The sequence below is a fragment of the Anaerozeibacter quisquiliarum genome (assembly GCF_051162045.1).
Lineage (GTDB): Bacteria > Bacillota > Clostridia > Christensenellales > Aristaeellaceae > Anaerozeibacter > Anaerozeibacter quisquiliarum.
The window spans coordinates 1-111,156 of sequence record NZ_JBISDI010000010.1; the positions used below are offsets into that span (position 1 = coordinate 1).

98 protein-coding genes are annotated in these 111,156 nt (G+C 64.4%); 50 read left to right on the top strand and 48 right to left on the bottom strand.

Features of this window, described 5'->3' with window-relative positions; translation table 11 throughout:
• The first annotated feature begins 83 nt into the window (after window positions 1-83).
• The 4 genes from ACH6CV_RS05840 (at window position 84) to ACH6CV_RS05855 (ending at window position 2,339) form a co-directional block, all read left to right on the top strand.
• Window positions 84-1,127 carry an AI-2E family transporter gene (locus tag ACH6CV_RS05840; protein WP_456357237.1) on the top strand — a complete coding sequence of 348 codons (1,044 nt, stop codon included), beginning with the start codon at window positions 84-86 and terminating at the stop codon, window positions 1,125-1,127.
• Window positions 1,128-1,172: 45 nt separating this feature from the next.
• Window positions 1,173-1,439, top strand: a complete 267-nt coding sequence (locus tag ACH6CV_RS05845; RefSeq protein ID WP_456357238.1) for an IreB family regulatory phosphoprotein — start codon at window positions 1,173-1,175, stop codon at window positions 1,437-1,439.
• Window positions 1,436-1,861, top strand: a complete 426-nt coding sequence (gene ruvX / locus ACH6CV_RS05850) for a Holliday junction resolvase RuvX (RefSeq protein ID WP_456357239.1) — start codon at window positions 1,436-1,438, stop codon at window positions 1,859-1,861. The genes ACH6CV_RS05845 and ruvX overlap by 4 nt, the downstream gene beginning before the upstream one ends.
• Window positions 1,862-2,033: 172 nt before the next feature.
• Window positions 2,034-2,339 carry a DUF1292 domain-containing protein gene (locus tag ACH6CV_RS05855; protein WP_456357240.1) on the top strand — a complete coding sequence of 102 codons (306 nt, stop codon included), beginning with the start codon at window positions 2,034-2,036 and terminating at the stop codon, window positions 2,337-2,339.
• A 180-nt stretch (window positions 2,340-2,519) separates the two neighbouring features.
• Here the strand turns inward: ACH6CV_RS05855 and ACH6CV_RS05860 are convergent, their stop codons facing one another.
• From ACH6CV_RS05860 to ACH6CV_RS05870, 3 genes are all read right to left on the bottom strand, one after another.
• Window positions 2,520-3,359 carry a hypothetical protein gene (locus ACH6CV_RS05860; RefSeq protein ID WP_456357241.1) on the bottom strand — a complete coding sequence of 280 codons (840 nt, stop codon included), beginning with the start codon at window positions 3,357-3,359 and terminating at the stop codon, window positions 2,520-2,522.
• A 65-nt stretch (window positions 3,360-3,424) separates the two neighbouring features.
• Window positions 3,425-4,096, bottom strand: coding sequence for a potassium channel family protein (locus ACH6CV_RS05865; RefSeq protein ID WP_456357242.1), 672 nt, complete (start codon window positions 4,094-4,096; stop codon window positions 3,425-3,427).
• Window positions 4,097-4,132: 36 nt separating this feature from the next.
• Window positions 4,133-5,422 carry a TrkH family potassium uptake protein gene (locus tag ACH6CV_RS05870; RefSeq protein WP_456357243.1) on the bottom strand — a complete coding sequence of 430 codons (1,290 nt, stop codon included), beginning with the start codon at window positions 5,420-5,422 and terminating at the stop codon, window positions 4,133-4,135.
• A 278-nt stretch (window positions 5,423-5,700) separates the two neighbouring features.
• Between ACH6CV_RS05870 and ACH6CV_RS05875 the strand changes: the two genes are divergently transcribed.
• The 4 genes from ACH6CV_RS05875 (at window position 5,701) to ACH6CV_RS05890 (ending at window position 10,392) form a co-directional block, all read left to right on the top strand.
• A complete protein-coding gene (locus ACH6CV_RS05875; RefSeq protein WP_456357244.1) occupies window positions 5,701-6,363 on the top strand; it encodes an Ig-like domain-containing protein in 663 nt (220 codons plus the stop codon).
• A gap of 330 nt (window positions 6,364-6,693) precedes the next feature.
• A complete protein-coding gene (gene pheS, locus ACH6CV_RS05880) occupies window positions 6,694-7,716 on the top strand; it encodes a phenylalanine--tRNA ligase subunit alpha (RefSeq protein ID WP_456357245.1) in 1,023 nt (340 codons plus the stop codon).
• Between the two features lie 14 nt (window positions 7,717-7,730).
• Window positions 7,731-10,118 carry a phenylalanine--tRNA ligase subunit beta gene (gene pheT / locus ACH6CV_RS05885; protein ID WP_456357246.1) on the top strand — a complete coding sequence of 796 codons (2,388 nt, stop codon included), beginning with the start codon at window positions 7,731-7,733 and terminating at the stop codon, window positions 10,116-10,118.
• A gap of 22 nt (window positions 10,119-10,140) precedes the next feature.
• Entirely contained in the window at window positions 10,141-10,392 is a 252-nt protein-coding gene (locus ACH6CV_RS05890) for a TIGR03905 family TSCPD domain-containing protein (RefSeq protein ID WP_456357247.1), read from the top strand.
• Between the two features lie 233 nt (window positions 10,393-10,625).
• On the opposite strand, the gene ACH6CV_RS05895 is transcribed toward ACH6CV_RS05890, so the two are convergent.
• The 3 genes from ACH6CV_RS05895 to ACH6CV_RS05905 form a co-directional block, all read right to left on the bottom strand.
• Window positions 10,626-13,094, bottom strand: a complete 2,469-nt coding sequence (locus ACH6CV_RS05895) for an alpha-ketoacid dehydrogenase subunit alpha/beta (protein ID WP_456357248.1) — start codon at window positions 13,092-13,094, stop codon at window positions 10,626-10,628.
• Window positions 13,095-13,116: 22 nt separating this feature from the next.
• Window positions 13,117-14,487 carry a dihydrolipoyl dehydrogenase gene (lpdA, locus tag ACH6CV_RS05900; protein WP_456357249.1) on the bottom strand — a complete coding sequence of 457 codons (1,371 nt, stop codon included), beginning with the start codon at window positions 14,485-14,487 and terminating at the stop codon, window positions 13,117-13,119.
• A gap of 95 nt (window positions 14,488-14,582) precedes the next feature.
• Window positions 14,583-15,926 carry a dihydrolipoamide acetyltransferase family protein gene (locus ACH6CV_RS05905; protein ID WP_456357250.1) on the bottom strand — a complete coding sequence of 448 codons (1,344 nt, stop codon included), beginning with the start codon at window positions 15,924-15,926 and terminating at the stop codon, window positions 14,583-14,585.
• A 193-nt stretch (window positions 15,927-16,119) separates the two neighbouring features.
• Here ACH6CV_RS05905 and ACH6CV_RS05910 point away from each other — a divergent pair, with 193 nt between their 5' ends.
• Window positions 16,120-16,572: an NUDIX domain-containing protein gene (locus ACH6CV_RS05910; protein ID WP_456357251.1), complete on the top strand. Its 453-nt coding sequence runs from the start codon at window positions 16,120-16,122 to the stop codon at window positions 16,570-16,572.
• A 49-nt stretch (window positions 16,573-16,621) separates the two neighbouring features.
• On the opposite strand, the gene ACH6CV_RS05915 is transcribed toward ACH6CV_RS05910, so the two are convergent.
• Entirely contained in the window at window positions 16,622-19,903 is a 3,282-nt protein-coding gene (locus tag ACH6CV_RS05915; RefSeq protein ID WP_456357252.1) for a DUF5107 domain-containing protein, read from the bottom strand.
• 216 nt (window positions 19,904-20,119) lie between these two features.
• On the opposite strand from ACH6CV_RS05915, the gene ACH6CV_RS05920 reads away from it, so the two are divergent.
• Complete coding sequence (locus ACH6CV_RS05920; RefSeq protein WP_456357253.1) at window positions 20,120-20,965, top strand: helix-turn-helix domain-containing protein; 846 nt, start codon at window positions 20,120-20,122, stop codon at window positions 20,963-20,965.
• Between the two features lie 71 nt (window positions 20,966-21,036).
• Here the strand turns inward: ACH6CV_RS05920 and ACH6CV_RS05925 are convergent, their stop codons facing one another.
• The 3 genes from ACH6CV_RS05925 to ACH6CV_RS05935 are packed head-to-tail and all read right to left on the bottom strand — an operon-like array spanning window position 21,037 to window position 24,582.
• Window positions 21,037-22,005, bottom strand: coding sequence for a substrate-binding domain-containing protein (locus ACH6CV_RS05925; RefSeq protein WP_456357254.1), 969 nt, complete (start codon window positions 22,003-22,005; stop codon window positions 21,037-21,039).
• A 55-nt stretch (window positions 22,006-22,060) separates the two neighbouring features.
• Entirely contained in the window at window positions 22,061-23,071 is a 1,011-nt protein-coding gene (locus ACH6CV_RS05930) for an ABC transporter permease (RefSeq protein WP_456357255.1), read from the bottom strand.
• The gene (locus tag ACH6CV_RS05935) at window positions 23,068-24,582 is read right to left on the bottom strand and encodes a sugar ABC transporter ATP-binding protein (RefSeq protein WP_456357256.1); all 1,515 of its coding nucleotides are present in this window, start codon (window positions 24,580-24,582) and stop codon (window positions 23,068-23,070) included. Before ACH6CV_RS05935 ends, ACH6CV_RS05930 begins: the two co-directional genes overlap by 4 nt.
• Window positions 24,583-24,804: 222 nt before the next feature.
• Between ACH6CV_RS05935 and ACH6CV_RS05940 the strand changes: the two genes are divergently transcribed.
• A complete protein-coding gene (locus ACH6CV_RS05940) occupies window positions 24,805-25,788 on the top strand; it encodes an aldose epimerase family protein (RefSeq protein WP_456357257.1) in 984 nt (327 codons plus the stop codon).
• Window positions 25,789-25,874: 86 nt separating this feature from the next.
• Here ACH6CV_RS05940 and ACH6CV_RS05945 read toward each other — a convergent pair whose 3' ends face one another.
• Window positions 25,875-27,704, bottom strand: a complete 1,830-nt coding sequence (locus ACH6CV_RS05945; protein WP_456357258.1) for an L-fucose isomerase — start codon at window positions 27,702-27,704, stop codon at window positions 25,875-25,877.
• A 233-nt stretch (window positions 27,705-27,937) separates the two neighbouring features.
• Between ACH6CV_RS05945 and ACH6CV_RS05950 the strand changes: the two genes are divergently transcribed.
• The 4 genes from ACH6CV_RS05950 to ACH6CV_RS05965 all read left to right on the top strand — a co-directional run bounded on the left by ACH6CV_RS05950 (window position 27,938) and on the right by ACH6CV_RS05965 (window position 30,525).
• On the top strand, window positions 27,938-28,210 hold the full coding sequence (locus tag ACH6CV_RS05950; protein ID WP_456357259.1) for a sporulation transcriptional regulator SpoIIID: 273 nt from the start codon (window positions 27,938-27,940) through the stop codon (window positions 28,208-28,210).
• 12 nt (window positions 28,211-28,222) lie between these two features.
• Window positions 28,223-29,251, top strand: coding sequence for a rod shape-determining protein (locus ACH6CV_RS05955; protein ID WP_456357260.1), 1,029 nt, complete (start codon window positions 28,223-28,225; stop codon window positions 29,249-29,251).
• A gap of 4 nt (window positions 29,252-29,255) precedes the next feature.
• Window positions 29,256-29,657, top strand: a complete 402-nt coding sequence (locus tag ACH6CV_RS05960; RefSeq protein ID WP_456357261.1) for a M48 family metallopeptidase — start codon at window positions 29,256-29,258, stop codon at window positions 29,655-29,657.
• Between the two features lie 91 nt (window positions 29,658-29,748).
• On the top strand, window positions 29,749-30,525 hold the full coding sequence (locus ACH6CV_RS05965) for a ParB/RepB/Spo0J family partition protein (protein ID WP_456357262.1): 777 nt from the start codon (window positions 29,749-29,751) through the stop codon (window positions 30,523-30,525).
• 4 nt (window positions 30,526-30,529) lie between these two features.
• On the opposite strand, the gene ACH6CV_RS05970 is transcribed toward ACH6CV_RS05965, so the two are convergent.
• The 15 genes from ACH6CV_RS05970 to ACH6CV_RS06040 form a co-directional block, all read right to left on the bottom strand.
• On the bottom strand, window positions 30,530-32,485 hold the full coding sequence (locus ACH6CV_RS05970) for an EAL domain-containing protein (protein ID WP_456357263.1): 1,956 nt from the start codon (window positions 32,483-32,485) through the stop codon (window positions 30,530-30,532).
• Between the two features lie 21 nt (window positions 32,486-32,506).
• The gene (locus ACH6CV_RS05975) at window positions 32,507-33,049 is read right to left on the bottom strand and encodes a DUF2148 domain-containing protein (RefSeq protein ID WP_456357264.1); all 543 of its coding nucleotides are present in this window, start codon (window positions 33,047-33,049) and stop codon (window positions 32,507-32,509) included.
• Between the two features lie 2 nt (window positions 33,050-33,051).
• Window positions 33,052-33,885, bottom strand: coding sequence for a PHP domain-containing protein (locus ACH6CV_RS05980; RefSeq protein ID WP_456357265.1), 834 nt, complete (start codon window positions 33,883-33,885; stop codon window positions 33,052-33,054).
• Window positions 33,872-34,570: an L-ribulose-5-phosphate 4-epimerase gene (locus ACH6CV_RS05985; RefSeq protein ID WP_456357266.1), complete on the bottom strand. Its 699-nt coding sequence runs from the start codon at window positions 34,568-34,570 to the stop codon at window positions 33,872-33,874. Before ACH6CV_RS05985 ends, ACH6CV_RS05980 begins: the two co-directional genes overlap by 14 nt.
• 156 nt (window positions 34,571-34,726) lie before the next feature.
• Complete coding sequence (locus ACH6CV_RS05990) at window positions 34,727-35,404, bottom strand: hypothetical protein (protein ID WP_456357267.1); 678 nt, start codon at window positions 35,402-35,404, stop codon at window positions 34,727-34,729.
• Window positions 35,405-35,427: 23 nt separating this feature from the next.
• Window positions 35,428-35,898: a pantetheine-phosphate adenylyltransferase gene (coaD, locus tag ACH6CV_RS05995; RefSeq protein ID WP_456357268.1), complete on the bottom strand. Its 471-nt coding sequence runs from the start codon at window positions 35,896-35,898 to the stop codon at window positions 35,428-35,430.
• Window positions 35,895-36,443, bottom strand: a complete 549-nt coding sequence (rsmD, locus tag ACH6CV_RS06000) for a 16S rRNA (guanine(966)-N(2))-methyltransferase RsmD (RefSeq protein ID WP_456357269.1) — start codon at window positions 36,441-36,443, stop codon at window positions 35,895-35,897. Before rsmD ends, coaD begins: the two co-directional genes overlap by 4 nt.
• A 51-nt stretch (window positions 36,444-36,494) precedes the next feature.
• Window positions 36,495-37,226: a hypothetical protein gene (locus tag ACH6CV_RS06005; protein WP_456357270.1), complete on the bottom strand. Its 732-nt coding sequence runs from the start codon at window positions 37,224-37,226 to the stop codon at window positions 36,495-36,497.
• Complete coding sequence (locus ACH6CV_RS06010) at window positions 37,223-37,795, bottom strand: 5-formyltetrahydrofolate cyclo-ligase (RefSeq protein WP_456357271.1); 573 nt, start codon at window positions 37,793-37,795, stop codon at window positions 37,223-37,225. The genes ACH6CV_RS06005 and ACH6CV_RS06010 overlap by 4 nt, the downstream gene beginning before the upstream one ends.
• Window positions 37,792-38,925, bottom strand: a complete 1,134-nt coding sequence (alr, locus tag ACH6CV_RS06015) for an alanine racemase (RefSeq protein WP_456357272.1) — start codon at window positions 38,923-38,925, stop codon at window positions 37,792-37,794. The genes ACH6CV_RS06010 and alr overlap by 4 nt, the downstream gene beginning before the upstream one ends.
• Window positions 38,926-38,927: 2 nt before the next feature.
• A complete protein-coding gene (locus ACH6CV_RS06020) occupies window positions 38,928-39,359 on the bottom strand; it encodes an ACT domain-containing protein (protein WP_456357273.1) in 432 nt (143 codons plus the stop codon).
• A 58-nt stretch (window positions 39,360-39,417) separates the two neighbouring features.
• Window positions 39,418-40,731: a phenylacetate--CoA ligase family protein gene (locus tag ACH6CV_RS06025; protein ID WP_456357274.1), complete on the bottom strand. Its 1,314-nt coding sequence runs from the start codon at window positions 40,729-40,731 to the stop codon at window positions 39,418-39,420.
• Window positions 40,728-41,318 carry an indolepyruvate oxidoreductase subunit beta gene (locus tag ACH6CV_RS06030; RefSeq protein WP_456357275.1) on the bottom strand — a complete coding sequence of 197 codons (591 nt, stop codon included), beginning with the start codon at window positions 41,316-41,318 and terminating at the stop codon, window positions 40,728-40,730. The genes ACH6CV_RS06025 and ACH6CV_RS06030 overlap by 4 nt, the downstream gene beginning before the upstream one ends.
• Complete coding sequence (gene iorA, locus ACH6CV_RS06035; RefSeq protein WP_456357276.1) at window positions 41,315-43,045, bottom strand: indolepyruvate ferredoxin oxidoreductase subunit alpha; 1,731 nt, start codon at window positions 43,043-43,045, stop codon at window positions 41,315-41,317. Before iorA ends, ACH6CV_RS06030 begins: the two co-directional genes overlap by 4 nt.
• A gap of 3 nt (window positions 43,046-43,048) precedes the next feature.
• On the bottom strand, window positions 43,049-44,356 hold the full coding sequence (locus tag ACH6CV_RS06040) for a phenylacetate--CoA ligase family protein (RefSeq protein WP_456357277.1): 1,308 nt from the start codon (window positions 44,354-44,356) through the stop codon (window positions 43,049-43,051).
• A 243-nt stretch (window positions 44,357-44,599) separates the two neighbouring features.
• Here ACH6CV_RS06040 and ACH6CV_RS06045 point away from each other — a divergent pair, with 243 nt between their 5' ends.
• The 3 genes from ACH6CV_RS06045 (at window position 44,600) to ACH6CV_RS06055 (ending at window position 47,825) form a co-directional block, all read left to right on the top strand.
• Window positions 44,600-45,169: a hypothetical protein gene (locus ACH6CV_RS06045; RefSeq protein WP_456357278.1), complete on the top strand. Its 570-nt coding sequence runs from the start codon at window positions 44,600-44,602 to the stop codon at window positions 45,167-45,169.
• 15 nt (window positions 45,170-45,184) lie between these two features.
• Entirely contained in the window at window positions 45,185-45,727 is a 543-nt protein-coding gene (locus ACH6CV_RS06050; protein WP_456357279.1) for a peptidoglycan-binding domain-containing protein, read from the top strand.
• Window positions 45,728-45,830: 103 nt separating this feature from the next.
• A complete protein-coding gene (locus tag ACH6CV_RS06055; protein WP_456357280.1) occupies window positions 45,831-47,825 on the top strand; it encodes a serine hydrolase domain-containing protein in 1,995 nt (664 codons plus the stop codon).
• A 128-nt stretch (window positions 47,826-47,953) separates the two neighbouring features.
• Here the strand turns inward: ACH6CV_RS06055 and ACH6CV_RS06060 are convergent, their stop codons facing one another.
• On the bottom strand, window positions 47,954-49,102 hold the full coding sequence (locus ACH6CV_RS06060; protein ID WP_456357281.1) for an MFS transporter: 1,149 nt from the start codon (window positions 49,100-49,102) through the stop codon (window positions 47,954-47,956).
• Between the two features lie 162 nt (window positions 49,103-49,264).
• On the opposite strand from ACH6CV_RS06060, the gene ACH6CV_RS06065 reads away from it, so the two are divergent.
• Genes ACH6CV_RS06065 through ACH6CV_RS06080 form a run of 4 tightly spaced genes read left to right on the top strand, consistent with a single transcriptional unit; the run spans window position 49,265 to window position 53,564 of the window.
• Window positions 49,265-50,101 (top strand): Cof-type HAD-IIB family hydrolase, encoded by an 837-nt coding sequence (locus ACH6CV_RS06065; protein WP_456357282.1) that lies wholly within the window; start codon window positions 49,265-49,267, stop codon window positions 50,099-50,101.
• Window positions 50,098-51,039, top strand: a complete 942-nt coding sequence (hprK, locus tag ACH6CV_RS06070; RefSeq protein ID WP_456357283.1) for an HPr(Ser) kinase/phosphatase — start codon at window positions 50,098-50,100, stop codon at window positions 51,037-51,039. The genes ACH6CV_RS06065 and hprK overlap by 4 nt, the downstream gene beginning before the upstream one ends.
• Window positions 51,033-52,010 carry an ROK family protein gene (locus ACH6CV_RS06075; RefSeq protein WP_456357284.1) on the top strand — a complete coding sequence of 326 codons (978 nt, stop codon included), beginning with the start codon at window positions 51,033-51,035 and terminating at the stop codon, window positions 52,008-52,010. The genes hprK and ACH6CV_RS06075 overlap by 7 nt, the downstream gene beginning before the upstream one ends.
• 42 nt (window positions 52,011-52,052) lie before the next feature.
• A complete protein-coding gene (locus ACH6CV_RS06080) occupies window positions 52,053-53,564 on the top strand; it encodes a peptidoglycan-binding domain-containing protein (protein WP_456357285.1) in 1,512 nt (503 codons plus the stop codon).
• A gap of 93 nt (window positions 53,565-53,657) precedes the next feature.
• Here ACH6CV_RS06080 and ACH6CV_RS06085 read toward each other — a convergent pair whose 3' ends face one another.
• The 7 genes from ACH6CV_RS06085 to ACH6CV_RS06115 form a co-directional block, all read right to left on the bottom strand.
• Window positions 53,658-54,683, bottom strand: coding sequence for a zinc-dependent alcohol dehydrogenase family protein (locus tag ACH6CV_RS06085; RefSeq protein WP_456357286.1), 1,026 nt, complete (start codon window positions 54,681-54,683; stop codon window positions 53,658-53,660).
• Window positions 54,684-54,704: 21 nt separating this feature from the next.
• Window positions 54,705-55,580 carry a carbohydrate ABC transporter permease gene (locus tag ACH6CV_RS06090; RefSeq protein WP_456357287.1) on the bottom strand — a complete coding sequence of 292 codons (876 nt, stop codon included), beginning with the start codon at window positions 55,578-55,580 and terminating at the stop codon, window positions 54,705-54,707.
• Between the two features lie 138 nt (window positions 55,581-55,718).
• Complete coding sequence (locus ACH6CV_RS06095; RefSeq protein ID WP_456357288.1) at window positions 55,719-56,642, bottom strand: carbohydrate ABC transporter permease; 924 nt, start codon at window positions 56,640-56,642, stop codon at window positions 55,719-55,721.
• Between the two features lie 222 nt (window positions 56,643-56,864).
• A complete protein-coding gene (locus tag ACH6CV_RS06100; RefSeq protein WP_456357289.1) occupies window positions 56,865-58,208 on the bottom strand; it encodes an extracellular solute-binding protein in 1,344 nt (447 codons plus the stop codon).
• 188 nt (window positions 58,209-58,396) lie between these two features.
• Window positions 58,397-59,524, bottom strand: coding sequence for an ROK family transcriptional regulator (locus ACH6CV_RS06105; protein WP_456357290.1), 1,128 nt, complete (start codon window positions 59,522-59,524; stop codon window positions 58,397-58,399).
• Between the two features lie 17 nt (window positions 59,525-59,541).
• Entirely contained in the window at window positions 59,542-60,318 is a 777-nt protein-coding gene (locus tag ACH6CV_RS06110) for an SDR family oxidoreductase (protein ID WP_456357291.1), read from the bottom strand.
• A 290-nt stretch (window positions 60,319-60,608) separates the two neighbouring features.
• Window positions 60,609-62,573, bottom strand: a complete 1,965-nt coding sequence (locus ACH6CV_RS06115; RefSeq protein WP_456357292.1) for a methyl-accepting chemotaxis protein — start codon at window positions 62,571-62,573, stop codon at window positions 60,609-60,611.
• A 226-nt stretch (window positions 62,574-62,799) separates the two neighbouring features.
• On the opposite strand from ACH6CV_RS06115, the gene ACH6CV_RS06120 reads away from it, so the two are divergent.
• Entirely contained in the window at window positions 62,800-63,393 is a 594-nt protein-coding gene (locus ACH6CV_RS06120; protein WP_456357293.1) for a TetR/AcrR family transcriptional regulator, read from the top strand.
• A gap of 305 nt (window positions 63,394-63,698) precedes the next feature.
• Here ACH6CV_RS06120 and ACH6CV_RS06125 read toward each other — a convergent pair whose 3' ends face one another.
• The gene (locus ACH6CV_RS06125) at window positions 63,699-63,869 is read right to left on the bottom strand and encodes a hypothetical protein (RefSeq protein ID WP_456357294.1); all 171 of its coding nucleotides are present in this window, start codon (window positions 63,867-63,869) and stop codon (window positions 63,699-63,701) included.
• Between the two features lie 193 nt (window positions 63,870-64,062).
• The gene (locus ACH6CV_RS06130) at window positions 64,063-64,836 is read right to left on the bottom strand and encodes a hypothetical protein (protein ID WP_456357295.1); all 774 of its coding nucleotides are present in this window, start codon (window positions 64,834-64,836) and stop codon (window positions 64,063-64,065) included.
• A gap of 144 nt (window positions 64,837-64,980) precedes the next feature.
• Here ACH6CV_RS06130 and ACH6CV_RS06135 point away from each other — a divergent pair, with 144 nt between their 5' ends.
• The 12 genes from ACH6CV_RS06135 to ACH6CV_RS06190 all read left to right on the top strand — a co-directional run bounded on the left by ACH6CV_RS06135 (window position 64,981) and on the right by ACH6CV_RS06190 (window position 79,336).
• Window positions 64,981-66,003, top strand: a complete 1,023-nt coding sequence (locus tag ACH6CV_RS06135; RefSeq protein WP_456357296.1) for a hypothetical protein — start codon at window positions 64,981-64,983, stop codon at window positions 66,001-66,003.
• Window positions 66,004-66,048: 45 nt separating this feature from the next.
• Window positions 66,049-68,436, top strand: coding sequence for a single-stranded-DNA-specific exonuclease RecJ (recJ, locus tag ACH6CV_RS06140; RefSeq protein ID WP_456357297.1), 2,388 nt, complete (start codon window positions 66,049-66,051; stop codon window positions 68,434-68,436).
• A 44-nt stretch (window positions 68,437-68,480) separates the two neighbouring features.
• On the top strand, window positions 68,481-70,685 hold the full coding sequence (locus ACH6CV_RS06145) for a RelA/SpoT family protein (protein ID WP_456357333.1): 2,205 nt from the start codon (window positions 68,481-68,483) through the stop codon (window positions 70,683-70,685).
• A 14-nt stretch (window positions 70,686-70,699) separates the two neighbouring features.
• Window positions 70,700-71,149, top strand: coding sequence for a D-aminoacyl-tRNA deacylase (dtd, locus tag ACH6CV_RS06150; RefSeq protein ID WP_456357298.1), 450 nt, complete (start codon window positions 70,700-70,702; stop codon window positions 71,147-71,149).
• Window position 71,150: 1 nt separating this feature from the next.
• A complete protein-coding gene (locus ACH6CV_RS06155; RefSeq protein ID WP_456357299.1) occupies window positions 71,151-71,768 on the top strand; it encodes an MBL fold metallo-hydrolase in 618 nt (205 codons plus the stop codon).
• Window positions 71,765-73,198: a coproporphyrinogen dehydrogenase HemZ gene (gene hemZ / locus ACH6CV_RS06160; RefSeq protein WP_456357300.1), complete on the top strand. Its 1,434-nt coding sequence runs from the start codon at window positions 71,765-71,767 to the stop codon at window positions 73,196-73,198. The genes ACH6CV_RS06155 and hemZ overlap by 4 nt, the downstream gene beginning before the upstream one ends.
• A complete protein-coding gene (locus ACH6CV_RS06165) occupies window positions 73,195-73,830 on the top strand; it encodes a peptidylprolyl isomerase (protein WP_456357301.1) in 636 nt (211 codons plus the stop codon). The genes hemZ and ACH6CV_RS06165 overlap by 4 nt, the downstream gene beginning before the upstream one ends.
• A gap of 177 nt (window positions 73,831-74,007) precedes the next feature.
• A complete protein-coding gene (locus ACH6CV_RS06170; protein WP_456357302.1) occupies window positions 74,008-74,520 on the top strand; it encodes a peptidylprolyl isomerase in 513 nt (170 codons plus the stop codon).
• A 3-nt stretch (window positions 74,521-74,523) separates the two neighbouring features.
• The gene (dnaX, locus tag ACH6CV_RS06175) at window positions 74,524-76,158 is read left to right on the top strand and encodes a DNA polymerase III subunit gamma/tau (protein WP_456357303.1); all 1,635 of its coding nucleotides are present in this window, start codon (window positions 74,524-74,526) and stop codon (window positions 76,156-76,158) included.
• 84 nt (window positions 76,159-76,242) lie between these two features.
• Window positions 76,243-77,640, top strand: a complete 1,398-nt coding sequence (gene asnS, locus ACH6CV_RS06180) for an asparagine--tRNA ligase (protein ID WP_456357304.1) — start codon at window positions 76,243-76,245, stop codon at window positions 77,638-77,640.
• A 162-nt stretch (window positions 77,641-77,802) separates the two neighbouring features.
• Window positions 77,803-78,288 carry a QueT transporter family protein gene (locus tag ACH6CV_RS06185; protein ID WP_456357305.1) on the top strand — a complete coding sequence of 162 codons (486 nt, stop codon included), beginning with the start codon at window positions 77,803-77,805 and terminating at the stop codon, window positions 78,286-78,288.
• 103 nt (window positions 78,289-78,391) lie between these two features.
• Window positions 78,392-79,336: a peptidoglycan-binding domain-containing protein gene (locus tag ACH6CV_RS06190; protein ID WP_456357306.1), complete on the top strand. Its 945-nt coding sequence runs from the start codon at window positions 78,392-78,394 to the stop codon at window positions 79,334-79,336.
• On the opposite strand, the gene recF is transcribed toward ACH6CV_RS06190, so the two are convergent.
• From recF to ACH6CV_RS06220, 6 genes are all read right to left on the bottom strand, one after another.
• On the bottom strand, window positions 79,333-80,430 hold the full coding sequence (gene recF / locus ACH6CV_RS06195) for a DNA replication/repair protein RecF (RefSeq protein ID WP_456357307.1): 1,098 nt from the start codon (window positions 80,428-80,430) through the stop codon (window positions 79,333-79,335). The genes ACH6CV_RS06190 and recF overlap by 4 nt on opposite strands.
• Window positions 80,430-82,253 (bottom strand): translational GTPase TypA, encoded by a 1,824-nt coding sequence (gene typA / locus ACH6CV_RS06200; protein ID WP_456357308.1) that lies wholly within the window; start codon window positions 82,251-82,253, stop codon window positions 80,430-80,432. Before typA ends, recF begins: the two co-directional genes overlap by 1 nt.
• Before the next feature lie 19 nt (window positions 82,254-82,272).
• Window positions 82,273-83,889: a peptide chain release factor 3 gene (locus ACH6CV_RS06205; protein WP_456357309.1), complete on the bottom strand. Its 1,617-nt coding sequence runs from the start codon at window positions 83,887-83,889 to the stop codon at window positions 82,273-82,275.
• Between the two features lie 104 nt (window positions 83,890-83,993).
• Window positions 83,994-84,833 carry a bacteriohemerythrin gene (locus ACH6CV_RS06210; RefSeq protein WP_456357310.1) on the bottom strand — a complete coding sequence of 280 codons (840 nt, stop codon included), beginning with the start codon at window positions 84,831-84,833 and terminating at the stop codon, window positions 83,994-83,996.
• Window positions 84,834-84,877: 44 nt separating this feature from the next.
• Window positions 84,878-85,162 carry a barstar family protein gene (locus ACH6CV_RS06215; RefSeq protein WP_456357311.1) on the bottom strand — a complete coding sequence of 95 codons (285 nt, stop codon included), beginning with the start codon at window positions 85,160-85,162 and terminating at the stop codon, window positions 84,878-84,880.
• A gap of 1 nt (window position 85,163) precedes the next feature.
• Window positions 85,164-85,655 carry a ribonuclease domain-containing protein gene (locus tag ACH6CV_RS06220; RefSeq protein ID WP_456357312.1) on the bottom strand — a complete coding sequence of 164 codons (492 nt, stop codon included), beginning with the start codon at window positions 85,653-85,655 and terminating at the stop codon, window positions 85,164-85,166.
• A gap of 85 nt (window positions 85,656-85,740) precedes the next feature.
• Between ACH6CV_RS06220 and ACH6CV_RS06225 the strand changes: the two genes are divergently transcribed.
• From ACH6CV_RS06225 to ACH6CV_RS06255, 7 genes are all read left to right on the top strand, one after another.
• A complete protein-coding gene (locus ACH6CV_RS06225) occupies window positions 85,741-89,310 on the top strand; it encodes a DNA polymerase III subunit alpha (RefSeq protein WP_456357313.1) in 3,570 nt (1,189 codons plus the stop codon).
• 138 nt (window positions 89,311-89,448) lie between these two features.
• Window positions 89,449-89,856 carry a hypothetical protein gene (locus ACH6CV_RS06230; protein ID WP_456357314.1) on the top strand — a complete coding sequence of 136 codons (408 nt, stop codon included), beginning with the start codon at window positions 89,449-89,451 and terminating at the stop codon, window positions 89,854-89,856.
• Window positions 89,857-90,012: 156 nt separating this feature from the next.
• Window positions 90,013-91,608 carry a peptidoglycan-binding protein gene (locus ACH6CV_RS06235; protein ID WP_456357315.1) on the top strand — a complete coding sequence of 532 codons (1,596 nt, stop codon included), beginning with the start codon at window positions 90,013-90,015 and terminating at the stop codon, window positions 91,606-91,608.
• Window positions 91,609-91,686: 78 nt separating this feature from the next.
• On the top strand, window positions 91,687-92,550 hold the full coding sequence (locus ACH6CV_RS06240) for an HAD family hydrolase (RefSeq protein WP_456357316.1): 864 nt from the start codon (window positions 91,687-91,689) through the stop codon (window positions 92,548-92,550).
• A 297-nt stretch (window positions 92,551-92,847) separates the two neighbouring features.
• Window positions 92,848-93,447: an ECF transporter S component gene (locus ACH6CV_RS06245; RefSeq protein WP_456357317.1), complete on the top strand. Its 600-nt coding sequence runs from the start codon at window positions 92,848-92,850 to the stop codon at window positions 93,445-93,447.
• Window positions 93,448-93,458: 11 nt separating this feature from the next.
• The gene (locus tag ACH6CV_RS06250; protein WP_456357318.1) at window positions 93,459-94,232 is read left to right on the top strand and encodes a type III pantothenate kinase; all 774 of its coding nucleotides are present in this window, start codon (window positions 93,459-93,461) and stop codon (window positions 94,230-94,232) included.
• A 70-nt stretch (window positions 94,233-94,302) separates the two neighbouring features.
• Complete coding sequence (locus ACH6CV_RS06255) at window positions 94,303-95,439, top strand: C39 family peptidase (protein WP_456357319.1); 1,137 nt, start codon at window positions 94,303-94,305, stop codon at window positions 95,437-95,439.
• Window positions 95,440-95,637: 198 nt separating this feature from the next.
• On the opposite strand, the gene ACH6CV_RS06260 is transcribed toward ACH6CV_RS06255, so the two are convergent.
• Window positions 95,638-96,552 (bottom strand): polysaccharide deacetylase family protein, encoded by a 915-nt coding sequence (locus tag ACH6CV_RS06260; protein WP_456357320.1) that lies wholly within the window; start codon window positions 96,550-96,552, stop codon window positions 95,638-95,640.
• A gap of 159 nt (window positions 96,553-96,711) precedes the next feature.
• On the opposite strand from ACH6CV_RS06260, the gene ACH6CV_RS06265 reads away from it, so the two are divergent.
• From ACH6CV_RS06265 to ACH6CV_RS06295, 7 genes are all read left to right on the top strand, one after another.
• Window positions 96,712-96,966: a YlmC/YmxH family sporulation protein gene (locus tag ACH6CV_RS06265; RefSeq protein ID WP_456357321.1), complete on the top strand. Its 255-nt coding sequence runs from the start codon at window positions 96,712-96,714 to the stop codon at window positions 96,964-96,966.
• Window positions 96,967-97,312: 346 nt separating this feature from the next.
• On the top strand, window positions 97,313-98,845 hold the full coding sequence (locus ACH6CV_RS06270) for an ABC transporter substrate-binding protein (RefSeq protein ID WP_456357322.1): 1,533 nt from the start codon (window positions 97,313-97,315) through the stop codon (window positions 98,843-98,845).
• 69 nt (window positions 98,846-98,914) lie between these two features.
• Window positions 98,915-99,928 carry an ABC transporter ATP-binding protein gene (locus ACH6CV_RS06275; RefSeq protein ID WP_456357323.1) on the top strand — a complete coding sequence of 338 codons (1,014 nt, stop codon included), beginning with the start codon at window positions 98,915-98,917 and terminating at the stop codon, window positions 99,926-99,928.
• Entirely contained in the window at window positions 99,921-100,823 is a 903-nt protein-coding gene (locus ACH6CV_RS06280; RefSeq protein WP_456357324.1) for an ATP-binding cassette domain-containing protein, read from the top strand. The genes ACH6CV_RS06275 and ACH6CV_RS06280 overlap by 8 nt, the downstream gene beginning before the upstream one ends.
• The gene (locus tag ACH6CV_RS06285; protein ID WP_456357325.1) at window positions 100,823-101,830 is read left to right on the top strand and encodes an ABC transporter permease; all 1,008 of its coding nucleotides are present in this window, start codon (window positions 100,823-100,825) and stop codon (window positions 101,828-101,830) included. The genes ACH6CV_RS06280 and ACH6CV_RS06285 overlap by 1 nt, the downstream gene beginning before the upstream one ends.
• A gap of 23 nt (window positions 101,831-101,853) precedes the next feature.
• On the top strand, window positions 101,854-102,711 hold the full coding sequence (locus ACH6CV_RS06290; RefSeq protein ID WP_456357334.1) for an ABC transporter permease: 858 nt from the start codon (window positions 101,854-101,856) through the stop codon (window positions 102,709-102,711).
• 117 nt (window positions 102,712-102,828) lie between these two features.
• On the top strand, window positions 102,829-103,593 hold the full coding sequence (locus ACH6CV_RS06295; RefSeq protein ID WP_456357326.1) for a TraX family protein: 765 nt from the start codon (window positions 102,829-102,831) through the stop codon (window positions 103,591-103,593).
• A gap of 137 nt (window positions 103,594-103,730) precedes the next feature.
• On the opposite strand, the gene ACH6CV_RS06300 is transcribed toward ACH6CV_RS06295, so the two are convergent.
• Window positions 103,731-104,411, bottom strand: a complete 681-nt coding sequence (locus ACH6CV_RS06300) for a DUF998 domain-containing protein (protein ID WP_456357327.1) — start codon at window positions 104,409-104,411, stop codon at window positions 103,731-103,733.
• Window positions 104,412-104,596: 185 nt separating this feature from the next.
• On the opposite strand from ACH6CV_RS06300, the gene ACH6CV_RS06305 reads away from it, so the two are divergent.
• Window positions 104,597-104,725, top strand: a complete 129-nt coding sequence (locus tag ACH6CV_RS06305) for a hypothetical protein (RefSeq protein ID WP_456357328.1) — start codon at window positions 104,597-104,599, stop codon at window positions 104,723-104,725.
• Between the two features lie 86 nt (window positions 104,726-104,811).
• Here ACH6CV_RS06305 and ACH6CV_RS06310 read toward each other — a convergent pair whose 3' ends face one another.
• The 4 genes from ACH6CV_RS06310 to ACH6CV_RS06325 form a co-directional block, all read right to left on the bottom strand.
• The gene (locus ACH6CV_RS06310) at window positions 104,812-106,071 is read right to left on the bottom strand and encodes a sensor histidine kinase (RefSeq protein ID WP_456357329.1); all 1,260 of its coding nucleotides are present in this window, start codon (window positions 106,069-106,071) and stop codon (window positions 104,812-104,814) included.
• Window positions 106,068-106,763: a response regulator transcription factor gene (locus ACH6CV_RS06315; RefSeq protein ID WP_456357330.1), complete on the bottom strand. Its 696-nt coding sequence runs from the start codon at window positions 106,761-106,763 to the stop codon at window positions 106,068-106,070. The genes ACH6CV_RS06310 and ACH6CV_RS06315 overlap by 4 nt, the downstream gene beginning before the upstream one ends.
• A 67-nt stretch (window positions 106,764-106,830) precedes the next feature.
• The gene (locus ACH6CV_RS06320; protein ID WP_456357331.1) at window positions 106,831-108,189 is read right to left on the bottom strand and encodes an ABC transporter permease; all 1,359 of its coding nucleotides are present in this window, start codon (window positions 108,187-108,189) and stop codon (window positions 106,831-106,833) included.
• Window positions 108,186-111,131 (bottom strand): COG1361 S-layer family protein, encoded by a 2,946-nt coding sequence (locus ACH6CV_RS06325; protein ID WP_456357332.1) that lies wholly within the window; start codon window positions 111,129-111,131, stop codon window positions 108,186-108,188. The genes ACH6CV_RS06320 and ACH6CV_RS06325 overlap by 4 nt, the downstream gene beginning before the upstream one ends.
• Window positions 111,132-111,156: the final 25 nt, after the last annotated feature.

Sequence of the window (111,156 nt, forward strand, 5' to 3'; positions counted from 1 at the left end):
GAAGGACGCCGCAAACCCGTCTTTGGCATTGGGGCCGCCGGCGCATGCCCCGCGCCTCGCGTGGGCAAAATAAGGGTATGGACATGGACAGGCTGCGCCAAATAGGCAGGCGGATGATTCCGGCGGGGGCGGCGGTGCTGATTTGCCTGTTCCTTCCGGGGCAGGTGGCGCTGGCGCTTCAATTGATCTTGAGCGGCGCGGCCATTTGCTTTGTGCTGCGTCCGCTGGCCAGGCGCCTCGCGCGCCACATGCGCCCGGCCACCGCGGCCATCCTGAGCGTGGTGCTGGTGCTGCTCGCGGTCGCCGCGCTGGCCGTGGTGGCGCTGCCGGCGCTCTTTCGCCAACTCATGGAGTTGATCGCGCAGTCGGGGCGCCTTCTCGACGCCGGGCGGGGGCTGATCGACCGGTTCGGCGCGCGAATGCGCGGCATGGGCATGAACGTACCGGAGCCGGGGGCGATCGACCTTTCGGCGCTGACCGGCCATATGGGTGACATCGTGGGCGGCACGGCGCTGGTCGCGGGCTCCGTCGCTTCAGGCGGTACGCGCGCCGTGCTCAGCGTCATGCTGGGCGCGTACTTCCTGATCGATTACGACAGCCTGATGCTGCAGGTCGAGCTGATGATCCCCTCGCGCGCGCGGCGGATCGTTTTGCGCATGGCGGGAGAGGCCGGGCGGGGGCTCAGGCGTTACCTGCGCGGACAGCTGACGGTGGCGCTGATCGTCGGGCTGCTGACCTCCACGGGGCTGTGGCTGATCGGCGTCAAGTCGCCGCTGGTACTGGGCGCGGTCATAGGACTGACCAATCTGGTGCCCTACTTCGGCCCGATCATCGGCGGCGTGCCCGCGGTGCTGACCGCGCTGTCTCAGGACCTGATTACGGCGCTGATGGCGGTGGCTGTGCTGTTCATCGTGCAGCAGATCGACGGCATCGTGATTAGCCCCCGCGTCATGAGCGGCGTCACGGGACTGCCGCCCTATGTGATGCTGCTGGCGCTGGCCGTGGGCGGCAGCGGTTGGGGTTTTGTCGGCATGCTGCTGGCGCTGCCGGTCGTGGTGATTGTTAGAATTTGCTTTAGAGTGTGGGCGACGCGCAACGAAGTCATTGAAAAACCGCCCGACGTGTAGTATAATGGGGCAGGACAGGATTTTGTCCCAGGAGGGCGGTGCGTCATGAGTAGCAGATTTGGCGAGACGAGCAGGTTTTCCCTGCCGTCTGATTCGAGTGAGCCGGCGGAGGAGATCATCCTGTCGGTCTACCAGGCGCTCAAGGCCAAGGGACACGACCCGATCATGCAAATCGTCGGCTACATCATCTCGGGTGACCCGACGTACATCACCAGCTACAACAACGCCCGGTCGCTGATCAAGCGGCTCGAGCGCGACGAGATCCTCGAGGAGCTGGTGCGCTTCTACATCGAGGAGCACGTGAAGGAATGAAGCGGGTGCTGGCCCTGGACGTGGGGGAAAAGCGCATCGGTGTGGCGGTGTCCGACCCGCTGGGCCTGACTGCGCAGGGGGTGGAGACGATCTTCACCAAGGGCTCGCAGCGCGACTGTGCGCGCATTGTGGAACTGGCGGCGCAGTACGAGACCGACCGCGTGGTGGTGGGCCTGCCGCGCTCGATGGACGGAAGCTGCGGGTTTCAGGCCGAGCGTGTGCGCGCGTTCGCCGCAGGCCTTACGCAACACGGACTGACGCTCAAGTGGCAGGACGAACGGTTGACCAGCGCGTCGGCGACGCGCACGCTGATCGAGGGCAACGTCCGGCGCGACAAGCGCAAACAGGTGATCGACAAACTGGCCGCCACCTATATCTTGCAGGCATTCTTGGATGCGGGCGGCTGGGATGGGAATCGCTGACCCATTCTGACGTCGGCTGGCGGGCGCTTTTCCGCCCGTTCATCCCTGCCGAAGCCTTGACGTAGCGCTGCTGCGCCTGCGGTTTCGCAAGGGACAATCGGGCGAAAACCCCCCTCGCCAGCCAATGCGCGAACGGGTCGGCGATCCCCAACCAATAGTGGAGGAAAAGACGATGGAAGACGGATTCATGGAAGGCAACCCGATCGTGGAGCTGATCGACGAGGACGGCAAGACGGTGCGCTTCGAGCATGTGTACACGGTGCCTCACGAGGGCGACGAGTATGTGCTGCTCTCGCCGATCGACGACGTGGACGGCGTGGGCGAGGACGAGGTGATTATCATGCGCATCGAGCCCGGCGAGGAAGACGACGCCTACGTGGGCATCGAGGACGAGGCGCTGCTCGAGACGGTATTCGAGAAATACCTCGAATTGGCCGAGGCGGATGAAGAAACCGACGAGGCGAACGAGGACGAGTGATAGGAAGAAGGAGCACCGAGAAGGGCGCTCCTTTTTGCCTCTCGTTGGCTTGATATGGGCGAATCTATGCCTCCGCGACGCCGCAAAAGCGTAAATCGTCCGGCGTTATTTCACATTCGTTCAGGAGCATTTGCTTCAGGTAATCGACGCGCTGGGGGCAGTCCCTCAAGGTTCGTTGCCTCAGCCGGCAAATAACAACCCGTCGAATACCTCGTCGCTGGACAGCGCCTTGTCGCCGACCAGCACCGACCAGTCTTCGATCTTCAGCCAGCCGGAGATGTTCCCGTCCGGGGTGGACGCCTGGACGTTCAGCCACTCGCGGTCGTCCGAGCCGGTCAGGATGACGGTCTCGCCGCTTTGCACGGTGTGCGCCGCATCGGCGTTGGTGGGCGACGTGAGCAGCGTAAGCTGGAGCTTGGCCTTGACGACCGTGCCCATCGGGTAGATGGCGCGCGGTACCTCGGCCACCCGGACATCCTGAATGGGTTCGCCGTCGTCATCCCACGCATAGGTGCGCGCGATGACGAAGTCGGCGGGGCGGAACCAGGTTTGCAGCGCGCGGGCGCGCACCAGGCCGGTGAACTGGCTGCCTTGGATGCAGATGCTCTCCGGCGCGGTGGGGACTTCACCGACATAGCTCAGCCGAGCGCCGGCGTAGCGGTAAATGTAGCTGACATTCCAGTCGCTCGGGCCCACCTCGGGCACCAGCAGGAACGCCTCCCCCGGGTAACCGCCGGCGCCCAGGCGCATGGCGTAGAGCTGGCCGGTCAGGTACCCCTCGCCCGACAGCTGCTGGCCGTTGACCTTCAGCGTATAGGGCCCCACATCCCCATCCTCGTTGATGGCGGTCTCAAACTCGATCGTCTCGGTCGCGCCGTCCTGATCCAGGTCGATCGCGTCGCCGCTCTTGATCGCCCGGATGACGGCATCGCCCAGCGTCACGGTCTCGCCCAACGCCGTGGGGGCGACCATGACAGAAGCCAGCAAAAGCGCCATAACCAATCGGATTGCCCTATTCATAAACAGCGCTCACCTCCTGCCGATTAGACAAAATTTGCCTGCGGCGGGTTCCGCAAAACAAGGCATTATTCCCCTAAAAATTCTTCGAACTTGCGGATGCTTTCGTGCTTACCGACCACAACGATCATGTCGCCCTCGTGCAGCGTGAGGTTTGGCTGGATCTCTGTGATGATGTTGCCGTCGTGGGCCAGCGTGACGATGTTGATGCCGAACCGGCCGCGCAGGTTGCTCCCCACGACCGTCGCGCCTTCGAGCCGTTCCGTCAGCCGGATCTCGCTGATTTCCACGTTGCCGCCGAGCGTGATGTACTCCATCATGTTGGGCATTGCCAGGTGCTTGGCCACGCGCACCGCCATTTCGCGCTCGGGATAGATCACCTCCGCGCCCAGCTTTTCCAGCACCATGCCGTGTTCGGCGTTGATCGCCTTGGCCAGCACGCGCTTGACGCCCATCTGAATCACGTTGAGCGTCGTCAGGATGCTTACGTCCACCGCCTCGCCGATGCACACGATCACCGTGTCGCAGTTGCGGATACCCACCTCCTGCAGCGCGTCCTGGTTCAGCGTACCCACGGTAAACGCGTTGTCGGTGAACTGCGCGGCGTGGCGGATCTTGGCCTCGTTGTTGTCGACGACCAGGATATCCTTGCCCAGTTCCGCCAGGGTTTGTGTGAGCGCGAGCCCAAACCGGCCGAGGCCAATGATGCCGAACAACTCGTCGTCTCGTTTCTTTGCCATGATCGATTGCTCCTTTATAATGACATAATGATTTGGTCATCCGACCGCCAGCGATTCCTCGGCATAGGAGATTTCGGAGGGGACCTTCACGGCCCACAGGCAGGCGACGCTTAAGGGGCCCAACCGCCCGATGTACATGGTGACCACCAGGAAGAACTTCGACAGCGGCGTGAGGTTCGGCGTGATGCCGGTCGACAGTCCCACCGTGCCAAAGGCCGACACCGTCTCAAACAGCAGCGCCAGAAAGCCGGTCTTCGGCTCCAGCACGCACAGCAGGAAGGTCACGATCAGCACCAGCGCCAGCGCCAGCAGCGTAATCAGGCTGGCCTTGCCGATGATGTCGCGCGGCAGCTTGCGCTTGAATGCGGTGGGATGATCGCCGGTCGAGCTGGCCCAGACACTGCGCAGCAGCACGTAGAACGTGGTGGTCTTGATGCCGCCGCCCGTCGAGCCGGGCGATGCGCCGATGAACATCAGCACGGTGAGCACGAGCAGCCCCGCGTTCGTGTACGCGGACAGCGGCCCGACCGAGAAGCCGGCCGTGCGCGCCGACACGCTGTAGAAGAAGGCCTCGAGCCAAGAGACGCCGTCGGTCAGCACGATCAGCACCGTGCCGATCGCGAGCAAGGCAAAGGTGACCGTCAGCACCACCTTGGCGTGCAGACTCAGCCGGTCGCCGCGCTTTTTGCGAATCAATTCGCGGATTACCATGAATCCGAGTCCGCCGAAGACGATCAGCCCCGAGGTGGTCAGCAATAGCAGCGGGTCGCCCGCGTAGGGCGACAGGCTGCGAAGCCCGCCCAGAATGTCAAACCCCGAGTTGTTGAACGCCGCGACCGAGTGGAACACCGCGATGCCCAGCGCGTCCCAGAGCGGGTAATCGCGCGAGAACACGATGAAGCTGAGCGCCGCGCCGATCAACTCAAAGGACAGCGTCACCTTGAGCACCGATTTCACCAGCCCCACGATGCCGCGCAGCGTGTCCTGGTTATAGGATTCCTTGATAAACGTGCGCTCGCGCAGGTTGACCTTGCCCTTTGCCATCGCGATCAGCCCTACGCCGAGCGAGGTCACGCCCAGCCCGCCCATCTGGATCAGCAGCGCGACCACCGTGCGCCCGAACAGCGTAAAAGTGTCGGCGGTGTCCACCGCGATCAGCCCGGTCACGCATACCGCGCTGGTCGAGGTGAACAGCGCGTCGATGAACGCGACATCTACGCCTGGATTGCGGGCGATCGGAAGCATCAACAGCCCTGCGCCCAGCAGAATGGCGAGCGCGAAGCTGAGCGCGATCACCTGACCGGGCGCGAGTTTCCTTGGTTTCATAAGAATTCCCTTTCCGGGCGGGCAGATGTCCGCCTCAATTACCCCCATCATTCTATGAATCGGCGGGTTAATTGTCAAGCACATCGGCACGCAATCGGAAAATGTATGAGAACTGAATGGCTTGAATCGAATGGTCATATGAAGCAAACTGAAATTACAATGGCGTCAAAAGATGGGCAAAATCGGTAAATGATGCCCAAATTGCGCTTGACAGCGGAACGGCTGCACGGTAAAATGCGGTAAGTATTGGTAAAGTCAATGTGTGAGGGGGATTCTGAATGGTGGCAAAGCATCGGGGTGTGCGGTTGTGTGCGTTTGTGCTGGCGTTGTGCCTGATGATCGGCTTTGCGGCGTCCGCGTCGGCGGCTGTCCTGGGCACGCTGCCCGCGGGGGGCGGGGTTGTCGGGCAGGCCGACGCATCCGAGGCAACGGGCGCACAGCCCAAGTACACGACCCGGTTGGCGCCCCCCAAGCGGTTGGAGCTCAAGGTGGGAGAGATCAAGCGGGTGAAACTCAAGTTCAAGTACAAGATCGTGCCCGATCCGATCATTTGCGCCTTGGATCGCGAGGACCGGGTGGGATGCGTCGTCGTCAACGACAATTTGTTTGTGTTCGGCAAGGATAACGGCACGACGGTGTTGACCCTGTCGTCGGGCGTCATCATGACCACCACGAACATCACCGTCAAGGACATGCCGGTGACGGGCATTACGCTGAGCGGCAATGCGCTGAAAATGAATCAGTACGAGGCATTCAATTTGAACACCGCGGTCATACCGAACTCTGAATTCCGCAACGTCAAGTGGAGCACCGACGCGAAGAGCGTCGCCAGTTTGACAAACGGCATCGTCACCGCCAGAAAGCCGGGCACCGCGGTCCTCACCGCCAAGACGCGCAAGGGCGGTAAGCTGGTGGGCAGCGTGTTGGTCATCGTATCGTAAGGTTCCGGTTGCATACGGAATTATTAACTTGCGCGCCGCGGCGGGGCATGCTATGATTATCGTTAACGGCTGAGACGAAGAAGAGTAGCCGATCCGCCCCCGACAGAGACGCGCGCCGCCGGCTGAAAGCGCGCGGGGGAAGGCCGATCGGTGAAGTTCGCTTCCGAGCCGCCCGGTTGAACGTCAAGTAGATCGGGCCGGGGTCACCTCCGTTATTTGGGTGAGAGGCTTTATCCGCGCGTCTGCGCGCGGCCGAGCGAATCTTGGGTGGTACAGCGAGCGCGGCTCGCCCCGATGAAGGGGCGGGCCGTAAGTTTTGGAGGGAATCGCATGAGGGAATTATTGGAAGGCATTCGCGCGCGGGCGCTGGAGCGGCTCTCTTCGGTGCCGGACACCGGCATGCTCGAGCAGCTGCGGGTGGAAATGCTGGGCAAAAAGGGCGAGCTGACGGCGATCTTGCGCGGCATGGGCGCGCTGCCGGCGGCCGAGCGCCCGGCGATGGGGCAGGTGGTCAACGAGGTGCGCGCGGCGATCGAATCGGCGATCGAGGCGTGCAGACGCCGCCTGGAAAGCGCCGAGCAGCAGGCGCGGCTCGCGGACGAGGCGATCGACGTGACGCTGCCGGGCCGCGCGCGCTCGGCCGGCTCGCTGCATCCGATGAACATCGTGCTCAGCGACATACTCGACGTGTTCACCGGCATGGGCTTCGAGGTGGTCGAGGGGCCGGAGGTGGAGTACGACCGCTATAACTTCGAGCTGATGAACATGCCCCGACACCATCCGGCGCGCGACGCGCAGGACACGTTCTACATCGACGACAACGTGGTGCTGCGCACGCATACCTCGCCGGTTCAGGCGCGCATCATGACCACGCGCAAGCCGCCGATTCGCGTCGTGTGCCCCGGGCGCGTCTACCGCGCGGACGAGGTGGACGCCACCCATTCGCCGGTGTTCCATCAGGTCGAGGGGCTGGTGGTGGACGAGCGCGTCTCGATCGGCGACCTCAAGGGCACGCTCGACATGTTCGCGCGGCGGCTCTACGGCGAGGGCGTCGCCACGCGGTTCCGCCCGTCGTTCTTCCCGTTCACCGAGCCGTCGGCCGAGGTCGATCTGACCTGCGCCGCCTGCCGGGGCGCGGGCTGCCGGATGTGCAAGGGCACCGGCTGGATCGAGGTGTTGGGCGCGGGCATGGTCAACCCCAAGGTGCTCGACATGTGCGGCATCGATTCCAAGCGGTACACCGGCTTCGCTTTCGGCATGGGCGTCGAGCGGCTGGCGATCCTGCGCTACAACGTGCCCGACATGCGCTACCTGTACGAAAACGACATCCGGTTCCTCAAGCAGTTCCGGTAGGGGGTGGATAGAGTATGAAAGCACCGCTCAATTGGCTCAGGGAGTATGTGGACATCGATATGGACGCCGAGGTTTACGCCGGCAGGATGGTCATGACCGGTACCGGCGTCGAGGGCGTCGAAGACGTCGCCGAGTTCGAGAACGTGGTCGTAGGCCGTGTGCTCAGCTGCGAGGCGCATGAAAATTCCGACCATCTGCACGTGTGCATGGTGGATGTGGGCGGGGAAGAGGCGCTGCAAATCGTGTGCGGCGCGCCCAATGTGGCAAAGGGACAGCTGGTGCCGGTGGCGCTCGAGGGCGCGAAACTGCCCGGCGGCCACGTGATCCGGCGCGGCAAGCTGCGCGGCGTCCAGTCGCGCGGCATGATCTGCTCGGGCCCGGAGCTGAACGTGCCCGAGGCGCTGTACCCGCACGTCGGCGACGCGGGGATTCTGGTGTTCCGGGAGGAACACGCGCCCGGCACCGACGCGAGGGTTGCGCTGGGCCTCGACGGCCAGGTCGTCGATTTCGAGATCCTGGCCAACCGGCCCGACCTGCTGTCGATCTGGGGGCTGGCGCGCGAGACGGCGGCGGTGCTGGACGAGCATTGCCTGATGCCGGAGATCGCGGTGGAGGCAGCGGGCGCGCGTACCTTTTCCGAACTCGCCACCGTGCGCGTCGAGGACGATCAGCTGTGCCCGCGCTACTGCGCGCGCGTGATCGATAACGTCAAGATCGGTCCGTCGCCTCTGTGGATGCGCCGCCACCTGCACGCCGCGGGCGTGCGCCCGATCAACAACATCGTGGACATCACCAACTACGTGATGCTCGAGACCGGCCACCCGATGCACGCGTTCGACATGGACAAGGTCGCGGGCCGCACGATCGTGGTGCGCCGCGCGCGGCCGGGCGAAGCGCTGACCACGCTCGACGGCAAGGCGCATGTGCTGACAGGCGACATGCTGGTGATCGCCGACGCCGAGCGGGCGACGGGCCTTGCCGGCATCATGGGCGGCGAGGAATCCGAAATCGCCGAGGGCACGAAAACCGTGCTGTTCGAGTGCGCCGCGTTCGACCGCACGGGCACCCGGCTGACCGCGAGGGCGCTGGGCATCCGCACCGAGGCCTCGGCCCGGTTTGAGAAGGGCGTGTGCGCGGACACCGCCATGGAGGCGATCGAGCGCGCCTGCATGCTGGTGAACATGCTGGAATGCGGCACCGTCGCGCCCGGCGCGTTCGACCATTATCGAAATCCCGCGCCCGCGCGCATGATCGACGCGAGCGTTCGGCGCATCAACGCGCTGATCTCCGCAGATCTTACGGGCGAGCAGATGGAGGACCTGCTCGCTCGGCTGGACATCGACGCTACATGCGCCGGCGACGAGCTGACGGCCGAGCCGCCCGCGCGGCGCGGCGACATCGAGTCCGAGGCCGACCTGGCCGAGGAAATCCTGCGCCTGAACGGCTACGAGCACATCCCGTCCACGCTGATGCAGGGGCGTACGTGCGCGGGCACGCGCTCGGAAGGCCAGCGCTTCGCCGACCGAATCAAGCGCGCGCTTGTCGGCATGGGCTGGTTCGAGGCGATGTCGTTCTCGTTCATCAGCCCGCGCTTGGTTCCGCTTTTGAACCTGCCCGCCGACGATAAACGGCTCAGCCCGGTGAAGCTGCGCAATCCGCTCGGCGAGGACACCTCGGTGATGCGCACCTCGCTCGTGCCGTCGATGCTTCAAAGCCTGGTCGTCAACATGAGCCGCGGCGCGGGCGAGGTGAAGCTGTTCGAGCTCGCGCCGGTGTTCGAGCCGACCAAGCCCGGCGAGCTGCCGCGCGAGCGCAAGACGCTGTGCCTGGGGCTGTACGGCGAGGACGCCGACTTCTACGCGCTGCGCGACGCCTGCGTGTGGATGATGCAGACGATCGGACAGGTGCCCTCGTTCGCGCCCGGCGGCGACGGCTACTACCATCCGGGCCGCAAGGCGATCGCATCGTGCGCGGGCGAGGTCATCGGGCAGTTGGGCGAAATCCACCCCGACGTGGCCGCGGCGTTCGATGCCGAAGGCAAGCGGCTGTACGTGATGGAACTCGACGCCGAGCGGCTGATGGCCGCCCAGCGCCCGATTGCCGAGGTCCAAGCGCTGCCCCGATTCCCGGCGGTCAGCCGCGACCTGGCGCTGACGACGGACGAGGCGACCCCCGTGGGCCCGCTGATGGAGGCCATCCGCCGCGCGGCCGGGGCCGAGCTCGAGGATATTCAGCTGTTTGACATCTACCGCGGCGCGCAGCTGGGCCGCGGTGTCAAGAGCGCGGCGTTCGCGCTGACCTTCCGCGCCGCCGACCGTACGCTGACCGAGGCCGAGATCAACGAGCGCGTGGAGAAGGTGCTGGCCGCGGCGCAGGCGCTGGGCGCGCGGCTGCGCGGATAATACACAAGAGGAAGTATCGCAGATGGCACATCATACGTTTTATCCCAAGGGCGTTTGCTCGACGCAGATCGACTGCGACATCGAGGACGGGCGCGTATACAACCTGACCTACAAGCAGGGCTGCAACGGCAACCTGCAGGCGGTCGGCAAGCTGTGCGAGGGGCGCACCGTGGAGGAATTGGTTAAGCTGCTCGACGGCATCCGATGCGGGCAGAAGGCCACCTCGTGCAGCGACCAGCTCGCGAAGGCGCTGGGGACTAAGCTGACCGGCTGAGTCAGCGGGCATAGGGGGCTTAAGCGCCGGGAGCCCATTCCCCTCCGAGGAGGGGAATGGGGAAGGCTGTAGCATCTTATCTTGACGCTACAGCCTTTTTTTGCAGTACTTAGAATTGTCCAGCGGCGCGGGGAACGGGGGAACGTGCCTTCAGGGGCCAAGGGCTTCGCCCCTGGCCCCTGCCAATCGCTCACGCGGGGAAGACGCCGCGGCCGCTCGGAGGCTCCTTACAATTATACGCCCTTGCGCTCGTTCTTGAGCTTCTCGCCGAGCGTCTGGTTCGTGGTGCGCACGTGGCCCTTGAGCGGCACGATCTTGGCGTCGATGGCGTCGAGGATCCAGCTCGCCTGCGGGAAGAACGCGTCTTCGAGCTCGTGCGCGGGCGTGATCCAGTTGCGCGAAGCCACCACGACCGGCGGCGCGTCGAGTTCGTCGAACGCCATCTCGGTCACCTGGCGCGCCACCTCGCTTGCGAACGAGCCGCGCTCGCAAGCGTCGGTCACAATCACCAGACGGCCGGTCTTCTTGACCGATTCGATCACGGTCTCGTAATCGAACGGCACCAGCGTGCGTGCGTCGATCACCTCGGCTTCGAGGCCGTACTTGGCCTTAAGCTCGTCGGCGGCCGCGATCGCACGGTAGAGCACCGCGCCGAAGGTGAGGATCGTCACGTCCGCGCCCGCGCGCTTTATGTCCGCCTTGCCGAACGGGATTTCGTAGTACTCCGCCGGCACGCCGCCCTCATGGAACAGCTCGCCCACGTCGTAGATGCGCTGGCTTTCGAAGAACACCACCGGATCGGTGCCTGCGAGAGACGTCGCCATCAGGCCCTTGGCGTCGTAGGGGGTGGCGGGGAAGGCCACCTTGAGCCCGGGCACGTGCGCGGTCAGGCTGGTCCAGTCCTGAGAATGCTGCGCTCCGTACTTCGAGCCGACCGACACGCGCAGCGTGAGCGGCATGCGGATGACGTTCGCCGACATAGCCTGCCACTTGGACATCTGGTTGAACACCTCGTCGCCCGCGCAGCCTAGGAAGTCGCAGTACATCAGCTCCACCAGCGCGCGGCCGCCGGCCATGGCGTAGCCCACGCCGCTGCCCACGATCGCCGATTCGCTGATCGGGGAGTTGAACAGCCGGTGGTATGGCAGCGCCTCGGTCAGGCCCCGGTACACCGCGAACGCACCGCCCCAGTCGCGCACGTCTTCGCCGTACCCGACGAGCGTCGGGTCCTTGTAGAAGCGGTCGATGATCGCCTCGAACAGGCCGTCGCGCAGCTGGTAAACCTTGTTCTTGGAGACCGGCTTGCCGTCCTGGGTCAGACCGAAGCGCTCCTTCTTGGCGATGGCTTGGACGCGCGGGTTCTCCTCAAGCGGCATCAGCACGTCGCTCTGCGCATCCGAGAACGCCTCGACATGGCCGTTCGAGAACATCATGTCGGCGATCTGGTCGGGGTTCTTATTGAGGTCCATGCGCGGCGACACGCTGTCGTCGATCGCCAGCTTGAAGTTACCGAAGATGGCCGCGCGCACGGAATTCACGATCTGATCGAGCTCGGCTTCCTTGGCGACGCCGGCTTCGAGGATGTCGGCGCGGAACGCGAGAATCGGGTCCTGCGCTTCCCAGGCCGCGATCTCCTCCTTGGTGCGATAGCTCGACGAATCGGACGGGCTGTGCCCCGACAGGCGGTAGGTCAGCACGTCCAGCAGCACCGGGCCCTCGCCGCGCAGGAGGATCTGCTTCTTGCGGCTATAGGCCTCGATCACGGCCAGCGGGTTCCAGCCGTCCACGCGTTCGGCGTGCATCTGGTTGGGGTTGAAGCCCGCGCCCAGGCGCGCCAGCACGTCGTAGGCCATGGTCTCGCCGTTGGTCTGGCCGCCCATGCCGTACTGGTTGTTGAAGATGTTGAACAGCACCGGCAGCCCGCCGCGCATGCCCTCGTCCCAGAGCTGCGTCAGCTGGCCCATGCCCGACATGTTGAGCGCCTCGAGCACCGGGCCGCGGCCCAGCGCGCCGTCGCCGATGTTGGCGACCACGATGCCCTTTTTGCGGTTGACGCGCTTGTACAGCGCCGCGCCCATCGCGATCGTCCCGCTGCCGCCCACAAGCGCGTTGTTGGGGTAGATGCCGAACGGCGTGAAGAAGGTGTGCATCGAGCCGCCGAGGCCGCGGTTGAAGCCGGTTTCGCGCGCGAAGATCTCCGCCATCGCACCGTAGATCAAAAAGTCGATCGCCAGCGCCTTGACGCTGTCATGCTGCTGCTTCTCCACCACGCGCAGCGTGTTGCCGCCGAGGAAGTCCTTCATGACCGTCATGAGCTCTTCATCGGGCAGTTTCTCGATCGCGCTCAGGCCCTTGGCCAGGATGTCGCAATGGCTGCGGTGGGAGCCGAAGATCAGGTCGTTTGCGTCCAGGTGGAACGCCTCGCCCACCGCGCTGGCTTCCTGGCCGATGCCCAGATGCGCCGGGCCCGGATGGTTGTAGTTAACGCCGTTGTATTCGCCGGTGGTCTTGATAAGATGGATCATGGTCTCGAACTCGCGCAGGAACAGCATGTCGCGGTAGATCGTCAGAAACTGCTCGCGCGTGAAGTTATTGAGCTCGTCTTTCACCGTCTTTTGGTAGACGTTGACCGGGATGTCCTGGAATTTTACGGAGCCGCTCCTCCGCATTACGCTTGGGTCAATGAACAGCTGCTTGGACATGGTATTACTCCTTATCTATCCTTTAGTCGGCAAATTCCCAAATCACTTCGCGGATGATCTCGCTGACGGTCGGGTGGGGGAAGATGATCTCCTTGGCGTCGGTCACGCGCAGCTCGAGTTCGATCATCGCGGCCGCGCCCCAGATGATCTCGGAGGCGTAGGAGCCGATCATGTGTACGCCGATGACGTTGCGGTGCTGCTTGTTGACGAGCACCTTGCACAGCCCGTCCTCGCCCTCGTTCTCGGCCACAAACCGGCCCGCGTAGCGCATCGACAGCCTCTTGACCTCATAATCGATGCCCGCCTCGCGCGCGCCCTCTTCGGTATAGCCGACGCCCGCGACCTCGGGCTTCGTGTAGATCACCGACGGGTTGGCCGCGTAGCGCATCACGTCGCGCTTGCCCAGCATCGTGTTTACGGCTACCTCGCTCTCGCGGTAGGCGGTGTGCGCCAGCATGTGGTGGCCGTTGACGTCGCCGGCGGCGTATACGTTCTCGACATTGGTGCGGCAGCGCCCGTCGGTGACGATGCCCGCGCGCGTGGTCTCGACGCCGATCGAGTCCAGCCCCAGCGCGGCGAAATCGGCGCGGCGGCCGATCGAGCACAGCACCGCATCGGCGGGTACTTCGAGGGCCTGCCCGTCCGCGCCCTCGCAGAGCACCTTCCCTTCGCCGACGCCGGTGACCTTGGTAGACAGCAGGAAATTGACGCCCTTTTTGCCGTATTCCCTGAGCAGAATATCGCGGATCTCGCCGTCGGTCGGGCCGGCGATGTGATCGAGCATCTCGATCACGGTGACCTGCGCCCCGGCGGTGTTGTAGTAGGCCGCCATTTCCAGGCCGATCACGCCGCCGCCGATGATGACGAACGACTTCGGCACTTCCTTGAGCTCGAGCACCTCGCGGTTGGTGAGCACGAAGCCGCGCTCGTAGCCCTCCACAAGGCCGGGGATCGGCGGCATGACCGGCACGGAGCCGGCGGCGATCAGGAGCCGCGTCGCTTCGTAAGCCTGGCCGCCCGCTTCCACCCGGAAGCCGCCCGGCACGCGCCCTTGAATCGTCGCGCGCTCCTTGACCACGGTGACGCCCGCGCCCTTGAGCTTGGCGCCGACGCCCGCGACCAGCGTGCGCACCACCTTGGCGCGGCGCTTCACGACTGCGGCGTGGTCGAGCGTGACGTTTTCCGCCTTGACGCCGTAGGCGGCGCCGTGCGCGGCGTATTCGTAAACCTTGGCCGAGTGCAGCAGCGCCTTGCTCGGGATGCAGCCTTCGTTCAGGCACACGCCGCCGAGCGATTTCATCTCAAACAGGCAAGTTGAAAGCCCGCCGTGCGCGGCGCGCTCGGCCGCCAGGTAGCCGGCGGGACCGCCGCCGATGACGATCAGGTCGAACATATTACAGCCTCCTTAACGCCAATTCCGCACATCCTCGCATCGTCGCGTCGGGTCTTTTCCCGTCGCTTTGGATGCGATAATGTGCTCCATCGGCTCTACTTCGCCAGCAGCAGCGTGAAATTCTCGAGGTTGTGCTTCAAATCCTTCAGGAAGCGCGATGCCGGCGCGCCGTCGAGCGCGCGGTGGTCGTAGGTCAGCGACAAATTCATCGCCGGGTAGAAGACCGGCTGGCTGTTCACCAGCTTGACCTTTGTCTCGATCGTGCATACGCCCAGGATGCCGGTCTGCGGCGGGTTGATGACCGGCGTGAACGACTCGACGCCCAGCGCGCCCAGGTTCGACACCGTGAACGTGCCGCCGGTCAGCAGGTCGGGGTTGATCGAGCCGGCCTGACAGGCCTTCGCAAGATGCTTGGCCTCGGCCGACAGCGCGGCCAGGCTCAGTTTGTCGGCTCCGAAGATCGTGGGCACCATGAGCCCGCGCTCGGTGTCGATCGCCACGCCCAGGTTGACCTGACGGAAGTAGCGCATGGTCTTGCCGTCGTCCTCCAGATGAGCGTTGAGCGCGCGGTGCTCGGGTTGGGCAAGTGTGCGCGCCACCGCGTACAGCACGATGTCGTTGAGCGTGATGGAAGCAAGGCCCAGCGCCTCGCCCCTGTCCTTGAACGACTTGCGCAGCGCCTGGATGTCGGTGGCGTCGAAGTGCATGTTGTGGGTCAGCTGCGCCATCGACGCAAGCGACGCGCTCATCGACTTGGCGATCACCTTGCGCATGTTGCTCATCGGCTCGGTGTAACTGTCGTCCGCCGGTACGGCGGGTGCGGTCGTCTGGGCGACCGGCGCGGCTTCGCCCGCGCGGCTGACGTCGGCGAGCGTCACGCGCCCGCCGAGGCCGGTGCCCTGCGCGCCGCCGGCGTAGAGAGCGCGCGCGGCCGGGGTGACCACCTGCCCGCGTTCGACGAGCGCCTGCACGTCGCGCGCGATCACCCGCCCGTCGGGGCCGGTGGGGGCAACCTGCGAAAGATCCGCGCCGGTGCGCTCGGCGAGCGCCTTGGCGCGCGGGGATATTTTCCCGAGGTCATGGGCAATCGCCGCTGCATCCAACGTTTGCATGGGCGCGGCCTGGGTTGCCGGAGCCGGAGCCTCGGTCGCGGGGGCCGGGGCGGCGCCTATGGAAGCGCCGAACATACTCACGTCCTCGCCGGCTTCGCCGATCACGCACATGTTGGCCAACACGGGCACGTCGTCGCCCTCCTGGAAAAAGGCGACAAGCAGCGTACCCGCCACCTTCGACTCCTCCTCAAAGGCCGCCTTGTCGGTTTCGTACGAGAACAAGATGTCGCCGACGGCGACTGCGTCGCCCGGCTTCTTCATCCACTTGGTCACGATACAGCTTTCCACCGTGTTGCCCTGGCGGGGCATGATAACTGGTACCGCCATACGCATCCTCCTTGGACGTGCACGCACGTGTATTATATGATTATTGTAGCCCAAGGCGCGCTGCGCTTCAATCTTTGCACACAATTTTATCCCCAAATTAAACGTAGTTAACAAACCGAGGAGAAAAAACCGAACCACTTGCCAAGCATTGAAAGAACGATTATAATTGGGGAAACATTGGGGGGTAAGGCGGATGGCGATACGCAACTCGGCCAAGGCGATTGTGGTGCGGGAGGGGAAGATCCTGCTCAACCGGTGCCGCTCCCGGTTCGGGCTGTATTACGCGCTGCCCGGCGGCGGGCAGAAGGTGGGGGAGACGCTCGACGAGGCGATCCGGCGCGAGTTGCTCGAGGAAACCGGGCTGTGCGTCCTGCCCTTGCGGATGGCGGGCGTCTATGAGCAGGTGACGGCCCGGCGCGACGGCGGACCCGACCACAAGCTGTACTTCCTGTTCCTGTGCCAGCTGGCCGACGCCGAGCGCAAAAAACCCACCGAGCGCGACGCCTACCAGCTGTCGAGCGAGTGGGTGGACCTGCAAGACGCGGTGAACGGCCGGCTGTTCCCGCGCGCGGTGCGCGACAACCTGCTGCGCATGATCTACGGCGATTCGACCTACTTCTTAGGCTCGGCGCGCAAGGGCGGGTAGATGGAAAGCGAGGCGCTGTGGCATCTTCTGCCACAGCGCCTCGCGCGCTCTATCCCTCCAGCAGCGCGCGGTGGGTCGTCGCGCCGATGTGCGCGGGGTCGGCGGCGAGAACTTGGTCGTAGAATGCCCGCGCGCGCTCCGTGTTGCCCAGGCCGTGGTGGCCCAGCGCGATCAGGTAGGCGCAGTGCGCGCGGTTGCAGGCATCCAGGTCCTCCTCGAAGATTTGCAGATTGGGCAGCGACACCGCGAAGTATTCGATGCGCATGTCGTCGAAGATGTGCGCCTCGCCGTAGTCGATCAACCGGTTGAAGCGCGCCTTGGCCTGACGGGTTAGGCCCATCTTTTCGAACGCCAGCCCCTGATAGAAGATCATGTCGGCGGGCTGGTCGTTGTAGTACATCATGCCGGAGGGTTCCATATCGCCCTGGGTCGCGGCCAACCAGTGCGCCCGCGCCGCCTTGCTGTCGCCCTGTGTCTCGCAGACGCAGCCCAGCAGGTAGTGGATGTTCACGTCCTTCGCGCCCTCGAGCTTGCCCTCACCCAGGTTTTCCGGGAAGACGAGCGCGCGCCGGAGCGCGTCCCCGGCGGCGTCCCAATCGCCCGCGCGCATCGACGCGCGCGCCAACTGCACGAGCGCGTGTGCGTACTGCGCCGTGACCTTGCCCTCGCCGCCCTCCCAGGGATGGAAATTGCGCCCCGAGAGCATGTCCAGCGCTTCCGCATGGCGGCCCAACACATTGAGCAGCGTTACATATTCCACGTACAGGTCGTCGCGCGCAAGCGCGGTATCGCGGTGCGCAGCGAGGAAACCGAGCCGATCGGCGGGCGGCATGCCGTTCACGCGGTGCAACTGGTCGAGCTCCAGCAGCACGCGCGCGTCCGACGGGTCGAGCTCGAAGGCACGCGCCATCGCCTCGGCGGCGTGCGCCGGATTGCGGTCCTTGTTGAAGTAGCAAAGCGCCAGGTTACGCCACACGGTCGGGAACGAGCCGTCCAGCGCACAGCTTTTCTCCCACAGCGCCTTCGCCTCGCCGTAGCGCTTGCAATCGTACAGGAGGTTCGCGAGGTAGTAGGGCGCGGCGGCGTCCTCGGGCCGCGTGGACATGGCGAATTCGAGCACCGAGATATCGTCGAGGTGGTTGGGGAACACGTACGACCGGTCGCAGCGCTCGGCGTCGTCGAGAGCACGCGCGGACAGCGCGCGGTCGCCGACGCGCGCAAAGTAGGCCGCCCGGTAGTACTGGACGAGCGGGTCTGCGGCGTCCGCGCGGCCCAGCACCGCGAGCGCGCGGGCGAAATCCCCGGCTTCGGCAAAATCGCGTGCGCAGCCCATCAGCGCATGGGTGGGATTGGACATCAGCGCGGTGGTGGCCGAACCGTCTTTGCCGCCGAGCGATTCGAGCAGCCAGCGCGACGCGAAGTCGAACGGATCGATCGCGAGGCTTTCTGTCAGCCACGCTTCGGCGGCCGGGTCGCCGGCATCGGCCATCAGCGCGCCCTGAAGCGCGCGCGCCTTGATGTTATGGGCGTTCTTGACCAGCGCGCGGTCGACGAACGCGCGCGCCTGGCTGCACTCGCCGCGGCGCGCGGCGATGACCGCCAGGTAGTAAAAGGCCATCTCCTGCTGGGCGCCGCTCCACGTCGCCTTGTAGAAGGCGTCGAACGCCGGGTCGAACTGTTCTTGATAGAAGCGCGCCAGCCCCAGGTTGTAGTAGGCCTCGCCGTCGTAGGGGTTGGGGTTGCGCTCGGTCAGCCGCTGGACGGCGCTCTCAAAGCAAGCCGCCGCGCGCGCGAACAGGCCCCGGCGCAGTAGCAGCAGGCCGTAGGCGTTGTTGACGCGGCTGTCCAGCGGGTCGCGCTTCAAGGCTTCCAGATAGTACGGGTCGGGCGCGCAGGTGGCGTGGCGGTACTGCTCGAGGTGCAGCGCAGTCAGCAGCAGTTCCTCGTTGGTGCGGATGTGCTCGGGCGGCTCGGCGGGCTTGGCCGGGGCGGGTCTTTGCTCGATGCGCGCCTCACGCGGCGTGTACGCGAGCATCAGCCGCCCGTCCGAGGCGTACACGCTGAGCGTCAATTCGTGCTCGGCGGCATCGCCCGCGTCCACCGTGCGTTCAAGCATCGCCGTGGGGGACAGCTCGCCGGTCCACGAAAACAACTGCTCGCCGCGCCGCGTCAGCACTACGCGCGCATCCTCGTAGCGGGCGGTGGCGTAGACGCACAGCCGGGCCTGTCCACCGGCGAGTTCGAGACATAGCGCCGCTTCGACGCTGGCATTTTTGACCTCGCCAACCTGCTTGTAAGGCATGAAGTACTGCGTAAAGCACTTCTCCTCAAACGGCCTCATCCAGGTGAAGTCGGGCTGGTTGTCGGTGAATACGCCGGTCATCAGCTCGATGTAGGGGCCGTTTTCGTCGGTCAAATTGCGATCCCAGGCCCGGCCGAAATCGCCCGAGCCCCAGGTCCACTGCTTCTTGCCCGGCGCTATATGGTGGTCGGCGATGTGCAGGATGCCGGCCTGCCGTCCGTGATCGTAGCCGCCGACGAAGTCGTAATCCGAATGGTATGCCATGTAGGAGGTGGGTACCGGGATGTTCTTGTACCGCGAAATGTCCACGCCTTCGCCGTAATCGTGTTTATAGTACACGCCGGTCGCCATTGGGAATCGCGAGACCGCGCGTTTTCCGTGATCCATGACCGCGTTCACGTCGGGCGGGAAGATGGACTGGGTGTCGTCGTTCACCGCCACGGCCGGGTTGGCCCACCACAGAAAGGTCTGCGGCAGCGGCGTGCGGTTGTAGAGCTGGCCGCGAATCTCGAGGTAGGCCGCATGGGGGTAGAGTGTAAAGCTGGCCATGCCCTTGGTGCCGTACATACGGTCGACCTCGCTGATGTGCACGGTCTTGCTGCCGTCCGGGTTTTCACAGATGGCGTAGTCGGTGGGGGAGAACGTGGTGGGCCGGTGGTGCTGCGGCCAGTTGAACTCGATGCCGCCGCTGATCCAGGGGCCGGTTAAGCCGACCAGCGCGGGCTTGATGACCTCATTGTGGTAGACGAAGTCGTAGCCGTTGGTCTTATCGAACGCGCGCTGCACGCGTCCGCCGAGCTCGGGCAGCAGCATGATGCGTAGGTAGTCGTTTTCGAGAAACACCGCGCGGTAAGAGCGGTCTTTCTTCTCGTCCATGATCTTGTCGATAACCGGCAGCGGGTACACCTTGCCGGAGCTGCCTTGGTACACGCGCTTTTCCAGAAACATGGGGTTCTTGTCCGGCCGTCCCACGCCGTAGGTCGGGATGACCACGTCCTGTTCCCAGACTTTGACCTCCGCATGCTGCATGCGCCGCACCTCCATCCGATAAGTTCCATGCTGATTACGTCCATTCTACCATGAAGCCAGGCGGGCATGTTGGTTCCGATTGCCAAGTTCTTTTGATTTCCTGCGCAGTTGTGCCGGGTGAAATAAAGCGCAATTGACAGACGCGCCGATTGTTGGTATGCTTTAGCTGGTTTTTCGATTGTGCTTTCTTGCGCCCGTATGTTGGGAGGGCCGCCGATGAAGATCCATGAGCCGGGCGTGCTGTCCGCCTCCGACGTGTACTTTCACACCGCCAGCGAGGCGGCTAGGCGCATGTACTTCTACCTGCGCTGCACCGGGCATTACCATTGCGACGGGCAATACGCCGTCAACCGGCAGAGCTACGACAGCTTCTTGCTGCTGTACGTGGCGCGCGGGAAGGGTTACGCCTACCTGGAGGGCCGGCGCGCGGAGCTCAGCGAGGGGCACATGGTGCTGCTCGACTGCTTCGCGCCACACCGCTATGGCACGGAATCGAGCTGGGAGATCTACTGGATCCATTTTGGCGGCCCCACCGCGCGCGACTACTACAACGCGATCGTGCAAAACCGCAACCAGCTAATCCTACCGGTCAACCCCTATGCCGCCGCGCGTGATTTGGAGCGCATCTTTGCGATGTTTCACCGCGACCGGTGCGCGGTCGAGCCGCTGATTTCGAAGTACGTCACCGCGCTGCTGACCGAGTTCGTCCTCTACAGCGGCAAGCAGCGGACACCGGGGCAGGCGAGCACGATCGATCAGGTGCTGGCCTACATCGCGGACAACGTCGAAAGGCCGCTGACGCTCGCGGACATGGCGCAAAAGGCGGCACTCAGCCCCTATCATTTCGCGCGCGTGTTCAAGCGCGAGACCGGTCACACGCCACACGAATACCTGACGATCGCGCGGGTCAACACGGCCAAATTCTACCTGAAGACCACCGCGCTGCCGGCCAAGGAGATCGCGTACCGCTGTGGCTTTTCGAGCGAGTGCAATTTCTCGACCGTATTCAAGCGCATCACCGGCACCACCCCGCTGCGCTACCGCAACAGCGGGACGATATAGCACATAGAAAAGGTATCCGTCCGGTCGCCCTCCCTCTTCGCGGGCGGCCGGGCGGATACCTTATAAGTCGGCTACTCCGCGGCCTTGCCCATCACGTCCTTGTAATTCTCCGGCGTGACGATCAGCGCGTCCACCGCGGTTTCGAGCGCGACTTCCTCGCCCTTGAGGATCCTGATAAGGGCTTCGACAGAGCCGCGGCCCACCTGCTCTGCGGAGAAGTAGGCGGCGGCCTTCATGGCGCTGCCCACGTCCTTCTTCCACTCGTCCTTGGCCATGTAGGCGCCCAGGCCCACAACGCAGGCGTTCTTGTCCAGGCCCGCCGATTCCAGCGCGCGCAGCGCGCCGATCGTGCCTTCTTCGTTTGCGCCGGTGACCAGCCACTTGGTGATCTCGGGATGCGCGGTGATTACAGCCGCGGCCGCGATGTTCCCCTTCTCGGTGGTGCCGTCGTAGTCGGCGCGCCAGATCTTGGCCGTGTCAAACTCGGGGCACAGCTCGGTGAACTTGGCGAGTTCGCCGTCGATGCGCGGCACGCAGGAGGACACGGTGTCCATTGTCACCAGCAGCAGCCCGCACTCGGGATCGGCCACCAGGTTGTTGGCCTTGGCATACTCGGCCACCCACGCGCCGTTCGCCTCGCCGATGACGTAGGCGTTGATGCCCACCCAGGGCGCCAGCTTGCCGCCCGCGGTATCCTGCAGCGCATCGTCGGCGGCCACGACCGGGATCTTGGCCTCGGCCAGCTTGTCGACGACCGCCTGGGACAGCGTCTGGTCGGGGATGCAGGTGACGATGCCGGCCGCCTTGTCGGCGATGGCGGTGTCGATGATGCGCAGATACTCCTCGGGGCTCATCTTGGCGTCGGCGTACACAAAGGAATACCCCGCCTCTTCGGCGGCCTGCTTGGCCGCCGCGCCCTCGTCGATGAACCAGGTCTGGTCGCCGGCCTTGTAGATGCCGTAGATGACGCCTTCCGCCAACGCCGGGATCGCGGCCAGCGCCAGCACCAGGACCAAGATGAACGAAAGCAGCTTCCTCATGATACAAACCTCCCCATTCTATATCATACACCGATCGCTCGGCATATTTCGCGGATTACCCGTTTCGCTTGCTCGCCTCGAGCAGTTGGCGGGCGTGGTTGCGCTTGCGCAGGTAGTCGGTGGTCAGCGCGAAGAACAGCAGCGCGCCGCGCGCCACGAACTGCCAGAAGGAATCGACCTGAACCATGGTCAGTCCGGTGTTGAAGGCCTGGATCAGCAGCACGCCCAGCAACGTGCCGCCCATCGTGCCCATACCGCCCGAGAACGAAACGCCGCCCAGGATGACCGCGGTGATGGCGTCGAATTCAAGGTTGACGTTGGCTGCGGGTTGGCCGGAGTTCATGCGCGCGGCGAACACGATGCCGCCCAGCGCGCACATCACGCCCATCATCATGAACGCGGTCAGCACGATGCGATGCGGGTTGAGCCCGGCCAGGCGCGCGGCGTCCTGATTGCCGCCGATCACGTAGATGCTGCGGCCGAAGCGGGTCTTGGCGAGCATGAAGCCGAACAGTGAAAAGGCGATCAGCATGATCCACACCGCCAGCGGGATGCCCGCGAAGTCGACGCCGAGCGGCGACAAGTCGGGAAAGCGCAGCTTGCCCAGTGCGATGAAATTCTTGTCGGCGATGGCGATGGGCTTGCCTCCGCACAGGATGTAGGCAAAGCCGCGCACGATCGACTGGGTGACCAGCGTCGCGATGAAGGCCTGCAGCTTGATCTTGTTGACCATGAAGGCGTTGAACGCGCCGATCAGCGCCCCTGCGACCAGGGTAATCACAATCGTCAGGGGCAGGTTCATGCCCATCTGCATGAGCAGCGCGGCAAGCACGCCGGAGAACGCGGCCACCGAGCCGGGGGAGAGGTCGTTTTGCCCGGCGATGATCAGGTAGGTGTGCCCGATGGCGACCAGTCCGACCAGCGAGGAGGCGACCAGGATGTTGATGAGGTTGACGACGCCGAAATAGTTGCGGTTGAGAAAAGAAAACAACGCTGTGACCATCGCGATCGCCGCGAGCAGGATCAGCTTGTCGCCTGCGATGACGCGCCTTCTCTGTGCCTTCATGCTTGCCCCTCCTGACCTTGCTCCATCATGCCCAGTGCCAGCAGCCGATCCTCCGAAAATTGCGCGCGCTGTACCTCGCCCGCAATGCGGCGGGCACGCATGACCACGATCCGATCGGACAGGCCGATGACCTCGGGCAGCTCGGAGGAGATCAGGATTACGCCGAGCCCCTGCCGGGCGAAATCTGCGATCATGCGGTAGAACTCGGACTTCGCGCCCACGTCGATGCCCTTGGTGGGCTCGTCCAGGATCAGCACCTTGGGGCTCGTGCACATCCAGCGGGCGACGACACACTTCTGCTGGTTGCCGCCCGAAAGTTCCGCGATCAGCTTGTCGGCGGAGGGCGTGCGGATGTTGAAATCCCGGATGCACTGATCGGCCACCACCTGCTCGGCGGCGGTGTCGAGCACGCCCAGCCGGCTCGAATGCCGATCGAGCAGCGAGACGTTGATGTTGTCGCGCACGTTGAGATTGGCGAGGATGCCCTGGGTTTTGCGATCTTCGGGCACCAGCACGATGCCGTGGCGCTGCGCGTCGCGCGGGGACTTGCAGGCGATTTGCTTGCCATTAAGCAGCACCTCGCCCTTAAGCATCCGATCCGCCCCGATGATCGCGCGCATGACCTCGGTGCGCCCCGCGCCGACCAACCCCGAAAAGCCCAGCACCTCGCCCTCGTGCAATGTAAAGGACACGTCCTCCACATAATCGGAGGTGAGGTTCCTGACTTCAAGCAGCGGCTTGCTGACGGTTTTTGCGCGATCGAGTCCTTCGTAGATGTCGCCGAGATCCCGCCCGACCATCATGCGGATCATCTCCTGGTCGGAGGTGTCCGCGGTGGACACGATGCCCATGTGCCGACCGTCCTTGAAGATGGCCGCCTTGTCGGCGATTTGACGGATCTCGCTCATGCGGTGCGAGACGTAGATGATGATCTTGCCTTCCGCCTTGAGCTTGCGGATGATGGCGAACAGGCTCTCGATCTCGGAGTCGCTGAGGCTGGCGGTGGGTTCGTCAAAGCAGATGACCTTCAAGTTTTCGCGGCTGTAGGCCTTCATGATCTCCACCATCTGCTGGTAGGCGATGCTCAAGTCCCTGACCTTGGCGGCCGGGTGGATCGGCAGGCCGAAATCCTCGATGATGGCCGCAGCCCGCTCGTTGGCCGCCCGGGTGTTGATGACGCCCAGGCCATTCACCGGCATGCGCCCGAGGAAGATGTTCTCGGCCACCGACAGCTCCATCAGGATCTGCCGCTCTTGGTATATGATGCTGACGCCGGCCTCGATGGCCTCGTGCGGGTCGCGGAAGTGAACGGTCTTGCCGCCGATGCGGTACTCGCCCGAGGTGGGCTGGTAGTCGCCGTTGAGCGTCTTGAGCAGCGTCGACTTGCCTGCGCCGTTTTCGCCCAGGAAGGCCAGCACCTCGTGGCTGCGGGCCACGAAGCTCACGTCGTCGAGCGCCTTGACGCCGGGAAAGTACTTGGTGATGTGGCAAAACTCCAGGACGTCGTCCATGGGTCGCCTCCTTTCCAAAACGTGCGGCGGGCGGGATGATCCATGAATAAATCACAATCAACTTATGACAGTATACCATATTGCATTCGGATATTCTTGCGGTAAATTGCCCATGAATTTTCAAAAATTGCGGTATTTCTTTTGCACCCTGTACGGCGCGTGTGCAGTCTGGCTATAATGCTGACGAATCGGAAGCCCGGATATCCGACGGAGGTGGCGCGATTGTACGGAAATCAGGCCTATCTTTTGCGCAATCGGCGTGGCACGACCGTGGTCATCGACGCGCTGGGCGCGAGCATCCGCGGGGTGGAAGTCGCCGATCGGTGGGGCAGATTTTCAAATATTGCGCTATGCCCTGAAGAGCCGGGCGACAGCTACGCAGGGGCCACGCTGGCCCCCTGCGCGGGGCGAATCCGCAAAGGAAAGCTGCTGATCGACGGTCGCACCGCGCAACTTTCGCTCAACGACGGGCCCAATCACCTGCACGGCGGCGGCAGCCTGTCATTCGCGCGTTGGCGGGGCGAGGCGCGCAGCACGGCTGAGGGCGAGGCGTGCGCGCTGTCGATCACGGCGCGGGACGGCCTGGACGGCTACCCCGGCGAGCGGCGGTTTGAGGTCATATACGCGTTGACCGAGGACGACCAGCTCATCATACGCATGCGGGCGAGCACAGACCGGGCGACCTGGGTCAACATGTCGAACCACGTGTATTGGAACTTGAGCGGCGATTTTAGCGGCACGGTGGACGAGCACCGGTTGCGCGTCGGCGCGGACCATGTGTATCTGAACGACGCGGCGCATCTGCCAATCGGCAGGCGGCCGGTGGCCGGGACGCCGTTCGACTTCCGCGAAGAGCGGCCCATCTGGGGCGGCGGCGAGGGTGAGGACGACGAGCAGCTGGCCGCGGCGCACGGCTATAACCACGGCTTTGCGCTGAACGGCGCGCCCGCCGCGACGCTAACCGACCCCGTGAGCGGCCGGCGGCTGCGGCTGTACACCGATTATCCGGCGCTGGTGCTGTATTCGGGCGGCTTCCTGCACGAGGGCATCGCGCTGTCCGGCGGCGGGCGCGCGCGTCAGCGCTGCGCGCTGGCGCTCGAACCGCAGACGTTGCCTGGGAGCGAGGCCGCGCTGCTTCGCCCCGGCGAGGTGCGCGAGCGCACCATACGCTATGCTTTCGATGTCGATCCCCCGCGTGAGCGGTGACGGGCGCCCAGAAGGCTGTGCCCTCTGGACGCCCGTCATCGCCCACGCGGGGGAATCCGCCGTTTCGCGCTACGGCCCTTTATTCTTTATTTCCCGTACAGCGGCCCGTACGCCTTGCAGGCGCGGAAATCGGCGCCTTCGCGGTCCTGGGTGCCGAACGCATTCCAGGTGCTCGGGCGGAAGATGTCCTCGTCCGCCACGTTGTGCATGTTGACCGGGATGCGCAGCATCGAGCACAGCGTGATCAGGTCCGCGCCCACATGGCCGTAGATGAACGCCCCGTGGTTCGCGCCCCAGTTGTTCATCACCGCGTACACGTCCGCGAACGCGCCCGAACCGGTCAGACGCGGCGCAAACCAGGTCGTCGGCCAGGTGGGGTCGGTGCGCTTCTCGAGCGTGTCGTGAACCGCCTCCGGCAGGTCGATCGTCCAGCCCTCGGCCAACTGCATCACCGGGCCCAGGCCCTCTACGAGGTTCAGGCGCAGCATGGTGACCGGCATGCCGCCGCGGCTCTTGAGGTGCGACGAGTACCCGCCGCCGCGGAAGTAACCGAGATCGGCATAGCACCAGTCGGTGGCGTCGGCCATGCGGGCCGCTTCCTCGCTCGAGATTTCGTACCAGGGCTTCATGCAGGGCTCGCCCTTATCGTTTTCGCACTGGCCGCTCGCGTCCAGGCACACCGCGCCCGAGTTGATCAGGTGGATGAAGCCGTTCGCAGCCGCGCCTTCGGGCTTCCAGCCGCTGACGCGCTCGATCGCCTCGGGGCTCCAATAGGTGCGCACGTCGGCAAAGCCCGGCGCGATGTTGGTGAGCAACTTCGCCATCAGCATCGACAGGCCGTTCAGGTGGTCGTTCTCGGTCGCCACCGGCAACGGCTCGCGGATGCCGGTCCAGTCAAAGCTCGAGGACAGGATCGATTCCATGAAGTCGCCGTTGGGGAAGTGGTCGTTCCACTGGCGCTGGCCCTGGAAGCCCGCGAGGATCGCATTGTGGCCTACGGCTTCTTCCTTGAAGCCCAGTTCGGCCAGGCGCGGGTTGCCCGTCATCATGTCCTTGGCGATGATCGCCATCTTTACGTTGGTCTCAAGGCACCAGCGCTTGCGCTGATCGTCGTGCTGCAGATGCTCGGGGTTCTTGTCCCAGCCGAGCTTCAGGTTCTCGTCGACCCACGCCATCGCGCGCTTGAATTCCTCGGGATCGTACACGCCTTCCTCCCAGCGGCGCAGGAATTCGACCGATTCCACCGATTCGCTGCGCATGCCGAAGTACTGCTCGAGCAGAGCGGGGTTGACGATCGAGCCGGCGATGCCCATCGAGGTGCCGCCCATCGACAGGTAGCTCTTGCCGCGCATCGAGGCCACAGCCAGGCCCGCCTTGGCGAAGCGAAGCAGCTTTTCCTTGACGTCTTCCGGGATCTCGCCGGCCATGTCCGCGTCCTGCACGTCGTGGCCGTAGATACCGAACGCCGGGATGCCCTTCTGCGCGTGCGCCGCCAGCACCGCGGCCAGGTAGACCGCGCCCGGGCGCTCGGTGCCGTTGAAGCCCCAGATCGCCTTCGGGGTGGTCGGATCCATGTCCATGGTCTCGGAGCCATAGCACCAGCAGGGCGTCACGCTGATCGACACGCCCACGCCCTCGCGGCGGAACTTCTCCGCGCAGGCGGCGGCCTCGGCCACGCGGCCGATCGTGGTGTCGGCGATGACGCACTCGACCGGCAGCCCGCAGGCGTGCTTGAGGTTCTGCTCCAAAAAGTCCTTGGCGGCGAGCGCCAGCGTCATGGTCTGCGCTTCCAGGCCCTCGCGTACGAGCAGCGCGCCGCGGCGGCCGTCGATGCACGGGCGAATGCCGATCTTGGGCAAATCGCCCACCATGCGGTTCCTCGGCTGGGTCTCTGGGAATGCCTTCGAATTGGCCATCGTCAATTACCTCCTGCACATGGTTTGCGGATGGGATCACGAAACGTTCCGCGTTGCGCCTTCATTATACGACGAATCGGAGGTTTGCGCAAGGCTCTGGGCAAAATTCCACGCTCAGGCGGCGCTTGTTGTCACCGTCGGATGTGTGCTATAATAACCGGCAACGCGGCATTTACGCCCGGTCGCCCCGCATACGCTGAACCGGCGAGTTCGCATGAAGGGGAGGGGCGGGCGTGAAGGAGCACATCGCGGGGCGCGTGCTTAGGTGCGCGCACTACATGCTGGATTGTGGCTCCACCGTGCGCGGCTGTGCCGAACGCTTTGGCATCAGCAAAACCACGGTGCACAAGGACCTGCGGTCGCGCTTGCCGCAGATCGACCAGCGGCTGGCGCGCAAGGTGGATCGGCTGCTGAGCGTCAACCGGCAGGAGCGCCACATCCGGGGCGGACAGGCGACCAAGAGCAAGTACAGGATGATGGGGTCGGAGCATTTTCGACCCCCGTAATGGGGGATGGCCGTGAACGTGAACATCGGCGTGGACATCGGCGGGCGGAATGCGCGCATGTGCTTAAAGGGGCGGGGTCTGGTGATGGATCAGCCGAGCGCATGGGCGTTGCGCGGGGGCGGCGAAGTCTTGGGAGACGAGGCCTTCGCGCTGCTGGGGCGGGAGCCGAGGGGGCTGCAAGTGGTGTTTCCGCTTGCGGGCGGTGCGGTCGCGCACGAGGAGGCGCTGTTCGGCTGGCTCGGGCACCTCGTCCGGCGGGCCGCGTCCGTCGGCCTCACGCATCGGCCCCGGCTGCTGATCGCGCGCGCACCCTCGATGCCGCCGACCCAGATGAAGCGGCTGGTCGCCATGGCGCTGGACGCGGGCGCGCTCTCCTGCGCGCTGGTGCGCTCGGACATGTGCGCGGCGCTGGGTGCGGGGCTCGGCATCGCCGCGCCCCGGGGGAACCTGGTGATCGACGTGGGCGCAAGCTTTGTCGCCGCGGCGCTGATCGTGCTGAACACGGTCGTCGCCTCGGACAGCCTGCCGCTCGGCATGGCGGGCGTAGACGAGGCCATCGTGCGGATGCTTTCATCGCGCTACGCGCTGCATGTGGGTCCGCGAACGGCCGAGGAGGTCAAGATGTCGCTGGCGAGCGCCGCGCGCGGGGCCGAGCTGGTCGAGCAGGTGGCGGGCTTGGACGGCGAGAGCGGCTTTCCGCGCACCGTGCAGGTGGCGATTGCGGACGTCGTGCAGGTCGTCGAGCCGCTGCTCGAGCCGATCGTACAGCTGGCCGAGCGGATGATGCGCCTGGCCGGGCACGAGATGATGATCGACCTGATGGACGGAGGCATCGCGCTGACCGGCGGCGGCGCGCAGGTGTACGGGCTGGACCGGATGATCGCCGAGCGCACCGGCGTGCCCTGCCGCGTGGCCGACGCGCCGGCGCTGGCGACGGCACGGGGACTCGCGGTCATCTTGGATCATCCCGACGAATATGACCGCCTGGGCGAGGCGCATCAGACGATCCTCGAAAAGCGCTTGCCGGGCGCGAGGCGCTGAGCGGGTGGAGGCGCGGGACGGTGCGCTGTGGGTGTGGACGAAAAACGACGGCGGCGACGCGGTGCGCCTGGCCGTCCGGGCGTACATGATCCGCCGGGCTCGCGCGGCGGTAACGGCGCGGCTCGAGCACTTCATCCCGCTCGTCGGGCGGCGGCCCGCGCGCGTGACCATCCGGGAGCAGCGCACGCGCTGGGGCAGTTGCTCAGGCCAGAACAACCTCAATTTCAACTGGAAGCTGATTATGGCCCCGCCCGGGGCGCTCGACTACGTGGTGGTGCATGAGCTGTGCCACCTGCATGAATTCAATCATTCGAAGCGGTTCTGGGCGCTGGTCGAGCGTTTCCTGCCCGATTATCAGGACTGGAAGCTGTGGTTAAAGCACAACGCGAAGAGCCTGACATTGTAATATGCGCGAACGATAAAGCGAACGCCGGTCGGTCAGGACGGCGCCGCGCGTGAATATAATAAATCCAATGATCGCTTCGGGGGGCCTGAGCATGGATACGCGCGCGCAGGATATGTTGGTCCGGTTGCCGGTGGACGCGATCTGCGCGTCGGCTTGCCAACCGCGCACCCGCTTCGCCGAGCAATCGCTCGTGGAGCTGTCCGAGTCCATCCGCCAGCACGGGCTGCTGTCGCCCGTGGTGGTGCGCCGCATGGGCGAGGGCTACGAGCTGATCGCGGGCGAGCGGCGGCTGCGGGCGGTTCGGCAGTTGGGGCAGCCGCTGATCGACGCGCTGATTCGGACGGTAGACGCGCGCGAAGCGGCGCTGCTGGCCTTGATCGAAAACCTGCAGCGTGAGGATCTGCACTACCTCGAACAGGCGCAGGCGTTCCGTCAGTTGCTTCTAAGCTATGGGTTCTCGCAGGAGGCGCTGGCCGCGCGGCTGGGCATCAGCCAGGGCGCGGTCGCCAACAAGCTCAGGCTGCTCAAGCTGCCCGAACCGGTGCGCGCGCGGCTGATCGAACATGGGCTCAGCGAGCGCCACGCGCGCGCGCTGCTCTCTCTCGGCTGCGAGCAGGCGCAACTCGAAGCCGCCGAGCGCGCGGCGGCGGAGCGCATGAGCGTGCGCCAGTTGGAGGAACTGGCGCGCAAAATGGCCACGGCAAAGCCGCGCCCGCGCTACCGGCTGTACCTGCGCGACCATCGGGTGCTGGTCAACGCGGTGCTGGATGTGGTCAAGTCGCTCAATCAGGCCGGCGTTAAGGCCAGCAGCCGCGTAGAGCGTTTGGCCGATCGTATCGAAGTGACGGTGACATTACCGATCGGTTGACGCCCTACACCACCTTCTCCGGCTTGCGCTGAGCGTCTGTGATCTGCATGCCGCGCAGCCAGGCCAGGAAGCGGCGCTCGTCCATGGGCCTTGACAGGTAGTAGCCCTGTATGAGGTCGACCGGCAACGTGCGTATCAGCGCGTACTGCCGGTCGTTTTCTACGCCCTCGACCAGTACCTTCACGCCCGCGTGCCTGAGGCCTTCAGCGAAGAAGGACAGCATTTCGAGCGCGCGCGGGTTGGACTCGATGTCGTTCAGCAGGCTTTTGTCGAGCTTTACACACTCGAGCGGCAGCCGGGTTACGTAGAACATGTTGGAATAGCCCGTGCCAAAATCGTCCAGGTAGAAGCCCACGCCCTGCGCCTCGAGTGTGCGCATGATCGTCGCCGCGCGTTCCGGGTCCGAGAGGATCGTGCGCTCGGTGATCTCCATCTTGATCTGGCCGGAAGGAATGCCGTGCGCGGTCAAGATGCTCGTAACCCTGTGGAGCAACTGCGGATCGAGCAACTGCTGCGCCGATATGTTGACCGAAGCGGTGAGCGCCTTCATCTCCTTGTGCGCCCGAAAGAACGCGCACACCTTGCGCAGCACCATCCAGTCGAGCTCGACAACCATGCCGCTTTCCTCGGCCAGTGGGATGAACTCGCCCGGCGGGACCGGCGTTCCGTCCGCGTCCGACAGCCTGAGCAGCACCTCGATGCCCACGAAGCGGTCGGTGGTGAGGTCGTATATCGGCTGGAAGTTGAGCATGAACCGATCCTCGGCAAGCGCCCTCTCGATCAGCTCGTTCAGGTGCGCCCGACGGCGGAACGCGCGCATGGCTGCCCCGTCAAAGTGAAAGTGCTGCGGGCCTTCGGGCGTGATACAGCGTACCGCATACTCGAGGTAGCTGACCAGCTCGTCCGCGCCCGCAACCTCGGCGGGCCAGGCGATGTCGGCCGACGCCGTCCGCAGATGGACGATGCCGTTCATGACCGACCAGGGCGCGGCGAAGCGGACGAGCGCCTCGCTCAGCCGCTTGTCGTAGCGATTGTCGGGCTCATCCACGATGCAGGCGAAGTCCACGCTGCGCGAGCGGAACACATACTCGGCGCCAAAGAGCCGCTCCAGATACCGGCCGAACTGTCGCAGCAGGTAGTCGCCCGCGTGCCGCCCGAACCGCGCGTTGACCGCCTCGTACGCCTGAATGCGCACGACCAGCACGCGAAAGGGCGCCTTTTGACGCATGCGCTCCTCGAGCGCCTGGTAGAACGCGAGGCGGTTGTTGAGCCCGGTCAGGTGGTCGGCGTTGATGCGCCGCTGTTGCAGGGTGATGAACAGGATGAGCAGTCCGGTCATCATCGCGGTGCCGGTCAGCACGATGCCGGGCATGGCGTACTGCAAGGTCATCATGAGCAGTATCGCGAGCAGCCCCAGTTCCACCGAGCGACGGAACGCCCGCTTCACGCCGACGCGCCGGTGGATGTAGCAGCCCATCACCGCGAGCAGTTCGATCAGCACTACGAAATAGAGCGCGTTGTTGTACACCCCGCGCGTATAGCGGCCCTGCTCGTCAAAGAAGAACAGCCATTTTGTCCAGTGGTTGAGCACCACCGCGCCGAAGAACAGGATGTTGGGGATCAGTATCAACGCCTTGACCCACCCGGCCCTGCGCGGCACGCTGACGAGGTCGTAGAGATAGCGCAGCAGGTATCGGCACAGCGACAGCGCCATCAGCGCGGTCAACACAAAGTAGCCGGCCTGCGTCAGTTCGTTCAGCCACAGCGGCACCCGGATCGCGCCGCGCGCGAACAGCACGCTCAGGATGTTCGAGGCGATGGCGGCGAGCGTCATGCCCAGGCACTGATGAAAGGCGCGTGCCGGTCCGGAGGCGGCGCTGCGACCAATGAACATATAGCCGAACAGGATATACACCACCAAGAAGGCGGTGTACTCCGAGGACATGATCCACTTGCTCATGCCTTGCCTCCCCTAAGAGGATTACGAAGGCTTTCGGTCGTAATAGGGGTTCTTGCCCGTCGCTGACAGCGGGATGCCCATCGCGATGCGCGCGGCCACCGGCAAGAAGCCCAGGTCGTAGGCGGCTTCGCCCACCGAGAACATCACGCGGTTGTCGATGCGTCGGTCGGCGGCCAGCGCCACGGCGCTGCCGATCGCCAGGCCCAGGTCGTGCGTCGCGTACACGCAGGGCGCGCCCATGAACGCCTGGTTGTTGGCGCAGGCGCGCATGCCACAGTCGGCACAGCCGGAGGGCATCGGCCCGATCTCGGTCGCCACCAGCAGGCAGGCGTCCGATGCCTCGAGGTTGCCGGCATCGCGCGCGAAGTGGGCGGCCGCCCGGCCCGATGCATGCATCTCGCGCATGTGGGCCGCCAGCGCATGCAGTGTGTCGCCTTCAATAACGATGATGTGCAGCCGGTCTACGCCTTTCGCCTTGGGCGCGGTGCGCGCCGCGTTCGCCATGTCGCGTGCGACGGCCAGCACAGATTCCCGTGCAAATTCGGTTTGCGGATGGATTGCCATGTTCATAGCCCCCTCAAGTCAATTTGACCCATGCGGATGTTCATTTGATTCAGGCGGGTGCGCCCGAACGCGCCGTGGCAGTCGGAGCCCGCCGTAATCATCAGCCCTTCGGCCCGGCACCAATCGGCCAGGCGTTTGCAAAGAGACGGCGAATGAAGCGGATGGTAGCACTCGACGCCATCGAGTCCGAACGCGACGAGCGTCCGGACGCGCGCCATGATCTCGCCTTCGCCTTGGCCCCTCAACGTGTGCCCCGGGTGCGCCAACACCGCGCGCCCGCCGGCCCCGCGGATGGTTTTCACCAGCTGCGCAAAAGGGACAAACCCGGCGCGCTCGTAGGTCACGCCGTGCAGATCGTAGAGCGGCATGCCGCCGCGCAGGCTGTCGGTCACGCCGCGGCGCATCAGGTATTCCAGCGCCTTCCAGCCGCCCAGCGCCGGCGTACGCTCAAAGCGTGCGTAATCGGAAGGCGACACGCGCGTGTCGCTTTCAGACAAACGCTCGATCAGTTCGTCGCTCATCCGGTCGAGCAGCGCGCGGCCGTGCGCCGCCTGCGCGCGAAGCGCTTGATCGGGGCGCGCGCCGTAGCAGAGCAAATGAAATTGCCGGCCCTCGTGCGCGCATTCGAGCTCCGCCGCCTCGATCAGCCGTATGCCGCGCGCGTTGCACAAAGGCAAGGCCTCGCGGTAGGCGTCGAAGCCCTCGTGGTCGGTGAGCGCCAGCAATCCGACGCCGGCTTCGGCGGCCTGCTCCACCGCCTCGGCGGGGGAGAGGGAGCCGTCGGAAAACTGCGTGTGCACGTGTAGATCGACGTAGTCTTGATTATTTCTGCCCATAATAGGCGTTTGCGCCGTGCTTTCTGAAATAATGCTTGTCCATGAGCACCTGCGGCGCGGGCGCGACGCCTGAATCGATCGTATGCGTAAGCCTCCCCATGTTGCATACCACTTCGAGCACCGCCGCGTTCTCAACGGCCTTGGAGGCCGTCTTCCCCCAGGTGAACGGGCCGTGCTTGCGCACCAGCACCGCCGGGGTGGCCAGCGGGTCCAGCCCGCGTTCACGGAAGGTCTCGACGATCACGAGACCGGTGTTCTTTTCATAGTCGCGTTCGATCTCCCCGGCCGTCAGCATGCGCGTCACGGGCACCGGGCCGTAGAAGTAGTCGGCGTGGGTGGTGCCGTAGCAGTTAAGGTCGCGCTCGGCCTGCGCGAAGGCGGTCGCCATTGTGGAATGGGTATGCACGATACCGCCGATTTCGGGAAAGGCGTTATAGAGCGCGAGGTGGGTGGGTGTGTCGCTCGAGGGGTTCAGGCCGCCCTCGACGACATGGCCCGCAAGATCGAGCACCACCATCTGTTCGGCGCGCATTTCCTCATATCTGACACCGCTCGGCTTGATGGCGATGAGGCCCTTTTCGCGGTCGATCGCCGACACATTGCCCCAGGTGAAGGTGACCAGCTCGTACTTGGGCAGCAGCATATTGGCCTCAAAGACCTGCCGCTTCAATTCGGGAATCGTCATGGCGTAGCTCCTCTCAGCGGACCCATCGGTCGAAACCTCTCGCGCCCCCCTTGGGAGGTCTGGAGGGCCGAGGCCCTCCATGTTCAATACATTTGTGCGGGCTTTGTCGTTCCCCTCTCATGCGAATAAGGCCGCAGCCGAATTCGCGTGACCGCGTCAGCGCTGCTGCTCGTTGTCCAGCGTCTGCCGGCGCTGGCGTACCATTTCAGCGGCGCGCTGCAGCTCCTTTTCGACGTTGAGCAGCAACTCCTCGCCGTAGGCGCTGGCGTCCAGCCGCCGCTCGTTGGCCTCGGCGCGCGCCTCGTTGACGATCGCTCGCGCTTCGTTCTGCGCGGCCACCTTGATCGCGTTCTGGTCGATCATGGCGCGCGCGCGGATCTCGGCGTCGCGGATGATCTTATCGGCGTGGCTCTGCGCCTCCTCGAGCATCTGCTGGGAGCGGGTGGCCGCGTCGTCGATCGCGGCATTGGCGCGTACGTCGGCCGATTGCAGCTTGTTGGCCGCCGCGCGCTCGGCGCTGACCAAAATGTTCTCGCGGTCGCGCATCACCTGCTCGGCGTACTGGATCGCCAGCGGCAGGTTGCCGCGGATGTTCTGGATGATGTCCAGGCACATCGCGGTGTCGACCAGGCGCTTGCTGGTCAGCGGCACGACGCTGGCGTACTCCATGGCGTCCTGCAGGTAGTTGAGCAGCGTCATCAAGTACGTATGGTCATCGTCGCCGCCCTCATTGTAGCGCGCGGCTTCGTCCGGCACCGGTACGCTGTGCGGCGGCGGCTGAGCGGGTGCTTCGCGCCTTCCCTGCTCGCCAAAGAAGTTGTCCTCGCGATCCATCGAATAACCCCCTTAATGATTCGCTACGCGTAGGCGGCGATTACGTCCCCTAGGATTTCGGCCGGAACGATCCGGTGGGCGTCGCCGCCCAACTGCAAAAGCTCCCGCGCGATGGAGGAACTGACGTAGCTGACCTCCGGATCGCACTGCATGAACAGCGTCTCCGCGCCGCATTGGCGCAGCATCAGGTCGGCCACCGGGCGCTCCGCGCCGTAGTCGGACTCGCCGCGCAGCCCGCGCAGGATGGCGCCCGCATTCAGCCTGCGCACATGGTCGATCAGCAGGCCGGCGCCCCACTCGACGGTAAGGTTGGGCACATCCTGCAGGCAGCGCCGCATGAGAGCGGCGCGCTCGGACAGCGGCAGCCGGGACGCCTTGGCGGGGTTGGCGATCACGAGCACGGTGACGCGCTCAAACAGCGCGCTCGCGCGGCGCGCCACCGCCACATGCCCGACGGTCGGCGGATCAAAGCTGCCCGGATATACGACGGTCATGCGTCCTCCAATTGTACCAGCGTGATGGCGGTGTCGCCGTAGCGGCGCGCATCCACCGCGCAAAAGCCGTCCGGCAGGATGGGCGGGGCCTTTTCGAGGTGCTCCATCACGAGCAGCGCGTCCCCGCTGAGCAGTCCGCGCGTATGCAGCTGCGCCGCCACCTCGCCGCAGACCGCGGCCATCCGGTAGGGAGGGTCGAGGAATACCAGATCAAACGGCTCGCCCTGCCGCGCAAGCGCGCGCCGCCAGTCGAGCTGGTGGAGCAGTATCCGATCCTGCCAGCCGAGCGACTCGGCGTTGCGACGGATCACATCGCAGGCTTTTCGCACCGGGTCGTTCAGCACCGCGAACCGTGCCCCGCGGCTGAGCGCCTCAAACGAAAGCGCCCCGGATCCCGCGAACAGGTCAAGCACGCGCGCGCCGTCCACCCGCCGTGCGATCACGTTGAACAGCGACTCGCGCACCCGATCGGCGGTGGGGCGGGTTTCGACCCCTTCGGGCGCGAACAGCTTCCGGCCGCGCGCCTCTCCCGCTATGATGCGCATGCGCTCACACGCCCCATTCTAACACAATTGCCTCGATTACACAAGCCGGAATCAAACGAGCGGCTTGGGCCCGGTCGGCTTTGCGGGCCGGTTCACCTTGAGGTTTCTTTGCTTCTTGCGCTTGCCGGCCTTGATCGCTTCCAGTTTTTTCCTGCGCCAGCGCGGCCCCGACAGGTAGCCGAGCGGCTCCGCCAACGGCGAGAGCAGCGCCATCGCCAGAAACATAAGGTTCAGCCCGTGCGGATTGTCGGCAAAGGAGCGGTACATCGACAGCGCCGGCAGGAATATAACGCGGGCGGTCAGGTTGTAGGGATTGATGACCGTCGGCTCGGTCTCGGCCTCGGGCATGGTTTCGTCCGGTGCGTCCGGTGCAACCGGTGCGTCCGGTGCGACCGGTGCGACCGGCTCGGTCGTTATCACGGGCGGATAGAAGGGCTCGGCGATCAGGTTGGCCGCCGCGACCAACATCAGCGGCACCGCCGCCGTCAGGTAGGCGATGAGCGCGACGCCGCGCATGAAGCGCCGGGCGGAAAGCGCAGGGTCGATCGGCTGGCCCGACTCGCGCATGCGCTTAAGCGTCGCGCTCAGCGTGGCGGCCCGTTCGCCGCGCGCGCCGCCGTCCACATACATCACGTAGACCATGGCGAGCAGCAGCAACACATTGAGCGCGATTTGCGCCCAATGCCATTCGGGACCGATGCCGCCCAGCACCAGCGGACACAGCAGCACCGCCGCCGCATAACTGCCCAGCGCCCGCCCGCCGAGGATCAATCCCTGTTTCATTCAGGTTCCCTCCCGTATGTCGCCCGTTCGGTGACCAATTTATCGACCGGCCGGTCGTGCGCCTCGCGCGGCACATCGATTACCCGTTGGCAGTCGAACGCCACGCCCAGCGCCGGCGCGCGCGCGCGGGTCAGGTACCGGTCATAGTAGCCCGCACCCCAGCCCAGCCTGAAGAGCGCGCGGTCAAACGCCGCGCCCGGCACGAGGATCAGCTCGAGCGCTTCGGGCGGCGCGATCTCGCCGTCCGGCAAGGGCTCCAGAATACCGTAGCGGCCGGGGCGCAGCTCGGCGGCCGACAGAAGCCGCACCGCGTCCATGATGCCGCGCTCGCGCGGCATGGGCAGATAGACCCGCTTGCCCTCTCCGAGCATCCGCTCGATCAGGGGCAGTGTGTCGGGCTCGCCACGCCGCCCGACGTAGCAGAACACCGATCCCGCGCGCGCGTATTCGCCGCTCGCCAGCACGCGCCCTGTGATGGCGCGCGACCAGGCGCGCCGCTCGTCCCCGGTGACCGCGGCCAGGCGCTCGCCGATCAGCGCGCGCAAGGCCCGTTTGTCGTCACCGCTCACTGCGGCACGGCGCGCCGGGGGACGCGCGCGGTGAAGCCCAGCATGATCTCGTAGGGGATGGTGCCCGCGAGCTCGGCCAGTTCGTCGGGCGTGATGCGCTCATTGCCCTGCTCGCCCAGCAGCACCACCGCATCCTTCAGCGAGACGCCGGGCACGTCGGTGACGTCGATCATCATCATGTCCATGCAGATCAGCCCGATGAGCCTGGCGCGCCGCCCCTTGACCAATGCAAAAGCCTTGCCCGACAGCTGCCTCGGGTAGCCGTCGCCGTAGCCGATCGGCAACGTGGCCACGATTGAGGTGCGCTCGGCGCGCCATGTGCAGCCGTAGCCGACCGGCTCGCCCGCCTCGACGCGCGCGATGCGGATGGGCCGGGTGACAAGCGTCTGCGCGGGCACGAGCTCGGGGCACAGCCCGGTCACCTGCGCGCCGTAGAGCGCGATGCCCGGGCGCACCATGTCGTAGTGCAGCGACTCGCCCAACAGCATCGCGCCGCTGGCGGCGGCGTGGGCGATCGGGCGATAGCCCTGGGCGCGCACGCGCTCGAGCGCCCGCTTGAACTGTCCGTCCTGAAAGGCGGTAAATTCGGGGTCGACGCCGGCATTGGCGAAGTGGGTGAACACGCCCTCGCACTTGACGCGCGGGCAGTCCTTGAACTGGGAAAGCGTTCGCCCGAGCGCCACATCATCCCTGAGCCCGACGCGCGCCATGCCGGTGTCGATCTTGAGGTGGGCGTGCGCCACGGTGTCGAGCTTTGAAGCGGCGCGCTGCATGTACATAAGCGTCGCCTCGTCGTACACGGCAAGCGACAGGTGATGGGCGACCGCGGCGTCGACGCCCTTGCCCCATGAGCCGCCCAGCACGAGGATCGGGGCGCGGATGCCGGCCTCGCGCAGCGCGAGACCCTCCTCGACGAGCGCCACGCCCAGGCTGTCGGCCCCGGCGGAGAGCGCCTGCTTCGCCACGGTCAGCGCGCCGTGACCGTAGCCGTCGGCCTTGACGACGGCCATCATGCGCGTGCCGCCGGCGCCGCCGGAGCGGCTTCTCAATCGGCGCATCAGCACCGCGGCGTTGGCGGCGAGCGCGGCTTCGGAAATCAGCAGTTCGGTTGAACGATATTGGTGTTGCATGACTATAATGCCCTGAGTTCGTCCTGATCGAGCAGGCGAACGCCCTTTTCCAGCAGTAGTTCGCGCCCGCGCGCGATGTCGCTCAGGTGGAAGATGACCAGCGCGTAGTTGCCGGTGGTGCGCACGAACGAGTAGAGGTATTCGACCGAGATGGCCTCGGAGCTCAGCGCGTCCAGCACGTCGGCCAGCCCGCCGGGCCGGTCGTCCACGCACACGGCCAGCACGTCGGTCAGCCGGGCGGTGTAGCCCGCCTCCTTGAGCACCGCGATGGCCTTGGCCGCGTCGGTTACGATGCAGCGCAGGATGCCGTAGTGCTCGGTGTCGGCGATCGACAGCGCGATCAGATCCAGCCCCGCCTCGCCCAGCAGCCGGGTCATCCGGGCCAGCGTACCCTTTGAATTCTCGAGAAAAACGGAGATTTGCTTCACGTACATGGCAATCCCTCCTTTATTCCACAGGTTCATTATACCACGTAGGCGGCAAATGCAACACCTATATTTGCCGATTATCTTGGACTCTGCGCGCCTTGCCCTCGAAGCGCGGGATGGTGTTGGGCGCGACCAGCTTGACCGCGGCCGACAGGCCCAGCGACGAGCGCACCTGCTCCTGAATCTGCTTTTGGAAGCGCTGCATCTGGCCCACGGTGTCGGCGAAGGTCTCGTCGGTGACCTCGACCTGGATCTCCATCGAGTCGGTCGGGCCGACGCGGTCGACCTTGAGCAAGAAGTGCGGCGTCACGCCCGGGATGCCCATCAGCACCGTCTCGATCTGGCTGGGGAACACGTTGACGCCCCGTATGATTAGCATGTCGTCGGTGCGGCCGCAGATGCGGTCCATGCGCACGGTGGTGCGCCCGCAGGCGCATGTTTTGGCGTTCAGCCGGCACAGGTCATGGGTGCGGTAACGCAAAAGCGGCGTGCCCTCCTTGGTGATCGTGGTGAACACCAATTCGCCCGTGCTGCCGTAGGGCAGGGGCTCGAGCGTGTCGGGGTCGATGATTTCGGGGATCACGTGATCCTCCTGCACGTGCATGCCCTGCTTGTGCAGGCACTCGCAGGAGACGCCCGGCCCGGCCATCTCGGTCAGGCCGTAGATGTCGAGCGCGTCGATGCCCAGCAGTTCCTCGATGCGCGACCTCATCCGCTCCGACCAGGGCTCCGCGCCCAAGATGCCCACCTTGAGCTTAAGATCCGAAGGCGACAGATCCATCTCCCGCATCGCCTCGCCGAGCAGGTATGCGTAGGACGGGGTGCAGCACAGAACGGTCGAGCCCAGCGCGCGCATCATCGCGATTTGGCGCCGGGTGTTGCCGCTGGACATCGGGATGACCATCGCGCCCACCTCGGTCGCGCCCTGGTGCAGCCCCAACCCGCCGGTGAACAGACCGTAGCCGTAGGTCACCTGCACGATGTCGTCGGGGCCCGCGCCCGCCATGGTCACCGAGCGCGCGACCATCTCGGTCCACACGTCCACGTCGCTGCGCGTATAGCCCACCACGATCGGCATGCCGGTGGTGCCCGACGAGCCATGGATGCGCACGATGTCGCGCCGCGGTACGGCGAACAGCCCGTAGGGGAACTGGTCGCGCAGGTCGGGCTTGTCGGTGAACGGCAGGTACTTGAGGTCGTCCACGGTTCTGATGTCGCCGGACTCCAGCCCCTTGGCGGCCATGCGCTCGCGGTACAGCGGCACGTTGTCGTACACCCGCCGCACCACGTTTTTCAACCGTTCGTTTTGCAGGGCGCGCATGGCCTCGCGATCCATGCATTCGTAGGTGGGATTCCAGATCCCCGCGTGTTTGCTCATGGGCGTTCGCTCCTTCGCACTTGCGCGTTGTATCCGAGATCAAAGGCTTCCAGGTTCACCTCAAGCAGCCGCTCGGGTACGCTCAGGCGCACCGCCTCCCGCCACGCGGCCGGATCGCCCCCGACCAGCCGGCACAGCACGCCCAGCAGTGCCAGGTTGACCGCACGCGGTTCTCCCGCCTGCTCGGCCAGCGCAAGCGCGTCCACCGACACCGTGTCGCACGCGCCCTCGAGCGATTTGAGCGCGTCCGCCGGGTATTCCGCCGCGCCCGACACCACGCTCATCGGCGGTATCTTCTGCGTGTTGACCAGCATGATACCCTGCCGCTTCAGGTAGGGCAGCGCGCGCAGCGCCTCGAGCAGCTCGAACGAGAGCACCACGTCGGCGCAGCCCTCCTCGACGACCGAGGAAGCGGCGCCCTCGCCGATGCGCGCGTAGGTGACCACGCTGCCGCCGCGCTGGGACATGCCGTGTACCTCGCTGAGCCGGACCGGATCGCCCAGCACGCCCGCCAGCGCGCCCAGCACGCGGCTGGCCAGCAGCGTACCCTGACCGCCCACGCCCACGATGACCGCATCCAGCTTCATACCTCGTCACCCGCCTTTCCGATCGCCCCGAACGGGCAGGTCTGCACGCACAGGCCGCAGCCCGCGCATTGCACCTCGTCGATCCTCGATACCTTGCCCGCCTTTGAGATCGCGGGGCAGGACAGCTTGATGCACCGCCAGCAGCCCCGGCACTTTTCCGGGTCGACGCGGAAGGCCGGCCGACGGCTCTTATCGAGCAGCGCGCAGGGGCGCCCGGCGATGATTACGCTGAGCTCGTCCGCCGCGGTTTCTTCTTTTAAGGCCGCCTCGAGCGCGGCCAGGTCGAACGCGTCCACCTTGCGCACGCGGCGCACGCCGCAGGCGAGGCACAGCGCGGCCAAGTCGATCGGGGGCCGTTCGCCGCTTAAGTTTCTGCCGCTGTTGGGGTTGGGCTGGTGGCCGGTCATGGCGGTGATCGAGTTGTCGAGGATCATCACGGTCGTGCGCGCCTGGTTGAAGGCCGCGCTGATGAGCGCGTTCACGCCCGTATGCAAAAAGGTGCTGTCGCCGATCACCGCCACCGTCCTTGCCGCGTTGGCGGCGTCGGCGCGCTCGAAGCCCTGCGCCATGCCGATCGACGCGCCCATGCACAGCGAGGTGTCCAGCGCGTCGACGGGTGCGAGCGCCCCCAGCGTGTAGCAGCCGATGTCGCCGGTCACCGTGAGCTTGAGCTTCTTGAGCACGGTCATTGGGCCGCGGTGCGGGCAGCCGGCGCACATCACCGGCGGGCGCGGCGGCACGGCCGGCATCGCGCGCCGCTCGGCCTCGGGGAGGCCCAGCACCGACCGCAGCCGGTTCACCGACAGCTCGCCCTGCCGCCCGGTCAGCGCCTTGCCCGTAACCATTATGCCCCAGCCGGCCAGTTGATCCTCGATCACCGGTTCGAGTTCCTCGATCACAAGCAGCCGGTCGACCGAGGCGGCGAAGCGCTCGATCATGCGCCGGGGCAGCGGGTGCACCATGCCCAGCTTGAGCACCGAAGCTTCGGGCAGCGCCTCGCGCACGTACTGGTACGCCATGCCGGAGGAGATCACGCCGATCCGGGTGTCGCGCATTTCGACGCGGTTGACCGGGCAGCCCTCGGCGTATTCGGCGAGCGCGTTCATGCGCGCCTCGACCGCCACGTGGCGCGACCGCGCCATGGCGGGCATCATCACGTACTTGGCGATGTCCTTCCGATAGGGTTTCAGGGGCGCTGCGAGGCGCTCACCCAGGGCGACCGGCATGCGCGCGTGCGCGACGCGGGTGGTCAGGCGCAGCATAACCGGCGCGTCGAACCGCTCGGACAGCTCGAACGCCAGGGCGGTAAAGTCGAGGCACTCCTGGCTGTCGGCGGGCTCGAGCAGGGGCAGGTGCGCCGCGCGCGCGTAGCAGCGGCTGTCCTGTTCATTTTGAGAGGAATGCATGCCCGGATCGTCGGCGGCCACCATCACGAGCCCTCCGTTCACGCCGGTGTAGCTGAGCGTGAACAGCGGATCGGCCGCCACGTTGACGCCCACGTGCTTCATGGCGCACATCGCGCGCGCGCCGGCGACCGCCGCGCCCGCGCACAGCTCGAGCGACACCTTTTCGTTGACCGCCCATTCGCAGTACATGTCCGGGTATTTAGCCGCGGATTCGGTCACCTCGGTGCTGGGCGTGCCCGGATACGAACTCACCACGCGGCAACCGGCCTCCCACGCGCCGCGCGCGACCGCCTCGTTGCCCAGCATCAATTGCTTTTCCATGATTCATTGCCCTCCCAACAGATCGCGCGTGTCGGTTACGCGCCGCGCCTTGCCCTCAAAGCGCTTGAGCGAATTGGGCGACACCAGCATCACCTTCATGTCGAGCTGGCAGGCGGCGCGCAGCCGACTTGAGACCGACTGGCGCAGCCGATCGGTCTCGACGAAGTTGTCGATGTTGATGCCGTCGCCGATCTCAACCCTCACTTCAATCCTGTCTGTGTAGTTCTCGCGCGAGACGTGGATCTCGTAGTTGGGCGCGACGCCGTCGATGCCGACCAGCGCCGACTCGATCTGGCTCGGGAACAGGTTGACGCCGCGCACGATCAGCATGTCGTCGGTGCGGCCCTTGCACTTCTCCATGCGGTAGCTCGTGCGCCCGCAGGCGCAAGGCTCCGAAATCAGCCGCGTGATGTCGCGCGTGCGGTAGCGCAGCATCGGCATCGCCCACTTGGAAAGCGTGGTAATCACCAGCTCGCCCGGCTCGCCCGGCGGGAGGGCGCGGTCGGTATCGGGATCGACGACCTCGCACAGGAAGTGATCCTCGTTGATGTGCATGCCGCATTTATGCAGGCATTCGCCCGACACGCCCGGGCCCATGACCTCGGTCAGCCCGTAGTTCTCGGTGGCGACGATGCCCCAGCGGCGCTCGAGCTCGCGGCGCATGGCCTCGGTCGAGGCCTCCGCGCCGAACAGCCCGTATTTCAGTTTGATGCCCTCGATCGCGCCGGTGCGCTCGGCCACCTCGGCCATGTACATGGCGTAGGAGGGGGTGGCGATCAGCAAGGTTGAGCCGAAGTCGCGCATCAGCGTCACCTGGCGCTCGGTGTTGCCGCTGGAGATGGGCACCACCGCGCAGCCGATCTTTTCAAGGCCCTGATGCAGCCCCAGCGCGCCGGTGAACAGCCCGTATCCAAACGAAACCTGCGCGATGTCGCTTTTCCGCGCGCCCGCCGCGGTCGCCAGCCGCGCGACGCACTCGGCCCAAACGTCGAGGTCCGCGCGGGTATAACCGGTCACAATGGGCTTGCCGGTGGTGCCGCTGGATGCGTGCAGGCGTGCGACCTCGTCCATCGGGACCGCGAACAGCCCATAAGGGTATTGGTCGCGCAGGTCGGTCTTGACCGTGAAGTCGATGAGTTCGATGTCCTTGAGTGAGCGGATATCGCCTGGCCCCACGCCCCGCGCGTCCATCTTTTCGCGGTAGAATGCCACGTTGTCGTAGGCATGCCGCACGATCGCCTGCAGCCGTGCAAGTTGCAGCTTTTCCAGCGCCGCGCGCTCCATGCACTCGATCCCGGGGTTCCAAATCATCGCCCAGCCTCCTCGCCATACTGCCGTATTGCATATACATACGACGTATTATAACGCAAGGCGGGCGCGAAATCAAATGGGTAAGGTTAAGGAATCGCTGATTTATTCGGGTTGCGCGGGGGAGGGGCAGGTGTGCCGTTTTTTGGTAATTTAACACTTTTCCCCCGTATTTTTCTATAGTGCTGTCGGGCCCGCCTCGCTATAATACAATTGATACCAGAAACTTGGAATGGAGGATACAGTATGATAAAGAGGCTGACGGTCTGGTTGCTGCTGCTCGTGCTGGCGCTGGTCATGGCGCCCTGCGCCCTTGCCCAGGAGGATGAGCACCTCGACGAGGATGGCGTGCTGATCGAGAACCCGGTGCACGACGTGGCGACCTTGGAAGAACTGACGGCGGCGGCGCCCGGCGTAGCCATTCCCGCCTTGCCCGAGGACGCGGGCACCATCGTGTACAGCTACATTCACGGCGAACCGCTCGTCGCCCAGATCCAGTTCCACTGGGGCGAACACCTCTACACCCTGCGCGCGGCAAAGCTGCCTGAGGACATGAAGGCCCGGGACATCGACGGCCTTTACCTGCCCTTTGATGTGACCGAGGAGTTCACCAACCTGTACGAGGGCGACGAGGACCTGCTGGTGGTGAAGTCCAGCACCGAGGAAGCCTATGCCGTGTGCGACTGGACCCACGCCGCGGCAAGCACCCAGTATTCCCTGTTCAGCGAGACCGGCGGCGAGCCGGAGATGCCCATCATCGAGCTGGCGGCGCTGCTCATGGGGGCCAACACCGGCTGGACTGTAGGCAACGAATAAGGAGGAGCTAAGCAGATGCGCAAGACGAAGAAGATCCTGACGGCGGTTCTGGCCCTTTTGATGCTGACGACGCTGGCGGCCCCCATCCTGACCAGCGCCGCCAATACCTCCTACATCTACCGCCGCCTGAACTACGGCGACAGCGGCCAGGACGTGGTGCAGCTGCAAAAGGCGCTCAAGAAGCTGGGCTATTTTGACGGCAAGATCGGCGGCAATTACCTCGACCTCACTCAGGCGGCCGTGCAGGACTTTGAGTACGCCCGCGGCTACAAGCTCACATGGTACTGCACCGCGGCCATGCAGGAGAAGATTTACGATGCCAGCCAGAAAAAGCCGCCGCAGCCGGAGCGCACCTTGCACTACGGCGACAGCGGCGACGATGTGAAGGCGCTGCAGAAGGCGCTGAAGAAGCTTGGGTACTTTGACGGCAACATCGGCGGCAACTACCTGAAGCAGACGCGCCAGGCCGTGAAGGATTTCCAGGAGGACTACGGCTACAAGCTGACCAACTACTGCACCGTGGCCATGCAGGGGCGCATCCGCAAAGCGGCGAAATAGGAGAATACCATCCACCGGAGCTGTAGCGCCAAGGGAAGGCGCTACAGCTCTTCCTACAGGGGGGGCTTGCAACGGGGAAGAATGACGAGGAGGGATCGACCCGATGAGACAACTGCGCCTGGCAATTGCCTGCCTGCTGGCCGCTCTGACTGCACTGCTGCCGCTCACCGGATGCGCCGCCGCTGAAAGCCCCGCCGTCGCCGCGGCCCGGGCCTTCGCCCGTCTGGAGGTATGGAGATCCATCACCTCCGGGGCTACCGGCAGCGCCACCGTGGCCGTCATGGACGGCGGCATCACCGTCTATGCCGAGGGTTTCGGCATGGCCGATCGGGAAGGCGGCGTGCCGGTAGACAAGGACACGCTCTTCAACATGGGTTCCGTCAGCAAGGTCTATGTCGCCACCGCCATCATGCTGCTGGTCGACGACGGCGCGGTCAGCCTCGACGCCCCGGCGGCGGACTATCTGCCCGAGTTCACCATGGCGGACGCGCGCTACAAGGACATCACCGTCCGCATGCTGCTCAATCACACGTCCGGTCTGCCCGGCACCCTCGGGCCGAGCGGCTTCGGCTACCGGTACAACGAGGACTTCTATGGGGACGTACTCGACGCCCTTGCCCAGTCTCACCTCAAACACCGGCCGGGCGCGCTGAACCCGTATTGCAACGACGGCTTCACCCTCGCCGAGATGATCGTCGCCAAGGTCTCGGGGATGAGCTACCTCGACTTCCTTGGGCAGCGGATCTTCAAGCCGCTCGGCCTCAAGTACACCGGCATCGGCGTAGGCGAACGGCCGGAGAAGGATATGACTGTCGCCAGGGCCTACACCCCGGCGGGCGTGGTGTTGCCGCCCGAGGTGCTGTCGCTGCTGGGAACGGGCGGGCTGTCGGCCACCGCCGAGGACATCTGCCGCTTTGTCGACAGCTTTGCGCCCGGCGGCCGCCACATCCTGTCGGATGCCTCGCTTGCCGAGATGAACGCGGTGCAACCGGCCGAATTGGGCGCCAAACTGCCCGGCTATCTTTCCACCTACGGACTGGGCTGGGATTTTGCCGCGCTGCCCGACCTCAACAACGCGGGCTTTCATGTGCTCGGCAAAAGCGGCGGCACCTTTCAGTACAACTCGATGACCTTCATCGTCCCGGAAGAGCGGATTGCGGTTGCCGTCATCCTGACCGGCGGCGACGCGATGAGTCTCGCCTATAAACTGCTCAAGACCTACATGGCCGGCAAGGGCCTCATGGAAAACGCCCCGGCGCCGATCGCTCCGCCGCCGAAGACAGAGCCTGTCCCGCCTGAACTTAAGGCTTATGAAGGCTACTATATCGGCTCGGACGGCCTGCTCCGCGTCGGCATCGACGCGGCCGCGAACACCCTTACCGTCTATCATGTCGCCGGCAGCGAAGAGTCACCGGCTTTTTCCTCCGCATACGGCGACGGTTGCTTCCACGGCCCGGGCCGCAAACACCGCTTCGCCGCCGTCGACGGCCGCCGCTACCTGTTGGCCCATCACGCCCTCTTGGGCGGGGAGGTGATCTTCGCGGAGATGATCGAGCCGTCTAAAGCACCGCAAACCCTCGGCGTCGATGTCGAGGGCCGCATGTGGCTGCGCCGTAACGCCAAGGCCTACGAGGAGCCGAGCCCCGTGTTCCTGCTCCATTCCGGCGGGATCTCCGGCCTGCCCGGTTTTGTCTATTTCGACGACAGCGTCATGAGAATCACCGGGCCGACGACCGCAGGCTTCTCCGTCGCCAACAGGCGCGACCTCTATGAACTGACCCTCAGCGAGCAAAACGGCGTCATCTGGGCCCGGCTTTCCGACCTGCTCTACAGCGACGCCGACGCCGCCCCGACGCTCAAAGGAGGCGCGGCTGAGTTGACGATCGGCGACGCGGGCTACGACGAGTGGCTGAAGGTCGATGCGGACGCTGTGCTCAGCTTCGAAAAACCCGACCAAGGCCGTATACTCGTCGTAAGAGCGGACGGCACTTTCATGTACGACAGCATAACCGACAGCGGCGAGGTCTTTGTGCCCGCCGACTGCTTCGTGGCCGCGGCCGGCGAGCCGGGCGACATCTTCACGGTGCGGGCGCGCTAACTCAAGCAAACGGAGGGGACAGAGCAAGCCGGACCTGTCCGGCAACACCAAGGGGCTGCAGCGTTAAGAAACGGCGTTGCGGCCCCGCTTTATGGACCGGGGACGTTTCTCGCAGGGGGACCCATTGATTAGACTTGGTTTGCTTTGCGCAGGTAGTACGGCCCGAAGCCGAGCAGCGCGCTCAGGCACACGGCCGCGGCATACCAGAAGCCGGCGCCCGTGCCGTAGGCCCCTGCGATCCACGCGCCCAGCAGGTTGCCGGCCACGCGCGCCGCGCCGTAGCCGGCCACCGCCACGAGCGCCTGCCCGCGCGCGCGCAGTTCCTCGGGCACCGCCTGCGACACCCGCTTGGCCATGGCGAAGGACAGCACGATGAACCCACCGGCGTGCAGCAGCTGGCCGATGAGCGCCCAAAAGACGCCGGGCAGCGCGGCCAACAGCGCCCAGCGCAGCGTGAGCACGCCCGCAGAGCACAGCAGCAGCCGCTCCGCGCCCAGCCGCGCGTACAGCCGGTCGCCCTTGCCCAGGAACGGCAGTTCGCTAAGCGTCCCGATCAGGTAGGCGTAGCCGAGCAGGCGTTTGTTGCCGCCGGGCAAGGCGGTGAAGTACAGCGGGAAAAATGAGAAGTAATACCCCATCGTCAATTGAAGCAGTATGAACAGCGAGAGCAGTCCCTTCATGCCGGGCAGTGCCCAGAAAGCCCTGAGCGGCAAAGTATGGCCCGGGCGCTGGCGGCCGGGCAGAAAGGGCAGCAGTTGCGCGGCCGCGGCGACCAGCATCATCATCGCGCAAGTCGCGAGCGGAAAGGCGCGCACGCGCGATTCGAGCAGGTAGCCGAACAGAAGCGAGCCCAGCGCGAACGCCAGGCTGGCGCTCATGCGCAGCGGTCCGAACGGGCGGCGGCCGAGCGCCTCCAAAATGATCGAGTCGCCCATCGGCTGCAGCGCCGGGAAGCACAGATTGAACAGCCCCAGCGACAAAAGCAGCCAGGGCAACCCGGCCGCGCCGCCCATCAGCCCCATCGACAGGGCCGAGAGCAGCGCGGCCGCTTGCAGCGTGCGCGCGCGGTTTCGGCTGCGGTCGGAGAGACCGCCCCAGGCGAGCAGCGCAAAGACGGCGCACACCGGCAGCGCCGATTGGATCAGTCCGATCTGGCGCGCGTCCAGGCCCACGGCATTGAGGTACAGCGCCGCGTAGCCCTGATAGAGCGCGTTCGATATATAGTACGCCGCGAGGAACGCGGCGTAGCGCCAGGGATAAGAGATTGCCATGCGCATATTGTGCCATGGTTTGCAAAATTCAACCGTTTCTCATTTGATTTGGCCGCGCGTTTGCGCTATAATGCAAGTAAATATGGCAGGTAAGCGCTGATTGATTCGGGCGTCCGCCAGAGGGCGTCGGAATCAATCGGCGGTTATCCGGATACAGAGGGATAGACGATGGCCATCCGAATGATTGCGACCGACCTGGACGGCACGCTGCTCACCCCCGACGGGCGCGTCAGCGAGCGTACCGAGGCGGCGCTCAAGGCGGCGATGGAACAGGGCGCGCTGGTGGTGCTGAATTCCGGCCGCATGCCCGGTTCCATGACCGAATTTGCCGTTAAGTTAAACGTAAACGCGCCCATGATCTGCTACAACGGCGCGCTGACCTACGACCGCGCGCAGGCCCGTCCGGTCGCGGAAACCATGCTCGACCGCGACACCGCGCGCGCGCTCAGCCGCGCGATCGAGGAGATGGGGCAGTACGTACAGGGCTTCTGGGGCCGGGACTTCTACTGCGAGCGCTACACCGAGCAGACGCGCGCCTACGAGCAAAAGTGCGCCGTGCGCGGCCGGGAAGCCGGGTCGCCGCTCAGTGAGTTCATCCCGGGCGGGGTGTACAAGCTGCTGATGATCGTAAAGGCCGGCGAGATCGGCCGCTTTTTGCCCTCGCTGCGCGCGCGCTTTGACGACCGGGTGGAGTTCATGGCGTCGAACACCAGCTTTCTGGAATGCGTGGCCAAGGGCGTGAACAAGGGCGCGGCGCTCAGGGCGCTGGGCGCGGCGCGCGGCATCGCGCCGAGCGAGATCATGGCTTTTGGCGACGAGCAGAACGACCTGGTCATGCTCAGGCAGGTGGGGCACGGCTACGCCATGGCCAACGCCGACGAGCACATCCGCCGCCAGGTGAAGTATGTCGCCCCGTCCAACGCCGAGGACGGCGTGGCGCAGGTGGTGGAGCGCTGCCTGGCCGAGGGACTGATCGAATCTCCGAGGGAAGGGATCAAGACATGATCCGCGAGGCTGATTTTGTCCGGGCGCTGGGGCTTACGGTGCTTCTGCCCGGGCGCACCGACGAGCTCGACATCCTGTCGAGCGACATCAACCGCCCGGGCCTTCCGCTATCGGGCTACTACGACCACTTCTCCTACCGCCGTCCGCAGGTGTTTGGCATGGCGGAGCAGGCCTACATGGACTCGCTGCCCGAAAAAGTGCTGCGCGAGCGGCTAAAGACCTTTTTCGGGTTCGACATCCCCTGCGTCATCGTGACCCATGGGATGGACTGCAACAGCGTGCTGCTCGAGACGGCGCGCGCGGGCGGCGTGCCGGTGTACGCCACCGAAAATGAGGCCACGCTGCTCGTGGTTCGGCTGATTAACTACCTGAACCATGTGCTCGCCCCCTGCATCACCCAGCACGGCGTGCTGATCGACGTGTTTGGCAGCGGCATCCTGATTACCGGAGACAGCGGCGTGGGCAAGAGCGAGACCGCGCTCGAACTGATTAAGCGCGGGCATCGGTTGGTGGCCGACGACGTGGTGCAACTCAAGCGCGTCACCCGCGACCGGCTGGTCGGCGAAGCGCCCGAGATGATCAAGCACTTCATGGAGATCCGGGGCGTGGGCATCATCGACATCGCCACGATGTACGGCATCGGTTCGGTGATCGACTCGAAGTCGATCGACCTGGTGGTGCACTTTGAGCTCTGGAAGTCCGACGTGGAGTACGACCGGCTGGGGCTCGACGATCAATGCACCGAGATTCTGGGCGTGTGCGTGCCCAAGCTGCTGATCCCCATCCGGCCCGGGCGGAACCTGGCGGTGGTGCTCGAGGTGGCGGCGCGCAACTTCCGCCTGAAGCAGAGCGGCTACAACGCCGCGAGGACGCTGGACGAACGGCTGCGCGAGCGCACGCTGAGCGCCGCCGCGGAGGGAGGCGACGAGGTATGGTGACGTTGGGCATCGACCTGGGCGGCACCGGCATCAAGGCCGGCGTGGTGGACGAAGACGGGCATTTGATCGTCAAGGACAGATGCCCGACGCGCCCGGAACGCGGGCACGAGGCGGTCATTTGGGATATGGCCGCGCTGTCGCGTCGGGTGGTGGAGGCGGCCGGGCTTAAAATGGGGGACATCTCCGGCGTGGGCGTGGGCATTCCGGGCGTGGAGGACGCCGCGCGCGGCATCGTGCCCTTCTGCACGAATCTGGGTTGGCACGAGGTGCCCCTGACAGCGATGTTGGGCGGGCTGCTCGGCTTGCCCGTCAAGGTGGGCAACGACGCCACCGTCGCGGCGCTGGCCGAGGCGGTCGCGGGCGTCAGCCGTATGACGCGCAGCTCGGTGCTGGTGACGCTGGGCACCGGCGTGGGCGGCGGCGTGATCCTGGACGGCCGGCCGTTCGTGGGCGCGCATGGGGTGGCGACCGAGATCGGCCACCTGATCGTCAAGTTCGACGGGGTGATGTGCACCTGCGGCAACCGGGGCTGCTGGGAGCGCTACGCCAGCGCCAGCGCGCTGATCCGCGAGGGGTGCGCGGCCGCGGAGGCGAACCCTGCGGGGGGGATCGCCCTGGCATGCGGCGGGCAGCCGGATATGATTAGCGCCAAGCTGGTGATCGACGTCGCGCGGGGCGGCGATCCCGATGCCATGCGCATATTCGAGGACTATGTGTTCTGGGTAACGGTGGGGCTGGCGAACCTAATCAATATCTACGACCCCGAGGTGATCGCGCTGGGCGGCGGGGTGTCGGCGGCGGGAACGTTCCTGTTGGACGCGGTCAGGAAGAAGCTGCCCGAGCTGGTATTTTTCAAGGCCATGCCCTACGCGCGGGTGGAGCTGGCTGTGCTGGGCAACGACGCCGGCATCATCGGCGCGGCGATGCTGTCGAGAATTCACGCGAATCCGGCCGCGGCCGGATTCGCGTAACCGCCCAGGGATTTTCGGGCGGTATTGAGGAGGAATTTTTCCATGAAAAGAAGTGCGGCATTGCTGGGCGCGGCGCTGATCGCGCTTTCCCCGCTGACGGCGTTTGCGCAGGATGTTGACTTTGAGCACCTGCCGCTTTCCGAGCTCAAGCAGATCGTCGCCGAGGCGGAAGCCGCCATCGCGCGCAACCACACCGTGTCGTTCGAGGTGTCGAACAAGCTGTGCGAGCTGACCAAGCTGAGCATTCTCGATCGGCTGCCGGGCGAGCCCAATTGGGGCTGGTTCGACTGGACGTACGCGCGCGAATGGGATCGGCTGACGGTGACCACCAGCGTCACGCTGTCGGGCAGGCAGGAGCAGCCGGTCAGCGCGATTTACCGAGACGAGGGCGGCGGCGCGTACACGCTGACCTTCCTCAAGGTGGGCGAGGACGTGCTGGTCGACGAGCAAGCCGACACGGCCGCGCCCGATTCCGATGCGCCCGAAGCCGATGAGCCGGGCGACGTGGAGGGAGAACCGATTGAGGCTGCGGCCGGCAGGGGAGAGGACGCGCATTCGATGGGCATGCCGATCGATCCGACCGCCACGCCGGTGCCGACGCCCGACCCCACGCCCGAACAGGCGCCTGAGGCGCAGCCGGACATCGTCGCCGACGACGTCGAGGTCGTCGCGCAGGTAGGCAGCAAGGGCGACCTGGTCAAGGAAGTGCAGGGTTACCTGATCGCGCTGGGTTATCTCAGCGGCGGCAACGACGGCCTGTTCGGCCAGGCGACGCAGGACGCGCTCAAGACCTACCAGTCCGACCGCGCGATGACGATCACCGGACAGGTGACCGAATACGTGCGCAGGCGGCTGGCAGCCGACGCGCAGGCCGGCGGCGGAATCGATGCGCAGCCGCCGTCCGACCCCGGTCGGGTGCTGGCGCAGTTGGCCAGCAAGGGCGACCAGGTCAAGGACATCCAATCGCGGCTGATCGCGCTGGGGTTCCTGGAAGGCGGAGCCGACGGGCGCTACGGCGAGGGCACCGAGCGCGCGGTCAAGGCGTTCGAGGCGGCGCAGGACATGCCTCAAACCGGCGTGGTCACGCAAAGGGTCTACGACGAGATGCGGCGGCTGACCCGGCCGGATAAGATCGCCGATCTCGGTACGTTCCTATTGCTGTTCAACGCCGCCGAGCAGGTGGGCGGCGCTCAGGCGCAGCTGGCCGTGGAAGCGCCCTCGGGCGGCGGCTCGGTGAGCGCGGTGATCGACCAACACGCGGACATCACGCTGGAGCTGAACGACGAGGGCGGCATCCTGACGATCACGGTGACCGGCAGGCTGGACGGCTTTGCCGAGGCCGAAACCTCGGTGTTGAACGCGTTCATATCGACGCTGACCGGCGTCGGCGCGGCAAATTCGGTGGCCGAGGGCAAGCTGATGCTCAGGGAGATCGGCGCGTACAAGGACGCGCTGCTGGAAAGCGGCATAGGCACTTGCCTGGACGGCGACGTGCGCTACACCTGGCAAGCCGAGGACGGCGGCGCGCAGCTGTCGGTGCGCCTGGAGGGATAGGCGCAGCCGGCGTTTGCTGAATATGCGAGGGCTGTATCGCCAATAAAAGGCGCTACAGCCCCGCTTCATAAAACGCTCCGGCCCGTATCCGTCCTACGATTCGCCCATCCGAATCAATATCTTCCCGCGCTTCCTATAGCTGACGTCGGTAAAGACCTGTCCGATCTCGCTGAGCGGCACCACGTCGGTGATGATGTCGTCCATGACCACGCGCCGCTGCGCCAGCAGGCGCACCGCGCGCGCGAAGGTGTAGGGGTTGATGAACGACGAGGTGATCGTAAGCTCGCGGTTAAACACCTCAAACGTCTTGAGCGGGATCTCGGTCTCGGGCGCGACCAGCCCGAACAGCAGCACCGTCGCGGTCTTGCCCGCGCACTCGATCGCCTGCTTCTGCGTGAAGGGCGTGCCCGCCGCCTCGATCACGCAGTCCACGTTCTCGCACGCCTCGCCAAGCGCCGTGCGCAGGTCCTGCGCCGCCGGGTCGATCACGAGGTCGGCCCCGAGCTTTAGCGCCAGCGCGCGCTTTTCCGCCACCAGCTCGCTCACGATGATCTTGCCCGCGCCGCTCATGCGCGCCAGCTGCAGCATCATAAGCCCGATCGGACCCGCGCCGATCACCAGTACGTTGGCGCCCGCGCGGATGCGCGAAAGGTCGATGCCGTTGACGCAGCAGGACAGCGTCTCGCACTGCGAGCCGGCCTCAAAGCCCAGCGAATCGGGCAAATGGTACACCTGCTTTTCCGGCACCACGACGTATTCCGCGAACCCGCCCGGGTAGCTGGTGCCGTAGCCCTTCATGTGTGTGCAGAAATGCGCCTTGCCGTTCTTGCAGAAGTAGCACTCGCCGCACACGTCGTTGGGGTCGGCCGACACGCGGTCGCCGGGGACAAACGCGGTTACCTGCGCGCCCACCGCGTCCACCACGCCCGAAAACTCGTGGCCGATGACCGTGCCCTCGGGCACCGGCGCGGCCCCGCCGTCGCCGTGGTAGATGTGCAGGTCAGTGCCGCACACGCCGCAATACCGGATCTTGATGCGCACGTCGCGCGCGCCGCATTCGGGCATGGGTACGTCCGTTACGCGCACGTCGTTTTTTCCGTAGTAGACAGCAGCCTTCATAGAACAACCCTCTTTCAAGTATTAACCCTTCACCGCGCCCATCGTAAGGCCCTTGACCAGCGACTTCTGCGTCATCCAGCCCAGCAGGATGGCCGGCAGCACGCACAGCGTGGACGAGGCTGACAGCTGTGCGGTGAACTGGCCCTGCTGCTCGCGGAAGCGCGACATGTACACCGGCAAGGTGGCGGTCTGGTTGGTCGTCAGCGTGTAGGCCAAGAAGAACTCGTTCCATACGAACACCGCCACCAGCAGGCCCGCGCTGAAGATGCCCATACGCGCCAGCGGCAGCACCACGTGCCCGATCTGCTGCAGGCGTGTGCAGCCGTCGATCTCCGACGCCTCGATCAGCGAGCCGGGGATGTCGGCCAGGAACGAGTGCACCATCCAGATCACCAGCGGCGTGTGGAAGCCCACGTACAGGATCAAGAGGCCGATGTTGCTCTTCATCAGCCCGACCGCGTTGTACAGCAAATACAGCGGCACCAGGATCGCGACCGGCGGCAGCAGGATCGTGGTGATGAACCACAGGTGGAGCTTACTGTTGGTGCCGCGCCGCTTGAACCGGCCGAACTGCACCGCGAACGCGGCCGGCACGCCGATCAGCATGCACAGCACGGTCGAAGCCACCACCTGGAACAGCGAATTGTTCAGGTAACGGTACATGTTCGAGTCGGCGAAGATCTTTTTGTAGGTTTCAAACGTGGGCGTAAAGAACAGCCTCGGGTGGATGGCCTGGATTTCGGTCTTCATGCCGGTCAGAAACATGTAGAGAATGGGGAAGAAGTACAAAAACCCGATGACGTAGGCGACCGCGGTCAAGCCTGCGTTTTTACAGATCCGCCTGCGCGACAGCCTGCGTCGCGCGGCCTCCCGGGCGCTGATTTGTGGCACAGTCATCGCGTGCCCTCCTTTCGCGACTGATACCAATTCCGAACATGAATCCGTCGTCGTGCCGGATCTTTTTTCGCTCCGGCTCCTTGCATGGCGAAAAAACCCTCGCCGCTTTGGACGCATGATTGTCCTTCATTGGTATGATTAACTGAGCATCTCGCTGCGGCGCTTGATCGCCTTGGACAGCGCGTTCACCGCAAAGGTCACGATCAGCACCGTGAGCACGGAAATGGTCGCGGCGCGACCCACGCGCTTGGAGGTGAACACGATGTCGTAGATGTAGTAGGCCAGCGAGTAGGAGCTCTTGCCCGGCCCGCCCGCCGTGGTGACCAGGATCAGGCCGAACTCCTTAATCAGGAAGATCAGCCCCAGCATGATCGCGGTCTGCATGTGGTTCATGATCATGGGCAGCTTGATGTTGAAGGTGGTCACAAACCAGTTCGCGCCGTCGATGTTGGCGCTCTCGAGCACCTCGCCCGGCAGCGATTGGAGCCCGCCCAAGATTATCAGCACAAAGAAAGGCATCCACTGCCAGATAAACAGAAACGCGATCAGCGATAGCGAGTGGTGGCTCAGAAAGTCGACGAGCGGCAGGCCCAGCGCGCCTGAAATCAGCGCGTACCAGCCGAAGGTCATGTTGAGGATCGTCACCTTCCAGATGACGCCGGTGGTGGTGGACATGACAAAGAACGGCCCGAGGATCAGCGTGCGCACTACGTTGATGCCGGGCAGCTGATGGTCGAGCAGCAGCGACAGCAGAAAACCGAAGATCGTGCAGCCGGCCAGCGCGATCACGACAAGCAGCAGCGTCTGACCGGTGATCGCCCAGAACTCGGCGCTGCCGTAGCCCCAGAAATAGTAGGCATAGTTTTCGAGTTTTGCAAATTTGACGCCCTGGTCCGGGCGTACCAGATTCCAGTGTACCATGGAAAACACCACGGTCGCGATAAAGGGGATCTGCGTGGTGATGGCGATCCAGACGACCGCGGGCAGCGCAAAGTACTTGTCGGTATAGCGGCGCTTGCGCGGGTCCGGACGAGCATCGCCGCGCGCGGGGGATTGGCTCATCTGTCCACCTGCCTTTCTCGTCCCGCCGGGATGTGTAACATCCCGGCCTCGCCGGATGCCCTACGGGTGGACGGGGCTTGCCCGCCCACCCGTAGGGCAATGGGGTCCCTCCCCCCAGGGAGGTTTGGAGGGCCGGGGCCCGCCATGTTCAATCACAGCGGGTCCGCTTTGCCGATTCCCAGCTTACGCGTGGCGGCCGAAGCCGACCGCGCGTGGTGAGCGTTACTTGTATCCGCCTTCGACCGAAACCTGCTCGAACAGCTGCTGCGTGCGCGAGATGGCCTCGTCCAGTTCGATGCCGCCCGCCAGGTACTCGAGCACCCACTGCGTCATCTGGGTGGCCGCCTCCTGGAACTCGACGATGGCCATGTACTGCAGGCCCACGTAAGGCACCGGGTTGACGGCGGGCTTCGTGAAGTCGAGCGGCGCGAGCGCGTTCAGCGTGGCCTGGGCGTAGGGCAGCGCCTTGATGACGTCCTTCTCGTAGGTGGAGTAGCGCGACGCCGGCGGCGTCACCGAGCCGTCGGGCATGTAGGTAAGGCTCAGGTCGATGAAGTCCTTCGAGGTGCACCACAGGATGAAGTCGAACACTTCCTTCTTGTGCGTGGTCTGCGGGTTGATCGCCATCGCCCAGTTCCACAGCCAGCCGGACTGGCCGCCCGGAACCTGGGTCGGGGCCTGGGCGTAGCCTACCTTGCCCTTGATCGGGGACTCGTCGGACTCAAAGTTGCCGCACAGCGACGTGGCGTCATAGTAGATGCCCACGTTGCCCTCGAGGAACAGGTTCACGCACTCGTTGTAGGAGTTGCCGGTGAGGTTGGACGGACCGCACTCGGTGAGCAGCTTTTTGTACATCGTCCAGCAGTTGCGCATCTCGGGCGTGTCGATTTTGGCATTCCACTCCATGTCGTAGTACTGCGCGCCAAAGGCGTTCTGCATGGCGCCCAGCGGCGCGCCCAGGTTGCCCCAGCCCACGTCCGAGCGCATTACGATGCCGGTGTAGCCGTCGCCCAGGCCCTTGACCGCCTTGGCCAGGTCGTAGATCTGATCCCAGGTGGGATTCTCGGGCATGGTCACGCCCGCCTTCTCAAACAGCTCCTTGTTGTACATGATGAACGAGGACTCACCGTAGAAGGGCACGGCCCACATGTGGCCGTCCACGTCGGTGACCGACTTCATCATGGCCGAGAACACGTCGTCGATGTCGTACCAGGCTTTTTGCTCCTCGGACATGCCCGCGAAGTAGGGCGCCAGGTCCTCCAGCCAGCCGTACTGGCCCCAGCACATGCCCTCATAGGGCCCCACGTAGAACATGTCGTAGGTCACGCCGTCGGTCGTGGCGTCCAGCGTCTGCGCCGAGCGCAGATCCTCCTCGGGAATCACGGAGATGTTCACGTCGAAGTTGTAGCCGGCGTCCTTGAAGTACTTCTGCACGATGGCGTACAGCCCCTGCGAATAGGGGTTGTTCGCCAAGCCGATGTTCAAGGTGACTTTCTCCTGCGCCAGCGCGGACGGGGCCACGACCAGCAACATCAGGGCCAGGACCAAAGACAGCGTTCTCCTCATGTTTGTACCCTCCTTGATAGAATGATTATCGCTACGGCATCCGCCGCAAGAAACGCACCGGGGGTGAGCAACATTTATAAAGACCTTTCTATTTCTGTATTATACACGACGCGGCTAAGTTGTCAATAGCAAAAACAATATTTTGGGCAATGTGAAATATGTAACGAAATCGAGGAACCGGACGAATTTTACATCGTGCGGTCGACCATAAAGAAGCGGTCCACATGGGTGAGCGCCGCGCCCAGCGCGGAGGCGTGACGGCGGCATTTGCAGGTGTGCAGATAACTGCCGTCGCGCCCGAAGGTGTTGATGCGCCCGGCGCGCAGCCGGATGGCATCCAGGAAATCGGTCAGGTAACCGCCCGCCTCGCCGCCCAGCACGATCGGGCAGTCGAACGCCATGCGCAGGTTGTTGACCGATATGGCCAGCGCATCCAGGTAGTTGTTCCACAGAATGGCGCACTCGGCATCGCCCTGCCCAAGCATCGAGAAGAAGGCGTCCAGGTTGCCGGAGGCATGCTCGGCCAGTACGGGCGCGGCGCAGAACGCGTCCACGCAGCCCTCCATGCCGCAGTAGCACGCCCGACCCATCGGCATCAGCCGCATGTGCCCGAACTCGCCCGCGCGACAGTTATCACCCATGTACATGCGCCGCTTAAGCACGATCGAGCCGCCCACGCAGTCGTTGAGCGACAGGTAGGCAAAGGTGTCGAGGCTGTCCTCGGCGTGGATCTCAGCCAGCGCCGCGGCGTTGGCGTCGTTGATGAAGCTGGCCGACAGGCGTACGTGTTCGCAAAAGGCGCGCGTGGGCACGGCGCGTATGCCCAGCGCGTGTGAGTCGGTAATCATGTCGCCCTCGATGATGCCCGGGATCGAGAAGCCCACGCCCAGCACCTTGGCCTCGTCCGCGTCCGCCTCGCGCAGGAAGTCGTGGATCGTCTCGCCCAGCCAGGCGTAGTACGCGGGGATGTTGCGGTAGGGCATGCTCATCTGTCGGCTGTGGATCACCGCGCCCGTCAGATCGATCATCGTTAACTGTACGTGGCTCTTGCGTACGTCCGCGCCCACCGACAGCCGGACGCCGGCCACCGGCGCGATGACCATGGCCTTGCGCCCGCCCGTCGATTCCATCTGCCCGAGCTCGCAGATCAATTCCTCGGCCAGCAGTTCCTTAATGTTCTGCAGTACCGTGGGCAAGCTCATGCCGAGCGCCTCCACCAGATGCTGCTTGGTGGTGCCGCCCGAGCGGTAGATGTACTTGAGCACCCGGTTCTTGTTGTACAGCCGAATGTCGCGGCCGCCCAGGCCCGTCGCCATGCGCATACGCTCCTACTCTAAAAACATGTAAACGCGCCGTCGATCACAAAGTCGGAGCCGGTGGTAAACGAGCTGGTGTCGCCTGCCAGGTACACGACGATGGCCTGCAACTCGTCGGGCCGACCCAGCCGCCCCATGGGCGCGATCGCGTTCCAGGCGTCGATCAGCTCTGTCAGCTTGGGGTTTGACAGGATCAGCTCGGTGCCGATGTAGCCGGGGCTGATGCTGTTGACGCGCACACCGCGCTTGGCCCATTCGACGGCCATCGACTTGGTGAGCTGCATGACGCCCGCCTTGGCGGCGTTGTAGGCGCACTGGGGCTGGGGCACGTTGACGATGTGGCCCGACATCGAAGCGGTATTGATGATCGAGCCCGAACCCTGCTTCAGCATCACCTTGCCCGCCGCCTGCGCGCACAAGAACACGCCGGTCAAATCGACGTCGATCACCTTGCGCCACTGCTCGTAGCTCATTTCCTCGGCGGGCACGTTGATGCAGATGCCCGCGTTGCAGAAGGCCACGTCGATCCGACCGAAGCGCGCGAGCACCTGCTCGACCATGCGGTTCACATCGTCAGGGTCGGTCACGTCGGTCTTAACGGCGAACACGTCGCGGCCCGTTTCCGCGGCCATCCATTCGGCGGTGCGCAGCCCCTCCTCGATGTCCACGTCTACAATGGCGATGTCCGCGCCCGCCTCCGCCAGCGCGGTCGCCACCGACTTGCCGATGCCGCGCGCTCCGCCCGTCACAAACGCCTTCTTGCCGTCCAACCTCATTTTCTCGATGATGCCCATGCGGGTACCTCCTTCGCGTTGTGGTTTGACAGTCTTTTATAAACGCCTTCATATAAGGTGTCGGCGCCATTATAGCACGATCTTTACAAACCTGCAAGGGCCGCGCGCGGGTTTTTTTGCGCCCATCCGCCCAGGCAGCCGCGGATCTATGCTGACGCCTCATGGCGGGTGCTTTTCCGCCCGATTGTTTTTGCAAAACGCTTGACGTAGCGCCGCTACGTCAAGCGTTTTGCAAAGCAATCGGACGGAAATTCCCTCGTCATGAGGCGCCCGAATCAATTAGCGTATACCTAGGCCTTCCTGAGCTTGAACTGGTTGGCCTGCCGGACCAGCAGATCGGCCTGGCCGTTGAGTTCCTCGCTGGCGGCGGCGGATTCCTCGGCGGTGGCGGAGTTGGCCTGCACCACCTGCGACACCTGCATGATGCCCTGGTTGACCTGCGCGATGCCGCTCGCCTGCTCGACCGACGCCGTGTAGATGCCGTTCATCAGCCGCGTGGCGTTGTCCACTTCCGTAACGATCGCGCGCAGCGCCTCCGCCGTCTCGCTCGCGATCTTGCTGCCGCCGGTGACCTTCGCGATCGATTCCTCGATCAGGCTGGCCGTCTCCTTGGCGGCCTCCGCCGACTTGGCGGCCAAGCTGCGCACCTCGCCGGCCACCACGGCAAAGCCCTTGCCGTGCTCGCCCGCGCGCGCGGCTTCGACCGCGGCGTTCAGCGCCAGGATGTTCGTCTGGAACGCGATGTCGTCGATCACCTTGATGATGCCCGAGATGTTGCCCGACGACCGGTTGATGTCGTCCATCGCGCCCAGCAGCCGCTTCATCTGCTCGTTGCCCTGCTCGGCGTCGCGCTTGGCCTGCTCGGACAGCTCGTTGGCCTTTTTGGCGTTTTCTGTGTTGACCTGGGTCTGGGCGGCGATCTGCTCCATCGAGGCGCTTAGTTCCTCGACGGAACTCGCCTGCTCGGTTGCGCCCTGCGCGAGCGCGGTGCTCGAATCCGAAATCTGCCGCGCGCCCGCGCCTACCTGGTCGGCCGCGCCCTTGAGGTTTTGCAGTAGGTCGTTCATCTGACGGAACAGCGTATCGTTGGCCCTGGCTAGATCGCCGACTTCATCGCCGCGCCCCATGAACGCCTCGGATATCGAGCTTGAGAAGTCGCCGACGGCGAATTCCCCAGCCTTCTCGGTGGCGGCCCGCACGGGCAGGGTGACGATTCGCTTGACGGCGATGGCGACGGCCAGCACGATGACCAGCAGCCCCACCACCAGCGCGGCGACCGAGATCACGATGTTGCGGTTCGATTCTTCCAGCACCTCGCTCATCAAGACGGACTGCATGACCGACCAGGGCGTGCCGGTATTGCCAAGCGTGATGGGCGAGAGCACCTTGAGCGTGACCTCTTGGGTCACGTCGGAGAACGCCTCGACTATATAGATGGAACCGGCATGGATGGCGTCCATCATCGGCTTGCGAACCGCTTCGTCCTCGTGCGCGGACAGGGGGGTGCCCACGGCTTCGGGCTTGGGATGCGCCACATAGACGCCGCCGTTTGTCAGCACGCCGATGCTGGCGGTTTTGTAAGCGCCCTTATTCAGATTCAGACGGTTGAGCGCGTCGAGCGAGATGTCGATGCCCGTCACGCCCACCACCTTGCCGGAAGCGTTGCGGATCGGGACGGAGAAGCTGGTCAGCAGCACCGACTTGCCGTTTGTTTCGTACGCATACGGCTCGAGCACCGTATCCTCGCCCGAACGCAGCGCCAATTGGTAGTAGTCGCCTTCGCCGGGCACATCGTAGCCGACCAGCGCGGAGAGGGTTGCCCCCGATTGGCCCCGGACCCAGCTGGGGATGAAGCGACCGCTCTTGTCGCTGCCCGGGGTGTTCGCAAACTCCGCGTCCCGGCCGTCGAGCGCGTTCGGCTCGAAGCAAGCCCACGCGCCCAGGAGGAACGCGTTGTCCTCGGCGACCTGCCGGATCACCGCGGACAGCGTCTCGCGCCGGCCTTCGAGCGGCATCCGTTCATACGCGCTGAGCGCCGACGCCAGCGTCCGCGTCGTGTCCAGTGCCGTCTCCAATTCGTTCTTGACGAAGGCCGCGTTCGCTTCCGCGAGCGAACGGGCATCGGCGTAAGCGTTCGCGATGTCGCGCGTTCGCCCAGTGAGTGCCTGATAGCCCAGTACAGCCGCCAGCACCAGGCTGGTAATCAGCACGACGATCAAGGTGAGCTTTGTGCCTAGTTTTGCCTTCTTAATCATGGTTGAGTATTCCTCCCTTTATCTTCCGTGTCGGTCGGCCCGCGCGAAAAACAGGTACACCAGTATCAACTGCATCCAAGGACTATATCGACAATATTCGATCTCTTTTGAAGCGCGAAACAGGGAAGAACAAAAAATAACCATATGGCTACATCGAAAAGGAATGGCTTGCCGAAAAGGCATAAATGTATTAAAGTGTAAATGGAGCGATTTTCAGAGGTGGCATATGGAGCGACTGAACAAACGCCAGCAGCAGGCGCAAGAAACCAAGGCCGCGATTTACGAGGCGATGAACGACCTGGTGACGGAGAAGCCGTTTGAGCGCATTCGCATCCGGGACATCTGTGAGCGCGCAAACATTTCGCCCGGCGCGTTCTATCATTATTTTTCGTCCAAGAGCGACTTGCTGGCCGACCGATACTATCGGACGAACGAACAGTTATGCGCGCTGTACCGCGGACGACTGTCGGCCATGCACGCGGTGGACGCGCTCAAGCTGTACATCGAAGAGGAAACACACTACATCCGCACCCGGATTCCCGACATCCTGCGGCCCTACGCGCAGGCGCAGATCGAGAACGCTGAGAAATGGGTGCGGCGGGAGCAGGAAGCCACGCCCGTCATCATCCAGAAGATCGTGGAGGAGGGGTTCAAGCGGGGCGAGTTTCAGGGAGGATATACGCCCGAACAGGTACGCTCATTCGTCATTTGCCAGATACAGGGCATGGTCTACCAGCAATGCGCCACCCACGGCACGTTTCTGACAGACGACGCAGCCTTGGGCGTCGTGCTGGACGTGCTGGAGCGCATGAGGCGTTAAAATAGCGCGGATGCGCTGAGGGCGTCCAGGTTGTCGAAGCACCCGATATTTCTTCATGATGCGCGTCGATCTCGGCCTCCATGCCGTCGAGGCGGACGAAGATTCTCTCTTGGCCGTCAGCCAATGGCTTCAGCTGAGCGGCGTCGTTTGCTGAAAATCATCCGTTGAAAGCGACCTTATGTACAATCGCTCATTCGCCCGCCCCTTGACCGCGCCACCATGACGATGGTGGATTCCTCGCAAACAACGCGATGGGCTGGGGCATATCCCACCCATTATGGCACGTCGGTAGATGGCTGTGTAAGCTATTGCCGCTTCTCCCTGTGTACCGAATAGAGGTTGGCGAGGTTGGCCTGGCTCTGCGCGCCCTCGGGCAGCGCGGGCATCAGGCCGGTGCATTCGGTGGCGGACGCCACCGGCGATTCGTCAAAGCGGGGTACGTCCGGACGCTTGCGGTCGGTGGGTTTTTTCTTCATGATGGGTTGCACCTCCTTGATACCCATAGCATGGGCCGATGATCGTCGCACCATGCGCCCTGATTGACAAGATTGTGGAAAAAGTTGCAATACCCCGAAACTCGCGCCGTTGCGGGGAGGCGAGCCGATGTGGCGTCAAATGAAACGGGGGCTGCGGCGTCACAGCGCCGCAGCCCCCGTTTGGCATGCTTGTCTATTCGATCGTCGTCTGCGCGGCCACGCGGGCGATCGCGTCCCTGAGCACGTCCTCGCCCGGCAGTTTCGCTTCGTCGGTGTCGCTGGCGGTGGCGGACAGCATGACCGAGCGGCCGTGGCTCGCCGCGAGGAAGGCGTACGCCGCCTTGGTGTAGGTCATGGATTGCGGCTTGGGCGTAGCGCCGGGCTCGGTCTCGGCGTCAGGCTCGGGGGTGGCTTCGGCGGTGAGATCGGGGGTGGGGTAGCTGAAGGTATAACTGAAGCTGCGCGCGCGCTTGCCGGCCACATCGTCCTGCGAAACCTCGCTCATCGTCGCGCCCGGCATGAATTGGGCGAAGTTTCTTTGCAAGGTGGCGGGCAGCTTGTCGTAGGCGTCGGCTCCGGCCATGACGGTCACCTTGACCGGGCTTGCGGCGTCGTCGGGCTTGTAGGTGTACGCCCTGACATTCTTATCGACGGCGGCGTTTTCGTCCAGGCTGCGCGCAAATCCCGCGACTTCGCCGGCCTCGCCGACCTTGAAGTAACGGGGCTTCTGAGCGGTGCCGGTGTTGGCGACGATCCAGTTGTCGCCCGAAGTTTGAACCACGCCGTCCACCACGTTCAGGTGGCCGTCAAAGGCGCTGCGCAGCACGAAGAACAGCACGATGGCCACGATGACCGCCGCCACTGAGGCGACGATCTTCCAGAACTTATCCATGGGCATCTCGATGAACTTCTTTTGGCGCTTGACGTACTGATGCGACTTTGCGGGAACCGGTTTTTTCTTTGCCACGGTCGACGCTTCCTCTCTTCTCGGCCTTTCGGCCACTCATCATTGCCATTATTATACGCGCGTTTGTTTGTCTGGTCAACCGGCAATTGTCCGCATTTTGCGATGGGTACAGGCATAGATTCACCGCGAAGGGGGGTGCCGTCCGTGGACAAGCTACGCGCGCGCGCGGCGCTGAATTTGGGGCTGCTGGCGATGGTCATGCTGCTTGCGTATCCGGCGGAGGCGGCGGAGGCGGCGCGCGCGGCCGTCGAGCTGTGGGCGCGCGCCTTCGTGCCGGCGCTGCTGCCGTTCTTCCTCGTGCTGAGCGCGCTCACCACGCCCGAGGCCTGCCGCGTGTACGAGCTTATGCTGGGGCGCGCGACCGAGGCGCTGTTCGGCTGTCCGGGCCAGGCGGCGGGCGCGGTGCTGGTGGCACAGATGGCGGGCAGCCCGGCGGGCGCGATTGCGCTGTCGAGGACGGCGCGGGGCATGACGCGCGGCCAGCTCAGCCGCGCTTCGCTCTTGTGCGCGTCGCTCAGCCCCGGCTTCCTGGTGGGCGCGGTGGGCACGCAGATGCTGGGCTCGCCCGCGGCGGGCTACGTTCTGCTGCGCGCGCAGCTGATGTCGACGCTGTGCGCCGGGCTGCTGCTCAGGCGGGCCTGGGCGGACGACCGGACGCCGGTCACCCTAACCGACGCGCCGGTCCAGCCGCGCGCGCAGCCGGTCAGGGCGGCGGTCGTCGATATGCTGACGGTCGCGGGCTACATGGTGGGCTTTGCCGTGGCCGCGCGGCTGATTTCGCTGGCGCTGCCGGGAGCGGGGGGCCTCTTCATTGTGCCGCTCGAGGTGACCGGCGGCTGCGCGCAGCTGGCCCGCTCGATTGCGGACCGCGACGCGCGGCTGATTGCCGTCTCGGCCGCCTGCGGACTCACGGGCCTGTCGGTGATGGCGCAGAACGCCGCGCGGCTGCCATTCGTTCCGAAGGCGCGGCTAGCGCTCGGCAAGCTCATGCACGCCGCGCTGTCGGCGCTGTTCACCTGTTTGCAGTTGCTGCTGCCGCGCGCGGCTCCGCCCAACTGGCCGCTGGGCGCGTTCGAGACCGCGCTCATCCTCGCCTCCTCGCTGGCGATCCTCGCGGCGGCGCTGCACCGATACCGCCGAATCATTTCGCGTGACGCGGCGCGATGAACATGGTATAATAGGGCATATCTTTTTCGGGAGTACGAAGGAAGCATGCTGAACATTCGTTGCCGGGCGCAAGGCGAGCCGCGCTGGGCGCGCCCTTACGACATGTCCGAGCCGCTGTGGCGGCTGCTGGCCGCGCGGGGCGTTCAAAGCGAGGCCGAGGCGCGCGCGTTTTTGCATCCCTCCGAGGACGACCTGCTCGACCCGATGGGCCTGAGCGGCATGGCCGAGGCGGTTCGGCGCATTTGGCGCGCGAAAGAGGCGGGCGAGACCGTGTGCGTGTGGGGCGACTACGACGTGGACGGGGTGTCGGCCGCCGCGCTGCTCTCCGGGGTATTTCGCGCGCTTGGCATCGACGTGTTCTGCCACATCCCCTCGCGCCATGGAGAGGGTTACGGGCTCAACGAGGCCGGTATCCGCGAGGTGGCGGGCAGGGCGCAGTTGCTGATTACGGTGGACTGCGGTGTGAACGCCCATGCGCTGGTCGCGCTCGCCCGCGATCTGAAACTCGACGTCGTGGTGACCGATCATCACAGGCCGGGCGAACAACCGCCCGACTGTCCGGTCGTCAATCCGCTGCTCGGCGGCTATGCAAACCGGGCGCTGTGCGGCGCGGGCGTGGCGTTCAAGCTGGCTTCGGCGCTCGATGCCGATCTGGCGCGCGGCTTCATCGATCTGGCCGCGCTGGCGACCGTCGCCGACGTGGTCAGCCTGACCGGCGAGAATCGCGCGATCGCGGCGCTGGGCATCAAGGCAATGAACGAACATCCCCGGCCGGGCATCGCCCAGTTGATGGCGGTCAGCGGGATTGCGCCCGGCACGCTCGGCGCGGGCAAGCTGGCGTTTCAATTGGGGCCGCGGCTCAACGCCAGCGGGCGGGTGGGCAGCGCGCGGCGCGCGCTCGACCTGTTGGCGGCGCCCACGCCTGAGGCGGCGCATCCGCTGGCCGAGGAACTCGACCGCGAGAATTCCGCCCGTCGCGCGCTCGAACGCACCATTCTGTCGGACGCCGAGGAGCAGCTGAAAACCTACGACCTGGCGCGCAGCCGCGTGATCGTGCTCTCCGGCGACGATTGGAATCCGGGCGTGATCGGCCTCGCCGCGTCGCGGCTGGTCGAGCGCTATCATCTGCCGACCGTGCTGCTGGCCGGCGCGGGCGAGGTGCTGACCGGCTCCTGCCGCAGCATCCCGGACGTGGACATATTTTGCTGCTTACAGGCGCTGGAGCGGCTGCTTGCGCGCTACGGCGGGCATCGGCAGGCGGCGGGGCTGACGATCGAGCGGGGCCGGATCGAGGCATTCCGCGCGGAGCTGGGCCGCGTCATTGCCGAGCGCACCGACCCCGGCGCGTTCGTCCCGTCCGCCGAGTACGACCTCGAATTGCCCCTCGAAGAACTGAGCCTTGAGTTGGTCGATCAGCTCGAGCTGCTCGAGCCGACCGGCTGCGGCAACCCCGCGCCGGTGTTCCTTACGCACGCCGCGCCCGTCGAGGCGCGCGCGGTCGGCCGGGACGGCGCGCATTTGCAGCTGACGCTTGCGCAGGGCGGCGAGCGAATCAAGGGCATATGGTTCGGCGCGGGCGCGCTGCGCGGGGAATTGTCCGCATTGGCGCGTCCGGTGCTGTACGTGCCCCGCGCGAATGCCTGGATGAACCGCGTATCGCTGCAGCTGGAGGTCAAGGCGATCGGCGCGCCGCCGCTTGCGCGCGCGCTCGACGAAGGTGCCGAAGAAGAACGGTTGCTCCATGCGTTTTTAACACAGCGGCTTTATAATAAGCGGGAAACCCTCGCGCTGCCTATGGCCGAGCCGATCGGCGTCGAGGCGCTGTGCGGCCTGCTGGCCGCGTCGCCGCGCGGCACGCTGGTGGCCGCGGCCGACTTCGCAGGCGCGCGGGCGCTGCTTAACGAACTTTCTGCGCGCGGGATGGACGGGCGGCTCGATGTTTGCGTCGGGCGCTGGCCGGACGACGCGCGGTGCTTCAACGCGTTGGCCGTTCTGCCTGAGGGCGACGCTGCGCGCGGCTACGAGCGCCTGGCGGTACTGGGCGCGCCGGCCGGCTTGCTGGCGGGAGGCTTCGCCGGCACAAAACACCAGCTGACGGCATTAGACGGAGTGAAAGTCTGCGCCCAGTGGGTGCGGGAACTGCCCGACCGCGACATGCTGCGGGACTTGTACCGAGCGGTGCGCGCCTTGCTGCGGCGGCCTTATGCGCCCAAACATCCGCAGGTGGCGGCGCGGGAGCTTTCCGAGCTGTCGCATCTTACGCCGGCCGCGGCTCACGCCGGGCTGTATGCGCTCCGGGAGATGGATCTGATTGATTTTCACTGGGGCGAGCGCGCGCTGACGCTGCGCCCGTTCGCCAAGGCCGAGCCGGACGATTCGGCGGTATTTCGGTTGCTAAAAAAACTTCGGGCGTGGGGAGGTGTCGGGGCGTGACGGACGAGCGGTACGATCCGTTGAAAATCGAAGACCAGGAGGCCTTGCGCCTCGAGGATCAGGACCCGCAGCTGAGCGCGCTGCTCGCCAAGGTCGGGCGCTATCACCCGGGCGACGATCTTGGACTGATCGAGCGGGCGTACGCGTTCGCGCACCGCGCCCACGAGGGGCAAATGCGCAAGTCGGGCAAGCCCTACTTCACCCACCCTTACCGCGTGGCCGACATCCTGGCCGACCTGATGATGGATGCCCCGACGATCGCGGCGGGCTTGCTGCACGATTGCGTCGAGGATTGCGAGGACATCGACCTCGGGCTGATCGAGAAGGAATTCGGCGCGGAGGTGGCGCAGCTGGTCGACGGCGTGACCAAGCTGTCGCGGCTCGACCTGTCCTCGCGCGAGGAACAGCAGGCCGAGTCGCTGCGCAAGATGTTTCTGGCCATGGCCAAGGACATCCGCGTGGTGCTCATCAAGCTGGCCGACCGGCTGCACAACATGCGCACGCTGAAATTTCAAAAGCCCGAGCGGCAGGTGGCGATTGCGCGCGAGACGCTGGACGTGTATTCGCCGCTGGCGCACCGGCTGGGCATGTCCAAGCTCAAGTGGGAATTGGAAGATTTGGCGCTGCGCTACATCGATCCCGAGGGCTACTACGACCTGGTGCAAAAGATCGGCATGAAGCGCGAGGCGCGCGAGCAGAATATCCAAGGCGTCATCGCCGTGCTCAAAGAAAAGCTCGCCGAGCAGAAGATCGAGGCCGACATCGACGGCCGGCCCAAGCATTTCTACTCGATCTACCGCAAGATGCGTCAGCAGAACAAGAGCTTCGACCAGATCTTCGACCTGATCGCGGTGCGCATCATCGTGGACACCATCCCCGACTGCTACGCGGCGCTGGGCGTGGTGCATACGCTGTGGACGCAGGTACCCTTCCGGTTCAAGGACTACATCTCGATGCCCAAGCCCAATATGTACCAGTCGCTGCACACGACGGTGGTGGGCATGGGCGGGCTGTCGTTCGAGGTGCAGATCCGCACCCGCGACATGCACAGAACCGCCGAGTTCGGCATCGCGGCGCATTGGCGCTACAAGGAGGGCAAGCAGGGCGACCAGCTGGACAGCAAGCTGTATTGGCTCAGGCAAATCCTCGACTGGCAGAACGAGACGCGCGATCCGGGCGAGTTCATGGATGCGCTCAAGGTGGATCTGTTCTCCGACGAGGTGTTCGTGTTCACCCCGCGCGGCGATGTGATCGCGCTCTCGCGCGGCGCGACCCCGCTCGACTTCGCCTACCGCATTCACACCGAGATCGGGCACAAGTGCGTCGGCGCAAAGGTCAACGGGCGGATCGTGCCGCTGGAAACGGAACTCAATTCCGGCGACTTCGTCGAAATCATGACCTCGTCCGCGTCGCACGGGCCCTCGCGCGACTGGCTCAAGATCGTCAAGACCAGCGAGGCCAAGAGCAAGATCCGCGCCTGGTTCAAGCATGCGTTCAAGGACGAAAACCTGCAAAAGGGGCGCGACATCCTCGAGAAGGAATGCAAGCGCATGGGCTGCCAGTGGCCGCAGCTGAGCCGGTCCGAATACCTGGAGCCGGTCTACCGGCGCTACACGCTGTCCTCGCTCGACGATCTCTACGTCACCGTGGGTTTTGGCGGGCTGTCGGCGGTGCAGGTGCTCAACCGGCTGGTCGAGATCTACAAGAAGGCCAACAAGCTGGACGCCGCCCCCGAGCCCAAGGCGGCGACGCCCGAGCAGGCCGGCAAGGTGCGCGACGCCGCGCTGCGCAGGCAGAGCTCCTCGCACGGCATCATGGTGGAGGGCGACCCCGGCATGCTGGTGCGCTTTGCCCGGTGCTGCACGCCGCTGCCGGGCGACGAGATCATCGGCTACGTCACGCGCGGGCGCGGCGTATCGGTGCACCGCGCCGACTGCGTCAACCGCAAGGAGTTCGACGCCCAGCCCGAGCGGCTGATTAAGGTCAGCTGGGAGGACGGCAGCTCCGGGGCCTACAACGCCGATATCCAGATTGTGGCGTACGACCGCATGGGCCTCTTGGCCGACATCTCGGCGATGTTTGCCAAGATGGAGATGGCGATCGTGGCGCTGACCGCGCGCGTCGACAAGAACGGCAACACCATCATCAACGTGACGCTGGGCTGCAAGAACACCCAGCAGCTCGAGAAGATCATCAAACAACTGCTCAAGCGCGCCGACATCATCGAGGTGTTCCGCGTGAGCGCGTAAGTAGGAGGGGCAAGATGCGCGCGGTGATACAGCGGGTGAAGCACGCAAGCGTGTCGGTAGGCGGCGAAGTCGTGGGCCGCATCGGGCCGGGGTATCTGGCGCTGGTGGGCTCGGAGGAAGGGGATACCGAGGCCGATCGCAAATACGTCGAGGACAAGATTTTTGGGCTGCGCATCTTCGAGGACGAGGCGGGCAAGATGAACCGTTCGATCGAGGACGTTCGCGGGTCGATTCTGCTGGTGTCGCAGTTCACGCTGCTCGGCGACGCGCGCCACGGGCGCAGGCCCAGCTTTTCGCGCGCCGCGCGGCCCGAGGCCGCGGAGCCCATGCTGGGCGAGATGGCCGACAACCTCCGCGCGCGCGGCATCCGGGTCGAGACCGGCAGGTTTGGAGCGGACATGGAGGTCAGTTTGCTCAATGACGGCCCGGTCACGCTGCTGCTCGACAGCCGAAAGGGGTTTTGAGATGGAGATACGCCGCATACGCTGCGGAATGTACGCGGCCAACGCCTACCTCGTCTATGAAAAGCAAGGCGAAGAGGCGCTGCTGATCGATGCGGGCGACGCGCTGCCCGAGCTCTTGCAAGCGGTTGAAGCCAGCGGCAAGCGTCTGAAACATATCCTGCTGACGCATGGCCACTTCGACCACATCCTGGCCGCCGGGCGGCTGCGCAAGGCGACCGGGGCCGAGGTGCTGATCGGGGCGGGCGACGCGGATTACCTGCTCGACCCGGCGCTGAACTGCTACGACGCGCGCTCGTCGCAATTGACGTTTGAGCCCTGCCGCGCCGACCGGCTGCTCGAAGAGGGGCCGATCACCCTGGCCGGCATGGCGTTCGAAGTGCTCGGGACGCCCGGGCACACGCCCGGCGGGCTGTGCCTGTGGCACGAACAAACCTGCGCGCTGTTTACCGGCGACACGCTGTTCGAGCGCGGCTACGGCCGGCTCGACCTGCCCGGCGGCGACGAGGCGGCGATGATCGCTTCGCTGGACCGGCTGTTCAGGATGCCGGACGCCGCGACCGTCTACGCGGGGCACGGATCGCCGGCGGGCCTCGGCGAGATTGCGGAGGCCTGGGCGTGATCCATTTGACCACCGACGCGCCCGAGCTGTACGGCGACATCTGCGAAGTCGTGCGGCTGTTCCGGCCGGATGCGCAAATCAGCCTGACCGAGGGGACGCGCCCGCTCGCGCACCGGCACGAACAGATCGGCGGCCGCTGGCGCGAGACCTGGACCTTCGACGGGCGTACGCTGACGCACGAGGCCGACGCGGTCGCCGGAGGCCTCGAGGGAAAGCGCGCCTACAAGCGCGCGCTCAAGACCGGGCTGTTTCTGCTGCTTAAGCAGTTGACCGGCGCGGCGCCGCCCTGGGGCTCGCTGACCGGCATCCGCCCGACGCGCCTGCTCTACGAAGCCCGCGCGGCCGGGATGAACGAGGCCGAGGCCGAACGCTTTTTGATCGACACCTTCTACGTCGAGCCCGCGCGCGCGCGGCTGCTCACCGACATCCTGGCGATGCAGCGGGGCCTCATCGAACGCGAGATGGACGAGTACGACCTGTATATCGGCATCCCCTTTTGCGTGACGCGCTGCGCCTATTGTTCATTCGCCTCGGACACGCTGGGCGACGGACGGCTGGTCGAGCCCTATTTGGCGGCGCTGTTGCGCGAGATGGAGGGCGCGCGGCGCATTGTGCAAGGGGCCGGGCTGTGCGCACGGGCCTGCTACCTCGGCGGCGGCACGCCGACCGCGCTGACGGCGGAACAGCTGGACAGGGTACTCGAAAAAGCGCAGGCGCTGTTCCCGGGCGCGCGCGAGTGGACCGTGGAAGCCGGCCGGCCCGACACGATCGACCGGGCGAAGCTTACGGTCATGCGCGACCGGGGCGTCGAGCGCGTGAGCGTCAACCCGCAGACGTTCAGCGACGAGACGCTCAGGCGCATCGGGCGCGCGCATACGAGCGCCGACACGCTTAAGGCCTATGAACTGGCGCGCGAGATGGGCTTTGAGGTCAACATGGACCTGATCGCGGCGCTGCCGGGCGAATCCACGGCCGACTTCGAGGCGACGGTGGGCCGGGTGATCGCCCTCATGCCGCACAGCGTCACCGTGCATGCGCTTTCGATCAAGCGGGCCAGCCGACTGCACGAGCAGGCATGGGTGCAGCCGGAGGCGGGGGAGGCCGCGCGGATGGTGGAACTGGCGCGCGCGCGGTTGGGTGCTGCGGGGTATCGGCCCTATTACCTGTACCGCCAAAAGTACATGGCGGGCAACCTCGAAAACGTAGGCTACGCGCTTGAGGGCCGCGCGTGCGTCTACAACATCGACATCATGGAGGAGACCGCGCCCATCCTGGCGCTCGGCGCGGGCGCGATCACCAAGTGGCTGTTTCCGCGAGAAAGGCGCATCGAGCGCGCGCCCAACGTGAAGAACGTCGAACACTACATTGCGCGCGTCGATGAAATGCTCGAGCGCAAACGACGGCTGATTGAAGGAGGAGAACAAAGATGACGGAGATGAAACGATGGGTGGCCTTGGGACTTTTGCTCATGACGGTGCTCTCGCTCGGCGGCTGCGGCAGCCAGCCGACCAAGAAGGCCGATGAGATTCCGTACCCCGAGGTGACCCTCGAACTCAAGGACGGACATGTGATGCGCATGGTGCTCTACCCCGAGATCGCACCCAACACGGTGGCCAACTTCGTGAACCTGATCGAGCAGGGCTTCTACAACGACCTGACCTTCCACCGGGTAATCAGCACGTTCATGATCCAGGGCGGCGATCCGCTGGGCAACGGCACCGGCGGGCCCGACTATACGATCAAGGGCGAGTTCAAGAACAACGGTTTTGAAGGCAACGACCTGAGCCACACGCGGGGCGTGGTGTCGATGGCGCGCGCGACCGACCCCAATTCGGCGGGCAGCCAGTTCTTTATCATGCACGGCGACTATACCAAGCTCGACGGCGACTACGCGGCGTTCGGCAAGCTGGTCGGCGACGACAGTTACGCCACGCTCGACATGATCGCGAACACGCAGACCGACCCGCTCGACAAGCCGCTCGTGGAGTACAAGATCGCGAAGATGACCGTGGATACGAAGGGCTACAAGTACACCGTGGTGAAGAATGAAGAAGTGGCCTGACGACCGCGGCAGCCGCGGATTCCTGCGGATCTTTTTCCGCCCGGCCGCGTCGCCTTCTGCTTGACGCAGCGCCGCTACGCCTGCGCCTCGGCTCCTTGCCGGACGAACAGATTTCTCGCAATCTTTCACGAATGCTGTGGTCGCCAGGCCACTGCCATCATAAGGAGGGCATCTTATATGAACCCCATCGTGACCATCGAAATGGCGTGCGGCGATGTGATTAAGGCCGAGCTGTTCCCCGAGATCGCGCCCAACTCGGTCGCCAACTTCGTCAGCCTGATTCAGCAGGGCTTCTACGACGGGCTGATCTTCCACCGCGTGATCCCCGGCTTCATGATCCAGGGCGGCGACCCGACCGGCACCGGCATGGGCGGGCCGGGCTACTCGATCGCGGGCGAGTTCCGTCAAAACGGCTTCCCCAACGCGCTCAAGCACGCGCGCGGCGTGCTGTCGATGGCGCGCAGCATGATGCCCGACTCGGCGGGCAGTCAGTTCTTCATCATGCACGGCGACAGCCCCCACCTGGACGGGGCCTACGCCGCGTTCGGTCAGGTCACCTCGGGGATGGAGGCGGTCGACCGCATCGCGCATACCCCGACCGGCGCGCAGGACCGCCCGAAGGCCGAGCAGCGCATGAAGAAGGTGACCGTTGATACCTTCGGCAAGACCTACCCGGTGAAAAAGGTGTAGGCCATGGCGTATCAGGCGTTGTACCGCGCCTGGAGGCCCGGGCGCTTTGCCGACGTGGTGGGCCAGGAGCCCATCGTCACCACGCTGATCCGCCAGATCGAGACCGGACGCGTGGCGCATGCCTACCTGTTCTGCGGCAGCCGCGGCACCGGCAAGACCACGACCGCCAAGGTGTTCGCGCGCGCGATCAACTGCGCGAGCCCTGCGGGCGGCGAGGCCTGCGGCGCGTGCGAGGCCTGCGCGGAACTATCAAAAGAGAACAACATGGACGTGGTTGAGATCGACGCCGCTTCGAACAACGGCGTCGACGAGATCCGCGCGCTCCGTGAAAAGGTGGTCTACCCGCCGAGCGTGGGCCGCTACAAGGTGTACATCATCGACGAGGTGCATATGCTCTCGACCGGCGCGTTCAACGCGCTGCTCAAGACGCTCGAGGAGCCGCCCGAACACGCGGTATTCATCCTGGCGACCACCGAGCCTCAAAAACTGCCCGCCACGGTCCTGTCGCGCTGCCAGCGCTACGACTTTAAGCGCATTCCGGCCAGGCTGATCGTCGGACGGCTGCGCACGGTGGCCGATGCCGCCGGGGCCGAGGCGGAAGAGGCGGCGCTTGCCGACATCGCGCGCGCCGCCGAGGGCGGCATGCGCGACGCGCTGTCGCTGCTGGACATGTGCCTGTCCTACGGCGCGGGCAAGGTGACCGCAGAACTGGTGCGGGGCGTGCTGGGCGCGTCCGACCGCACGTTCCTGTTCGACTTCGCGGGCGCGCTGACCCGAGGCGACGCGGCGCGCGCGCTGCTGCTGATCGACCGGCTGATCGCCGACGGGCGCGACCCGGCGGTGTTCGCGCGCGAGGTAGTCGCGCACATGCGCGCGCTGCTGCTTGCGCAGATCGTCAAAGCGGAGCTGGCCGAGCTGCTGGAGTTGGCCGAGGAGGACGCGGTGCGCTACCGCGAGCAGGCGAAGGAGCCGCCCCGCGAGGCGTTGATGCGGATGATGCGGCTGTTCATGGACGCCGAGAGCGACATGAAGTGGGCGGCGCAGCCCCGGAGCGTGCTGGAGCTGTGCGCCGTGCGCGCCTGCCACCCCGAGCGCGAACCAGGGGATACGGCGCTGATCGAGCGGATCGCCAAGCTGGAAGCCGCGCTGGCGAGCGGGATGCAGGCGCAAGCCCAACCGGCGCGCGAACCTGCGCCGGACGCGCCCAAGCCCAAGGAAAAACCGAAGCCTGCGCGCGCGCCCGAACCGGCGGCGAAGGCTGTGACCGCCGTCCCCGAGGCCGAGGGCGCGGCGCAGTGGACCGCGGCGCGCTCATTGGTGGAGGAGCGCGCCAAGGCCAGCTTCCCGCTGATCCGCGAGGCGGCGTTCAAGGGCCTAGAAGGCGACGCGGCCGTGCTGGAGCTGCCGCGCACGCGCAAGATGTACCGCGCCATACTCGACAAGGACGCGATGCGCGCGCCGATCGAGCAGGCGCTGAGCGAAGCCTTCGGCCGGCCGATGGCGCTCAAGGTGACCGTCGAGGGCGACCGCGCGTCGGGCGCCCAACCGCCGGTCGTACCGCCGCAGGGCAGGGAAAACCTCCGGCACTTCGCCGACCTGTTCGGCCGGGAGAACCTCGTCATTCTGGATGACGAATAGCGCTACGTAACGCGAATGTGCTTTACAGCGCGCGTAACCCCGGCGTATACTATAGCAATTACCGTTGAGAAGGAGTTGTTATCCATGGCCGATGTCCTCGTACGCGATCTGTACCGCGAAGTGCCGACCGGCGATCTGCCGGGCGTGACCGTGAAGGGCTGGGTGCGCACCGCGCGCGAAAGCAAGAATTTCGCGTTCATCGAGCTCAACGACGGCAGCTGCTTCAGGAATTTGCAGATCGTACTCGAGGAAGTAGCTTTGCCCGGCTACCGCGAGCTGCTGCGCGAGGTGGGCGTGGGCGCGGCGATCGGCGTTTCCGGTACGCTGATCGCGACGCCCGACATGCCCCAGCCGTTCGAGCTCAAGGCGACGGAGCTTACGCTGATCGGCGTAAGTCCCAGCGACTACCCGCTGCAAAAGAAGCGCCACACGCTCGAGTACCTGCGCACGATCCAGCACCTGCGCCCGCGCGCCAACCTGTTCCAGTGCGCGTTCCGCATACGCTCGATCGCGGCGCAGGCGATTCACCGCTTCATGCACGAGCGCGGCTTCGTCTATGCCCACACCCCGATCCTGACCGGCTCCGACTGCGAGGGCGCGGGCGAGATGTTCTCGGTCACCACGCTCGACCTCGACAAGGTGCCCAAGACAGCGGACGGAGAGGTCGATTACGACGCCGACTTCTTCGGCAAGCGCGTGGCGCTGACGGTGTCGGGCCAGCTCAACGCCGAGGCGCTGGCGCTGGCGTTCCGCAATGTGTACACCTTCGGGCCCACGTTCCGCGCCGAGAACAGCTACACCGCGCGCCATGCCGCCGAGTTCTGGATGATGGAGCCCGAGATGGCCTTCGCCACGCTCAAGGAGGACATGGATCTGCAGGAGGACCTGGTCAAGTACCTGATCGACGCCGTGCTTTGCGAGGCCCCCGAGGAGATGAAGTTCCTGAACGGCTTTGTCGACAAGGGCCTGATCGAGCGGCTGACGCAGGTGCGCGACGCCGAGTTCGCGCGCGTCGGTTACACCGATGCCATTGAAATCCTCAAGGCTTCGGGCGTGGCGTTCGAGTATCCGGTCAGCTGGGGCTGCGATTTGCAGACCGAGCACGAGCGCTATCTGAGCGAGCAGCACTTTGGCCGGCCGGTGTTCGTAACCGACTATCCCAAGGCGATCAAGGCGTTCTACATGCGCCTGAACGACGACGGCAAGACCGTGGCCGCGGCCGACCTGCTGGTGCCCGGCGTGGGCGAGCTGTGCGGCGGCAGCCAGAGGGAAGACCGGCTGGACGTGCTGGAAGCGCGCATCCGGGAGATGGGCATGGAGCCCGAGAGCTACTGGTGGTACCTCGACCTGCGCAAGTACGGCTCCTGTCCGCACGCCGGCTTCGGCATGGGCTTCGAGCGGCTGATCATGTACCTGACCGGTATTGCCAACATCCGCGACGTGCTGCCTTTCCCGCGCACCACGCGCAGCGCAGATTTTTAGGGGAGACCACAGCCGCATAACCGACAGTTCGCAGCCCTCCTGTCGTTAAACAAAACCAGGTTTGCCGTGGCGACACGGTATGTCGGGGCGCTTCACCAGCGCCCCGATTTTTGAGGGCGGCGTGTGCCGCCCTCGTAATTTTTAGAGAAGGAAGGAATCTCCATGGACATGAAATCGTTCTTTACCCCCCGCATGCTCACTCAGGCCGCGGTGATCGCGGCCATCTACGCGGCGGTCGCGTTGCTGCTCGCGCCGATCTCGGGCTTTCAGGGCAATTTCCAGCTGCGCGTGTCCGAAGCGCTTACGATCCTGCCGGTGCTCACGCCGGCCGCGGTGCCGGGGCTGTTCGTCGGCTGCCTGACCGCCAACCTGCTGGGCGGCGCGACCGCGCTCGACGTCATCTTCGGCTCGCTTGCCACGCTGATCGCGGCGCTGCTGACCCGCCGGCTGCGCGCGCGGCCAGTGCTTGCCGCGCTGCCGCCGGTCGCCGTCAACATGCTGGTGGTGGGCCTCGTGCTCTCGCTGTCCTACAACACCCCGTTCCTGCTCAACGCCATGTGGGTGGGGCTGGGGCAACTGGGCGCGTGCTACGCGCTGGGCCTGCCGCTGCTGTGGGCGCTCAGGAAGGTCGATTTCCCCAAGATATAACATTTGTAATATTTACGGCTGAATATTTAGAAAGGGCTTGATATTGAAATAGTTTTGTAATATAATGGCGTTGGTGAACCAATACGAGGCGGAGGTATGGATCGTGCGCATTCGTAATCCATTCATCCAACGGATCAAGGCGGCGTGCGCCTGTGTGTGCGCGTTGATGATGCTGTGCGCCGGGATGCCGGCGCTGGCCTCAGTCACGGCGCTGCTCAAGGCGGACGCCAAGATATATGCCAAGGCCGACAAGCGGAGCAAGGCGCTAAAGACGGTGCGCAAGGGCGGCAAGGTCAGCGTTGCCGGAACCAAGGGCAAGTGGGCGCGGCTGGTCGGCGGCGGCTACATCGCCAAGGACAAACTGGCAAAGACCGGCGCGAAGCACGAAAAGACGCCGGCCAGCCGGGGGAAGAAGCAAAAACCGCAAAAGAAATCGCCGAAGAACAACTGTCTGCGTATGCAGAAGCGGCTGGCCGCAAAGGGATACTTGAAGGCCTCGTCCGCGACCGGCAGCATGAACGCAGCCACCGAGAAGGCCATCCGCGTGTTTCAAATGATAAACGCTCTGTCCGTCAGCGGCAAGGCCAATGCATCCACGGTTCGGAAGATCTTTTCGAAGGGCGCGCGCAAGATGCCCAAGGTGTCGGACGCCGCCTGGGGCCGCAGCGGCATCGAATGGGCGTTCCGCCGGCGCGGGACGGCCAGGATCGTCGATCTCACGACGGGCAAGCGCATCAACATCCGGCGCGTGGGCGGGCACAACCACCTGGACGTCGAACCCAAGACCGCCGGCGACACCGCGCGGCTCAAGAAGGTTTACGGCGGGGCCTGGTCGTGGGACAGCCGACCGATCCTGCTGGTCGCGCGCGGGCGCTACTACGCCGCCGCGATGAACGGCATGCCGCACGGGGCCGAGATCAGCAAGACCAACAACTTCAACGGCCAGTTCTGCATCCACCTCAAGGGCAGCATCACCCACGGCACCGAGCGCGGCAACCCGCAGCATCAGGTCAATGTGGACAAGGTCAGTCGGTATTTCAACGGCTAATCGCAGATCGTTCCATGCTCAATTTTCAGCAGTTCCGAAACCTCCGCTCCGGCCAGGTCCGCAGGGTCGGTGCAGGTAATCAGCGTTTGCACGTCGCCGAGCGCGTGCAGCAGTTGCCGGCGGCGCGAAGGGTCGAGCTCGCTGAGCACGTCGTCGAGCATCAAGATCGGGTGCTCGCCGGTTTCCTCGTGCATGACCTTAAGCTCCGCCAATTTGAGCGACAGCGCGCAGGAGCGCTGCTGGCCCTGTGAGCCGAAGGCGCGCGCATCCACAGCGTTCAGCGTGAGCGCGAGGTCGTCTCGGTGGGGGCCGACCGAGGTAATGCCGCGCGCCAAATCCGATGCGCGCGCGCGGTCGAACGCGATGTAGAGCGCCTGCGCAAGCGCCGCGCCCGACTCGTCCGAACCGATCGAACAGGCATAGCGCACGTCCAACGCCTCCCGGCCGCCCGACAGCCCGGCATGCACGCGCCCGGCGTGCGCGGCCAGCTTTTCGACGAACGCGCGCCGGTACTCGATGATCGACGCGCCCGAAGACGCCAGCTGCTCGTCCCAGCTGGGCAGGGTTTTGAGCAGCGACTCATCTTTGAATGCGTCGCGCAGCAGCCGCCCGCGCTGGGTCAGCGCGCGCTGGTAGCGTTGCAGCGCGTAATAGTAGGCCGGGCGGATTTGCGACAGTTCCATGTCGATGAAGCGCCGCCGCTCGGCCGGGCCCGCCTTGACCAGCGCCAGGTCCTCGGGCGAGAACAGCACGCCGCACACATGCCCCATCAGCTCGCCCGAGCGAGCGATTGCCGTGCCGTTGACCTTCACCTGCTTGCGCGCGGCCTCGGGCAGGGTGATCTCGACCTCGTGGCTGCCGTCGCCCTGCTGGGTTACGACCGTAACGCGCGTGAGCGGCTGGCCCCAGCGGATCAGATCGCGGTCGCGCGCTGTGCGGTGCGAGCGCCCGGTGCAGCACAGGTACAGCGCTTCGAGCAGCGCGGTCTTGCCCTGCGCGTTGTCGCCGGTGAGCGCGGTGATGCCCGCGGCCGGGCTGAGCTCGGCGCGGGCGTAGTTGCGAAAATCATGCAGTTTAAGATGGAGAGCTTTCATTATTTGCGGCTCGCGAGCTTGCGGCGGCGTTCGCCGTCCAGCACGCGTTTGCGCATGCGGATCGATTTCGGCGTTATCTCGACCAGCTCGTCGTCGCCGATGAACTCCAGCGATTCCTCGAGCGTGGGGATGCGCACGCTGGTGGCGCGGTACACGTCTTCCGCGCCCGCGCTGTTGCGCATCGAGGTCAGGTGCTTTTTCTTGCACACGTTGACGTCGATGTCGCCGGGGCGGGAATTCTCACCCACCACCATGCCGCTGTACACGCGGTCACCGGGGCTCACGAACAGCATGCCGCGCTCCTGGATGTAGAAAAGCGCGTAGGCCGCCACGTCGCCGGTCTCCGAGGCCACGAGCGAGCCCGAGACGCGCGAGGGGATGTCGCCCTTGGCGGGCGCGTAGCCGTCGAACACCGCGCTCATCACGCCCTCGCCGCGCGTGTCGGTCAAAAATTCCGAGCGGTAGCCGAACAGCCCGCGCGCCGGGATCGAGAATTCCAGGCGCGTGCGCTCGACGCCGCTGAGCGACAGCAGGGTACCGTACCGCCGGCCCAGCTTTTCGATCACCGCGCCCACGTATCCGCTGGGCACGTCGCAAACCAGCCGCTCCATCGGCTCGTGCAAAACGCCGTCCACCTCTTTATAGAGCACCGTCGGCTTGGTCACGGCGAATTCGTAGCCCTGGCGGCGCATGGTCTCGATCAAGATCGACAAATGCAGCTCGCCCCGGCCCAATACCTTAAAGGCGTCGGTGCTGCCCAAATCCTCGACGCGCAGCGACACGTCGGTCTGCGTCTCCTTGAAGAGGCGCGCGCGCAGGTGGCGCGAGGTGACGTACTGCCCTTCGGTGCCGGCAAACGGGCCGTCGTTGACGCAGAAGGTCATGGCCACCGTCGGCTCGTCGATCTGCACGAACGGCAACGGCTCGACGGAACCCGGCGCGCACAGCGTATCGCCGATTGCCAGATCGTCGAAACCGGTCACCGCCACGATGTCGCCCACCTCGGCCGACTCGCAGGGCACGCGCTTGAGCCCGTCGAAGGAGAACAGCCCGGTCAGCCGCGTGGGCGCGGAAATCTGGTCGTTCAGATGGTTGCAGGTGACGGCCATTTGCGCCGAGTGGATGCTGCCGCGCTCGATGCGCCCGATGCCGATGCGCCCGACGTAGTCGTTGTAGTCGAGCGTGGAGATTAAGAGCTGCAGCGGCGCGTCCGGGTCGCCCGCAGGCGCGGGGATGTGGCGGAGAATCGCGTCGAACAGCGGCCGCAAGTCCGCTCCGGGCTTTTGCCAATCGAGCGTGGCGGTGCCGTCGCGCCCGGAGGCGAACACCACCGGGCTGTCGAGCTGCTCGTTGGTGGCGTCGAGCTCAAGCAGCAACTCCAGCGTCTCATCCACCACCTCGACGGGGCGCGCGTCGCCGCGATCCACCTTGTTGACGCAGATGATGACCTTAAGCTCGAGCTCGAGCGCCTTCTTGAGCACGAACCGGGTCTGCGGCATCGGGCCCTCGAACGCGTCCACCAGCAGCACCACGCCGCCCACCATCTTGAGCACCCGCTCCACCTCGCCCGAGAAGTCGGCGTGGCCGGGGGTGTCGACGATGTTGATCTTAACGCCCTCATAGTGCACGGCGGTGTTCTTGGCCAAGATCGTGATGCCGCGCTCGCGCTCGATGTCGCCCGAATCCATGACCCGATCGGCCACCTGTTGATTTTGACGGAACACGCCGCCTTGCTTGAGCATCTCGTCGACCAGCGTGGTCTTGCCGTGGTCTACGTGGGCGATGATCGCGATGTTCCGGATGTCGTTTCGCGTAATGTTCAAATACAAGTCTCCTTTTTTATCAGACGACGAATGCGTCGGCCTCGACGCGGTCGGCGGTTTCCATGAGTTTCAGGCCCTCGTTGTTTTCCATCGCCAGCCGTATGCTCCACTCGTTTTCAAACAGCAGCACGTCCCGGCCCGACTGGTCGATGGCGATGTGGGTGGTGCTGGTCAGCCGCAGCCGGTTCGGCGGCTTGGGCGTTTCGCTCACCCAGCGCACGAGGCGGAACGGCAGGTCCTCGCGCGCAATCTCGACGCCGTACTCGGCCTTAAGCCGGTACTCGAGCACATCCATTTGCAATATGCCCACCACGCCCGCGATCATCTCCTCGCGGCCGATGTTCGGGCGCTTGAAGGTCTGGATCGCGCCCTCCTGCGACAGCTGCGCGACGCCCTTGAGGAACTGCTTGCGCTTCATCGAATCGACCGGACTGACCCGGCAGAAGAACTCGGGCGCGAACAGCGGTATCCCTCCGTAGCGCACCGGCTTGCCGGTGCACAGCGTGTCGCCCAGCCGGAAGATGCCGGGGTCGAACAGGCCGATGATATCGCCCGGATAGGCGGTCTCGACCGACTCGTGCTCCTGCGCCATGAACTGCTGGGGCTGCTTGAGCGCGATCTCTTTGCCGGAGGACGAGTGCCAGGCATCCATGCCCTTTTCGAACACGCCCGAGCACACGCGCAGGAACGCCAGCCGGTCGCGGTGCGCCGGGTTCATGTTGGCCTGGATCTTGAACACGAAGGCGGTGAATTTGTCGTCGGTCGGCTCGATCGTGCCCGCGTCCGACACGCGGGGCGTGGGCGACTTGGTGTAGCGCAGGAAGCGCTTGAGGAACGGTTCGACGCCGAAGTTGCTCACGGCCGAGCCGAAGAACATGGGCGTCAGCTGGCCGTTCAGGATCTGCTCGAGGTCGAACGGGTCGCCCGCCACGTCGAGCAGCTCGATGTCTTCGATCAGCTTGTCGTGGTAGCCCTTGCCGAGCGCCTCCCTGAGCGCCGGGTCGTCGAGCGCGATGGTGCGCACGTCCACTTGCCGCTGCCCGTGGTCGCCGCCCTGGTATAATTCGACCTCGCGGGTGTCGCGGTGGTACACGCCCTTGAAATCGCCGTGCACGCCGATCGGCCAGTTGACCGGACAGGAGCGTATGCCCAGCACCCGCTCGAGCTCCTCCATCAGCTCGAACGGATCCTTGCCGGCGCGGTCGAGCTTGTTGACAAAGGTGAAGATCGGAATCGAGCGCAGCCGGCACACCTTGAACAGTTTGACCGTCTGCTCCTCGACGCCCTTGGCGCAGTCGATCAGCATGCAGGCCGAATCGGCGGCGACCAGCGTGCGGTAGGTGTCCTCGGAAAAATCCTGGTGTCCGGGCGTGTCCAGGATGTTGATGCGGTAGCCGTCGAAATCGAACTGCATCGCCGACGAGGTGACCGAGATGCCGCGCTGCTTCTCGATCTCCATCCAGTCGCTGGTGGCGTGGCGCGAAGCCTTGCGCGCCTTGACCGAGCCGGCCTGCCGGATCGCGCCGCCGTAGAGCAGCAGCTTCTCCGTCAGCGTGGTCTTGCCCGCGTCGGGGTGCGATATGATGGCGAACGTGCGCCGCCGCTCGGTCTCGCGCTTGAGCTCGGGATGCTGCATATAAGGGAACCTCCTAGTAAGCGTAAAAGCCAAACTTTATTTTATCGCTTAAGAAGAAGGTTTGTCTAGGGAGGGATCGTTATTTTTGATTAATTCGCGGAGCGTTACCGCAGCTCGACGGACACGCCGATGTCGCCCAAGCCGGTCAGGAACCGGAGCGAGCGGTCCGCATTGCGGGGCTTGAACTGCTCGCCAAAATCGGGGGTGGTGATGTCGCATTCGATGCCTGCGTCCGCCAGCACCGAGGCGGCGTTTCCGCTGATGATGTTGGATACCTCGCACAGCGCGGACTCCACCATTTCATCGACGGTGTCCACATCCATAAAGGTCATGGCCCGGATGATCGAGAATGCCGTTTCGCGGGGGAAGACAAACGTGGCGTTCCCCTCGCGCCGACCCAGAAGCCCCACATTGACGTACAGCCCATCGTCCGACGCGGGCAGGCCCTGTTCCACGCCGACGACCTGCGCGCCGGTCAGCGTGGCAAACACGCTCCGCATGCTTTCGGCGAAGCTCTCCTGATAGGTTTTGGCCTGTGACGGCGCCTTGGGTTTTACGAGATCGACATACTTTCGGTCTTCGCCGGCGACGTGGTAGATCAGCCAGGTGGTCAGCGTGCCCACAAACTGCTTCAGCACCGGCTGGGCAAAATCCGACTCCGCCATCCTGCGCTCGGCTTCCAGGACGGTTCGCACAAACCCCTGATGAATCCGCCTGTGCGCCTCGCGGTCCTTGTATCCGATCTTCAGCTGGTAGGCTTCCTCGTCCGCGAAGTGGTTCACCACGTACCCCTTCAGGAAGGCCACCGCGCGGACGCTTTCGGCCCTGGCCTCGTCCCATTGCTCGCCGCCTACGATGTTCATCAGCTTTTCAACCATCTCAAAGAGCGCCTTGTGCTGCGTATCGATGCTGTCCACGCCGATTTGATAGCTCTCTTTCCACATATGCCGTTTATCCTTTCTATTGCTGCCGTTGTTTCGTCAATGACCTATGCCCCGGGCAGCGTCACGCAATCGACGCGCAGATGGGGATTTGCCTCGGCGGCGTCTTGAATGACGCGGTAGAACGGCTCGGCGTGGGGGTAGAGGGGCGCGCCGTGCTGTTCGTATTGCAGGCACAGGATCGAGGTGGGCGCGCCGAGGACGGTCAGCTCGTCGTACAGCGCGTCCAGGTTCATGCCGTAATGGGGCGGGAAATCAAGCTCGTCCCGCAAATGGGCGTGCATCTGCCGCACGTCTGCCAGCGCGCGGGGGTTCAGGCACAGGTAGCGCATATCAGTTGAGCCTCTCAAAAGTCTTGTAGTGGTCGGCGGTATAGTAGATCAGGCCGTCGCTTGAGAACACGATGCGCTTGGCCCCGCGCGTCCCGCCGCGGTAGTCGATGTCGCATTCGCGCCACGTCCGTCCGGGCGCGGCGGGCAGCAGGCCCTCGTAGTTGCCGAAGCGGTCGCCGCCGATCGATTGGCCGGGCGCCACCTGATCGAGCGTCGTTTGGCGGTTGTCGAAGCCGAGCTTCGCGGCCTGCGCCTTGGTGATGTAGTTGCCCGGCAGGCGGCCGTAGGTGTTTATGTACAGCGCCACCTCGTCCTTGGCGTCGTAGCGGCCGTCCTCGTCGATCGCCTGTGCGGGCGGCGTTTCCTCGGACTGAAACAGGTCGCCAAGCCGCTTGGGCTCGAGCTTTTCCCCTTTCAGCAGGCCGAATTGCTGCCCGAGCAGCACCGCCGCCACCAGAAAAGCGATTGCGATCCAGTGCGCGAATCTTTTCATACAGAAGTCTCCGATCGGCGCTTTTGCGCCATTGTATCATATGTGATATAATATTTCAAACAAAAGGATACCGGGAGGCCCAGTCATGAGCAATTTCGTCCACCTGCACCTGCACAGCCAGTACAGCCTGCTCGACGGCGCGTGCATGATCGACCCTCTGATGGATCGGCTGGAATCGCTCGGCCAGACGGCCTGCGCGATCACCGACCACGGCGCGATGTATGGGGTGGTGGAGTTCTACCAGGCCGCAAAGAAGCGCGGCATCCACCCGATCATCGGCTGCGAGGTGTACGTCTGCCCCGACATGGAGGATAAGCGCAGCGCCGCGCGCGATTACGGGCACCTGGTGTTGCTGTGCGAGAACCAGACCGGCTACAACAACCTGGTCAGGCTGGTCAGCGAGGGTTTTTTGCGCGGTTTCTACTACCGGCCTCGCGTCGATTACGCGCTGCTTGAGCGTTACAGCGAGGGGCTGATCGCGCTGTCGGCCTGCCTGTCGGGCGAAGTGCCGGCGCTGCTGCTCGACGGGCGCGAGCAGGAAGCGCGCGAGATCGCCGAGCGCTACCGCGCGATCTTCGGCGATGGCAACTTCTTCATCGAATTGATGGATCACGGCATCCCCGAGGAGAAGCGGGTGTTGCCGAGGCTGGTCAGGCTGGCCCGGTCGATGGATCTGCCGCTGGTCGTTTCCAACGACTGCCACTACCTGGAGGCGGGCGACGCCGAGGCGCAGGAAGTGCTGATGTGCATCCAGACCGGCAAGACGCTGTCGGACGAGAACCGCATGCGCATCGAGACCGACCAGCTCTACGTCAAGAGCGAGGAGGAGATGCGCGCCCTGTTCCCGCAGTTCGACGACGCATTCGACAACACGGTCAAAATCGCCGAGCGCTGCCGGGTGGACTTCGACTTCGGCGCGCGGCATCTGCCCAGGTACCCGCTCGAGCCGGGTCAGGACGCGGCCTTGCTTTTGCGCGCGCTGTGCCGCGAGGGGCTTGAAAGGCTTTATGGCACGGACGCGCCGGAAGCGCAAGCGCGGCTCGACTACGAACTCGGCGTGATCGAGTCGATGGGCTTCGTCGATTACTTTTTGATCGTGTGGGATTTTATCAAGTACGCCAAGGACAACGGGATCCTGGTCGGGCCGGGCCGGGGCAGCGGCGCGGGCTCGATCGTGGCCTACAGCCTGTCAATCACCAGCGTCGACCCGCTCAAGTACAACCTGCTGTTCGAGCGCTTCTTGAACCCCGAGCGCATCTCGATGCCCGACCTCGACATCGACTTCGACTACGAGCGCCGGGGCGAGGTGATCGACTACGTGGCGCGGCGCTACGGGGCCGACCATGTGGCGCAGATCATCACCTTCGGCACGATGGCGGCCAAGGCGGCGATCCGCGACGTGGGCCGGGTGCTGGACATGAGCTATCAGGAGGTGGACGCGGTCGCCAAGATGGTGCCGTTCGCGCTGGACATGACGTTGAACAAGGCGCTGGGCGGAAGCGCCGAGCTGCGCTCGGCCTACGACGGCGACGAGCGCGTGCGCAAGCTGATCGACACCGCGATGAAGCTCGAGGGCATGCCGCGCCACGCCTCCACCCATGCCGCCGGCGTGCTGATTACCGCGCGCCCGGTCAGCGACTACGTGCCGTTGCAGACCAACGACGAGGTGGTCACCACCCAGTTCCCAATGGGCACGCTCGAGGCGCTGGGGTTGCTCAAGATGGACTTCCTGGGCCTTCGGACGCTGACCGTGATCGGCGACAGCCTGAAGATGATCGCGGAAGGCGGCGGGCCGCGCCTTGCGCCCGAGGACATACCGCTCGACGATCCGGCGATCTACAGGATGATCTCCTCGGGCGACACCGACGGCGTCTTCCAATTGGAATCGAGCGGCATGCGCAGCTTCCTGATGGCCATGAAGCCGAATTGCTTCGAGGACATCATCGCCGGCATATCGCTGTACCGGCCCGGCCCGATGGAGTCGATTCCGCGCTACATCGCGGGCAAGCACGACCCCGCGTCCGTGAAATACCTCGACCCCTCGCTCGCGCCGATCCTGGACGTCACCTACGGCTGCATGGTGTACCAGGAGCAGGTGATGCAGATCGTGCGGGACCTCGCCGGCTACTCGATGGGCCGCAGCGACCTGGTGCGGCGCGCGATGTCCAAGAAGAAGCACGACGTGATGGCCAAGGAGAAGGAATACTTCATCCACGGCAAGCTGAGCGAGGACGGCACCGTCGAGGTGCCGGGCGCGGTGCGGCGCGGCGTGCCCGAGACCGTGGCCGAGCGGCTGTTCGAGGACATGACGGCTTTCGCCAGCTACGCTTTCAACAAATCGCACGCCGCCGCCTACGGCGTGGTAGCCGCGCAGACCGCCTGGCTCAAGGCCCACCACCCGGTCGAATTTATGGCGGCGCTGATGAACTCGGTGACCGGCAACGCCGACAAGGTGGGCTATTACATCATGTACTGCCGCAAGCACGGCATTTCCGTGCTGCCGCCCGACGTCAACCGCTCGCAGGAGCGCTTCACCGTGGACGGCCCGGCGATCCGGTTCGGGCTGGGCGCGGTCAAGAACGTGGGGCGCGGCGCGATCCGCGAGATCGTGGACGAGCGGGCGCGCGGCGGGGGTTATAAGGATTTGTTCGACCTGATCGAACGGCTGGGTGAGGGCGCGGTCAACAAGAAGGTGATCGAGAGCCTGATCATGGCGGGCGCGACCGACAGCCTGCCCGGCCTCCGCGCGCAGAAGACGGCCGTCTACGAGAAGGCGATGGACGGGGCGGCCCGCGCGCGCAAGTCCAGGCTCGAAGGGCAGATGTCGCTGTTCGGCGGGGAGCTGGGCTTGGCGGTCGAACCGCCCAGGCCGCCGATGCCGAACGTCGAGGAATTCAACTGGCGGCGGCTGCTTTCGATGGAGCGCGAGATGACCGGCGTGTACATCTCCGGCCATCCGCTCGACGAGTACGCCGAACAATTGGCGAAGCTGCCGTTCAACCGCCAAAAGCTTACCGATCTTTCCGAAGAACCCGACCACGGGCTATCGATGGACGGGCGGCAGGTGGCGATGGGCGGGCTGATTATTGATAAGCGGCTCAAGGCCACCCGATCGGGCGCGATGATGGCGTTCGTGCAGCTCGAGGATCTGTACGGCGTGACCGAGGCGCTGGTGTTCCCGCGCGTGTACGAGCGCCTGGGGCAGCAGCTCGAGCCGGGCCGCGCGGTGGTGATGACCGGAAAGCTGTCGGTCAGGGAGGACGAAGCACCCAAGCTGCTGCTGGACGGGGTGCGGGCGCTGGACGCGGATGCGATGGGGGCCGACGCGATGGGTTCCAATGCCCCTCCCCGGAGGGATGCCGCGGAGGAACCGGCCGACGAATCCGACCTGCCCGCAAAGCTTAGGTCGCGCCCGTTTGTGCGCGGAAGCGCCGGGCCCGACCCGCGCCGGCTGTACCTGCGGCTTGCGGACGCGGCGCAGCGCGAGCAGGCGGCTCGGCTGCTGATGCCCACGCCCGGCCTGATCCGCGTGGTGTTCGCGATCGGCCCGGACAAACGGCGCGAAAACGCGCCCCGCAATCTGTGGGTGGGCGAAGACTTCGACCGGGCGGGGCTCGTGACGCTGCTGGGCGAGGGCTCGGTGGTGCTTCGGTAGCCCCATTCCCCTTGAGAGAGGGGAGTGGGGGCGTCCGCCGCGCCCCTCTTGTGATGTGCATGCGAATATGTTATAGTATCTTCATAAATTACTGCGATCTGTGAAACGAACGAGGCCAGTCCATCCGGAGGGATACCCATGCGCGACACATACGTTCCGAATTTTAAGGTGCCGGTCCGCCGCAAACCCAGCCGCGCGATGATTACGGCCATGCTGCTGTGCGTGCTGATGCCGCCGCTGGGGCTCGTGCTGCTGTGGGGGAAGGTGCGCTGCCCGCTGCGGGGCAAGCTATGGATTTCCTCGATCAGCCTGGCCTGCATGGTCGCGGGCATGACGCTGCTGATCGGCTGGCGCGAGCGGGCCAATTACGCCCCGCCGCCGGTTCCGGTGACCTATACCTACGGCGACGCCCAGAGCGCCGAGCAGGCCCCGCAGGCCCCGCAAGGCGCGCAGCAGGACGCGCAGGGCGCCCCGCAGCAGGACGCGCAGGAGCCGGACGCCGAAGCGCCGGGCGACGGGGTGGTGCCCGCCAACCCGATGGGATAGCCAGATTTTAGGGACGCGGCGGCCTGTTCGGCGTTTTTCCGGCCCGTAATCCCCCCAATTTAGGCCATTTTGGGCGGTTTCGCTTGACGTAATGGGCAATTTCGTATAAAATCATGATACTTGGGATGCCAAGCACTCCATTCAGGAGGTTGAATTATGTTTTGCAGCCATTGTGGCAAGACGCTGGACCCCGCGGCGGACAACTGCCCGCATTGCGGCGTCCCGCTGGGCGAGAGTCGCATGAGCGGCCATACCTCGGTGCAGCCGCGTTACCTGCCACAGAAGAGCGAAGGCGAACCGCGGCGCTACGCGCCCTACACCAAGACCAGCTATATGGGCGAAGGCGATGCCGGCGAGGATGTGTACTCGCGCACCGCCTACCGTCCGGTGCTGGCGGTGGACAACGCGCAGCCGGCCGAAGAAGACGAGGACGAGGACGGGCGGGATGAGCCGGCCTCCGAGGGGGCGGCCCAGGCCGCGCCGGAGGACGGAGACAATGTGCAGCCCTTCCCGGGGCTCAAGCTCGCCCAAGGGCAGCCCGACGCGCATCAGTTGGAATCGCTGGGCAAGCTGACGGCGGTGCCTGAGGACGCGCCGCCGACCGAGGAGGCGCAGCGTATTCTGGCGCGCGAGCTGGATCTGCGCGTCCAGCCGCCCAAGCCCATCCGCAAGGCCGGCATCAGCCCTGCGGTCGCGGGCTACATCGAGCGCATGGAGGCGCTCAAGAACAAGGGGCGCAAGAAGCGCGACGAGGACGACACCGAGGAGACCGCGGAGGTCGCCACGTCCGGCGACGGGGCTGAACTGCTGGAAAAGCTCAACCGGGACAAGGATCGGGCGCTGCGCCCGACCAGCCCCGTACGCAAGTGGGTCATGCGCGGCATGGCGGTGGCCGCGATCGTGGTGCTGATCGCGAGCGGGCTGATCTATCTGGCCCAAAGCACCCAGCCGCGCTCGCCGATCGAGGGCGTCAGCAAGGACCTGTACGACACGGGCCTGACGCTTATCAAGACGCGCGCCACGCTCGAATACCGCGCCGGCATCATCAACCTGTTCAAGTCCGACCCCACCGCGGCTCAAGCGCAAAGCCGACTGGCCGCCGACCTCGAGGAGGTGCGCGCGCTCAAGTCGGCCGCGCCGATGGAGCATGACGGCGAGTTCATCGAGGCGCTCGCGAGCATTCAAAACGCCGTCGGCACGGCGGTGGCCACCGACGCGTTGGCGGCGCTGGCAACCGACTCGCAGACGCAGGCCGAGCAGAAGGCGGCGTCGGCCGAGCAGTGGGGCGTCATCGACAACGCCATCCGGCGCATCGAGAGCGCGGTTGCGCTCGAGGACCTCCGCGCGGCGGAGAGCGGCGTCAAGGCGGTCGAGGCCACGCCCGAGCCCGCGCAGCAGCAGCCCGCCGAGACGCCCGCGCCCTACCAGCGCCTCAAGCGCAAGGACAAGGGCCCCGCGGTCAAGAAGCTGCAGCAGCGCCTGTCCGAACTGGGCTGGTACGGCGCCGTCATCGACGGCGTCTACGGCAGCAACACCATGATCGCGGTCAAACGTTTCCAGCCGGCGGTCGGCATGGAAGGCGACGGCATCGCCTCGCCGGAGATGCAGGAGAAACTGTTCTCGGACGACGCGCCCAGGTTTACGCCGGGGGCGCAGGTGGTGGGCGCGCCCGACAGCGTGACCAAGCCGGCCAACCCCGACGGCGCGTCGGAGACCGCCGCGCCACAGGCGGACGAAGGCCAACCCAAGTAAAATCGACGAAGCGACGGGGACGGGCGCGCACGCGCCCGTCCCTGCCTCTTCATTTCTCTTCGAAAGGAGCTGCATCTTATGCGCGACATCCCCATCGCCGCGTTGATCTATGATTTTGACCATACGCTCTCGCCCAAGGACATGCAGGAGTACGGCTTCCTGCCGGGGCTCGGCGTGTCGCCCGACGATTTCTGGGCGTCCTGCCGTCAGGCCGCGGTCGCGGACAGGATGGACGGTGTGCTGGCCTACATGTACCGCATGCGCCAGGTGGCGCTCGGCCGCCTGGCGCTGACCCGCGAGGCGCTCGGCAAGCTGGGAAAAGGCATCGAGTTCTTCCCGGGCGTCGAGGACTGGTTCGCGCGCACCGTAGAAATGGGTCGCGAGATCGGCGTCGAGGTCGAACACTACATCATCTCGTCCGGGCTCAAAGAGATCATCGACGGCACGCGGATCGCCGGCGCGTTCAAGGCGGTGTTCGCCGCCTCCTATGTGTACGGGCCGGACGGCGAGGCGGTCTGGCCGGCCACCGCGGTCAACTACACCAACAAGACGCAATACCTGTTCCGCATCAACAAGGGCTTGCTCGACGTGACCAACGACCGCGACCTCAACGACTTCACGCCCGAGGAGATGCGCCGCGTGCCGTTTCCCAACATGATCTACGTGGGCGACGGGCTGACCGACGTGCCCTGCATGAAGATGACCCGCCAAAAGGGCGGAACCTCGGTCGTGGTCTACGCGCCGGGCGACCGGGCGCTGGCCGACGACATGCTGACGCAGTGCCGGGCCGACTTCGCGCTGCCGGCCGACTACCGCAAGGGCGGCGAGCTCGAGCGCACGGTCGAGCTGATCTTCCGCCAGATCCGGGCGCGGCACGATCTGAGCGTAATCCACGAAGCGCAGATGGAGCGTGCTGGAAATTTACAAGAACGCGATATATAGCGCCGCCCCGCTCTTCTATAATGACTTTGCCGGGGTCGATATCCTGAAAAGGAACCGAACCCATCCGGCGGGCGCCCTTTCCGTTCCCCCAATTACGTCGGGTATCCTACGGCAGTTGCCGATTCATTCTGACGCCGCCTGGCGGATGCTTTTCCGCCCGCTCATTCCCGCAACCCCCTCGGCGCAGCGCGGCTGCGCGGTCGGGTTCTGCAGAAACGATCGGACGAAAAATCCTCCCGCCAACCGACGTCCGAATAAACCGGCGGCTACCTGGCGAACCCGAACGGAGGTATGCTTATGAACAACCATTCCAAGACCTTTCACCTGACGTTCACCGCCGCCTTTGCCGCAGTTATCTTCCTGCTGGGCATGACGCCGCTCGGGCTCATACCGCTCGGGTTCATCAACGTCACCATCCTGTGCGTGCCGGTGGTGGCGGGCACGCTGCTGCTGGGGCTCAAGAGCGGACTGATCCTGGGCGCGTGCTTCGGCATCGCCAGCACCCTCAGCGCGTTCGGCCTGTCGATGACCGCGCCGTCCGCGCTGGCCCTGGCGCTGGCGCAGCGCAATCCGGCGCTGGCGGTTGCGATGTGCGTCGTGCCGCGCCTGGCGGTGCCGGTGGTGGCGCATCTTGTGTACCGCCTGGGCGCAAAGGGGCGGGAATGCTCGACCAGGGCGCTGCCGTTCGCGGCGGCGGCGGGGTCGCTCACCAACACGGTTCTGTACCTGGGGCTGATGCTCCTGTTCTACATCGCCGCCGGGATCGACGCCCAGCCGGTGCTCGGGTTGATCGCCGGTGTGGCGGCGACCGCCGGCATCAGCGAGGCGGCGGTGGCGGCGCTCCTGGTCACGCCGATTGTCGGCGCGCTGAGGAAGGCAGGAAAGAAACAAGAGTAGGAGAAGACCGCATGATCCTGACGCTCGATATCGGCAACACCAACATCAAGACCGCCCTGTTCGAGGGCGAGGAGTTGCTCAATTACTGGCGCATTTCCACCAACCGCAGCATGTCCTCCGACGAATACGGCATGCTGCTCAACAACTTGTTTACCTTCGGCGGCAGGCGGATGAACGACGTCACCGGCATCGTGATGAGCTCGGTCGTGCCCACGATCAACTTTACGATCGACCACATGTGCCGCAACTACCTGGGCCGCGCGCCCATGATGGTGGGGCCGGGGATCAAGACCGGTATCAACATCAAGTACGAGAACGCGCGGGAGTTGGGCAGCGACCGCATCGCCAACGCGGTCGCGGCCTACCACATCTACGGCGGGCCCTGCATCTTCATCGACTTCGGCACCGCCACTTCGTTCGGCGTCGTCAACGAGAAGGGCGAATTCCTGGGCGGCGCGATCTGCCCGGGCATTAAGATGTCGAGCGAGGCGCTGGTGGAGCAGACCGCCAAGCTCCCCCGGTTCGAGCTTATGCGCCCCGAGACGGTGATCGGGAAGAATACGATCACCAACATGCAGTCGGGCATCGTGTACGGCCATGTCGGCATGGTGAACTACCTGGTGCGCAAGATGAAGGAGGAACTGGGCGCGCCCTCGGCCCGCGTGATCGCGACCGGCGGCCTGGCGCTTCTGCTGTCGGGCGCGACCGACGCGATCGACGTGCTGGACGGGCTGCTGACGCTCAAGGGGCTTAGGATCGTGTACGACAAAAATACGGAAACTTGACAAGATGGATTGGCCTGGTTATAATATCCCCATGTCAGTATTGAATGGACGAAATCGCCCGAGCGGCGGATTGAAACGGAGCGCGTGCCTGTGCCTGGCGCTGTGGCTGACGGCGGGCGGCGCTCCGTTTTCGCATGTGTATGCGCAAGAATCACCGGTTGCGCCGATCGAGACGGCCGCGCCGGTCGAAACGGCTGAACCGACGGCCGAACCGACCGAAGGGCCGGCGGAGCCCGGCGAGCCGACGCCCGCGCCCGAGGGCAGGGGCAAGCGGCGCTACGCGACGCGCGAGATCAAGCTGTACAAGAAGCGTTCCACCTCGTCGCAGGTGCTGCTGACCATTCCCCAAGGCACAAAGCTCAGCGTGAGCGCGATCAAGGAGGGCTGGGGCAAGGCCTCCTTCGACGGCACGAGCGGCTTCGTGCGCACCAAGTACCTGACCGGCAAGGCCCCGGCGGACGCTGCGCAAGGCGAACAGCCGGACGATGGCACGGGGCCGGGCAAGCCCGACGACGGCGGCGAGTCGGACGTGCCGGGCGTGGATAACAGCGGGATGAAGAAGCTCGACAAGAGCAAGAAAAAGGCGCGGCAGTGGGCCGGGCGGATCGTGCTGGGCGAAGGCGGTATGCCCATCCCTCAGTTGTACCAACTGGATTACACCAAGGCGGTCTGCGTGTACAACGGCGTCAAGCGCTCGGTGAGCACGTCGGGTTGCGGCGCGACAAGCCTGTCGATGGTGATCGCCTACCTGACCGGCGACACCGAACAATCCCCCTACACGCTGCTGCGCGAGGCCTGCCAGCGCGGGATGTACCGCGGCGACGGGCTCGGCCGCAGGCAACTGGCCAAGCTGGCCAAGCGCCACGGCGTCGCGGGCAGGTGGCGGCGCATGGACGAGGACGGCTTGCTCGAGACGCTGCGCGCCGGCACGCCGATTATCGCCAACATGGGACCGGGCGAATTCACCGAGCGGGGCCACTACGTGGTGCTGCGCGGTGTGACGGCGGACGGCCTGATCCTGGTCAACGACCCGGCCAGCCCCGAGCGCAGCCGCCAGGCCTATCCGTCGGCGCTGTTCGTCGAGCAGAGCCGCGCGGGCGAGGCGTTCATGCTGTGTACCCGCGCGGACGGGGGCAAGGCCGTCAAGGCCAAGGCCGGTATCTGGAAGCGACCTACCCGATCGGGCATGGGCATTACGCTGGGATAGAATCCCCACCCCTCCTTGAAGGGATGCTCGAAGGCGAAGTGGTGACGGTTGGCCGTACAGATGAGGCCTCATCTGGTTCTGCCGACAGGCCGCCCCCCCGCCCCGGCAAAGACGCCCCTTTAGCGAGAGGAATGGAGACGAGGCTCCGATAAGACAAGCGACAGACGGCATTTGCCGTCTGTCGCTTGTTGCTACCGCTTAAAAGATGATCGTCCCCGCCGTGTCGCTCAGCCCGCGCTTCTCAATCAGCTCGCTCACGGTCACGAAGGTGTAACCCTTCTTCTTGAGCGCCGGAATCAGCTTCTTGACCGCATCGGTGGTGGAGCTGTACAGGTCGTGCATCAGCACGATTTGACCGGGCTTGACCTTATCCATGATGCGCAGGTACACGGTGTCGGCGTCGCGGTCCTTCCAGTCGCGGGGATCGACCGACCACTGCACGAAGGTCGGGCCCAACTCGCCGAGCACCTTCGCGAGGTCCTTGTCGATCGCGCCGTAGGGCGCGCGCATCAGCGTCGGGCGCGTGCCGATGGCCTCCTCAATCACATCGAGCGAGTGGGTAACCTGCCACTTGGCGTCCTTGAGCGCAATCTTTTGCAGGCTCTTGTGGTCGACCGAGTGGCTGCCGATCTCGTTGCCGGCATCAAACACTTCCTTGGCAATCGCGGGGTTGGCCGCCACATTGTCGCCGAGCATGAAGAAGGTGGCTTTGACGTCGTGCTGCTTGAGCACGTCCAGCATCTTGCGCGTGTTGGCGACCGGGCCGTCGTCGAAGGTGAGCGCCACCACCTTGTCTTTATCGGGCACGGTGACCGCGCACTTGGCGGTCTTGCCGTTCTTGGTTTTGGCCGTGATCGTGGCCTGGCCCGGCGACAACGCGCGCACCACGCCCTCGTCGACCGTCGCCACGTCCTCGTTGCTGCTCTTCCAATGCACCGGCGAACTCGCGCCCGACGGCTTGAACGAGACGATCAGTTCCTCGCTGATGCCGACGTCAAGCGTCAGGCTCGATTGGGACAATTCAATTTTCTTGACCGGCTGCGGCTTGGCCAACCCCAAGGGGGCCAGGCCCAGCGCCAGGATCATGGCCAATAAAAGCAGACGTTTCATCATGTCGGGATCACTTCCTCATCGTACTTTTCATGACATACTGCGTAGGGTTGTATATCAATCATTCTATCGTCTTGGACGGCGCGTGTCAAATAGATGTTCCGTAAAATGCGGCCGTAGGGGGAAAAGGCGCATAGAATGAAGACGGAGGGGGGATGGGGTATGACGTTTTCCGATTTGAAGTGCAAGGACGTCATCAACGTATGCGACGGGCGCCGGCTCGGCCGGCCCATCGACATGATCTTCAACGACCACGCGACGGTCGAAGCCATCGTGGTGCCGGCGGAATGCGGCTTTTTCGCTCTGTTCTCGCGCGACCGGCCGGGCACGGTGATCCCCTGGAACCGCATCAAGCGCATCGGCGACGACGTGGTGCTCGTGGACGTCGATCCGAATGCATTCGACTGCGGTCGATAACCCCCGAGGCACCCCGCCTCTGGGAGGCTTGGAGGGCCGCGGCCCTCCAAATGCTAGCACAGGCGCCGGCTCTGTATTTGCGTGATGAGCGGGCGCGTAAAAACTGCAGGTTTGTCAAACATGTCGGGCAAACCTACAAAACCCGAAAGAGTTGCGGGCAAATCGTTTGACAAACTCGAAACAGGATGGTATACTTTTAAGGCCAATATGCTCCCCGAGGAGCGCTGTCCGGCTGAAGCCGGGCGTCTTTTTGATAAACACCCCCTCTGACGCGTGCTATGAAAGCACAAATCGACCCTGCTGAAGCGGAGTTGTGCTTACGACACGAATCAGGGAGGATACAGGAATGAGAAAAGCCATCGCACTGCTGCTGACGCTGATCCTGGCGCTCGGCGTCGCCGCGGCCGGGAATGCCGAAGCGCAGCCCACCACGCTGATCTACGGCAGCGGGGACTACACCCGCATCAACCCCGCCATGGACGAGCATGGCGAGATCAATATCCTGCTCTTTAACGGCCTCACCGGGCACAACGGCATCAACGAGGTGGTTCCCGCGCTGGCCAGGAGCTGGGAATTCGACGAAAGCGCCTGTACCTACACCTTTCATCTGGAGGAGAACGTGACCTGGCACGACGGCGAGCCCTTCACGGCCGACGACGTCAAGTTCACCATCGAGACCATCATGGACCCCGACAATGGCTCTGAGAACGCCCCCAACTACGAAGATGTAAAGGAAATCACGGTTCTTGACGAGCATACCGTTTCCTTCAAATTATCGGCCCCCAATGTCGCCTTCCTCGATTATATGTCGCTTGCGGTTCTCCCCGAACACCTGCTCGCGGGCGAGGACATGCAGGAGTCCGCTTTCTTCCGCAATCCTGTCGGCACCGGTCCCTACAAGCTCGAGAGCTGGGACGAGGGTCAGGCGATCGTGCTGGTGAAGAATGAGGATTACTTCAAAGGCGCGCCCAACATCGACCGCATCATCTTCAAAATCGTCCCCGACGACAACGCCAAGGCCATTCAGATGGAGTCTGGCGAGCTGGACATGGCGCTGCTGACGCCCAAAGATGCCCAGATGTTCGCGGACAGGGACGGCTATACCCGCTTCGACATGCTGACGTCCGATTACCGCGGCATCCTCTTCAATTTTCGCAACGCCTACTGGACGGAGAATAAGGACATCATCCCGGCGATCTGCTACGGCATCGACCGCCAGGCCATCATCGACGCCGTGCTGCTGGGGCAGGGCATGGCCGCCTACGGCCCGCTGCAGCGCAACATCTACAACAACGAGGACGTAGAGCGCTATGACTACAGCCCCGAAAAGGCCAGGGAGGTGCTGGAAACCGCCGGCTGCACCCTGGGCGACGACGGCTTTTACTACCGGAGCGGCGAGAAGATCGGCTTCGTCATCAGCGTGCGCGCGGGCGATCAGGTGCGTGTGGACATCGCGCAGGCAGCCGCGCAGCAACTGCGCCAGATCGGCATCGACGTCAGCGTCGAGATTCCCGCCAAGACCGATTGGGGCGGACAGATGGCCTTCCTCATCGGCTGGGGCAGCCCGTTTGACGCCGACGATCACACCTACAAGGTGTTCGGCACCGACAAGGGCGCAAACTACTCCGGCTACTCCAACGCCCTGGTCGATCAGTATCTGACCGAGGCGCGCCGGTCCGCCGATCCCGCCGTGCGTGCCGAGGCCTACGACAAGTTCCAGGCCGAGCTGGCGAGCGACCCGGCCTATGCCTTCATCTGCTACATCGACGCCAACTACGTGGTCAATTCCTCGGTGCGGGGCATCGACGCGGGCACCATCATGGGGCATCACGGCGTCGGCATCTTCTGGAACGTCGCCGAGTGGACCATCTCCAAATAGAGCACAGAGCAATCGGCGGCGAGAGGGGCTGAGATTCAGCCCCTCCGTTCGTATGGGCGAGGAATCAAAATGTCTGAGTTGTTGGAGGTCAGGAATCTGTCCGTCAGCTTCTACACCCCGCAGGGGGAAGTGGAGGCGGTCAGGGACGTCAGCTTCACGCTGAAGGCAGGCGAGGTGCTGGCGGTTGTGGGCGAATCGGGCTGCGGTAAGAGCGCCCTGTGCAAGTCCATCATGCATTTGCTGCCCCGGACCGCGCGCATAAAGTCGGGCGGCATCCTGGTCGAGGGCGTCGACATCGCCGCCTACCGCGAGCGGGACATGCGAAAATTGCGCGGCAGGCTGTTTTCCATGGTGTTTCAGGATCCCATGACCTCGCTGAACCCCACCATGTCCATTGGCAGCCAGATTGCCGAGGCCGTGCGGGTGTATCAGCCGAAAATCTCCCGAGATGCGCTGAACAGGCGCGTGCTGGAGCTGATGGAGTTGGTGGGCATCGAGCATGCCGAAGCGCGCGCGAAGCTCTATCCCTACAATTTCTCCGGCGGCATGCGCCAGCGCAGCGTCATGGCCATCGCCCTGGCCGCCAATTCCCGCATCCTGTTTGCCGACGAGCCGACTACGGCGCTGGACGTGACCATTCAGGCACAGATTCTCGACCTTCTGCGGGACATCCAGAGAAAGCTTAATACGGCCACGCTGCTCATCTCCCACGACCTGGGCGTGGTCGCCCGCGTGGCGGACAGAGTGGCCGTGATGTACGCGGGCAGGATCGTCGAGATCGGCACGGCCGAGGAGATCTATTACGATCCCAGGCATCCCTATACCTGGGGGCTGATGCGCGCTCTGCCCGCGCTGTCCCGGGGAAAGGACAGCCTCTATACGCTTCCCGGCATGCCGCCGACGCTGGTGAATCCGCCCAAGGGCGACGCCTTTGCCTGCCGCAATGAATACGCGCTGGCGATCGACTACGAGGAGCCGCCGCCGATGTTTCGCGTGACCGACACGCACTGGGCGGCGACCTGGCTGCTCGATCCGCGCGCGCCGCGGGTTGCGCCGCCGGTGGGAGGTGACGGAAATGGCTGAGGAGGTTTTGCTGGACGTGCGGAATCTGTCGCATGTGTTCCCGCTGACCCGGAAGATCGCCGTCCGCGCCGTCGACGGCGTGTCGTTCCAGATCCGCCGCGGCGAGGTCTTTGGGCTGGTGGGCGAGTCCGGCTCGGGCAAGTCCACGGTGGCCCGCTGCGTGATGAACATCCATCGCCCCTCATCCGGCAGCATCGTCTACAAGGGAATCGACGTATGTGACCGGGCGCAGTTCCGGCGCAACCGGCGGCTTTTGCAGGCGACGCGTCAGATCATCTTTCAGGATTCCAACTCCAGCCTCAACCAACGCATGACGGCCTGCGACATCATCGCCGAGCCGATGAAGATCCACCGCATCGTCCCGCCCCGGGGCAGTTACCGGGCGGAGGCCGCGTTCCAGATGAAATATGTGGGGCTGGACGAGAGCTACTTGGACAAGTATCCCGGCGAGCTCTCCGGCGGCCAGCACCAGCGCATCGCCATCGCCCGGGCGCTGGCGATGGAGCCGGAATTGCTGGTGGCCGACGAGCCGATCGCCTCGCTGGACGTATCCATTCAAGCGCAGATCGTCAACCTGTTCCGCCACCTGCAGCGCGAGCATGGATTCTCCTTTCTGTTCATCGCGCACGATCTGGCGATGGTGGAATACCTGTGCGACCGCGTGGGCGTCATGTATCGCGGCAAGCTGGTCGAGGTCGCGCCGACTGCGGAGCTGTTCGGCAATCCCCTGCACGCCTACACGCGCGCGCTCTTGTCCGCCATCCCAATTCCCGACCCCGTGCGGGAGCGGGCGCGAGAGACGCGCGCGCTTGAGGAGGACGATTTTTGCCGGGACGGCGAGATGGCGGAGGTCTCGCCGGGCCATCTCGTGCTGCGTGAAAGGGGGAAGGCCTGATGGCAAAGCGCAATCCCGCCCTCTATTACGGCGGGAAGCTGATGGCGTTTGTGCTGAGCGTAGCGGTATTGTCAACGGTGGTGTTCTATGTGTCGCGGCTGGCGCCGGGGGACCCGCTGGTCTCCTACTACGGCGACCGCGTGGAAAAGATGAGCCCGGAGGAGCGCGCGTGGGCGGAGGACAGGCTGGGCCTGAACGACCCCATCCATGTGCAGTACGTCCGCTGGCTGGGGAACGCACTGCGCGGCGACTTCGGCATCTCCTACAAGTACAAGATGGACGTGCTTGAGGTCATCGGCGGCAGAATCGGCAATACACTGCTGCTGGGCGGCATAGGATTCGTGCTGATCTTCGCGCTGGCGCTCCTGCTCGGGGTGCTGTGCGCCTGGCACGAGGATCGACTGCTCGACCGGCTGATCTGCAAGGCGGGCACGATTTCCAGCTGCATACCGGAGTTCTGGCTCTCGCTCGTGCTGATCCTGATCTTTGCGATGCAACTCAGATGGCTGCCCAGCAGCGGGGCGTACAGCATCGGCAAGAGCGGCGATGTCGCAGATCGGATTGCGCACCTCGTGCTGCCGATGACCATCGTCGTGGTCAGCCATCTGTGGTATTACGCCTACATGATCCGCAACAAGATCCTGGAGGAGGTTCGCGCGGACTATGTGCTGCTGGCCAAGGCGAAGGGCCTCGCCAAACGCAGGATCATGTTTGGGCATTGCCTGCGCAACGCCATTCCCGCCTACCTCAGCATCATGGCCATTTCGGCGCCGCATGTGATGGGCGGCACCTACATCATCGAGGCGGTGTTCTCCTACCCCGGAATCGGCACGCTGTCCTATGAGAGCGCGCGCTATCAGGACTACAATCTGCTGATGCTCTTGTGCATTCTCTCCGGCGTACTGGTGATTCTCTGCAACATCGTCGCGCAGACCATCAACGAGCGGATCGACCCGCGCATCCGCTCGGCCGAGGTGATGGAGACATCGGAGGTGACGAGGCTGTGAACAATGCGTTTGACATGGTCGGCATGCGCGCCCCGGAGCCGGAGGCGACGCCACCCCAACCCAGGTGGTATCGCAACAAGCCGATTGTCTCCATGATTGTGCTGGGGCTGATCGTGCTGGGCTGCCTGCTGTGCGATTTCATCATCACCAAGGACCCCACCTATCTGGACCTGATGAACTGCAACCGCGCGCCCGGCGGCGAGTTTTTGCTGGGCACGGACACCATGGGGCGGGACATCTTCTCGATGATCTGGTATGGCGGCCGGATTTCGCTGTTCATAGGCTTTGCCGCCACGCTGATCTCCACCGCGGCGGCGATCGTCTTCGGGGCCGTCAGCGGCAGCGCTCCACAGTGGTTGGACACGCTGCTCATGCGCTTTACCGAAATCCTCTTGAGCGTGCCGAACCTGCTGGTCGTCATCTTGATTCAGGCGGTTCTCAGCAAGGCGAATGTGCTCAGCATCGCCTTCGTCATCGGCATCACCAGTTGGACGAGCATCGCCAAGGTGGTGCGTACCGAGGTGCGGCAGATCCGGGGCAGCGAATATGTCATCGCCTCGAAGTGCATGGGCGGCGGGTTTTTTCATGTGCTGTGGCGGCATCTCGCGCCGAATTTCGTCTCCTCGATCATGTTCATGGTGGTGATGAACATCCGCGGCGCCATCGTCGCCGAATCTACGCTTAGCTTCATGGGCATCGGTCTGCCCATCGAGGTTATCTCCTGGGGCGGCATGCTCTCGCTGTCGGAGAAGGCGCTGCTCACAGGCTCCTGGTGGATTATCCTCATCCCCGGTCTGTTCCTCGTGACGACGCTGATGTGCATCACCAACTTGGGCAATAGCCTGCGCAAGAGTATAAACCGCAAGCAAAGCAACCTGTGAGGGCGTGTAGTCTCCACAAAACGCTGTCCGGGCGAAAATAGCAGAACGCCCTGTTGACAGCGGCGCGCGCGCGTGGGATAATTGAGTCCATCGATTGATTCTGCGGGAGGGACGCGCATGACAGCAGCCAGGGGCGGCATTCGGCTCAACACCGACACCGGCTTTTTGAAGATCATCGCCATGATTACCATGGTGATCGACCATGTGGGCGCGGTGTTCTATCCGGGGCTCACGGTCATGCGCATCATCGGGCGCATTGCCTTTCCGATTTACGCCTACTGTATCGCGGTGGGCTGCGTCTATACACGCAACATCGCCAAGTACGCGCTGCGCGTGCTGGTGCTGGCCGTCGTTTCCCAGCCGATCTACGTGATCGCGCTCAGGCACATAACGCCCGCCATGAGCGAGCTTATGCAGGCGGGGCTGATGAACCCGCTGAACCTCTTGAAGTGGTACGGCGACAGCCTGCGCTACGCCAACATCCTGTTTACGCTGCTGTTCGGCATCCTGATGATCTGGAGCCTCAAGGAAAAGAAGTACGTGGTGACCGGTGTGCTGACGCTCGCCGTGTTTCAGTTATCCGGCTTCATCAACTACGGCTGGCGCGGCGTGGCGATGATGCTGATCTTCCACGCGTTTATCGACCGCCCCACCACCTCGTTTTTGTGGATGGCGGGCTTCATGACTTGGTGGGGGCTGACCACCGGCTCGAGCAACAGCCTGTTCGGCGTGCAGTTTGCGCTGCAGACGTATGCGCTGCTGGCGCTGCCGCTGATCTACATCCCCACGAAGACTCAGTGGAAGCTGCCCAAGTGGGCGTTCTATCTGTTCTATCCGGCGCATCTGGCGGCGATCTATGGGGCGACGCTGCTGCTGCGCTGACGCGCCGCCTCGCGCACGGGGAAAGACCGTACACGGCGCGAGATATGCGCACCAAGTCTGGATAAGCCGATCCCGGAAAGCGATCCGGTACACGATTGTTTTTGCCTTCGATTTGCGAACCATCCTTTAGGGAAAAACTACGGGGCTGAATAACGGGATCTTGGAGCTTGTGCGCCGTGCTTTTGGGAATTTCCCTCCGGAAAACCTCCGAACAGGCAAGCGCCCAATACCGCATTGAATCCGGTTGCGGCAAATACGCTGAAGCGCTCGGGAATGCCGAAGTATTCTGCCGGCACGACGCCCACCCCGACTGCCCCCGCAAACATCAGCAGCAACGCGGCGGTTGCCCAAGCCGCCAGATAACGGTAGCGTATGTCACGATACCCTCCGACCATTATGACGGAAAGGGAGAGAATGGAGAGCAAAACCACAGGCACTGTCACCGCATAAATGTGCATGATATCCTGGAACGTGCCTGCGTTTCCCCGGTCGGATATCGGAAACATGGCATAGCCTATGCTGGATACCCAATTCATGGCCGCAAACAGATAGATTCCGATGCGCAGCGTTTTGTTGAGTTTTCCTTGGATAAACACGCAGACCATCATGATCGAGATCATGCCGCAGACACCATAGAGACATGAGAGCTGCGCCCATAGCATTCTTGAGGGAGCGTTGCTTGCGCTCAAATCGCTCACTGCCTGCGCCATCCATTGGTAACCGGGATACGCCAGGGGAGAAAAGACCACCGCAGCCGCATACGACAACAAACTGACAATGCCCAACAGGCCGCACCAATGGATCAATGACCGTTTCATGCGAAATCTCCTCCGATTCTATAGAGTCTGTTGAACTGCTTTATGTGTTGTTCCAAAATCTCCAAGACCTCCTGCTCCCATAAGTTTCGCAAATTGAAGCAGCGGCCATGGAAAACCGGACATGGTTGCGGCCGTTTGGCAGAATAGAGTTGCTGACTGCATTCACCAAAAGGAGGCTGGAAACCATGTCCGACGAGAAGATGATACACCTGAATGAAGGCGCGATCAAGAGTGAACTGAAAGAACAGTTGGATAACCTACAAAAATTCGAAAACAGGAGCCGCCAGTGTGCAAAAATGGGTCGGCGCTCATGAGATGAATTGGCCCCAAGTCGGTAGACAGGCGCGCAGCGCGGAGCGCCGCCCGGTTGGCACAGGCGGATTCGGGGGACCCGACGGCCTCACGGGCCGGGAAGGGGCACGGTCAGGGTGAAAACGGCACCTTCCGGACTGTTCTGGGCGCACAGGGAACCCCTGTGCAAAACGGCGATTTCCTGAGCCAGGGCCATGCCGATGCCGGTGCCGCCATGTTTTCCGTAGTAGAATCGCTCGAAGATATGGGGAAGATCGCCGGGGGTGATGCCGCTGCCATCATCGGCGATAATCACCGAGGCGGAGCAGTTCTCCACCCGGACCGAGACCGTCACGCGGGAGCGGGCATAGCGCACACCATTTGCCAGAATATTGCCAATGGCCTGGGACAGTTGACGCTCGTCGGCCATCAGCGGCAGTTCCGCCTCGTGCAGGTTCGCTTCCAAGCTCACCCCTTTTTGCATCGCCATGCCGGAAACCGTCGCCATGCCGCCATAGATCAGCTCACGCAGGTCAACCTTTTCCATTCTGGGCGCGGCTCTGCCGCTGTCGATGCGGGAAAGGTACAAAAGATCTTCCACCAACTGCCGCATGCGTTCGCTTTCCTCCAAAATGACGCCCGCCGCAGCCTTCGCGTCCAGCATCACGCCGGTTGCGATACCCTCGGCATAGCCCTGGATGGATGTGATGGGGGTTTTGAGCTCATGGGAGGCGTTCTGGAAAAAACGCTTCATGCGTTCCTCGGAGTCCTCGATCATCATGCCGGTGCGCAGGCCGATGCCGCAGGCCGCCGCGGAAAACAGCAGTACTGCCACCGCGAAGGCCAGGTTGACCCCGGACCACAGGCGCGACCAGGGCGTGACATTGACGTAGAGCAGGGCGCTGGCGATGCTGTCGAAGGATTCCTCCGCGTGGCCTTCCTCGTCGTAGCTCACTTCGTAGTCCGCCCGCTCGGGGAGCGATACCTGCCGGACGTAGTAGTTTTGCCCGCCCAGCGTCACGGCGCAGGGTTCTTCGGAAAGGAGGGATTCCTTGTGCTGCGCCTGATAGGTCAGCAGATCGTTTGTCACGCCCAGGGGATCGTAATAATAGTCGATACCGGCGTCAAAAGGGTTGTTGTCTTTGTCCAGATAAAGAAAATTGACCACGAACAGGTCATACAGGTCGATGTCATAATTGTTCTCTCCCCGAAGCCAGGCGGCGTTTGCGTTCAGAGCCTGACGCGCCTGGCTGTTTATGTGGCGGATCATGACTACATTGAAGACCGCCAGCAGCAAGATCAGCGCGCCCAAGGCCACGCCGGTAGTGACCCAAAACACCTTGGCGCCGTTTTTCTTCACCAGTTTCATGGCCGTCCGCCTCCGGTAGTCAGCTTGTAGCCGAAACCCCAGATGGTGGATAGTTGAGCCTTACTGCCCGCCAGTTGGAGCTTCTTGCGCACACGGCGCACGGTTTCGTCGGTGACGCGGGTCTCAACGTCCTCCTTGAAGCCCCATACGGCGTCCAGCAGTTCCTCCCGGGACACGGCGCAGCCCGGCTTTTTCATCATATAGGCCAGAAGGCTGAACTCGGTCATGGTCAGCGCAACGGGTTTTCCCCCGGCGCGGATTTCCCGCTGCTCCGGGAGATATGTCAGATCCCCGCAGGCGGGCGTCTCGTCCCGACCGGCCCGCTCCATCTCCACACGGCGCAGAATGGCCTTTACCCGCAGCATTAAAAGCGTCGGACGAAAGGGCTTGGTCAGGTAGTCGTCGCTACCCATGGAGATGCCCACCACCTGATCGGCGTCGGAATCCTTGGCGGTAAGGATGATAATGGGGACCTTGGACACCCGACGGATGCGGGCGCAGATGGTCATGCCGTCGGTGCCCGGCATCATCACGTCCAGAAGGATCAGATCCGGCGCTTCTTTTTCAAAGGCGTCATAAAGCAGATCCCCATTTTCGAAAATTGTTACCCGATAGCCTTCGCTTTCCAGAAAACGCAGCAGCAGGCCGCGGATATTGGGGTCGTCGTCGGCGGCGTAAATTCGGTAGGCCAAGTCGTTCTCCCCCGTTGGACATTCTTCCGTACCCAGTATATCGCACCCGAATGGTCTTTGCAAGGCGTCAGTCATGTTTGATAGCCTCCAGCGCGGGGACGGCCACGGCCTTTTTCGCGGGATAGTAGCCGCTGCCCAAGCCGATGAGGATGGAGAAGACCAGGGCGAAGCCAATCAGCCAGGTGGGAATCACCGACAGGCGGCTGCCCGGCGTGGTAAGGATGACCATGGCCGCTTCCAGACTGTCTGGAGGCGTCGCCGTCCCCACCAGGTTCATAATCACGGAAATGACGTAGCTCAGCACGATGCCGATGATCCCGCCCATCAGGCCGATGACGCCCGCTTCCAGCAGAAAGAGTCGCTTGATATCGTGGACGAAACAGCCCAAAGCCTTCATTACGCCGATTTCCCGGGTGCGCTCGGTAATGGACATGATCATGGTGTTCATGATGCCCAGCGCCGCTACCAGCAGGGAAATGGCGCCCATGCCGCCCAGCATCATCTGCTTTTGCTGAGCGTCTTTTTCCATGGGTTTGCGGATGGACTCCATGGAACTGGTGTTAAAGCCCATTCCCTTGATCTCCGACTCTACCCTCGCCACATCCGAGATATTTTCCGCCTTGACCAGAGCGCTGGGATAGGTGGGATTGCGGCTGTTTTTTTTCCCGGCGGCGCGGTTGGCCTCCTCGATCAGCTTTTGCAGGTCGTCCAGGCAGATAATCAGCCCGTCCTCCGTCTCCTGCCCCTTTCCGTAGTCCCCTTTCATGCGACCGGAAACGGTCAGCCGGCGGGAGACGGCCTTGTCGTCCTCGCCCGCGGTGATTACCAGCTCCAGCGGCGCCTTGAACAGATCGAAATACGGATCCGGCGGATCGCCGTATTCGCCGGTTTCTTTGTTGTAGGATTCGAACAGGTCGATGGTGTTGTGGCCCTCGGGCCGTTTGCTGTCCTCGAATCCATAGACGAAATTCTGTCCGGCCAGCACGCCCCCCTCCTTTCCCGGATAATTCCCGTCCAGCAGACTGTACCCCAGCTTGGCCAAGGCGCTTTCGTCCATGCCGATGACGGTGGCCCAGCCGGCAACGTAGCGTCTTCCGTAGCCGGCGTACAGCTTTATGTTCAAACCGTCTACGGTCATCCGGGGCGTGGCGAGTACCACGCCCCGGATGCCTTCAAATCCTTTTACCGCGTCCCGGTTCAGCTTGGCCGCGGTTTTGGCGCGTCCCGCGGGCATGACGGTAATAATGGTCAAGTCCCCCATCTCGCTGAGCATCTTTTCCTGGCTCTCTTTCATGCCCACGCCGATGGAGATCATAATGATGATGGCGCAGGCGCCAACCACTACGCCCAGCACCGTCAGGAACGTCCGGGACTTTCTGCGCATCAGGTTCTGCATGCACATCCGGAACAGATCTCTTGCGTTCACTTGCCCTCTCCGCTCCCGTCGTCGTCCTCGCCCTCAAAACTGAATTTTTTCAGCGCGGCAGCCCGTATTTTTTTCTTGTGCCGCCTGACCATGATCAGCGCCAGCAGCAGGAGCGTCACGCATCCGCCCAGGACGTACAGATGCCAGATTTCCAGGCCGAAGGGGAGCGCGCCGTGTTCGCCGCCGTATTCGCCGTCATATTCGCCATCGCCATCATATTCGGCCGCACCCGAAAGGTCATCCGTGCCATCCATGCCTTCCATGGGATCGCTGACATGAAGGCTGACGGGAATTTCGTGCTGCACCACGGCCTGGTTGGCGTCCTCGTAGCTGATCTTCACCGTCGCGTCCTGCTGTCCGGCGGTGTCGGGCGTCAGGATAAAATCAATGGTGCCGCTCTTGCCGGGTTCCAGGTTGCCAAGGGTGACGGATTTGCTCAGCGCCGGTATGTTGCCCGTAATCTCCGCTTCCAGGTTACTAACCTCGCTCTTGCCCTTGTTCACATAGGGGATAGAGACCACGGTTTCCTCACCCATCTCCACGCTTTCGGGAAGGGTGGGGTCGGTCAGATTAAAACGGTCCGGTTGATAGACGGGCACGGAAAGTTTCTCGGTGATGTTGGTGGAGGAGCGCTTTTTGTTGTCCACGTATTCATATTTAAAGGACACGTCCATCTTGCCGGAGCCGGATTTGGCCACGGGAAGCGCCTGCATCTTGATGGTCTCCGACTGGGTCTGCCCGGGACCCAGGCTGGAATAATAGAAAGTGTTGGAGGCGTCGGTAATGGTGAAACTTTCGCCGGTTTCCAGGGTCATGACGATGTTTTCCACAGTCTTGGCAGGGCTGGTGTTTTGGAACGTCAACGCCAGGGAAAACTTGCTGCCGGCCGCCACCTGATCCGCGCCCGCCGAATATCCGGTGACGATGATGTTGGGCGTGGGGGAGTCGATGGTTTCCTTCGCGCTGCTGCCGCCGGACTTTTGCTTAGTGATTACGGCGGGGATGAGCACGCGTTCGCTGGCGGTCTCGTGCTCCATGGCCCGACCCTTGAGGTAGTCGTACTTCAGTTCCAGCCCCAGGCTCTGCACTTGGGCGGAAATCTGCTTGAGCGCTTTCAAATCCACGGTGATTTCCAGCTGAGCGCCCGGCTCCACACGGCCGATCTGGACGGTACTGGAATCCTCTTTGAGCATAATGCCATCGGAGGTAGTCAGGGTGATCATGCCGGATTCCACGGCGCGCTTGCCTACGTTTTTGACGTAGACGGTGGCGGAGAAGCTTTGCCCCGCCTTTATGGGCTTTATGAAGGGGGCGCGGGAAATGATTACGGCGGGCAGATTCGCGTCCTTGATATCCGCCGTCACGGGGATGAGCACCGTTTCGGTGGAGGACGCGTTTTGCAGCCCGGAACTGGCGCTATAATCGAATTTCACTTCCGCGGTAAACCCCTGGGAGGGGGACTGAATTTCCTCCAGCGCCTTCATGCGCACTGTTGCCTGGGTGCTTTGCCCGGCGGGAATGCGGGGAAGCTCCAGGGACGCGGTGCTCTCCAGCAGCATCAGAGAATCGGTGGGCGTAATGATAAGCACCGGCGTCTCCATCGCGGTGCGGCCCAGGTTTTTGACGGTCAGCGAAACGGAGAAGGTTTGCCCCGCGCGCACGGTTTCCATTGGCCCGCGAAATATCTTGACTGAGGGCGCGGGAATGGAAGGAGTCTCGACGGGTACCTCGGGCTTGGACGGAGTGATCACGGTGGGAATCAGCACAGTCTCCGAGGCACCGCCCTGAAGCGCGGTTTCTTCCCCGTCGTACTCAAATTTGGCTTCAACGCCCAGGGGCTGCATGGGGGAGGAGACCTCGCCGTTGACCAGCAGTTTCACCGCGCGGGACGCCGATTCCCCCGGCTTGATTTCGTCGGCGATTTGCAGCGTGGCGGTAGATTCGCCCAACACCAAAGCGCCGGAAGGAGAGAACACCGCCGACACACGGCGGACGGGAAGGCTGCCGTTATTCTTGAACGTCAGGGTCACGGCGGCGGACTGGCCGCTGGACAGGGCGGTCATGGTTTCCCGGGAAATTTGCAGCGCGGGCTGGACGAGGACGGGCGCGTTGCCCGAATCGGCGGCGGCGCGGACCTGGGGCTCCGCGTCCGTGCCGTCGCCCTTTTCGCGGGCGGGAGCCGCCTTGGCATCGCACTGGCGCACGTCCACCCGAATGATTTCCCCCGGCAGGCCCAGGCCATCGTAACTCACTTTAAAGCGCAGACTGGAATCGCCGCCCAGGTACGTAAGGCCGGGGAAGGTGATGCGGGCCTTGAGCGGCTTGCTGTCTTTTGACAGAATCTCAACCCGGGGTCCGGCATCGCCGGCCTGAAAGTCGTCCTCCAGTTTTTCTACCGTCAGGCCGTTTTCGCCCAGGTCCTTCCTGGTCAGGCCGTTGTTTCGGAAGGTGATTGAAAGATCCGCCGTCTGAGCGGGAATCAGGCTTTTGCGAACCTTTCCGTCGATCAAAACACGGCATTTGTCCACCTGGGGACGGCTGACGGGCGTCGTCTCCCCGGTTTCCGCCTCGCCGGTCTCCGCTTCGCCAGCGTTCTCCGTGGTGTCCTTGACGAGCTCCTGGATTTTGATTTTGACGGTGCGGGATTTCAGGGAGAGGCCCAGATAGCTGATCCGGAAGCGCAGGTTTTTGCCGTCTCCCTGGCGCAGCAGATGTGGGAAGAGCACCCTGATCTGGAGGGGCGCGTCGCCGGATGTGAGCAACTCCACCTTGGGAACCCCGTCCCAGGCGGCATTGACGGAGGTATCCACGCCGTAGATGAAGGCGTCGTCCAGCTTTTCAACGCGGATATTGTCGGCCGTGCCGATTTCATTGGCGGTAAGGGCGCGGCACGCCAGCAGCACCTCGATATCCGCGTATTCGCCCTTTTTCAGTTCTGTCACGGAATATCCGTCCGCGTCCAGCAGG

Coding starts and splice junctions, on each gene's coding strand:
- ACH6CV_RS06205 (WP_456357309.1), bottom strand. CDS start 83,889: ATGCAGCATCCCGAGCTCAAGCGCGAGACCGAGCGGCGGCGCACGTTC.
- ACH6CV_RS06100 (WP_456357289.1), bottom strand. CDS start 58,208: ATGAGGAGAACGCTGTCTTTGGTCCTGGCCCTGATGTTGCTGGTCGTG.
- ACH6CV_RS06290 (WP_456357334.1), top strand. CDS start 101,854: ATGCGCGCCCCGGAGCCGGAGGCGACGCCACCCCAACCCAGGTGGTAT.
- ACH6CV_RS06270 (WP_456357322.1), top strand. CDS start 97,313: ATGAGAAAAGCCATCGCACTGCTGCTGACGCTGATCCTGGCGCTCGGC.
- ACH6CV_RS05970 (WP_456357263.1), bottom strand. CDS start 32,485: ATGAGCAAGTGGATCATGTCCTCGGAGTACACCGCCTTCTTGGTGGTG.
- ACH6CV_RS06020 (WP_456357273.1), bottom strand. CDS start 39,359: ATGTACGTGAAGCAAATCTCCGTTTTTCTCGAGAATTCAAAGGGTACG.
- ACH6CV_RS06245 (WP_456357317.1), top strand. CDS start 92,848: ATGAACAACCATTCCAAGACCTTTCACCTGACGTTCACCGCCGCCTTT.
- alr (WP_456357272.1), bottom strand. CDS start 38,925: ATGCAACACCAATATCGTTCAACCGAACTGCTGATTTCCGAAGCCGCG.
- ACH6CV_RS06025 (WP_456357274.1), bottom strand. CDS start 40,731: ATGAGCAAACACGCGGGGATCTGGAATCCCACCTACGAATGCATGGAT.
- ACH6CV_RS06305 (WP_456357328.1), top strand. CDS start 104,597: ATGTCCGACGAGAAGATGATACACCTGAATGAAGGCGCGATCAAGAGT.
- ACH6CV_RS05915 (WP_456357252.1), bottom strand. CDS start 19,903: ATGCAGCATGCGGAGGTCAAAGTCTGGGAACAGGACGTGGTCATCCCG.
- ACH6CV_RS06185 (WP_456357305.1), top strand. CDS start 77,803: ATGGACATGAAATCGTTCTTTACCCCCCGCATGCTCACTCAGGCCGCG.
- ACH6CV_RS06095 (WP_456357288.1), bottom strand. CDS start 56,642: ATGAGCCAATCCCCCGCGCGCGGCGATGCTCGTCCGGACCCGCGCAAG.
- rsmD (WP_456357269.1), bottom strand. CDS start 36,443: ATGCGCATCATAGCGGGAGAGGCGCGCGGCCGGAAGCTGTTCGCGCCC.
- ACH6CV_RS05980 (WP_456357265.1), bottom strand. CDS start 33,885: ATGGGCAGAAATAATCAAGACTACGTCGATCTACACGTGCACACGCAG.
- ACH6CV_RS06110 (WP_456357291.1), bottom strand. CDS start 60,318: ATGGGCATCATCGAGAAAATGAGGTTGGACGGCAAGAAGGCGTTTGTG.
- dnaX (WP_456357303.1), top strand. CDS start 74,524: ATGGCGTATCAGGCGTTGTACCGCGCCTGGAGGCCCGGGCGCTTTGCC.
- ACH6CV_RS05905 (WP_456357250.1), bottom strand. CDS start 15,926: ATGGCGGTACCAGTTATCATGCCCCGCCAGGGCAACACGGTGGAAAGC.
- ACH6CV_RS06075 (WP_456357284.1), top strand. CDS start 51,033: ATGGTGACGTTGGGCATCGACCTGGGCGGCACCGGCATCAAGGCCGGC.
- ACH6CV_RS05990 (WP_456357267.1), bottom strand. CDS start 35,404: ATGGATCGCGAGGACAACTTCTTTGGCGAGCAGGGAAGGCGCGAAGCA.
- ACH6CV_RS05845 (WP_456357238.1), top strand. CDS start 1,173: ATGAGTAGCAGATTTGGCGAGACGAGCAGGTTTTCCCTGCCGTCTGAT.
- pheT (WP_456357246.1), top strand. CDS start 7,731: ATGAAAGCACCGCTCAATTGGCTCAGGGAGTATGTGGACATCGATATG.
- pheS (WP_456357245.1), top strand. CDS start 6,694: ATGAGGGAATTATTGGAAGGCATTCGCGCGCGGGCGCTGGAGCGGCTC.
- ACH6CV_RS05840 (WP_456357237.1), top strand. CDS start 84: ATGGACAGGCTGCGCCAAATAGGCAGGCGGATGATTCCGGCGGGGGCG.
- ACH6CV_RS05865 (WP_456357242.1), bottom strand. CDS start 4,096: ATGGCAAAGAAACGAGACGACGAGTTGTTCGGCATCATTGGCCTCGGC.
- ACH6CV_RS05895 (WP_456357248.1), bottom strand. CDS start 13,094: ATGTCCAAGCAGCTGTTCATTGACCCAAGCGTAATGCGGAGGAGCGGC.
- ACH6CV_RS06065 (WP_456357282.1), top strand. CDS start 49,265: ATGGCCATCCGAATGATTGCGACCGACCTGGACGGCACGCTGCTCACC.
- ACH6CV_RS05870 (WP_456357243.1), bottom strand. CDS start 5,422: ATGAAACCAAGGAAACTCGCGCCCGGTCAGGTGATCGCGCTCAGCTTC.
- hprK (WP_456357283.1), top strand. CDS start 50,098: ATGATCCGCGAGGCTGATTTTGTCCGGGCGCTGGGGCTTACGGTGCTT.
- ACH6CV_RS06300 (WP_456357327.1), bottom strand. CDS start 104,411: ATGAAACGGTCATTGATCCATTGGTGCGGCCTGTTGGGCATTGTCAGT.
- ACH6CV_RS05975 (WP_456357264.1), bottom strand. CDS start 33,049: ATGGCAATCCATCCGCAAACCGAATTTGCACGGGAATCTGTGCTGGCC.
- ACH6CV_RS06265 (WP_456357321.1), top strand. CDS start 96,712: ATGACGTTTTCCGATTTGAAGTGCAAGGACGTCATCAACGTATGCGAC.
- ACH6CV_RS06085 (WP_456357286.1), bottom strand. CDS start 54,683: ATGAAGGCTGCTGTCTACTACGGAAAAAACGACGTGCGCGTAACGGAC.
- ACH6CV_RS06260 (WP_456357320.1), bottom strand. CDS start 96,552: ATGATGAAACGTCTGCTTTTATTGGCCATGATCCTGGCGCTGGGCCTG.
- ACH6CV_RS05925 (WP_456357254.1), bottom strand. CDS start 22,005: ATGAGGAAGCTGCTTTCGTTCATCTTGGTCCTGGTGCTGGCGCTGGCC.
- ACH6CV_RS06005 (WP_456357270.1), bottom strand. CDS start 37,226: ATGAAACAGGGATTGATCCTCGGCGGGCGGGCGCTGGGCAGTTATGCG.
- ACH6CV_RS06210 (WP_456357310.1), bottom strand. CDS start 84,833: ATGTGGAAAGAGAGCTATCAAATCGGCGTGGACAGCATCGATACGCAG.
- ACH6CV_RS06285 (WP_456357325.1), top strand. CDS start 100,823: ATGGCAAAGCGCAATCCCGCCCTCTATTACGGCGGGAAGCTGATGGCG.
- ACH6CV_RS06215 (WP_456357311.1), bottom strand. CDS start 85,162: ATGCGCTACCTGTGCCTGAACCCCCGCGCGCTGGCAGACGTGCGGCAG.
- recF (WP_456357307.1), bottom strand. CDS start 80,430: ATGAAAGCTCTCCATCTTAAACTGCATGATTTTCGCAACTACGCCCGC.
- ACH6CV_RS06055 (WP_456357280.1), top strand. CDS start 45,831: ATGAGACAACTGCGCCTGGCAATTGCCTGCCTGCTGGCCGCTCTGACT.
- ACH6CV_RS05860 (WP_456357241.1), bottom strand. CDS start 3,359: ATGAATAGGGCAATCCGATTGGTTATGGCGCTTTTGCTGGCTTCTGTC.
- ACH6CV_RS06275 (WP_456357323.1), top strand. CDS start 98,915: ATGTCTGAGTTGTTGGAGGTCAGGAATCTGTCCGTCAGCTTCTACACC.
- ACH6CV_RS05935 (WP_456357256.1), bottom strand. CDS start 24,582: ATGGACGACGTCCTGGAGTTTTGCCACATCACCAAGTACTTTCCCGGC.
- ACH6CV_RS06030 (WP_456357275.1), bottom strand. CDS start 41,318: ATGAAGCTGGATGCGGTCATCGTGGGCGTGGGCGGTCAGGGTACGCTG.
- ACH6CV_RS06310 (WP_456357329.1), bottom strand. CDS start 106,071: ATGAAACTGGTGAAGAAAAACGGCGCCAAGGTGTTTTGGGTCACTACC.
- ACH6CV_RS06235 (WP_456357315.1), top strand. CDS start 90,013: ATGTTTTGCAGCCATTGTGGCAAGACGCTGGACCCCGCGGCGGACAAC.
- ACH6CV_RS06060 (WP_456357281.1), bottom strand. CDS start 49,102: ATGCGCATGGCAATCTCTTATCCCTGGCGCTACGCCGCGTTCCTCGCG.
- ACH6CV_RS06170 (WP_456357302.1), top strand. CDS start 74,008: ATGAACCCCATCGTGACCATCGAAATGGCGTGCGGCGATGTGATTAAG.
- ACH6CV_RS05965 (WP_456357262.1), top strand. CDS start 29,749: ATGGATACGCGCGCGCAGGATATGTTGGTCCGGTTGCCGGTGGACGCG.
- recJ (WP_456357297.1), top strand. CDS start 66,049: ATGCTGAACATTCGTTGCCGGGCGCAAGGCGAGCCGCGCTGGGCGCGC.
- iorA (WP_456357276.1), bottom strand. CDS start 43,045: ATGGAAAAGCAATTGATGCTGGGCAACGAGGCGGTCGCGCGCGGCGCG.
- ACH6CV_RS06240 (WP_456357316.1), top strand. CDS start 91,687: ATGCGCGACATCCCCATCGCCGCGTTGATCTATGATTTTGACCATACG.
- coaD (WP_456357268.1), bottom strand. CDS start 35,898: ATGACCGTCGTATATCCGGGCAGCTTTGATCCGCCGACCGTCGGGCAT.
- ACH6CV_RS05930 (WP_456357255.1), bottom strand. CDS start 23,071: ATGAAGGCACAGAGAAGGCGCGTCATCGCAGGCGACAAGCTGATCCTG.
- ACH6CV_RS06280 (WP_456357324.1), top strand. CDS start 99,921: ATGGCTGAGGAGGTTTTGCTGGACGTGCGGAATCTGTCGCATGTGTTC.
- ACH6CV_RS06155 (WP_456357299.1), top strand. CDS start 71,151: ATGGAGATACGCCGCATACGCTGCGGAATGTACGCGGCCAACGCCTAC.
- ruvX (WP_456357239.1), top strand. CDS start 1,436: ATGAAGCGGGTGCTGGCCCTGGACGTGGGGGAAAAGCGCATCGGTGTG.
- ACH6CV_RS05875 (WP_456357244.1), top strand. CDS start 5,701: ATGGTGGCAAAGCATCGGGGTGTGCGGTTGTGTGCGTTTGTGCTGGCG.
- ACH6CV_RS05985 (WP_456357266.1), bottom strand. CDS start 34,570: ATGACGATTCCCGAATTGAAGCGGCAGGTCTTTGAGGCCAATATGCTG.
- ACH6CV_RS06120 (WP_456357293.1), top strand. CDS start 62,800: ATGGAGCGACTGAACAAACGCCAGCAGCAGGCGCAAGAAACCAAGGCC.
- ACH6CV_RS06090 (WP_456357287.1), bottom strand. CDS start 55,580: ATGACTGTGCCACAAATCAGCGCCCGGGAGGCCGCGCGACGCAGGCTG.
- ACH6CV_RS06295 (WP_456357326.1), top strand. CDS start 102,829: ATGACAGCAGCCAGGGGCGGCATTCGGCTCAACACCGACACCGGCTTT.
- ACH6CV_RS06220 (WP_456357312.1), bottom strand. CDS start 85,655: ATGAAAAGATTCGCGCACTGGATCGCAATCGCTTTTCTGGTGGCGGCG.
- ACH6CV_RS06165 (WP_456357301.1), top strand. CDS start 73,195: ATGACGGAGATGAAACGATGGGTGGCCTTGGGACTTTTGCTCATGACG.
- ACH6CV_RS06115 (WP_456357292.1), bottom strand. CDS start 62,573: ATGATTAAGAAGGCAAAACTAGGCACAAAGCTCACCTTGATCGTCGTG.
- ACH6CV_RS06045 (WP_456357278.1), top strand. CDS start 44,600: ATGATAAAGAGGCTGACGGTCTGGTTGCTGCTGCTCGTGCTGGCGCTG.
- ACH6CV_RS05855 (WP_456357240.1), top strand. CDS start 2,034: ATGGAAGACGGATTCATGGAAGGCAACCCGATCGTGGAGCTGATCGAC.
- ACH6CV_RS05920 (WP_456357253.1), top strand. CDS start 20,120: ATGAAGATCCATGAGCCGGGCGTGCTGTCCGCCTCCGACGTGTACTTT.
- lpdA (WP_456357249.1), bottom strand. CDS start 14,487: ATGTTCGACCTGATCGTCATCGGCGGCGGTCCCGCCGGCTACCTGGCG.
- ACH6CV_RS06250 (WP_456357318.1), top strand. CDS start 93,459: ATGATCCTGACGCTCGATATCGGCAACACCAACATCAAGACCGCCCTG.
- ACH6CV_RS06225 (WP_456357313.1), top strand. CDS start 85,741: ATGAGCAATTTCGTCCACCTGCACCTGCACAGCCAGTACAGCCTGCTC.
- ACH6CV_RS06040 (WP_456357277.1), bottom strand. CDS start 44,356: ATGATTTGGAACCCCGGGATCGAGTGCATGGAGCGCGCGGCGCTGGAA.
- ACH6CV_RS05945 (WP_456357258.1), bottom strand. CDS start 27,704: ATGGCCAATTCGAAGGCATTCCCAGAGACCCAGCCGAGGAACCGCATG.
- ACH6CV_RS06125 (WP_456357294.1), bottom strand. CDS start 63,869: ATGAAGAAAAAACCCACCGACCGCAAGCGTCCGGACGTACCCCGCTTT.
- ACH6CV_RS06050 (WP_456357279.1), top strand. CDS start 45,185: ATGCGCAAGACGAAGAAGATCCTGACGGCGGTTCTGGCCCTTTTGATG.
- ACH6CV_RS06230 (WP_456357314.1), top strand. CDS start 89,449: ATGCGCGACACATACGTTCCGAATTTTAAGGTGCCGGTCCGCCGCAAA.
- ACH6CV_RS06080 (WP_456357285.1), top strand. CDS start 52,053: ATGAAAAGAAGTGCGGCATTGCTGGGCGCGGCGCTGATCGCGCTTTCC.
- ACH6CV_RS05910 (WP_456357251.1), top strand. CDS start 16,120: ATGGCGATACGCAACTCGGCCAAGGCGATTGTGGTGCGGGAGGGGAAG.
- ACH6CV_RS06105 (WP_456357290.1), bottom strand. CDS start 59,524: ATGGCGACGGGCCTGGGCGGCCGCGACATTCGGCTGTACAACAAGAAC.
- asnS (WP_456357304.1), top strand. CDS start 76,243: ATGGCCGATGTCCTCGTACGCGATCTGTACCGCGAAGTGCCGACCGGC.
- ACH6CV_RS05890 (WP_456357247.1), top strand. CDS start 10,141: ATGGCACATCATACGTTTTATCCCAAGGGCGTTTGCTCGACGCAGATC.
- dtd (WP_456357298.1), top strand. CDS start 70,700: ATGCGCGCGGTGATACAGCGGGTGAAGCACGCAAGCGTGTCGGTAGGC.